90 protein-coding genes and 4 pseudogenes (2 of these 94 running past the window's edge) are annotated in these 115,343 nt (G+C 71.2%); 65 read left to right on the forward strand and 29 right to left on the reverse strand.

Features of this window, described 5'->3' with window-relative positions:
• From QE392_RS05850 to QE392_RS05885, 8 genes are all read left to right on the forward strand, one after another.
• On the forward strand, positions 1-210 hold the final stretch of the coding sequence (locus QE392_RS05850) for a response regulator (RefSeq protein WP_307449354.1). Its footprint begins 411 nt before the window's first position; 210 of the gene's 621 nt are visible here — the last part of the coding sequence; its start codon lies beyond the left edge, outside the window; its stop codon occupies positions 208-210.
• Positions 211-384: 174 nt separating this feature from the next.
• On the forward strand, positions 385-1,962 hold the full coding sequence (locus tag QE392_RS05855; RefSeq protein WP_307449357.1) for a peptide ABC transporter substrate-binding protein: 1,578 nt from the start codon (positions 385-387) through the stop codon (positions 1,960-1,962).
• Between the two features lie 60 nt (positions 1,963-2,022).
• Positions 2,023-3,363 carry a M14 family zinc carboxypeptidase gene (locus tag QE392_RS05860; RefSeq protein WP_307449360.1) on the forward strand — a complete coding sequence of 447 codons (1,341 nt, stop codon included), beginning with the start codon at positions 2,023-2,025 and terminating at the stop codon, positions 3,361-3,363.
• Positions 3,360-4,292 (forward strand): ABC transporter permease, encoded by a 933-nt coding sequence (locus QE392_RS05865; RefSeq protein ID WP_307449363.1) that lies wholly within the window; start codon positions 3,360-3,362, stop codon positions 4,290-4,292. The genes QE392_RS05860 and QE392_RS05865 overlap by 4 nt, the downstream gene beginning before the upstream one ends.
• A complete protein-coding gene (locus QE392_RS05870; RefSeq protein ID WP_307449367.1) occupies positions 4,285-5,175 on the forward strand; it encodes an ABC transporter permease in 891 nt (296 codons plus the stop codon). The genes QE392_RS05865 and QE392_RS05870 overlap by 8 nt, the downstream gene beginning before the upstream one ends.
• A gap of 2 nt (positions 5,176-5,177) precedes the next feature.
• A complete protein-coding gene (locus QE392_RS05875) occupies positions 5,178-6,704 on the forward strand; it encodes a serine hydrolase domain-containing protein (RefSeq protein ID WP_307449370.1) in 1,527 nt (508 codons plus the stop codon).
• On the forward strand, positions 6,701-7,306 hold the full coding sequence (locus QE392_RS05880; RefSeq protein WP_307449373.1) for a GbsR/MarR family transcriptional regulator: 606 nt from the start codon (positions 6,701-6,703) through the stop codon (positions 7,304-7,306). Before QE392_RS05875 ends, QE392_RS05880 begins: the two co-directional genes overlap by 4 nt.
• Positions 7,303-8,925, forward strand: coding sequence for an ABC transporter ATP-binding protein (locus QE392_RS05885; RefSeq protein WP_307449376.1), 1,623 nt, complete (start codon positions 7,303-7,305; stop codon positions 8,923-8,925). Before QE392_RS05880 ends, QE392_RS05885 begins: the two co-directional genes overlap by 4 nt.
• Positions 8,926-9,052: 127 nt before the next feature.
• Here the strand turns inward: QE392_RS05885 and QE392_RS05890 are convergent, their stop codons facing one another.
• Positions 9,053-9,976 (reverse strand): pyridoxal-dependent decarboxylase, encoded by a 924-nt coding sequence (locus QE392_RS05890; protein ID WP_307449380.1) that lies wholly within the window; start codon positions 9,974-9,976, stop codon positions 9,053-9,055.
• A gap of 218 nt (positions 9,977-10,194) precedes the next feature.
• Here QE392_RS05890 and QE392_RS05895 point away from each other — a divergent pair, with 218 nt between their 5' ends.
• From QE392_RS05895 to QE392_RS05905, 3 genes are all read left to right on the forward strand, one after another.
• Positions 10,195-11,208: an aldo/keto reductase family protein gene (locus QE392_RS05895; RefSeq protein WP_307449382.1), complete on the forward strand. Its 1,014-nt coding sequence runs from the start codon at positions 10,195-10,197 to the stop codon at positions 11,206-11,208.
• Positions 11,209-11,527: 319 nt separating this feature from the next.
• On the forward strand, positions 11,528-13,207 hold the full coding sequence (locus QE392_RS05900; protein ID WP_307449386.1) for a DUF4407 domain-containing protein: 1,680 nt from the start codon (positions 11,528-11,530) through the stop codon (positions 13,205-13,207).
• The gene (locus QE392_RS05905) at positions 13,207-13,683 is read left to right on the forward strand and encodes an NUDIX domain-containing protein (protein WP_307449389.1); all 477 of its coding nucleotides are present in this window, start codon (positions 13,207-13,209) and stop codon (positions 13,681-13,683) included. The genes QE392_RS05900 and QE392_RS05905 overlap by 1 nt, the downstream gene beginning before the upstream one ends.
• A gap of 241 nt (positions 13,684-13,924) precedes the next feature.
• On the opposite strand, the gene QE392_RS05910 is transcribed toward QE392_RS05905, so the two are convergent.
• A complete protein-coding gene (locus QE392_RS05910; RefSeq protein ID WP_307449392.1) occupies positions 13,925-14,896 on the reverse strand; it encodes a zinc-binding dehydrogenase in 972 nt (323 codons plus the stop codon).
• A gap of 228 nt (positions 14,897-15,124) precedes the next feature.
• Here QE392_RS05910 and QE392_RS05915 point away from each other — a divergent pair, with 228 nt between their 5' ends.
• The 11 genes and pseudogenes from QE392_RS05915 (at position 15,125) to QE392_RS05960 (ending at position 26,755) form a co-directional block, all read left to right on the forward strand.
• Positions 15,125-15,715, forward strand: a complete 591-nt coding sequence (locus QE392_RS05915) for a TetR/AcrR family transcriptional regulator (protein WP_307449394.1) — start codon at positions 15,125-15,127, stop codon at positions 15,713-15,715.
• Positions 15,716-16,060: 345 nt separating this feature from the next.
• Positions 16,061-16,690, forward strand: a complete 630-nt coding sequence (locus QE392_RS05920) for a GntR family transcriptional regulator (protein ID WP_307449397.1) — start codon at positions 16,061-16,063, stop codon at positions 16,688-16,690.
• Complete coding sequence (locus QE392_RS05925; protein ID WP_307449400.1) at positions 16,687-18,213, forward strand: MmgE/PrpD family protein; 1,527 nt, start codon at positions 16,687-16,689, stop codon at positions 18,211-18,213. Before QE392_RS05920 ends, QE392_RS05925 begins: the two co-directional genes overlap by 4 nt.
• A gap of 67 nt (positions 18,214-18,280) precedes the next feature.
• Positions 18,281-19,180, forward strand: a complete 900-nt coding sequence (gene prpB / locus QE392_RS05930) for a methylisocitrate lyase (RefSeq protein WP_307449402.1) — start codon at positions 18,281-18,283, stop codon at positions 19,178-19,180.
• A 113-nt stretch (positions 19,181-19,293) separates the two neighbouring features.
• A complete protein-coding gene (locus tag QE392_RS05935; RefSeq protein WP_307449405.1) occupies positions 19,294-20,757 on the forward strand; it encodes a citrate/2-methylcitrate synthase in 1,464 nt (487 codons plus the stop codon).
• The gene (locus tag QE392_RS05940; RefSeq protein ID WP_307449408.1) at positions 20,757-21,953 is read left to right on the forward strand and encodes a thiolase family protein; all 1,197 of its coding nucleotides are present in this window, start codon (positions 20,757-20,759) and stop codon (positions 21,951-21,953) included. Before QE392_RS05935 ends, QE392_RS05940 begins: the two co-directional genes overlap by 1 nt.
• Before the next feature lie 481 nt (positions 21,954-22,434).
• Positions 22,435-23,166, forward strand: a pseudogene (locus QE392_RS17515) (FAD-dependent monooxygenase); the annotation flags it as partial.
• 64 nt (positions 23,167-23,230) lie between these two features.
• A complete protein-coding gene (locus QE392_RS05945; protein WP_307449411.1) occupies positions 23,231-23,599 on the forward strand; it encodes an FAD-dependent monooxygenase in 369 nt (122 codons plus the stop codon).
• 38 nt (positions 23,600-23,637) lie between these two features.
• The gene (locus QE392_RS05950; RefSeq protein WP_307449414.1) at positions 23,638-25,116 is read left to right on the forward strand and encodes a GH39 family glycosyl hydrolase; all 1,479 of its coding nucleotides are present in this window, start codon (positions 23,638-23,640) and stop codon (positions 25,114-25,116) included.
• A gap of 121 nt (positions 25,117-25,237) precedes the next feature.
• A complete protein-coding gene (locus QE392_RS05955; RefSeq protein ID WP_307449417.1) occupies positions 25,238-25,921 on the forward strand; it encodes a TetR/AcrR family transcriptional regulator in 684 nt (227 codons plus the stop codon).
• A gap of 66 nt (positions 25,922-25,987) precedes the next feature.
• Entirely contained in the window at positions 25,988-26,755 is a 768-nt protein-coding gene (locus QE392_RS05960) for a Type 1 glutamine amidotransferase-like domain-containing protein (protein WP_307449419.1), read from the forward strand.
• Between the two features lie 151 nt (positions 26,756-26,906).
• Here the strand turns inward: QE392_RS05960 and QE392_RS05965 are convergent, their stop codons facing one another.
• Positions 26,907-30,377, reverse strand: a complete 3,471-nt coding sequence (locus QE392_RS05965) for a choice-of-anchor I family protein (RefSeq protein ID WP_307449424.1) — start codon at positions 30,375-30,377, stop codon at positions 26,907-26,909.
• Between the two features lie 303 nt (positions 30,378-30,680).
• Here QE392_RS05965 and QE392_RS05970 point away from each other — a divergent pair, with 303 nt between their 5' ends.
• Both QE392_RS05970 and QE392_RS05975 read left to right on the forward strand, forming a co-directional pair.
• A complete protein-coding gene (locus QE392_RS05970; protein WP_307449431.1) occupies positions 30,681-31,859 on the forward strand; it encodes an acyl-CoA dehydrogenase family protein in 1,179 nt (392 codons plus the stop codon).
• A 103-nt stretch (positions 31,860-31,962) separates the two neighbouring features.
• Positions 31,963-32,751, forward strand: coding sequence for an enoyl-CoA hydratase-related protein (locus tag QE392_RS05975; protein WP_307449432.1), 789 nt, complete (start codon positions 31,963-31,965; stop codon positions 32,749-32,751).
• A gap of 97 nt (positions 32,752-32,848) precedes the next feature.
• Here the strand turns inward: QE392_RS05975 and QE392_RS05980 are convergent, their stop codons facing one another.
• Positions 32,849-33,376 carry a MarR family winged helix-turn-helix transcriptional regulator gene (locus QE392_RS05980; protein ID WP_307449433.1) on the reverse strand — a complete coding sequence of 176 codons (528 nt, stop codon included), beginning with the start codon at positions 33,374-33,376 and terminating at the stop codon, positions 32,849-32,851.
• A 99-nt stretch (positions 33,377-33,475) separates the two neighbouring features.
• Here QE392_RS05980 and QE392_RS05985 point away from each other — a divergent pair, with 99 nt between their 5' ends.
• From QE392_RS05985 to QE392_RS05995, 3 genes are read left to right on the forward strand one after another with little or no spacing between them, the layout of a single operon-like run.
• Positions 33,476-34,255 (forward strand): electron transfer flavoprotein subunit beta/FixA family protein, encoded by a 780-nt coding sequence (locus QE392_RS05985; protein WP_307449434.1) that lies wholly within the window; start codon positions 33,476-33,478, stop codon positions 34,253-34,255.
• Positions 34,252-35,217: an electron transfer flavoprotein subunit alpha/FixB family protein gene (locus QE392_RS05990; RefSeq protein ID WP_307449435.1), complete on the forward strand. Its 966-nt coding sequence runs from the start codon at positions 34,252-34,254 to the stop codon at positions 35,215-35,217. Before QE392_RS05985 ends, QE392_RS05990 begins: the two co-directional genes overlap by 4 nt.
• Positions 35,218-37,389 carry a cytochrome b/b6 domain-containing protein gene (locus QE392_RS05995; RefSeq protein WP_307449436.1) on the forward strand — a complete coding sequence of 724 codons (2,172 nt, stop codon included), beginning with the start codon at positions 35,218-35,220 and terminating at the stop codon, positions 37,387-37,389.
• Positions 37,390-37,700: 311 nt separating this feature from the next.
• Here QE392_RS05995 and QE392_RS06000 read toward each other — a convergent pair whose 3' ends face one another.
• Positions 37,701-38,264, reverse strand: a complete 564-nt coding sequence (locus QE392_RS06000) for a TetR/AcrR family transcriptional regulator C-terminal domain-containing protein (RefSeq protein ID WP_307449437.1) — start codon at positions 38,262-38,264, stop codon at positions 37,701-37,703.
• A 55-nt stretch (positions 38,265-38,319) separates the two neighbouring features.
• Between QE392_RS06000 and QE392_RS06005 the strand changes: the two genes are divergently transcribed.
• The 3 genes from QE392_RS06005 to QE392_RS06015 are packed head-to-tail and all read left to right on the forward strand — an operon-like array spanning position 38,320 to position 40,207.
• Positions 38,320-38,919 carry a biotin transporter BioY gene (locus QE392_RS06005; protein WP_307449438.1) on the forward strand — a complete coding sequence of 200 codons (600 nt, stop codon included), beginning with the start codon at positions 38,320-38,322 and terminating at the stop codon, positions 38,917-38,919.
• Positions 38,916-39,605, forward strand: coding sequence for an energy-coupling factor ABC transporter ATP-binding protein (locus tag QE392_RS06010; protein ID WP_307449439.1), 690 nt, complete (start codon positions 38,916-38,918; stop codon positions 39,603-39,605). The genes QE392_RS06005 and QE392_RS06010 overlap by 4 nt, the downstream gene beginning before the upstream one ends.
• Positions 39,599-40,207, forward strand: coding sequence for a CbiQ family ECF transporter T component (locus QE392_RS06015; RefSeq protein WP_307449440.1), 609 nt, complete (start codon positions 39,599-39,601; stop codon positions 40,205-40,207). The genes QE392_RS06010 and QE392_RS06015 overlap by 7 nt, the downstream gene beginning before the upstream one ends.
• Before the next feature lie 585 nt (positions 40,208-40,792).
• On the opposite strand, the gene cofE is transcribed toward QE392_RS06015, so the two are convergent.
• Positions 40,793-41,545 carry a coenzyme F420-0:L-glutamate ligase gene (cofE, locus tag QE392_RS06020; protein ID WP_307449441.1) on the reverse strand — a complete coding sequence of 251 codons (753 nt, stop codon included), beginning with the start codon at positions 41,543-41,545 and terminating at the stop codon, positions 40,793-40,795.
• A gap of 1 nt (position 41,546) precedes the next feature.
• A complete protein-coding gene (locus QE392_RS06025) occupies positions 41,547-42,053 on the reverse strand; it encodes a GNAT family N-acetyltransferase (protein ID WP_307449442.1) in 507 nt (168 codons plus the stop codon).
• Between the two features lie 171 nt (positions 42,054-42,224).
• Here QE392_RS06025 and QE392_RS06030 point away from each other — a divergent pair, with 171 nt between their 5' ends.
• Positions 42,225-42,785 carry an acyl-CoA thioesterase gene (locus QE392_RS06030; RefSeq protein WP_307449443.1) on the forward strand — a complete coding sequence of 187 codons (561 nt, stop codon included), beginning with the start codon at positions 42,225-42,227 and terminating at the stop codon, positions 42,783-42,785.
• 38 nt (positions 42,786-42,823) lie between these two features.
• Here the strand turns inward: QE392_RS06030 and QE392_RS06035 are convergent, their stop codons facing one another.
• On the reverse strand, positions 42,824-43,801 hold the full coding sequence (locus tag QE392_RS06035; protein ID WP_307449446.1) for an acetylxylan esterase: 978 nt from the start codon (positions 43,799-43,801) through the stop codon (positions 42,824-42,826).
• Between the two features lie 105 nt (positions 43,802-43,906).
• A complete protein-coding gene (locus tag QE392_RS06040; RefSeq protein ID WP_307449448.1) occupies positions 43,907-44,917 on the reverse strand; it encodes a helix-turn-helix transcriptional regulator in 1,011 nt (336 codons plus the stop codon).
• Positions 44,918-45,129: 212 nt separating this feature from the next.
• Between QE392_RS06040 and QE392_RS06045 the strand changes: the two genes are divergently transcribed.
• The 4 genes from QE392_RS06045 (at position 45,130) to QE392_RS06060 (ending at position 51,922) form a co-directional block, all read left to right on the forward strand.
• On the forward strand, positions 45,130-46,281 hold the full coding sequence (locus QE392_RS06045) for a glutathione-independent formaldehyde dehydrogenase (protein WP_307449454.1): 1,152 nt from the start codon (positions 45,130-45,132) through the stop codon (positions 46,279-46,281).
• 2 nt (positions 46,282-46,283) lie between these two features.
• Entirely contained in the window at positions 46,284-46,745 is a 462-nt protein-coding gene (locus QE392_RS06050; RefSeq protein ID WP_307449455.1) for a hypothetical protein, read from the forward strand.
• Positions 46,746-46,765: 20 nt separating this feature from the next.
• Positions 46,766-47,911, forward strand: coding sequence for a zinc-dependent alcohol dehydrogenase (locus tag QE392_RS06055; protein ID WP_307449456.1), 1,146 nt, complete (start codon positions 46,766-46,768; stop codon positions 47,909-47,911).
• A gap of 330 nt (positions 47,912-48,241) precedes the next feature.
• Positions 48,242-51,922 carry a DUF5979 domain-containing protein gene (locus tag QE392_RS06060; RefSeq protein WP_307449457.1) on the forward strand — a complete coding sequence of 1,227 codons (3,681 nt, stop codon included), beginning with the start codon at positions 48,242-48,244 and terminating at the stop codon, positions 51,920-51,922.
• 153 nt (positions 51,923-52,075) lie between these two features.
• Here QE392_RS06060 and QE392_RS06065 read toward each other — a convergent pair whose 3' ends face one another.
• Entirely contained in the window at positions 52,076-53,218 is a 1,143-nt protein-coding gene (locus QE392_RS06065) for a S1 family peptidase (RefSeq protein ID WP_307449459.1), read from the reverse strand.
• A 203-nt stretch (positions 53,219-53,421) separates the two neighbouring features.
• On the opposite strand from QE392_RS06065, the gene QE392_RS06070 reads away from it, so the two are divergent.
• Together QE392_RS06070 and arfA (QE392_RS06075) are read left to right on the forward strand one after the other, a co-directional pair.
• Complete coding sequence (locus tag QE392_RS06070; RefSeq protein ID WP_307449461.1) at positions 53,422-57,204, forward strand: aldehyde dehydrogenase family protein; 3,783 nt, start codon at positions 53,422-53,424, stop codon at positions 57,202-57,204.
• A gap of 254 nt (positions 57,205-57,458) precedes the next feature.
• A complete protein-coding gene (gene arfA / locus QE392_RS06075) occupies positions 57,459-58,970 on the forward strand; it encodes an arabinosylfuranosidase ArfA (RefSeq protein ID WP_307449462.1) in 1,512 nt (503 codons plus the stop codon).
• Positions 58,971-59,002: 32 nt separating this feature from the next.
• Here arfA (QE392_RS06075) and QE392_RS06080 read toward each other — a convergent pair whose 3' ends face one another.
• Complete coding sequence (locus QE392_RS06080) at positions 59,003-59,902, reverse strand: hypothetical protein (protein ID WP_307449463.1); 900 nt, start codon at positions 59,900-59,902, stop codon at positions 59,003-59,005.
• A gap of 516 nt (positions 59,903-60,418) precedes the next feature.
• Between QE392_RS06080 and ddaH the strand changes: the two genes are divergently transcribed.
• Positions 60,419-61,303, forward strand: a complete 885-nt coding sequence (ddaH, locus tag QE392_RS06085; protein ID WP_307449465.1) for a dimethylargininase — start codon at positions 60,419-60,421, stop codon at positions 61,301-61,303.
• The gene (rocD, locus tag QE392_RS06090) at positions 61,300-62,517 is read left to right on the forward strand and encodes an ornithine--oxo-acid transaminase (RefSeq protein WP_307449467.1); all 1,218 of its coding nucleotides are present in this window, start codon (positions 61,300-61,302) and stop codon (positions 62,515-62,517) included. Before ddaH ends, rocD begins: the two co-directional genes overlap by 4 nt.
• A gap of 222 nt (positions 62,518-62,739) precedes the next feature.
• Here the strand turns inward: rocD and QE392_RS06095 are convergent, their stop codons facing one another.
• Entirely contained in the window at positions 62,740-64,281 is a 1,542-nt protein-coding gene (locus QE392_RS06095; RefSeq protein ID WP_307449471.1) for a molybdopterin-dependent oxidoreductase, read from the reverse strand.
• Positions 64,282-64,462: 181 nt separating this feature from the next.
• Between QE392_RS06095 and QE392_RS06100 the strand changes: the two genes are divergently transcribed.
• The 6 genes and pseudogenes from QE392_RS06100 (at position 64,463) to QE392_RS06125 (ending at position 70,190) form a co-directional block, all read left to right on the forward strand.
• Positions 64,463-65,629 carry an alpha/beta fold hydrolase gene (locus tag QE392_RS06100; RefSeq protein WP_307449475.1) on the forward strand — a complete coding sequence of 389 codons (1,167 nt, stop codon included), beginning with the start codon at positions 64,463-64,465 and terminating at the stop codon, positions 65,627-65,629.
• Between the two features lie 122 nt (positions 65,630-65,751).
• On the forward strand, positions 65,752-66,798 hold the full coding sequence (locus QE392_RS06105; RefSeq protein WP_307449479.1) for an acyl-CoA dehydrogenase: 1,047 nt from the start codon (positions 65,752-65,754) through the stop codon (positions 66,796-66,798).
• A 143-nt stretch (positions 66,799-66,941) separates the two neighbouring features.
• Positions 66,942-67,220 (forward strand): annotated as a pseudogene (locus QE392_RS06110) (PIG-L deacetylase family protein); the annotation flags it as partial.
• A gap of 328 nt (positions 67,221-67,548) precedes the next feature.
• On the forward strand, positions 67,549-68,205 hold the full coding sequence (locus QE392_RS06115) for a class I SAM-dependent DNA methyltransferase (protein ID WP_307454036.1): 657 nt from the start codon (positions 67,549-67,551) through the stop codon (positions 68,203-68,205).
• A complete protein-coding gene (locus QE392_RS06120) occupies positions 68,202-68,921 on the forward strand; it encodes a glycosyltransferase (protein WP_307454038.1) in 720 nt (239 codons plus the stop codon). Before QE392_RS06115 ends, QE392_RS06120 begins: the two co-directional genes overlap by 4 nt.
• Before the next feature lie 87 nt (positions 68,922-69,008).
• Positions 69,009-70,190 (forward strand): zinc-dependent alcohol dehydrogenase, encoded by a 1,182-nt coding sequence (locus QE392_RS06125; protein WP_307449482.1) that lies wholly within the window; start codon positions 69,009-69,011, stop codon positions 70,188-70,190.
• A 217-nt stretch (positions 70,191-70,407) separates the two neighbouring features.
• On the opposite strand, the gene QE392_RS06130 is transcribed toward QE392_RS06125, so the two are convergent.
• The gene (locus tag QE392_RS06130) at positions 70,408-71,631 is read right to left on the reverse strand and encodes a carbamoyl-phosphate synthase large subunit (protein ID WP_307449485.1); all 1,224 of its coding nucleotides are present in this window, start codon (positions 71,629-71,631) and stop codon (positions 70,408-70,410) included.
• A 159-nt stretch (positions 71,632-71,790) separates the two neighbouring features.
• Here QE392_RS06130 and QE392_RS06135 point away from each other — a divergent pair, with 159 nt between their 5' ends.
• The 4 genes and pseudogenes from QE392_RS06135 (at position 71,791) to QE392_RS06150 (ending at position 76,761) form a co-directional block, all read left to right on the forward strand.
• Positions 71,791-73,599, forward strand: a complete 1,809-nt coding sequence (locus QE392_RS06135) for a circularly permuted type 2 ATP-grasp protein (protein WP_307449489.1) — start codon at positions 71,791-71,793, stop codon at positions 73,597-73,599.
• Positions 73,593-74,525: an alpha-E domain-containing protein gene (locus QE392_RS06140; RefSeq protein WP_058233492.1), complete on the forward strand. Its 933-nt coding sequence runs from the start codon at positions 73,593-73,595 to the stop codon at positions 74,523-74,525. Before QE392_RS06135 ends, QE392_RS06140 begins: the two co-directional genes overlap by 7 nt.
• Before the next feature lie 52 nt (positions 74,526-74,577).
• Entirely contained in the window at positions 74,578-75,423 is an 846-nt protein-coding gene (locus QE392_RS06145) for a transglutaminase family protein (RefSeq protein WP_307449493.1), read from the forward strand.
• A 57-nt stretch (positions 75,424-75,480) separates the two neighbouring features.
• Positions 75,481-76,761: pseudogene (locus QE392_RS06150) on the forward strand (alpha-hydroxy acid oxidase).
• A gap of 20 nt (positions 76,762-76,781) precedes the next feature.
• Here QE392_RS06150 and QE392_RS06155 read toward each other — a convergent pair.
• Together QE392_RS06155 and QE392_RS06160 are read right to left on the reverse strand one after the other, a co-directional pair.
• Positions 76,782-78,143 carry an MFS transporter gene (locus QE392_RS06155; RefSeq protein WP_307454040.1) on the reverse strand — a complete coding sequence of 454 codons (1,362 nt, stop codon included), beginning with the start codon at positions 78,141-78,143 and terminating at the stop codon, positions 76,782-76,784.
• A gap of 8 nt (positions 78,144-78,151) precedes the next feature.
• Positions 78,152-78,613 carry a MarR family winged helix-turn-helix transcriptional regulator gene (locus QE392_RS06160; RefSeq protein WP_307449496.1) on the reverse strand — a complete coding sequence of 154 codons (462 nt, stop codon included), beginning with the start codon at positions 78,611-78,613 and terminating at the stop codon, positions 78,152-78,154.
• Between the two features lie 150 nt (positions 78,614-78,763).
• Between QE392_RS06160 and QE392_RS06165 the strand changes: the two genes are divergently transcribed.
• The 6 genes from QE392_RS06165 to QE392_RS06190 all read left to right on the forward strand — a co-directional run bounded on the left by QE392_RS06165 (position 78,764) and on the right by QE392_RS06190 (position 84,528).
• Complete coding sequence (locus QE392_RS06165) at positions 78,764-79,612, forward strand: alpha/beta fold hydrolase (protein ID WP_307449500.1); 849 nt, start codon at positions 78,764-78,766, stop codon at positions 79,610-79,612.
• Positions 79,613-79,683: 71 nt separating this feature from the next.
• Entirely contained in the window at positions 79,684-80,511 is an 828-nt protein-coding gene (locus tag QE392_RS06170) for a DUF2079 domain-containing protein (protein WP_307449503.1), read from the forward strand.
• Entirely contained in the window at positions 80,508-81,218 is a 711-nt protein-coding gene (locus QE392_RS06175) for a DUF2079 domain-containing protein (protein ID WP_307454042.1), read from the forward strand. The genes QE392_RS06170 and QE392_RS06175 overlap by 4 nt, the downstream gene beginning before the upstream one ends.
• A gap of 190 nt (positions 81,219-81,408) precedes the next feature.
• On the forward strand, positions 81,409-82,458 hold the full coding sequence (locus tag QE392_RS06180; RefSeq protein ID WP_307449507.1) for a lipoate--protein ligase family protein: 1,050 nt from the start codon (positions 81,409-81,411) through the stop codon (positions 82,456-82,458).
• Positions 82,437-83,408 (forward strand): DNA-methyltransferase, encoded by a 972-nt coding sequence (locus QE392_RS06185; RefSeq protein ID WP_307449510.1) that lies wholly within the window; start codon positions 82,437-82,439, stop codon positions 83,406-83,408. The genes QE392_RS06180 and QE392_RS06185 overlap by 22 nt, the downstream gene beginning before the upstream one ends.
• A gap of 136 nt (positions 83,409-83,544) precedes the next feature.
• On the forward strand, positions 83,545-84,528 hold the full coding sequence (locus QE392_RS06190) for an LLM class F420-dependent oxidoreductase (RefSeq protein ID WP_307449515.1): 984 nt from the start codon (positions 83,545-83,547) through the stop codon (positions 84,526-84,528).
• Positions 84,529-85,353: 825 nt separating this feature from the next.
• Here the strand turns inward: QE392_RS06190 and galK are convergent.
• Both galK and galT read right to left on the reverse strand, forming a co-directional pair.
• Complete coding sequence (gene galK, locus QE392_RS06195; protein ID WP_307449518.1) at positions 85,354-86,505, reverse strand: galactokinase; 1,152 nt, start codon at positions 86,503-86,505, stop codon at positions 85,354-85,356.
• Positions 86,502-87,677, reverse strand: a complete 1,176-nt coding sequence (gene galT, locus QE392_RS06200) for a galactose-1-phosphate uridylyltransferase (protein WP_307449521.1) — start codon at positions 87,675-87,677, stop codon at positions 86,502-86,504. Before galT ends, galK begins: the two co-directional genes overlap by 4 nt.
• 62 nt (positions 87,678-87,739) lie before the next feature.
• Between galT and QE392_RS06205 the strand changes: the two genes are divergently transcribed.
• The gene (locus QE392_RS06205) at positions 87,740-88,693 is read left to right on the forward strand and encodes a LacI family DNA-binding transcriptional regulator (protein WP_307449524.1); all 954 of its coding nucleotides are present in this window, start codon (positions 87,740-87,742) and stop codon (positions 88,691-88,693) included.
• Between the two features lie 104 nt (positions 88,694-88,797).
• Here the strand turns inward: QE392_RS06205 and QE392_RS06210 are convergent, their stop codons facing one another.
• From QE392_RS06210 to QE392_RS06230, 5 genes and pseudogenes are all read right to left on the reverse strand, one after another.
• Positions 88,798-90,519, reverse strand: coding sequence for a glycoside hydrolase family 35 protein (locus QE392_RS06210; protein ID WP_307454044.1), 1,722 nt, complete (start codon positions 90,517-90,519; stop codon positions 88,798-88,800).
• Positions 90,516-92,055, reverse strand: a pseudogene (gene arfA, locus QE392_RS06215) (arabinosylfuranosidase ArfA). Before arfA (QE392_RS06215) ends, QE392_RS06210 begins: the two are co-directional and overlap by 4 nt.
• 68 nt (positions 92,056-92,123) lie before the next feature.
• Complete coding sequence (locus tag QE392_RS06220; RefSeq protein WP_373426496.1) at positions 92,124-93,464, reverse strand: ABC transporter substrate-binding protein; 1,341 nt, start codon at positions 93,462-93,464, stop codon at positions 92,124-92,126.
• 143 nt (positions 93,465-93,607) lie between these two features.
• Positions 93,608-94,543 (reverse strand): carbohydrate ABC transporter permease, encoded by a 936-nt coding sequence (locus tag QE392_RS06225; protein WP_373426442.1) that lies wholly within the window; start codon positions 94,541-94,543, stop codon positions 93,608-93,610.
• On the reverse strand, positions 94,540-95,463 hold the full coding sequence (locus tag QE392_RS06230) for a carbohydrate ABC transporter permease (protein WP_307449530.1): 924 nt from the start codon (positions 95,461-95,463) through the stop codon (positions 94,540-94,542). The genes QE392_RS06225 and QE392_RS06230 overlap by 4 nt, the downstream gene beginning before the upstream one ends.
• Before the next feature lie 109 nt (positions 95,464-95,572).
• On the opposite strand from QE392_RS06230, the gene QE392_RS06235 reads away from it, so the two are divergent.
• Complete coding sequence (locus tag QE392_RS06235) at positions 95,573-96,616, forward strand: LacI family DNA-binding transcriptional regulator (protein WP_307449532.1); 1,044 nt, start codon at positions 95,573-95,575, stop codon at positions 96,614-96,616.
• Between the two features lie 206 nt (positions 96,617-96,822).
• Here the strand turns inward: QE392_RS06235 and QE392_RS06240 are convergent, their stop codons facing one another.
• Positions 96,823-96,999, reverse strand: a complete 177-nt coding sequence (locus QE392_RS06240) for a hypothetical protein (protein ID WP_307449535.1) — start codon at positions 96,997-96,999, stop codon at positions 96,823-96,825.
• A 140-nt stretch (positions 97,000-97,139) separates the two neighbouring features.
• Between QE392_RS06240 and QE392_RS06245 the strand changes: the two genes are divergently transcribed.
• Together QE392_RS06245 and QE392_RS06250 are read left to right on the forward strand one after the other, a co-directional pair.
• Complete coding sequence (locus QE392_RS06245) at positions 97,140-100,322, forward strand: glycoside hydrolase (protein WP_307449537.1); 3,183 nt, start codon at positions 97,140-97,142, stop codon at positions 100,320-100,322.
• A 122-nt stretch (positions 100,323-100,444) separates the two neighbouring features.
• Complete coding sequence (locus QE392_RS06250; RefSeq protein ID WP_307449539.1) at positions 100,445-101,491, forward strand: NAD(P)-dependent alcohol dehydrogenase; 1,047 nt, start codon at positions 100,445-100,447, stop codon at positions 101,489-101,491.
• Positions 101,492-102,505: 1,014 nt separating this feature from the next.
• Here the strand turns inward: QE392_RS06250 and pgm are convergent.
• Both pgm and QE392_RS06260 read right to left on the reverse strand, forming a co-directional pair.
• On the reverse strand, positions 102,506-104,152 hold the full coding sequence (pgm, locus tag QE392_RS06255; protein WP_307449543.1) for a phosphoglucomutase (alpha-D-glucose-1,6-bisphosphate-dependent): 1,647 nt from the start codon (positions 104,150-104,152) through the stop codon (positions 102,506-102,508).
• 76 nt (positions 104,153-104,228) lie between these two features.
• Positions 104,229-105,146 carry a LysR family transcriptional regulator gene (locus QE392_RS06260; RefSeq protein WP_307449547.1) on the reverse strand — a complete coding sequence of 306 codons (918 nt, stop codon included), beginning with the start codon at positions 105,144-105,146 and terminating at the stop codon, positions 104,229-104,231.
• A 72-nt stretch (positions 105,147-105,218) separates the two neighbouring features.
• On the opposite strand from QE392_RS06260, the gene QE392_RS06265 reads away from it, so the two are divergent.
• Both QE392_RS06265 and pheA read left to right on the forward strand, forming a co-directional pair.
• Positions 105,219-106,133 (forward strand): EamA family transporter, encoded by a 915-nt coding sequence (locus QE392_RS06265; protein ID WP_307449550.1) that lies wholly within the window; start codon positions 105,219-105,221, stop codon positions 106,131-106,133.
• 186 nt (positions 106,134-106,319) lie between these two features.
• Positions 106,320-107,282: a prephenate dehydratase gene (gene pheA / locus QE392_RS06270; protein WP_307449554.1), complete on the forward strand. Its 963-nt coding sequence runs from the start codon at positions 106,320-106,322 to the stop codon at positions 107,280-107,282.
• A gap of 39 nt (positions 107,283-107,321) precedes the next feature.
• Here pheA and QE392_RS06275 read toward each other — a convergent pair whose 3' ends face one another.
• Positions 107,322-108,371 carry an LLM class flavin-dependent oxidoreductase gene (locus QE392_RS06275; RefSeq protein ID WP_307449558.1) on the reverse strand — a complete coding sequence of 350 codons (1,050 nt, stop codon included), beginning with the start codon at positions 108,369-108,371 and terminating at the stop codon, positions 107,322-107,324.
• A gap of 96 nt (positions 108,372-108,467) precedes the next feature.
• Between QE392_RS06275 and QE392_RS06280 the strand changes: the two genes are divergently transcribed.
• Positions 108,468-108,746, forward strand: a complete 279-nt coding sequence (locus QE392_RS06280; protein WP_307449563.1) for a hypothetical protein — start codon at positions 108,468-108,470, stop codon at positions 108,744-108,746.
• A gap of 121 nt (positions 108,747-108,867) precedes the next feature.
• Positions 108,868-109,293 (forward strand): Asp23/Gls24 family envelope stress response protein, encoded by a 426-nt coding sequence (locus QE392_RS06285; protein ID WP_307449567.1) that lies wholly within the window; start codon positions 108,868-108,870, stop codon positions 109,291-109,293.
• Positions 109,294-109,351: 58 nt separating this feature from the next.
• Here QE392_RS06285 and QE392_RS06290 read toward each other — a convergent pair whose 3' ends face one another.
• The 3 genes from QE392_RS06290 to QE392_RS06300 all read right to left on the reverse strand — a co-directional run bounded on the left by QE392_RS06290 (position 109,352) and on the right by QE392_RS06300 (position 113,089).
• Complete coding sequence (locus tag QE392_RS06290) at positions 109,352-110,143, reverse strand: nucleotidyltransferase domain-containing protein (protein WP_307449572.1); 792 nt, start codon at positions 110,141-110,143, stop codon at positions 109,352-109,354.
• A 42-nt stretch (positions 110,144-110,185) separates the two neighbouring features.
• Positions 110,186-111,556, reverse strand: coding sequence for a cryptochrome/photolyase family protein (locus tag QE392_RS06295; protein WP_307449576.1), 1,371 nt, complete (start codon positions 111,554-111,556; stop codon positions 110,186-110,188).
• Positions 111,557-111,799: 243 nt separating this feature from the next.
• Positions 111,800-113,089 carry a diacylglycerol kinase family protein gene (locus QE392_RS06300; protein ID WP_307449579.1) on the reverse strand — a complete coding sequence of 430 codons (1,290 nt, stop codon included), beginning with the start codon at positions 113,087-113,089 and terminating at the stop codon, positions 111,800-111,802.
• Between the two features lie 167 nt (positions 113,090-113,256).
• Here QE392_RS06300 and serS point away from each other — a divergent pair, with 167 nt between their 5' ends.
• Both serS and QE392_RS06310 read left to right on the forward strand, forming a co-directional pair.
• Entirely contained in the window at positions 113,257-114,525 is a 1,269-nt protein-coding gene (serS, locus tag QE392_RS06305; RefSeq protein ID WP_307449582.1) for a serine--tRNA ligase, read from the forward strand.
• A protein-coding gene (locus tag QE392_RS06310) for an HAD family hydrolase (protein WP_307449585.1) crosses the window boundary here: on the forward strand, positions 114,522-115,343 show its 5' portion. Its footprint extends 78 nt past the window's final position; 822 of the gene's 900 nt are visible here — the first part of the coding sequence; it begins with the start codon at positions 114,522-114,524; its stop codon lies beyond the right edge, outside the window. Before serS ends, QE392_RS06310 begins: the two co-directional genes overlap by 4 nt.

Genomic DNA, 115,343 nt, shown 5'->3' on the forward strand with positions numbered 1-115,343 from the left:
GGGCGTCCGGCGTCGACGCCGCTTCTCACGCCGCGCGAGGTCGAGGTGCTCGGCCACGTCGCGCAGGGGCTGAGCAACCGCGAGATCGGGCTGCGCCTGCACCTGGGCGAGGCCACGGTGAAGACGCACCTCCTGAAGGCCTTCGCGAAGCTCGACGTCGCCGACCGCACCCGCGCCGTGACGCGCGCGATGGAGCTCGGCATCCTTTGACGGAGCAACGCCGGCGGGGAGCGGGGGTGTTTCCCTCCGGTTAAATTTTCATCTCTCACTGAAACTTCTGAACGTTTCGCATTGACGGTACAGCGACACCGGTGTTCTCTGGGCGCAGTTCCACCTGCATCCCACCATGGGCGCGGAACGCCGCCCTTTCCCGAGAGGCTCCTGATGAAGAGAAGAATCGCGCTCGCCGTCCTGGTCGCCGGCGCGCTCGCGCTCGCCGGCTGCTCCGGCGGTGGCGGCGATGAGACCGGCCCCGCAGACGTATCCATCCGCGTGGCCGTCACCGACCCGCAGCAACTCATCCCCGGCAGGCAGTCCATCGCCTATGACTTCAACATGGCCGTGTGGTCTCCGCTGGCCTTCCTCCAGTCCGACGGGACTCTGCAGAACGTACAGGCCGAGTCCATCGAGTCGGACGACGCTCAGACGTGGACGATCACGCTCCGCGACGGATGGACGTTCCACGACGGGACCCCTGTCACGGCGCAGAGCTACGTCGACTCCTGGAACGCCGTCGCGTACGGCCCCAACGCCTTCGAGAACTCGGGGCAGTTGGCATCCATCGTCGGATACACCGATCTCAACCCCGCCGAGGGAACGCCGACGACCACGGCGATGTCAGGCCTGACCGTCGTCGACGACCTGACCTTCACGGTGGAGCTGGTCAGTCCCGACGGCCAGTTCCCGCTGCAGGTCACGCAGGCGCAGACCGCGTTCTTCCCGATGCCGGAATCGGCGTTGTCGGACTTCGACGCGTACAACGCGCACCCCGTGGGCAACGGACCGTTTCAGATGACGGGCGACTACGTCGAGAACGAGCCGATCACGGTTTCCGCGTATGACGGGTTCAAGGGCGAGGCCCCGACCGTCAATGAGATCACCTTCGTGCCCTACACCGACTCCGAGACCGCCTACACCGACGTGCTCGCGGGCAACCTCGACGTCGCGGGCGTGCCGGCGAGCCGTCTCATCCAGGCGAGCAGCGACTTCGGAGACCGCCTCTATTCGTTCGAGGCGCCCGGCATCTCGTTCCTCGGCCTGCCCCTGTGGAACCCGCAATACCAAGACGTGCGCGTACGTCAGGCGCTGTCGATGGCGATCGACAGGCAGACGATCATCGACCGCATCTACGGCGGTACGTACACCCCGGCCACCGCGTGGACCCCGGCCATCGAGCCCGGAACGCCGGTGGGGATCTGCGGCGAGTACTGCGATTACGACCCCGACGCGGCGAAGGCACTTCTCGCTGAGGCGGGCGGATTCAGCGGTCCGCTCGAGATCACCTACCCGGGCGGTGGGGGCCTCGACCCCCTCTACGAGGCGATCGCCAACCAGCTGCGGCAGAACCTCGGCATCGACGCGACGGCCACTCCGACCGCGGACTGGGCCGAGTTCCTTCAGAAGCGCACGGATGCCAGCCTCACGGGGCCGTTCTTCTCGCGCTGGGGAGCCCTGTACCCGAGCCAGCAGGCGACGCTGCGGGTGTTCTTCATCGAGGGCGGCGGCTGCGCGAACTGCATCCCCTTCTACAGCCCCCAGGTGAGCGCCGCCATGCAGACGGCCGACGCCGACCTGACGGGCGACGGCACCGCCTACGCCGACGTGCAGGAGATCATCCAGAAGGAGTTCCCCGCGGTGCCCCTGTTCTTCGAGACGTACTCCTACGTCACGTCGGAACGGGTCGCCGATCTCGTGAGTTCCCCGGTGGGCAACCCGACCTATCGCGCGATCCAGTTGCGCTGACCGCCCCGGCCGGCGCGCGGAGCCCCCACCGCGCGCCGGTCGTCGACCCACGGAATCCCCATGCCTTCACTCACCGTCCCACCGCCCGCACTCACGGGCTTTCCCACGGTCGACGCCCTCGAGGCGGCTTTCCTCGCGCTGTCCGAGAGGGCGCCGCATCTGGTGCGCCGCCGCATCCTGGGCTCGTCGCGGCTGGGCGAGCCCATCGCCGTGTACGAGATCGGCGACGGACCCGCACACGCCGTCATCGCCGGGGGCGTGCACCCGAACGAGCCGATCGGCTTCCACACCGCGCTCGCCCTCGCCGAGCGGCTCGTCGCCGACAAGGGCCTGCGCCACGAACTCGACATGACGTTCCACATCGTGCCGTGCATCGACCCCGACGGCACCCGTTTGAACGAGGGATGGTTCGCCTCGCCCAGCGATCGCGGCGCCTACGGGCGGGCCTTCTACCGGCCGGCTCCCGACGAACAGGTCGAGTGGAGTTTTCCCCTCTCCTACAAGCGGCTGCACTTCGACCGGGTGCTCCCCGAGACCCGCGCCCTCGCCGACCTCTTCGACGCGCTCGAGCCGGCCCTGTTCGTGGGGCTGCACAACGCCGAGGTCGGCGGGGTGTACTTCTACGTCAGCCGCGACGACGAGGCGTTGGTGACCGAACTGTCGGCGATCCCCGCCCGCCACGACCTGCCGCTCGACAACGGCGAGCCCGAATCGCCCGACCTCGTGCGCCTGGGCGATGCCGTCTTCCGCTGCCCGACCGTCGCCGAGCGGTACGACTACCTCGAGGGGCTCGGACTCGACCCACTCGCGGAGGCATCCGGCGGAGGGTCGGCCGACTACCTGCAGCGCTACGGCACGCTGATCATGGTCGCCGAACTGCCGTACTGGACGCACGACGACGTCGTCGACGACGCACCGAGCGGGATGCCGTACAAGCGGGTCGTACAGGACCGCGCCGAGCGGCTGCGCGCGCTCGGCGGCACCCTGACGGGCGCGCTCTCGCGCGTCGACGCGTACGTGACGATCCCGAGCCCGATGTTGCGCGGGGCGCGAGCCTTCGCGCCGCTCATGACGGCCCTCGCCGACGCGGAAGACGAGCGGGCACGGCGCCTCGACATCGACCGCATCGCGACGCGGGCGGAGGTCTTTTCGAACGAGGATTCCGTGCGGTCCTTCCGCCTGCGGTTCGGGGGCATGCTCTTGCGGGCACTCGAGGTGGAGTGCGCGGCGGGCGTCGCCCACGACACGGTCCGCCGGGAGTGCGATGCGTTCCGCCGCGTGTACGAGGAGTGGGTCGCCGAGGCGGTACGCGTGCCGCTTCGCCCTCTCCCTCTCGCCGACCTCGTCGGCGTGCAGCTTGACGCCGTCCTCGCGGCGGCCCGCGCGGCGGTGACCGCGTGAGGTTCGCACGCGCCACGGGGCGCCGCCTGTTCGAGGTCGGCATCGTCTTCCTCGGCGTCACCTTCATCATCTACGCGATGGTGTGGGCTCTCCCGGGGGATCCGATCGCGGCGCTGGGCGGTGACCGTCCGCTCCCGCCCACGGTGGTCGCGGAACTACGTCGTCAGTTCCACCTCGACGATCCCCTGTTCCTGCAGTACCTGCGCTACCTCGCCGGTCTGCTCACGGGCGATCTGGGCACGACCTTCGACGGTGTGCCGGTGGCCGACCGGATGGCGGCGCGCTGGCCGGTGACGATCACCCTGGCCCTCACGGCGTGGGTGATCGAGGTCGTGCTGGGGGTTCTCCTCGGCCTGATGGCGGGGCTCCGTAAGAACAGCTGGATCGATCGCGGTGTGCTCCTGACCACGATCCTCGCGACCTCGATCCCCATCTTCGTCGTCGCAGTGGGGGCGCAGCTCATTTTCGGCCTTCAGCTGAAGTGGCTGCCCATCGCGGGGACGACCGCGGGGTGGCCGACGGCGTACATCCTCCCGGCATCCGTCATCGCGATCTTCGGCCTCGCAGCCATCGCGCGCCTCATGCGCGGAAGCGTCATCGACACGCTCCAGTCCGACTTCGTGCGGACGCTGCGGGCGAAGGGCGTGCCGCGGCGCACCATCGTGGGCACGCACGTGATGCGCAACTCCGTCGCGCCCGTCCTCACCTTCGTCGCCATCGACCTGGGGTATCTGCTCGGCGGGGCCGTCGTGGTCGAGGGTGTGTTCAATCTGCCCGGGATCGGGCAGTTGCTGTTCACCGCCATCCGCACGCACGAGGGGCCTACGGTGGTGGGAGTCGGGACGACGCTGATCTTGATCTTCCTGGCGCTGAGCCTGCTGGTCGACCTCGTCAACTCCGCCCTCGACCCGAGGATCCGCCATGTCTGAGATGATCGCCGCCACCGCACCCGACCAGCCGATCTTCGTCCACCGCGGCCTGTGGTCGGTGCTGCGTCGACGGATGACCTTCTGGGCGCCCGTCGCCGTCCTGGCCGTGCTGGGCCTGATCGCCATCGTTCCCGGTCCGATCGCGATGCTGTTCGGCGGCGGGGACCCGCGCGCGTGCGATCTCGTCGACAGCGCCCTGCCGCCCGGCGCCGGCCATCCGTTCGGGACCGACCTGCAGGGGTGCGACATTTACGCGAACGTCGTCTTCGGCACACGCACATCGCTGTCGATCGGCCTGCTGACCACCGCGCTGTGCCTCGTCGTCGCCATCGTGCTCGGCACCATCGCCGGGTACGCGGGAGGTATCGCCGACACGATCATCTCGCGCCTGACCGACATCTTCCTGGGATTCCCGTTCATCCTGGGCGCGATCATCGTGCTCAACAGCCTCGGCAAGCCGGACCCTGTGCTCGTCTCGCTGGTGCTCGCCTTCTTCTCCTGGCCCACGATGGCCCGGCTTGTGCGGGGTGCCGTGCGCAGCGTCCGCGGCGCCGACTACGTTCGCGCGGCGTCCGTCATCGGGCTGTCGCCCGTGCAGATCGTCCTCCGGCACGTGCTTCCCAACGCGATCGGACCGGTGCTCGCCATCGCCGCCACCTTCGTCGGAAGCGTCATCGTCGCCGAGTCGACACTGACCTTCCTCGGGGTGGGGCTGCGCGCCCCGACGATCTCGTGGGGTCTGCAACTGGCCAACGCGCAGTCGTACGTCGGCACGGCCCCACACATGCTCCTGTTCCCCGCGCTCTTCCTCAGCATCACCGTGCTGGCGCTCATCACGCTGGGCGACACCGTGCGCGACGCCCTCGACCCGAAAGGACGCTGACCGTGTCGACCCCTTCCTCCGTCCCCGCCGCGACGCTCACCGATGCCACCGCCCCGGACGCCCCCGCCACCGCGCTCGGGTCCGCGTCGACGCTCGGGGACAGTGCGGCGACATCGGAAGCCGCCGCAGCCCGACGTGACGAGCTCCTCCGCGCGGGCGCCGCCTACGTCGCCCAGTGGATCGGCTTTCAGCACGAGCTGCGGGGGGTTCCCGGCATCCAGGTCGCGATCCGCCACCGCGGCGAGCTGCTGCTCGACGAGGCATGGGGCGTCGCCGACGCCGCGACGTCCGAGCCGCTGACGACGCGCCATCTGTTCCGCATCGCTTCGCACTCGAAGACGTTCACCGCGACCGCGGTGCTGCAGCTCGTCGAACGGGGGATGCTGCGCCTCGACGACGCGCTCTCTCGATGGCTGCCCGACCTGGCGGATGCCGAGGTGGGCGCGGTCACCGTGCGCGAGCTGCTGGGGCACCAGGGCGGCGTCATCCGCGACGGCGTCGTCGCCGACTTCTGGCAGCGCGGGTTGCCGTTCCCGGATCGTGCCGAGATCCTTCGCATGGCGGCGGAGGAAGGGCGGGTGTTCGCCCCGAACGAGCACTTCAAGTATTCAAATGTCGGGTACTCGCTGCTGGGTCTCGTGATCGAGGCCGCGGCGGGGATCTCGTACGCGCAATACGTCGTCGACAACATCGTGCGGCCGCTCGGCCTCGACGATCTCGGACCCGAATGGGACCCCGACCGCGCCGACGACTTCGCCGCCGGTCACAGCGCAGCGCTTCAGGCGGGTGCGCCGCGGCGCGTGATCCCCCACGTCGACACTCGCGCCATGGCGGCGGCGACCGGGTGGTTCGGCACCGCGCGAGACCTCTCGGCCTACCTCGCCGCGCACACGCCCGGCGACGACACCCTCGTCTCGGACGCGTCGAAGCGGCTGCTGCAGCGGCGGGAGTCCGACGTCGAGCACGCCGGCGTCGTCCGGCACTATGGGCTCGGCTTCGACGTGCGCGACCTCGACGGCGTGGTCCTCATCGGGCACAGCGGAGGCTACCCCGGCCACATCACGCGCACGTGGCTCGACCTCGATGACGACATCGTCGTGAGCGTGCTGACCAACGCCATCGACGGGCCCGCCGACGTTCTCGCGACGGGGGCCGTCGGCATCCTGCGCCTGGCCCTCGCTCAACTCGACCGCGAGCCGGGTGAAGCCGAGACAACGGGGCGGTTCGCGAGTATGTGGAGCGTGGCCGACCTCGTCGACTTCGGCGGGGCCACCGTGGTGCTGCACCCGGCCGACCCCGATCCCGCCCGCTCCGCCGAGGTGCTCGACGTCGACGCCGACGGGACCCTGTGTCTGCCGACCCGCGCGAGCTTCGGGGCCACCGGGGAGCCCGTGAGCGTCGAGCGGGATGCCGCGGGCGGCGTCGACTCGATCCGGTTGAGCGGCATGTCGATGTGGCCCTTCGACCGCTATCGCTACGCTCTGTCGACGGAGCAGCCGTCGGAGCTGCTGAAGGGGATGGCCCTGTGACGGACGAAGAACGCGCCGAGACCGAACGCCCGCACGCCGACATTCCGGCCACTGCCCCCTCCGATGTGCTCGACGAGGCCGTGAGCGCGTTCGTGGAGGACTTCGCGTACGCGTGGGGCGCCGCCGGTAACCCGCGGATGGAGGGCCGCGTCCTCGCGCTCCTGCTGATCGTCGACGAGCCCTACCTGTCGTCCGCCCGCATCGCCGACCTCCTGCAGGCGAGCGCGGGCGCGGTCTCGATGTCGACCCGGGCGCTGGTGAACCTCGGCTTCCTCAAACGCCACGCCATTCCCGGCGACCGCAGCCACTACTTCCGCACCGAGGACGACGTGTGGGGAGGCTTCCTCGCCGGTGAGCGCGACTACGTCCGCCGCATCAACTCGACCCTCGAGTTCGGACTCGACGTGCTCCCCGAGGACGCGTCGCGGCCGCGGACGCGTCTGACCAATGCTCTGCGCTACATGACATGGCTCGTCGGGCACCACCGCAAGATGCTGGCCGAGTGGCAGGAGTACCGCGACAGCACCCTCGCCGCCGACGCATCGGCCACGCCCTCCGGGCCGACGCCCGCCGACGCCCTCGACGGGGAGCAGGGCTCGTGACCGCTCCCGTGCTCGAGGTCACCGGCCTCGAGGTGGTCTTCGACGTCGGCGGCGAAGACGTCGTCGCCGTCTCGGGGCTCGACCTGACAGTCGGCCGCGGGGAGATCGTCGCGCTCGTGGGCGAGTCGGGCTCGGGCAAGAGCGTCAGCGCTCTCGCCCTCGTCGGGTTGCTCCCCGAGCGGGCGCGCGTGCGCGGCACCGCGCTGTTCGGGGGCGTCGACCTCCTCGCGCTCGATGAGAACCGCTTGAACGCGATCCGCGGCTCGCGCATCGCCGTCGTCTTCCAGGACCCGATGAACGCTCTCGATCCCGTCTTCCCCATCGGTCGTCAGATCGACGAGGTGCTGCGCGTGCACCGACCTGGGATGGACCGCGCCGCGCGGCGGGCGCGCGTGATCGAGCTTCTGACGATGGTGGAGATTCCGGATGCCGCCGCGCGGGTGCGCTCCTACCCGCACCAGCTGTCGGGGGGTCAGGCGCAGCGCGTCATGATCGCGATGGCCCTGGCCTGCGATCCGGAACTCATCATCGCGGACGAGCCGACGACCGCGCTCGACGTCACCGTGCAGCGTGAGGTGCTCGACGTGATGCGGCGGCTACGCGAGCGCACCGGCACCGCCATGCTGCTCATCACGCACGACATGGGCGTGGTCGCCGACATGGCCGACAGTGTCGTGGTCCTGCGCCGCGGCGAGGTGCAGGAGCGCGCCGACGTGCAGCGCATCTTCGACGCCCCGTCGGCTTCCTACACGCGCGAGCTGCTCTCCGCCGTTCCTCGCCTGGGCACCTCGGAGCGCACCGGGGTCGCCGCAGAGGGAGAGACCGTGCTCGACGTCGAGGGGCTGACGGTCGTCTACGGCCGTGGGGCACGAGCCCTCACGGCCGTAGACGACGTGAGCCTGCGGATCGCTCGCGGACACACCACGGCCCTCGTCGGCGAGTCGGGATCGGGCAAGAGCACCATCGGCATGTGCGCGCTGGGGCTTGCCCCGATCACCTCGGGGCGTGTGCTCATCGACGGCGTCGACCTGCGCACCGCTCGCCGGACGGAGTCGCTCGCGGTCAAGCGGTCGGTCGGGGTCGTCTTCCAGAACTCCACCGCGGCGCTCGACCCCCGCATGAGCATCGGGGCGTCGATCGCCGAGCCGTTGCGGGCGCACACCTCCCTCTCGGGGCGTGAACGCGATGCGCGCGTGGCCGCGCTGTTGTCGGACGTCGAGCTCCCGGCATCCTGGGCCGGTCGTTTTCCACACGAGCTGTCGGGTGGTCAGCGCCAGCGCGTCGCGATCGCGCGGGCGATCGCGCTCGAGCCTCGGCTGTTGGTGGCGGATGAGCCCACGTCGGCGCTCGACGTGTCGGTGCAGGCGACCGTTCTCGACCTGGTGCGGCGGCTGCAGGAGGAGCTGCGGTTCGCGTGTCTGTTCATCAGCCACGACCTCGCGGTCGTCGACCAGCTGAGCGACCGGGTCGTCGTGCTCCAACGGGGCCGGATCGTCGAGGAGGGCACGCGTCGCGAGGTGCTCACCTCCCCGCGCGAGGAGTACACCCGGGCGCTCATCGCCGCCGTGCCCGTCCCCGATCCGCGCGAGCAGGCGAGACGTCGCTCCGCGGCGGCCTGACACCCGGGCTCGGGCTCAGCGGTGGAACCCCGGGCCCGTGCCCTCGACCGGCATCGGCGACTACAGCTTGTCGAGGTATGAGACCTCAATGCAGATGTCGTCGGCAGGTCGCCGACCATGTCGAGGCTCAGCCCGGCCCGGACCACCATGCGCTGCACGGTGCGGTCGGACATGTCGTCGGGCAGCGGGTATGCGGGCACGAGCCAGTCGTGTGTGCGCAGCCGGTGGGAGAGGTGGTGCAGGTTCCAGTTCTCGGTGTAGCCCGGGCGCATGCGCCGCGCGAACACCGGCAGGTCGCTGCCGTCGCTGACGAGCTCGAACGGACCCATCTCCCCGATGCCGCGCGACAGGTGCAGCGCGACCTTCTGCAGACCCCGCTGCACGGTGGCGTACCCCTCGAAACCGAGCCGGAGGAACAGGGAGAACTGCAGCAGCACCCGGGGCGCGAGGAGTTCAGCGCGAACGTGGGCATGTCGCCGCCGAGATAGCTGGCCCGGAGCACAAAATCTTCAGGCAGCCACTTCTCTTCGCGCCAGATCCACCCGACACCGGGTAGACGCCGCCGTACTTGTGTCCCGAGCACGCGCTCGAGCCGGAAGTCCCACTCCAGCTCGGGCGGGAGGAACGGCGCGCCGTCGACGTGGATCGCGATGTCGAGGCCGGTCGTCTGCTCGATGGCATCCAGAAGCCTGGGAGATGGAAGCCACGGGCTTGCGCGCCCCCGTGTAAGTACCCCGATAACGGCGACGACCCCGATCGTGTTCTCGACGCAGTCGGCGAGGTCGTGGCCGTCGAACACCGGGTGCTCGTCGGTGACGGGGATGTAGCGCGCCTCGACGTCCCCGTAGTTGCAGAACTTCTCCCAGCACGCCTGCGCGGCACTGCTCATGACGAGGTTGGGCTTCTCGGTCGACTTCCCGGCGGCGCGGCGCGCGTGCCGCCAACGGCGCTTCAGGGCGAGGCCGCCGAGCATGCACGCCTCCGCCGAGCCGATCGTCGAGGTGCCGGCGGCGCCGTCGACCGAGGGCGCGTGCCAGAGGTCGGCGAGCATGCGCCAGCACGTCCGCTCGATCTGTTCTTGTCGTACGCGTCGGCGGAGAGCCGGTCGGCGTGCTCGTCCATCCACGTGCCGACGAAGGTGTCGAGGTTCATGCGCGCGTTGCCGTCGAGCATCATCTCGTCGTGCACGATCTGATACGCCGTCTCGGGCCGTTCCGGGGTCCGCGGGAAGCGGTCGCGGGGGCGGCGCGTGGCCTCTAGCGTGGAGGGATGGTCGGTTATCGCTATCTCGGAAACAGTGGATTCAAGATCTCGGAGATCACCCTCGGCAACTGGGTGACCCATGGCTCGCAGGTCGGTGACGACGCCGCGATCGCGACGGTGCACGCCGCGCTCGACGCCGGCATCACGACGTTCGACACCGCCGACACGTACGCCAACACGGCGGCAGAGACGGTGCTCGGCAGGGCCCTCGAGGGTCAGCGCCGCGAGTCGCTCGAGATCTTCACGAAGGTGTACTTCCCCACCGGCCCCATGGGGCCGAACGACACCGGGCTCAGCCGCAAGCACATCATGGACTCCATCAACGGGTCGCTGAAGCGCCTGGGCACCGACTACGTCGACCTCTACCAGGCGCACCGATTCGACTACGAGACCCCGCTGGAAGAGACGTTCCAGGCCTTCGCCGACGTGGTCCGCCAGGGTAAGGCGCTGTACATCGGCGTCTCGGAGTGGACCGCCGAGCAGTTGCGCGAGGGTCACGCGCTGGCGAAGCAGCTCGGCATCCAGCTCATCTCGAACCAGCCGCAGTACTCCATGCTGTGGCGCGTGATCGAGGGCAAGGTCGTGCCGACCAGCGAAGAGCTGGGCATTTCGCAGATCGTCTGGTCGCCGATGGCGCAGGGTGTGCTGAGCGGAAAGTACCTGCCCGGTCAGCCCGTGCCCGAGGGCTCGCGCGCGACCGACGAGAAGAGCGGTGCCACGTTCATCAAGCGGTTCCTGCGCGATGACGTGCTCGAAGCGGTGCAGCGCCTCAAGCCGATCGCCGACGGGGCCGGGCTCAGCCTGCCGCAGCTCGCGATCGCGTGGGTGCTGCAGAACCCGAACATCGCTGCCGCTCTCGTGGGGGCCTCCCGCCCCGAACAGCTCGCCGACACCGTGAAGGCATCGGGCGTGACCCTGGATGCCGGTACCCTCGCCGCGATCGACGCGGCGCTCGGAGACGCGGTGTTCTCCGACCCCGAGAACACGTACGAGGTGTCGCCGAAGCAGCGCCTGGTCTGACGCGGGCGGATCAGCGGGTCGGGCGTTCACGCCCGGCCCGCTTTCGCGTGCGTGCGCCGTGCGCGGGGGCGCACGCGGCGCGCGGCGCGGCCGGCTCGGGCCGCGAGATGACCCGGTCTGCGCGAGATCACCCGTGATTCGGCGGAATCGCGTGTCATCTCGGGCGGATCGCGTGATCTCGGCGCGCGACGCGACCGCGGGCGGCTGCGCGCAGGGCGCCCCGGCCGGGCGGCGGCGGCCCGCCAGAGCGGCGGCCGCGCGGTGCCGGGCCTCAGGCGCCGCACAGGGTCCGGAAGGGAGCGCGTCGTACCCTGTGCGAATGTCCTTTTCCGCTCACCGGCCCGGCCGTTTCGGCTCCGACGGTCGTATCGAGTTCACGACGGACGAGGAACGCGAGCAGTATCTCGACGACATCCTCGCCGCGCAGAACGCGGCGAAGCCCGAGACCGCCGCTCACGATCACACCGCCGAGCCCTGGGGCGCCCCCTCTTCCGGCGACGCGCCGCGCGACCCGTTCCTCGACGACGACCCCCTCCCGTCCGACCGCGACGCGACCGCCGTGCTCGACCGCGACGAGACCGCGATGCTCGACCGCGATGAGACCGCGGTGCTCGACCGCGACGAGACCGCCGTGCTCGACCGCGAAACCGAGGCCCCGGTCCCCGAGGTCGTGAGCGACGTCGACCCCGAGAAGGCTCCGCCCGCAACGCCCGCCCCCGTGGCATCCGAGCCCCGCCCGACGCGGCTCCGCCGCCACGACCCCCGTCGCCCGAGCCTGTCGCTCGTCCGTCGCATGGCCGTGCTCGGCGGCGCCGACAACGACGTGCTCGACGAGGTGCCCGAAGAGGTGCCGCGCTTCGTGCAGATGTTCCTCGTGCTGGCGGGTACGGCGCTCGTCTCGGCGTTGTCGATGATGTTCGCGCTGCTCACGGGTGTGCGCGTCAGCATCCTGCTCGCCATCCCCCTCGCCCTCGTGTGGGGGCTCATCATCTTCAACCTCGACCGCTTCCTCACCTCGACGATGCGCTCGACCAAGAACCTCTTCCGGCTGCTCGGCCTCGCCCTGCCGCGCGTGATTATGGCCGCGCTGATCGGCGTCGTGGTGGCCGAGCCGCTCGTGCTGCAGATCTTCCAGAACGACATCGTGCGCGAGGTCAACTCCACCAACGTCACCCAGGCGCTGAGCGATCAGGATGCCGTCACCAACGGCCCCGAGAAGCAGGCGCTCGACGCAGCGACCGCGCAGGTCTCGGCGCTCGAGAACCAGGCGGCGACCGGCATCGTGACCGGAACGTCGTCGACGTCGGCGGAGTCCGCCGCCGCGCAGCAGACCGTGGATCAGCTCACGCAGCAGCTCGCCGCGCAGCAGACCGTGATCGACCAGGCGCGGGCGGTGTACCAGTGCGAGCTCACGGGTCAGGGCGCGGGAACCGTCCCGGGCTGCACCGGTCTGGCCGGCAGCGGCGCGAGCTCCGACGCCGCGCAGGCGCAGCTGCAGCAGGCGCAGTCGGCGTACGACTCGCTGTCGACGCAGCTGCAGCAGGCGCAGTCGACCCTCGCGGCCGCGAACACCGCGGGCGCGGCTGCGGCGGCATCCACTGCCGACGCCAACAAGCAGCAGGCGCAGGATCAACTTCCCGCAGCGCGCGCGCAGTACGAGTCGGCACTCGCGGCATACAACGCGCGCGCGGAGTCCGTCGCCGACGGCAACGCGGGAGCCGTGGGCCTGCTCAGCCAGATCACGGCACTCGAGCGGTTGTCCGACCGCGAGCCGGTGCTGCGCTGGGCGCACTACCTGATCGCCGCGCTGTTCTTCATGATCGAGCTGCTGCCCGTGCTCGTGAAGGTGCTGACCGGATTCGGTGGACCGTCGCTGTACGAGAAGGCCGAGAAGATGCGCGGGCAGATCGCCCTCGACCGGGTCACGGCCCGCACCTACCGTAAGCGCGCCGACATCATCGCCGACGAGGCGAACAAGGTCCCCGCCGCGGTGACCTGATGGTCGTGTGGAGCGCGGGACTCCTGCTGTACCGGCTGACGCCGGCGCCGCAGGTGCTCGTTGCGCACATGGGCGGGCCGTTCTGGGCGAAGAAGGACGCCGGAGCGTGGTCGATCCCGAAGGGCGAGTACGACCCCGACAGCGAGGGTGCCCTGGATGCCGCGCGGCGCGAGTTCCGCGAGGAACTCGGCGTCGAGCCGCCCGACGTCGAATGGGCCGAGCTCGGCACCTTCGCGTACTCCAGCGGCAAGAAGGTGGTCGTGTTCACGGGCGACGGCGCCGGGTTCACGGCATCCGGCTTCGTGTTCGGGGAGTTCGAGATGGAGTGGCCGCCGCGTTCTGGCCGCACGGCGTCATTCCCCGAGGTCGACCGCGCCGAGTGGATGGACCTGGATGCCGCCCGCGACGCACTCGTGAAGGGGCAGCGTCCCGCGATCGATGCGCTGGCCGCGGCGCTGGAGGCTCTCCCCGGCTGATCGGCCCTCCCACGGCTCGGTACGTGCCGGTGCGGGCCCGGTGCCGCTCGGCGCGGGCCGCCGGGCGCGTGCGCAACGCAGGAGAACTGGGGGTGGCTCGGGGGTGGTGCCCCGTGCTTCCGGGGGTGGCGCACGAGCGTGGGGTCGGGCGGCGCGAGCCGGTACGGGCGCGGCGCCGCGCCAGCGTGGGGGCGGGCTGTGTGCCGGTGTGCGCGTCAGCCCGCGCCCGACCCCGCCCCGCTCAGGGGCGCAGCAGCACCTTGCCGACGCGGGGCGAGTCACTCGCCGTGACCGCGTCGACGATGTCGTCGAGACCGAAGGTCGCCGCAACGGGCAGCGTCACGGTGCCGTCGACGAGGTAACGCGAGAGCTCTCCGAACAGGGCGCCGCGGGTGTCGGCATCCATCGTCTTGCTGACGACGCTGCCCCAGAAACCCTTCACGGTGGCCTGGCGGAAGATGAGGTCGCCGGCGCCGAGCTCGAGTTTGCCCGCGCCCATCGAGCCGAAGATCACGAGGGTGCCGGTCTCGCTGAGCAGCGAGAGCACCTGGCCCGCGGCGGGCCCGCCGACGGAGTCGACGCCCGCGACGACCCTCGCGCCGTCGGCAAGGGCGAGGGCCTTCTCGCGCCAGTCGTCGGCGTCGGTCGACACGACGTTGTCGATGCCCTGCTCTGCGAGTTCGGCGACGGCGCTCTGGCGGCGCACGAGGCCGATGACGTGGATGCCGCGGGCCTTCGCGATCTGCGCGACCATGCGGCCGACCGCACCGTTGGCGGTGTTCTGCACGATCCAGTCGCCGGCTTCTAGGTCGAGCGAGTGCAACAGGCTGATGGCGCTGAACGGCATGGCGACGAGCTGCGCGGCGACCTCGTCGGACAGCGCGTCGGAGACGGGGATGAGGCCCGCGGCGGGCGCGATGACGTACTCGGCCCACACGCCGAACGTGCCGCCGGTGGCCACGCGCTGGCCGATCTCGAGCGAGACGCCGTCGCCGACGGCATCCACGATTCCGACGGCCTCGGTGCCGGCTCGGGCCGGGAGCTCGGGCTTGAAACCGTAGGTGCCGCGGATGGTCCACAGATCGTGGTTGTGAATGGGCGAGAGGATGACGCGCAGGCGCACCTCGCCGGGGCCGGGGGTCGGGGTCTCGACCTCTTCGACGCCGAGGACGTCGGCGGGTTCGCCGAACTGGTGGTGGATGACTGCGCGCATGGATTCCTCCTGTGGTTATTTTGTAACGACCGGTCTAATATAGACCTCGTGGTCGGCAACGCAACAGCGCGGTCCGGTGGCTTCGGCGGGCTCGATCACCTCCGTTCCGCAGCCCCGTCGGTAGCGTGGCGGGAGGGCCCTGAGCTTGTCGAAGGGTCCGGAACTCACGGGACTCCCGGGGCCCGGTGGCTTCGACAGGCTCAGCCACCTCGAGAACGGAGAGAGAACATGGGCAGGACGCCGAGCTTCGAACGCTCCGTCGTCGTCGACGCCGCACGCGATGTGTTCTGGCGCCGCGGATACGCCGAGGCCGGCATCGCCGAGCTCGAGGAGGTGACGGGCCTGACCCGCTCGAGCATCTACAACGCCTTCGGCAGCAAGCGCGGCCTGTTCGATGCGGTGCTCGCGGCCTATCTTGACGACGTGGTCCGCTCGCGTCTGCGTCCCCTCGGCAGCGGAGATCCCGGCGCCCTCGAGGCATACGTCGCCGAGATGCGCGACGCGATCGCCGCCGACACCCCCCGCGCCCGGCTCGGCTGCCTACTGCTGAACGCGGGCTCCTCGTCGCTGGCGAGCGACGACGCCGAGGTGCGCGCGCTGGTCTCGGGGTACGCCGCCGAGATGCGGGCCGCGATCCGCGCGGCCGTCGCCGATCGACGTCCCGATCTGACCCCGGATGCCGTGGACGCTCTCGCCGCGGTCTGCGCCTCGCTCGTGGTGGCCGGCCTCACCCTCGCCCGCGCCGACCGCGATGCGGCGCTGGCGACGTTGGCATCCATCCCGACGACCCTGCACTCCTGGGGTCCCGCCCCCGCCTGAGCTGCGCTCCGCGCTCCGCGCGCTGTGCGTTCCGCCCGCTGCGCGTCCCGGCCGCTGCGCTCTGCCGCGCCTCGGCCGCGTGAGGGGTCACTTTTTGTCGCCGAGGAGACCCCGGCAGCGACAAATTTTGACCCCTCACGCGCGCGGAGCGCAGGCGGAGCATGGACGGAGCGCGCGCGGGCAACGCGGAGCGCGGGCGGAGCTCGGGCGGAGTACGCGCGGAGCGCCGGCCCGGAGCACGAGCGGAGGCGTGCTTGTGTATACGAAGAGCCCGTCGGGAACACTCGACCTCCCCAGGCCACCGCGACAATGCATACACTGGAGTCATGACGTCGAGGGTGTCTCATGCGAGCGAGTGACCGCGCGTATGCGACGCTTCTCGACGAGATCCAGTCCGGCGCACTGCCCCCCGGCGCCGTTCTCGGCGAGGTCGAGCAATCGACGCGCCTCGGGGTGAGCCGCACGCCTCTGCGCGAGGCGCTTCGTCGTCTGGCATCCGATGGCCTCGTCGCCCAGGCCTCGCCTCGCGTGACCGTCGTGGCCGGGATCGACGCCGACGACATCCGTGCGCTGTTCGAGCTGCGTCGGGCGCTCGAGACCGAGGCCGCCCGGCTCGCCGCGCACCGCGGCGACCGTCGCGTCTTCCGCGCGCTCGCCGTGGAGTTGGCCGATGTCGACACCGCCGACACCGACGCGTACTACGCCCTCATCGCGCGCTTCGACGCGGCGGTCGACGCCGCCGTCGACAACCCGTATCTCTCCGCTGCCCTGCGCAGCGTCCGCACGCATCTCGTGCGCGTGCGCCGCATGGCCCGCTTCAACCCCCTTCGCCTGTCGGCCTCGGCCGGGGAGCATGGATTGATCGCGCGAGCGATCGGTGCCGGCGACCCCGAACTCGCCGCGCACGCCACCCATGTGCACCTGCACAACGCCCTGACCACCATCCTCGAAGCCCTGACGGAGGACCCCTCATGACGATCACCCACCACGTGCGCGTGCACCGCAGCGACGAGAACCTCGCCCGCGAGGGGCAGCTCGCCTGGGCCCTCGCCCGCGTCGCGGTCGACCCGGTGGGCGTCGACGACGACGTGGTCGACATGATCGTCAACCGCCTCATCGACAACGCCGCCGTCGCCGCAGCCTCGCTCACGCGCCAGCCCGTGAGTGCCGCACGTCAGCAGGCCCTCGACCACCCCGTGTCGATCGGCGGCTCGGGTGCGACGGTCTTCGGATGCCTCCTCGAGCGGCGCACGAGCCCCGAGTGGGCCGCGTGGGCCAACGGTGTCGCCGTGCGCGAGCTCGACTACCACGACACCTTCCTCGCCGCCGATTACTCGCACCCGGGAGACAACATCCCGCCCGTGCTCGCCGTCGCCCAGCACACCGGCCGTGACGGCGCCGCGCTGGTGCGGGCACTTGCCACGGCGTACGAGATCCAGATCGACCTCGTGCGGGCGATCAGCCTGCACAAGCACAAGATCGACCACGTCGCCCACCTCGGCCCCGCCGCGGCCGCCGGTATCGGCACCCTGCTCGATCTCGACCAGGAGACGATCTACCAGGCCATCGGTCAGGCCCTTCACACCACCACCGCCACGCGCCAATCGCGCAAGGGCGAGATCTCCACGTGGAAGGCGCACGCCCCCGCCTTCGCGGGCAAGATGGCGATCGAGGCCGTCGACCGCGCGATGCGCGGCGAGACCAGCCCCTCGCCGATCTACGAGGGTGAGGACGGCGTGATCGCCTGGCTGCTCGACGGCCGCGACGCCTCGTACGACGTGCCGCTGCCCGGCGACGGCGAGAGCAAGCGCGGCATCCTCGATTCGTACACGAAGGAGCACTCGGCCGAGTATCAGGCGCAGGCGTGGATCGACCTCGCCCGTCGCCTCGGCACGGAGCGCCCCGACCTGCGCGACCCGGCGAACGTGGCATCCATCGTCCTGCACACGAGCCACCACACGCACTACGTGATCGGCTCGGGCGCCAACGACCCGCAGAAGTACGACCCCACCGCCTCGCGCGAGACGCTCGACCACTCGATCCCGTACATCTTCGCCGTCGCGCTGCAGGACGGCGCCTGGCACCACGTCGACTCGTACGCCCCGGAGCGCGCGGGTCGCGACGACACCGTCGCCTTGTGGCACAAGGTCACCACGGCGGAGGATGCCGAATGGACGCGCCGCTACCACTCCGAGGACCCGAACGAGAAGGCGTTCGGCGGCCGCGTCGTGATCACCCTCGCCGACGGATCGACGGTGGAGGACGAGATCGCCGTCGCCGACGCCCACCCGCTCGGCGCCCGGCCGTTCGCGCGGGAGGACTACATCCGCAAGTTCCGTACGCTCGCCGAACCCGTGCTGCTGCCCGAGGAGATCGAGCGCTTCCTCGAGCTCGTGCAGCGCCTGCCCGAGCTGACGCCCGCCGAGGTCATGCAGCTGACGATCGTCGCGAAGCCCGGCGTGCTGGCGCTGGCGCCGGCGCCGAAGGGGCTGTTCTGATGCGCGGCGGCGGGTGCGCGCCGACCCTGCCGGTCCGCGAGCTGTCCCTGCGCGAGGGAGCTCGCTGATGCTGTACGCCCAGACCCCCGCGGCCGACAAGCGCCGCACGCTGCGCGAGAAGCTGGCATCCGGGGAGCTCGTGCAGATGCCGGGAGCGTTCAACCCGTTGTCGGCCCGGCTCATCGAGCGGAAGGGGTTCGACGGCGTCTACATCTCGGGCGCGGTGATCGCCGCCGACCTGGGCCTGCCCGACATCGGCCTCACGACCCTCACCGAGGTCGCCGGGCGCGGCCAGCAGATCGCCCGCATGACGGAGCTGCCGGCGATCATCGACGCCGACACCGGGTTCGGCGAGCCGATGAACGTCGCCCGCACGATCCAGACCCTCGAAGACGCGGGCCTCGCCGGAGCGCACATCGAGGACCAGGTCAATCCGAAGCGCTGCGGCCATCTCGACGGCAAGACCGTGGTGGATGCCGACACCGCCGTCAAGCGCATCCGCGCGGCCGTGGATGGCCGGCGCGATCCGAACTTCCTCGTCATGGCCCGCACGGACGTGCGGGCGGTGGAGGGACTGGATGCCGCGATCGACCGCGCGAAGGCCCTGGTCGACGCCGGTGCCGACGCGATCTTCCCCGAGGCGATGCGCGACCTCGGCGAGTTCGAGGCGATGCGCGAGGCGCTCGACGTGCCGATCCTGGCGAACATGACCGAGTTCGGCAAGAGTGAGCTGTTCTCCACCGCGCAGCTGCGCGACGCGGGCGTGAACCTGGTGATCTGGCCGGTGTCGCTGCTGCGGCTGGCGATGGGCGCGGCCGGCCGCGGCCTGGACGCCCTGGCATCCGAGGGCCACCTGCGCGACCAGCTCGGCGACATGCAGCACCGCGCCGACCTTTACGACCTCGTCGACTACGAGGGCTACACCCGCTTCGACGCCGACGTGTTCGACTTCACCGTGGAACGCTGAGGCCGCTCCACCACCGATGAGTTGCGCCGAATGCTCGCGTGGAGAGGACCTTCGCGGACATTCGGCGCAAGTCAACACCAGGGCACCAGCGCACACGACTCAAGGGAGAGACGATGACCGACATCAAGAAGGGCCTCGCGGGCGTGACGGTCGATGAGACCGCGATCAGCAAGGTGAACCCCGAGACCAACAGCCTGCTTTACCGCGGCTACCCCGTGCAGGAGCTCGCCGCCACGCAGCCCTTCGAGGCGGTGGCGTATCTGCTGTGGAACGGCGAGCTTCCGGATGCCGAGCAGCTCGCCGCCCTGCGAAGCGTCGAGCGCGAGCACCGGGCGCTGCCCGACGACGTCCGCGCCGCGATCGACCTGCTGCCGACGTCCGCGCACCCCATGGACGAGGTGCGCACCGCCGTGAGCGTCATCGGCGCGCGCGAGACCGCGGGGATCTCGAACGTGATGGATGCCGTCGGCACCCCCGAGCAGAACCTCGAGCGCAGCATCCGCCTGTGGGCGCAGCTGCCCGCCGTGGTCGCGTACGGCCAGCGCCGCCGCCGCGGCCAGGAGCTCATCGCTCCCCGCGACGACCTCGACTACGCGGCGAACTTCCTCTGGATGACGTTCGGCGAGGAGATCTGCGCGCGGGCCCAGGTGGCTGAGCCTGTCGAAGCCGCCGGAACGGGATCGGTGCCGGACCCTTCGACAAGCTCAGGGTCCTCGGGCGCCATGGAGGTGGCTGAGCCTGTCGAAGCCGGCGGAACGGGATCGGGGCCGGACCCTTCGACGGGCTCAGGGCCCTCGGGCGCGTTGGAGGTGGCTGAGCCTGTCGAAGCCGCCGGAACGGGATCGGTGCCGGACCCTTCGACAGGCTCAGGGTCCTCGGGCCTGGGCTCAGGGTCCTCGGCGGGCGCTCCCGACCCGGTCGTCGTCGACGCCTTCAACCGATCGATGATCCTCTACGCGGAGCACTCGTTCAACGCCTCGACCTTCACCGCGCGCGTGATCGCGTCGACCCTCAGCGACCTGTACTCCGCGGTCGTCGGCGCCATCGGCGCGCTCAAGGGGCCACTGCACGGCGGCGCGAACGAGGCCGTGCTGCACGTGTTCGACGAGGTCGGCACCGCCGACAACGTCGTGCCGTGGCTCGACGCCGCCCTCGCCGACAAGCGCAAGATCATGGGCTTCGGCCACCGTGTGTACAAACGCGGCGACTCGCGCGTGCCCACGATGAAGGCCGCCCTCGACACGCTCGTCGCGCACTACGACCGCCCCGGCGTCGCCGCACTGTACGACGCACTCGAGAGCGAGTTCGTCTCGCGCAAGGGCATCTACCCCAACCTCGACTACCCGTCCGGTCCGGCCTACGCGCTGATGGGCTTCGATACCCTCACCTTCACGCCGCTCTTCGTCGCCGCCCGCGTGACCGGCTGGACGGCGCACATCCGCGAGCAGCAGGCCGCGAACGCGCTCATCCGCCCGCTGTCGGAGTACGTCGGGCACGACGAGCGGCATGTCGAGGGATACGTTCCGGATGCCACCGAGCGCGAAGCCCTGGACCGACCCGAGGAGGCGGCGAGCTGATGGCCGAACCGCGGATCGTCATCGTCTCGGGCGCCCGCACGCCGATCGGGTCTTTCGGCGGATCGCTGTCGGGCGTCGACGCGTACGAGCTCGGCGCGGTGGCGGTCGAGGCGGCGCTGGCGCGCGCCGGCGTCTCGCAGGACGACGTCGACGAGGTCGTCATGGGCTGCATCGCCCAGAACGGCCCCGACGCGTACAACGCCCGCCGCGTCGCGCTCGCCGCGGGCCTGCCGACGCGTGTCCCCGCCTTCACGGTCAACCGCCTGTGCGGCTCGGGCCTGCAGGCGATCTGGTCGGCGGCGCAGGAGCTCCGCTGGGGCGGCATCGACGTCGCCGTCGCGGGCGGCGACGAGAGCATGTCGCGCACGCCCTTCCTCGATTACGGCGCCCGCGGCGGCTTCGACGAGCTCAGCCGCCGGAGGCTCGGCGACCGCACCCTGCTCGACGGCACGCTCGCGATCCTCACCGACCCCTTCAGCGGCCGGCACATGGGCACGACGGCCGAGGTCGTGGCATCCCGGTACTCCGTCTCGCGCGAGGAACAGGATGCCTTCGCGGTGGAGAGTCAGCGGCGGGCGTCGACGGATGCCGCCCGCGCGGCCTTCGCGGAAGAGATCGTGCCGGTGACGACCGGCGGAAAGCGGCCGATCGAGGTCTCGATCGATGAGCACCCGCGCCCCGGCACGACCCTCGAGGCGCTGGCGGGATTGCGCCCCGCGTTCGAGAAGGAGGGGTCGGTGACGGCCGGCAACTCCTCGGGCATCAACGACGGCGCGGCCGCGACCGTGCTGCTGCGCGAAGACGATGTGCGCGAGCGCGGATTGTCGGGACTTGCGACGCTCGAGGCCGTCGCCACCGCGGGCGTCGACCCGGAGATCATGGGGTACGCCCCGGTCATCGCGCTGCAGCGTCTGTGGGAGCAGACCGGGCTCACGCCGGCCGACATCGACGTGATCGAGCTGAACGAGGCGTTCGCCGCCCAGGCGGTCGCGGTGATCCGCGATGCGGGTCTCGACCCCGAGAAGGTGAACCCCTACGGCGGGGCGATCGCCCTCGGACACCCGGTCGGTGCGACCGGAGCGATCCTCACCGTGCGCGCTGCACTCGACCTGCAGCGTCGCGACCTCGAATACGCGGTGGTGACGATGTGCATCGGCGGCGGGCAGGCTCTGGCCGCGCTGCTGCGGCGCGTCTGAGCGGGCGGCGCAGCGACTCGTCGTGATGGGGCGCCGGGCGCTGCGCACAGAAGGATGACCGGCTCCCCGCCGCCCGTCGGCGTGGGCGCCGGGCGCTCGCGCGAGACCGACCGGCGCCGTCGCCCGTCGGCGATGGGGCGCCGAACGTTGCGCCCGACGACCGGCGCCGGGCGCCCGTCCGTCAGGGGCGCCGAGCGTTGGGCGGGAGGACGACCGGCGCCGGGCACCCATCCGTCAGGGGCGCCGAGCGTTGCGCGGGCGGACGACCGGCGCCGGGCACCCATCCGTCAGGGCGCCAAGCGTTGCGTGCGAGGGCGACCGGCGGTGCGCGCGTCCGCCGCCGGCGCGGTCGAGAGTCATGCGCTCGCGGTCTTGCGGCGGCCCGACCGCGCCTGTAGCTTGAAAACAGAACAGTAGTTCGTATTCTGCTTTTCCGGCGCCACCCTTGTGGAGCCGGCCGCTGCTCAGAGGGGAGCACGCCATGACCGCAGCGCAGAGGATCCTCGTCGTCGGTGCCGGGATCGGCGGTCTCACGACCGCCTCCGCCCTGGCTCGCATCGGCGCGCACGTCGACGTCATCGACGACAAGCCCGAGATCAGCGTCGCCGGCGTCGGCTTCGGTCTGCGCATCAACGGCCTGCGGGCGGTGCGCGAGGTGGGCCTGCTGGAGAAGTGCCTCGAGCTGGGGCACCCCGCGCCGGGGATTGACAACTACGACGCCGACGGCAACCTGCTCAGCACGATGAGCTACGGCTCGCAGGACGAGGGGCTTCCGGGCTGCGTGACGATGTCGCGCATGGCATTCCTCGAACTGGCCGCCCAGCACGCCCTCGACAACGGCTGCACGTTCCGCATGAGCACGACCGTCGCCGGCATCGCGCAGGATGACGACAAGGCCACCGTTACCTTCAGCGGCGGCGACCAGGTCGACTATGACCTGGTGCTCGGTTTCGACGGCCTCAACTCGCAGATCCGCCGCGAATACTTCGGTGAGAAGTACGCTCCCCGCCCGGTCGGTGGGGTGGCCTGGCGCGCGGGGCTCCCCAACCGCCGCAGGATCATGCAGCCCATCATCTGTCAGGGCTACGGCGGCAAGATCATGCTCACACCCCTGTCGGAAGACACGATGTACATGGTGCTCACGGTCGCCGAGGAGGGCCGCCCCCGCTACGACGCGAGCAGGATGGCCGAGATCATGCACGATCGGGGCCGTCGCCCTCACGCGTGGGTCGACGTTCCTGTCCGATGCGCTCGAAGACGTCCGCCACGCGGAGAACGTGGCCTACACGCCCTACTCGACGGTGTGGGTGCCCTACCCCTGGTTCCGCGGCCGCGTGACGATCATGGGCGACGCCGCACACACCATGACCCCGTACCTGGGGTCGGGAGCCGCGATGAGTATCGAGGACGGCGTCGTCCTCGCCCAGGAACTCGCGAAGAACGAATCGCTCCTCGACGCCCAGCTCGATTTCATGAAGCGGCGCCTGCCGCGCGTGCGCGCTGTGCACGACCGCTCGATCGAATCGATGCTCGAGGAGTTCGACTCGGTCACCGACGAGACGTACCGCGCACGCATCGACTCCCTCCGCCGAGACGAGCCGATCGCGAACGAGTACGCGAACCGCCTTCTCCGCATGCCCTACTGAGCCTCCCGGCCCGCCCTTCCACCCCTGAGGAGATGCACGTGTCGCACATCGACGAGTCGTCCGCCGCCGTCACGGCCGCCACGGACTCCGCCGCCCGAACCCTCGTGATCGACGCGGGCGTCGAGAGCGCGTTCCGTCCTCTGAACGGTGTGGGCGGCATCCCCGGTCCGGTCACCGAACACCCGGAGTTCCCCGACATGACGCCGCTGTGGCGCGAAGCGGGGGTGACGGTCGTGCGCTCCTTCGATTGGCTCTCGCGACTCGACACGCGCGACAACCCGACGAGCCTGTTCCCCCACTGGGATGCCGACATCGACGACGCCGCGAGTTACAACTTCGCCGCCACCGATGAGTGGGTGCAGGCGGTCCACGACGCCGGCGCCGAGGTCATGTTCACCGTCGCGAGCTCCATCCCCTCCAACAAACTGCCGGCGCAGGACGTCAATCGGTACGGCCGCGTCGTCGAGAACATCGTGCGCCACTACTCGCGGGGGTGGGCGAACGGGCCCGCGAAGCCCATCCGCATCTACGAGTTCGGCGATCAGCCCGACTTCGGCCCGCTGCACTTCGGCGGTCGCCCCGAGGAGTTCTACGCCATGTACCGGGCGTTCTGCGAGGCGGCGCACCGCGTCGATCCGACGCTGACGGTCGGAGGCCCCGCCATCGCGTTCCCGCTCGAAGCCGAGGCGCCGTACCGCGAGGGCTTCCTCGACTACGTGCGTGCGGACGACCTGCCGCTGCACTTCTTCTCGTTCCTCTGGTTCACCGACGGCAGCCGCGACCCCCTCGACTACCGCTCCGTCTCCCGGGAGCTGCGCGCGCTCCTCGACGGCCGGGGTTTCGGCGAGACCGACCTGACGCTGTCGTACTGGAACTACCTCGCCGTCCCGAGCAGCTCCGCTCCCGCGGCGGAGAAGGGCGCCTTCCAGGCCGCGACGGCGATCTACCTGCAGGACACCGTCATCGACCATGCCTTCTTCTTCCGCGCCGACACGGGGCGCGACCCGCATTACGGCTTCGTCGACCCGGCGGGGGTCGGCACGGTCGACGGCGGTCCCGACGAGCGGTCCCGCGCCCTCGCGCTGGCCGGACGCGCGCTCACGGGGCGTCGTCTCGCCGTCACGGGCGGGGACGAGTCGGGGCTGGCCTGCGCCGCCGGCCGCGACGGTGACGTCGTGCGCGTGCTCGTGGCGAACTACGTCGCGCCCGATACCGCGCTGGTCGAACGGGAGGAGGATCGCTTCACCTTCCGCATCCCGATCGGCGCGCAGCGCATCGAGCTGGGCCTGAGCCTGCCGCCACAGCGCGCGGAGCTCGCCTCGGCGAGGGTGTCCTCGGTCACCGTTCGCATTCACGATCTGCCCTGGCGTGAGCGCGAGGTGTTCCTCACGCGGAGGTCGACGAACGGAACCGTCGACGGTCCCCACGCGGTCGGGGTGTCGGACGAGGGCGTCGTGGAGATCGACCTCGCCCTGGAGCCTCAGTCGGTGTTCCTCCTCGAGGTCGAGGCCCGCTGACGGCGGCGGGCGGCTTGTTCGTGGTGTGACAGAGCCGGATCCGGCGACCATCCAGGTCGCCGTCGCGGGGCGGGGCCGCGGCTAGGCTTTTCGATCAGGTCGACGCGGAAGGGGCGGGACGATGGCCACACGGGCGACCGTCAACGGCGTGGCGGAACCCAAGCAGCAGCGCAGTCGTGACTCGTTCGCCAAGGTGCGCTCCGCCGTCCTGCAGCTTCTGCAGGAACGCGGCACGGGCCAGTTCTCGCTCGCGGAGGTCAGTGCCACGGCCGGCCTGTCCATCGGCTCCATCTACGGCCGGGTCTCGAGCAAGGCGGAGTTGCTCCGCGCCGTGCAGAGCGAGGAGTTCGACCGCCTGGATGCCGAGACCGAGCTCCGTGTCGGCGGCGCCGCCGCGGGTCACCCGACCTTCGACGCGGCGACCGCCGCGATCGTCGGCGCCTATGCCGAGATCCTGCGCGAGAACCGCGAAGTGCTGTCGCCGTTCTTCGTGCTGGGTGTCGAGGATGTCGTCATTCTCGACCGGGGTCGCCGCTCCGGTCATGCGGGGCAGGCGGTCTTCGTGCGGGCGCTCCTCGCCGCGGCGGCCGAGCACCGCGTTCCGCTCACCGCGGCGCGTGCCGACTGGGCGTTCGAGATCTTCTACAGTCTCACCGTGCGCCATCTCGGGCTGGGCGTGGCGGCGACGGCGGGCCTCGACAGTGCCTACGACGGGGGCGAGCTGGTGGAGCGCCTGGCCGACACGGTGCATCTCGTGCTGTGCGCCCCGGAGCGCACCCCATCCCGGGCGCGCGCGAAGGGCTAGCCGCTCCGGATCGCCGCGCGACGGTTCACCGAACGGGCTCGCCGCGCCAGCGGCGATACTGAGCGCATGAGCATCCACCTTCTCGGCGGCGGACGCGACGTCGCCCGCTGCGGCGCTCTCCTCCGCCCGTTCGTCCGTGAGGCCCGCGAGGTCGCGGGCGGTCGCCCGCCGGTGATCGCGGTCCTGCTGGTGCTCGAGGCCGACGACGACGCATCCGTCGGGCGTTTCCGCAGCGTCGTCGAGGCGGCCGGCGCGTCCGTCGACGAGGTGCGCGTCGAGGTGGTGGAGGAGGGCGCGGCGTTCGCGGAGGCCGCGCTCGACGCCGACGCCGTCTTCGTCGGCGGGGGGCTGACCCCGGCCTACGAGACGGCGTTCTCCGGCATCCGGGATGCCGTGCGCGTGCGCGTGGCGGGAGGGATGCCGTATGCCGGCTTCTCGGCAGGTGCGGCGATCGCGGCGGGCCCGGCGATCGTCGGCGGGTATCGGGTGGGCGGCGTTGAGGTCGCGGCGGAGGACGCGGGCGAGGAGCTCGACGAGGTCGCGGTGCGCGACGGCCTGGGTCTCGTGCCGTTCGCCGTCGACGTGCACGCGGCGCAGTGGGGGACGCTCTCGCGCCTCGTCGCCGCGGTCGCGGCGGGGCTGGTGGCCGAGGGGGTCGCCATCGACGAGCACACGGCGCTGATCGTCGGTGCGCCCGGTGCGCCCGGTGCGCCCGGTGCGCCCGGTGCGACCGCTGTGACCGGCGCGGCTGGCGCGACCGTCGCGGGCGCCGGTCATGTCTGGCACGCCGCCGCCTCGGCATCCGGAGTCCAGGTCACGCTCCGCTCGGCCTGAGGATCGCCGTCCCGCGAATTGCGCGGGCGACGCGCAGCCAGCGGGTGCTCGGCAACCGGTGCGTCGGTGACGGACTCCGCGCGACGGCACGCTCGCGGCAACGGGAACGGCCCCCACCCCGGGAGGGTGAGGGCCGTTGCCGTCGTGCGGGTCAGACGCGGCGGCGGCGAAGCGCTGCGGCCAGGCCGCCCGCGACCACGAGGAACCCGCCCGCGAGGGCGATGCCCCACGGCATCTCGGTGCCCGTGACGGCGAGGCCGCTGCCCGGTCGCGTCCCCGCGGCGCCGGACTGCCCCGGCTGCGCGTCGGGTCCGCCGGTCGAGCCGGTGCCGGGCGTCGCCACGGTCGTGAGCACGGCACGACCCAGCGGTGCCGGGTCGACGATCGACGTCGACTCGAAGTACGCCAGGGTGGCGTCGAGGTCGACCTGACCGGTGTCGGTGCGGTTCGTTCCGGCCTTGAAGGTCGCGAAGCCGTCACCGCCGTTGGCGAGGAACGAGTTCGTCACGACCGTGAAGGTGTCGGTCGCCGCGATGGGCGTGCCCTGGTAGGCCATCGACACCACGCTGCCGACGCGCGGGGTGGTCGGGTCCTGCACATACTCGTAGGTGAAGCCCTCCGAGACGCCCAGGTGCAGCTTCGGACGATCTCCCGTCGCCTTCCACTGTTCGTTCAGGATGCCGCGGATCTGGTCGCCCGTGAGGGTCACCGTCACGAGCGTGTTGGCGAAGGGCTGTACGAGCGCCGCCTCCTTGTACGTCACCACGCCGTCGTCGCCCTTCAGCAGGTCGGCGCGCAGGCCGCCCGGGTTCATCAGCGCGATCTGGGCCGGGGCGCCGGCGAAGGCGGGGTTCTCCGACGTGGCCCAGAGGTAGACGTCCGCGACCCAGTTGCCCATCGACGACTCCACGCCGCGGTCGTTGCCCGGCGGGGTGCCTCCGCGCAGGATGTCGCCGCTGATCCGCCCGACGGGCTCGGCACCGATGACGTCGGCCTCGGCGACGTACCCGGCCACCTTGGCCGCGATCTCGGCGTCCGCGGGGAACGCCCCCTTCAGCGGAAAGGTCGTGCCGGTGATGGATGCCACGGAATCGGTGCGCGTGTCGAACGTGAGCGACAGCTGACCCATCGCCTTGCCGTACTCCGACGCCTGGATCACCGGGCGGGTGCGGTCGGTGCCGGCCACGGCGATGTCGCACGCGTACGTCTGGTGCGTGTGCGCCGAGACGATCGCGTCGATCTCGGGCGAGGCGTTCGTCGCCAGGTTGCCGAAGCCGGCCTGGTCGGCGGCGAGGGCCGCGCAGTCGTTCGAGACGGCCGCGCCCGAGTGGGTGAGCAGCACGATCACGTCGGCCAGGTCGCCGGCGGTGAGTTCGGCGGCCACGCGGTTCGCGGCCTCGAGCTGGTCGCCGAAGTCGAGATCCTCGATGCCGGCGGGGTCGACCATGACGGCGGTGTCGGGCGTGACCGTGCCGATGAAGGCCACGCGGACGCCGTCGACGTCCTTGATCGCGTACTCGTCGAGCGCGGGCTCCTTCGTGCCCTTTTTGTACACGTTCGCGCCCAGGCCGTACTCGCCGCCGCCGTACTCGGGAAGCACGCGGTCGGTGAGGTCGGCGAAGCCGCGGTCGAATTCGTGATTGCCCACGGCCGAGACGTCGAGACCGGATGCCACGAGGGTGTCGATCGTGGGCGAGTCGTCCTGGATGAGCGAGGTGAACGTCGAGGCGCCGATGTTGTCGCCCGCGGAGACGAACAGCGTGTTCGGGTTCGCCGCTTCCTTCGCCGTGACCGCACCGGCGATGACGGCGGCGCCGGCGGTGGCGTCGCCCTGCGGGCCCGCCTCGAGACGGCCGTGGAAGTCGTTGATGGTGAGGATGTCGATGTTCTTCAAGCCGGGGTCGGTGACCTCGAACACCGTCGTGGTTCCCGACACCTCGTTGCCCACGACGACGAGCGGGCGCCCGTTCGGCGAGCTCTCGACGGGGATGAACTCGACACCCTCGGGACCGAGATCGCCGGCCTGCGACAGCAGCGTGCGGTCCGCGGCCGCGTCGCCGGTCAGCTCGTCCTCGACCGAGACCGAGAAGTCGCGGTTGTTGACGTACCCGGCGTAGGTCGCGTTCCGGGGGTCGGTGATGTCGTAGGTCATCACGCCGCCCACGCGCTCCAGCCCGATGAACGCGTAGGTGCGTCCGTCGACCTGCCCGATGGCGAGGTTCTCGGGCTCGGGGCCCTTGTCGTCGCTGCGGCCCTCGAGGTTCGATTCGGAGTGGTTGGAGTTGAAGAACTCGGGGTTCGCGTCGTGGGTGATGGCCTCGAAGTCGGCGTTGGAGTCGAACATCCGGTTGCCTTCGGTGTCCCACACCGAGAAGCCGCGGCCACCGAAGGTGTAGAGACTGGTGTAGCAGCTGCCGTCGGCGTTCAGGCCCATGTCGGTGGCGATGTTGAGACGACCGAGTTGGGCGTCGTCGACGTGAGTTCCGACGGCCGCATCGGCGCAGACGGGTGCAAGACCGTCCTCTCCGAGGTCTCCGACACGGGCGGTGTCGGTGTAGTCGCCCCACGCGCGCCCGTCGCCCTCATTGGCGGTGACGAGGTACGTCTCTCCATTCGCCTCGTAGGCCTGGATGCCGTCGGGCATGTACATGCCCCACAGGTCGTAGTAACTCGACTGGTTGTACGTCGGCGCGCCCTCGGGATCGCGGTCGCTCGCGTCGAGCGTGACGCCGGAGTAGTACGGCTTGATCCCCAACGGACGAACGGCGGTGACCTCCGCCGAGGCGATGTCGACGACGGCGAAGGAGTTCGCCTCCTGCAGCGTCACGTACGCGGTTCCACCGGCGACGGCGACGTACTCGGGCTCCAGGTTGCGGCTCACGCGGTTCGCGGCGAGCGGGGTGTCGCCCTGGTCGGGCGCGGCGACGTCGGGCCCGAACACGCGCACACCGGGGTCGAGCGTCTTCGTACCGCCCTGCTCGAACGCCTCGAACCCGGCCGTGCGCACGGCATCCTGGGCCGGCGCGCTCTTGCCCACGGGAAGCGAGACGACGCCCACCGAGCCCTCCGGGTCGACCGAGAAGTTCTCGGCGGGCTCACCCTCGTTGGCGACGACGGCGACCGTGCCGTCGTCCGAGATGGTCACCATGTCGGGCAGGGCTCCGACGGCGACCTCGCCGAGGACCGTGGCCACAGCGGCATCCGCGTCGAAGAAGACCAGGCGGCCGGGGGCCGTCTTGTCGACGTCTTCCAGAGCGATGACGCCGAGGCCGTCGGCGCGGACGGCGACCGAGTTGGCCACGCCCGTCCCGGCGATCGAGAAGAGCTTCTTCGGCGCCGTGGGGTCGGTATTGTCGAGCACGTCGACCGCACCGGCCTGCGCGTTCACGACGAAGAGGCGGTTCTTGTAGGCGTGCACGATCTCGGCCGCCGACTGGTCGAACACGCCGGTCTCGTAGGTGCCGATGGGGCGCAGGCTGACGGCGCTGTCGGCGGGGGAGTCGCGCACCGGAGCGGGCACGACGGCAGCGGAGGCCGCGGTGACGCCCGACAGGGCGAGCGCGCACACCGCCGCTGTCGCCGCGGTGAACGCGACGGTACGGCGCAGGAAAGACGAAGGCATGGATTGTGTCCTCGGATTGGGTGGGGGGTGACCCGCGCGGGGGCGCGATCCTGTGAATTCTGCCTGCATCTCATGTCGACAAGGTGAACGACGTGAGAACACGTGGCCGGTCGGGGTCGGAGTATCGAGGACGGAGCCCCCCCGGGGGCGGCGCACGCGCCCAAGCTGCCCCGGCCGCCCTGCGCCGTGTCTCGCGCGCGTCAACGATGCTCGCTGACTAGTCGCAAGACCTAACGAATAGGAGGACGTCCATGTAAACTGAGCCGCGCGACGACGCCGTCGCCCCACACGAAGGAGAGCCGCATGGACACCATCCCTGCTCCCGCGCTCGACGCCCCCGTCGCCGGAACCCTGTCGGCCGACGAACGCGCCGCCATCCTCGATGCCGTCCGCGACTTCGCCGCGACCGAGTTCGCCCCGCACGCCCTCGAATGGGACGCCGAGAAGCACTTCCCCCGCGATGTCCTGCGCCGTGCGGGTGCGCTGGGCCTCGGCGGCGTCTGCGTCAACGACGACGTGGGCGGCGCCGGGCTGACGCGGGCGGATGCCGTCGCGATCTTCGAGGAGCTCGCATACGGCGACCCCACCGTGACGGCCTACATCACGATCCACAACATGGTGGCGTGGATGATCGACACCTACGGCACCGCCGCCCAGCGCGAGCGCTGGCTCCCCAGTCTCGTCGCCATGGACGACCTCGGCGCCTACTGCCTCACCGAACCGGGCGCGGGCTCGGATGCCGCGGCGATCACGACCTCGGCGATCCGCCACGGCGACACCTACGTGCTCACGGGCGTGAAGCAGTTCATCTCGGGTGCGGGCGCGGCATCCGTCTACGTGGTGATGGCGCGCACGGGCGAACCCGGGGCGCGGGGCATCAGCGCGTTCCTCGTTCCCGCCGACGCGGAGGGGCTGTCGTTCGGACCGAGCGAGAAGAAGATGGGGTGGAACGCGCAGCCCACGCGCGCGGTCGTCCTCGACGAGGTGCGGGTGCCGGCGGAGAACCTGCTCGGTGGCGAAGGACGTGGATTCTCGATCGCCATGACGGGACTGAACGGCGGGCGCCTCAACATCGCGACCTGCTCGATCGGCGGTGCGCGGTGGGCGCTCGACCGGGCCATCGCCCACGTGCACGAGCGCTTCACGTTCGGCGAGGCGCTGGCCGAGAAGCAGGCGGTGGTGTTCGCCGTGGCCGACATGGCGACCGAGCTCGAGGCCGCGCGCCTGCTCGTGCGCGACGCGGCCACGGCACTGGATGCCGGCGCCCCCGACGCCGCGACCCGCTGCGCCATGGCGAAGCGTTTCGCCACCGACGTCGGCTTCCGGGTCGCCGACGAGGCCCTCCAGTTGCTCGGCGGCTACGGATACCTGCAGGACTACGGCATCGAGAAGGTCGTGCGCGACCTGCGGGTGCACCGGATCCTCGAGGGGACGAACGAGATCATGCGCCTCATCGTCGGCCGGAGCGTCCTGGCCGCGTGAGGCGGCCGGGGGAACCCCCTCGGCCGATGTCGGAGAGGCGTGCGAGCATGCGAGGGCGGGTTCGTCCGCGTCAGCACGCGGGCCCACGACGACGGGAGTCACCATGACGGATCAGGATGCCGGGTACGAGACCATCCGCGTCGAGCGACGTAACCGCGTGGGATGGATCACGCTGGACCGACCCGAGGCGCTCAACGCTCTCAACACGCAGACCATGCGCGAGGTGGTGACCGTCGCCGAGGCCTTCGACGCCGACGAGGGCGTGGGGGCGATCGTCGTCACGGGCAGCGAGAAGGCGTTCGCGGCGGGCGCCGACATCAAGGAGATGGAGCAGAAGTCGGGCCTCGACATGATGCTCACCGACCACTTCGGCGCGTGGGCGCGATTCGCCGCCGTGCGCACCCCCGTGGTCGCGGCCGTCTCCGGCTACGCGTTGGGCGGGGGATGCGAGCTCGCGCTGATGTGCGACGTGATCCTCGCGTCCGACCGCGCGAAGTTCGGTCAGCCCGAGGTGCAGCTCGGCGTCATCCCCGGGATGGGCGGGACGCAGCGCCTGGTCCGCGCACTGGGGTACTACAAGGCGGCCGAGCTCGTGCTGACCGGGCGCATGATCGACGCGGCCGAAGCCGAACGCGCCGGGCTCGTCTCCCGCGTGGTGCCGGCCGCCGACCTGCTCGACGAGGCCGAGGCCGTCGCCCGCACGATCGCCGAGAAGCCCCTGCCCGCGCTGTACGCCGCGAAGGCCGCGCTCGATGTGGCCCTGGAGTCGACGCTGGCCGAGGGCGCGCGCTTCGAGCGTCAGGCGTTCGCCGCGCTCTTCGACACCGCCGACCAGAAAGAGGGGATGGCGGCGTTCCGCGAGAAGCGGGCGCCGTCGTTCACGCACCGATGAGCGGCGCCGGGCGGTGGGGGCGGGGGGCGAGCGGACACGCTCACCGCTCGGCCGTGCGGCCCGGCGCGGGACGGACGCCCGGAACCGGCTGCCGTCGTCAGAGCGGCTCGGGTACCGGAGCGGGGTCGCCGAAGTCGCCCGCGCCCTTGCGGAAGCGGGCGATGATGCGCACCAGCGCGGTCGCGTCGTCGTCGTCGAGGCCGAGGTCGGCGAACACGGTGTTCAGCGCGGCGGTCGCCTCGTCGACCCGGCGGCGGCCCGCCTCGCTCAGCACGAGAAGCGCCGCCCTGCCGTCGGTGGGGTGCGGCTCGCGCGAGATCAAGCCGTCGCGGGTCAGCCGATCGACCGTGTTCGACACGCTCGTCGGATGCACCTGCAACCGTGCGATGGCGCTGCCCATCGGCATCCGGCCCTCACGGGTGAAGGCGAGCAGACGCAGCATCTCGAACCGCGAGAACGTCAGGTCGAAGGGCTTCAGAGCCCCGTCGATGGATGCCATGAGCAGCTGGTGCGCCCGGATCACCGAGGTCACCACGGTCATGCCGTCGGCGGCGGCGTCCCACCCGTGCGCGAGCCACTGTCTCTTCGCTTCGGCGATCGGGTCCACCGGCAGTCGTCGCGTCATCGGTCCTCCTCCCGCTTCACGGTACCGCTCGTGCACCCGCCGATCCCTGCTGCGGCACCGACGCCGTGGCATCCCCGCCTCGACGAAGGAGACGCATCGATGAAGATCGTGGTCCTGATCAAAGAAGTGCCCGACACCTGGGGAGAGCGCCGACTCGACCTCGAGACCGGGCTGTCCGACCGCACCGCCTCGGCGCCCGTGCTCGACGAGATCGACGAGCGCGCGGTCGAGGCCGCCCTCGCGTACGCCGACGCGCACCCCGGCACCGAGGTGACCGTGGTGGCGATGGCGCCCGCGTCGGCGACCGCCACCGTCCGCAAGGCGCTCGCGATGGGGGCGACCTCGGCCGCGCACGTCGTGGACGACGCCCTGCGCGGTGCCGACCTGCTGCTGACCGCCGAGGTGCTGGCCGCGGCGGTCCGGCACCACGGATTCGATGTGGTCATCGCCGGCAACCTCTCCACCGACGGCGGCGGGGGAGTGATCCCCGCGATGGTGGCCGAGCTGCTCGGCGTGCCGCAGCTGACCGGGCTGCGTACCCTCGAGCTGTCCGACAGCGCCGTCGCCGGCGATCGCGTGAGCGACTCGGGCACGATGCGCGTCAGCGCAGACCTCCCCGCCGTCGTCTCGATCACCGAAGCGTTGCCCGAGGGGCGGTTCACGACGTTCAAGGGCATCATGGCCGCCAAGAAGAAGCCCTACGAGACCCTGGATGCCGCGGGCCTCGACATCGATCCGAACGACCCCGCGACCCCCCGGTACATCATGCTGTCGGTCGCCGAGCGGCCCCCGCGGAAGGCCGGCACGAAGATCGTCGACGAGGGCGACGCGGGCGAGAAGCTCGCCGCGTTCCTCATGGCCGAGGGGGTGGCCCGGTGAGCGTCGCGCTGGTGCTGCTCGAGGTGCTCCCGAGCGGGGCGCTCGCCGCGACGGCCCCCGGGCTGCTCGCCGCCGCCGCGCGTGTGGGCGAGCCCGTCGCGCTGGTCGCCTCGACGGCCGACGTGCTTCCGGGGGCGGCGGCCGAGGCGGCGCGATGCGGAGCGGTGCGGGTGCTCACGGCCGAGACCGTTCCCGACGTCCTCACCGTCCCCGTCGTCGATGCACTGCAGGCCGCCGTCGATCGCGAGCGCCCCGACCTCGTGCTGGCCTCGAACGCCGTCGAGTCGCGTGACGCGCTCGCCCGCCTGGCGGCCCGGCGTCGGCTGCCTCTCGCCGCCGACGTCGTCGGCGTCGATCGCGACGACCTGGGCGTCGTGGCGCATCACTCCGTGCTCGGCGGGGCGTTCTCCGTCGACGGGGCGCCGACGTTCGGCCCGCTGCTCGCCACCCTGCGGCCCGGGGCGGTGGACGCGCGCCTCGATCCTCAGCCGCTCGCGCTCGAGAGCATCGAGGTCGCGGCATCCGGGGTCCGCGCCGCCCGCATCGAGGCCTTCTCCGACACGGCGGCACCGTCGTCGCGTCCGGAACTCCGAGGAGCGGCGGCCGTGGTCGCCGGGGGTCGGGGCGTCGGCTCGCGCGAGTCCTTCGCGCTGGTGGAGCGACTCGCCGACGTGCTGGGCGCGGCGGTCGGCGCGTCGCGGGCCGCGGTCGATGCCGGCTACGTTCCGGTGAGCGCGCAGGTCGGGCAGACCGGGGTGTCGGTGTCGCCGCGGCTGTACGTCGCGCTCGGCATCTCGGGGGCGATCCAGCATCGCGCGGGCATGCAGACCGCCGGCATCATCGTCGCAATCGACAAGAATCCCGACGCGCCGATCTTCGACATCGCCGATTTCGGTATCGTCGGAGATCTGTTCACCGTTGTCCCGCAACTCATCAGCGCGCTCGAGGCCCCCAAGAATTAGATGGCGTCCACACCCCGCACCCCGCGACGCGGGCTGCCGCGCGTCCCCGGCGGGGAGCCCTGGCCGCCCGCGGCCTCCGGCGTTCCCGAGGCCTCGGCCGGTGCGCGGGCAGGATCCTCGCAGAACGGTGCGGGTCTCGCAGGTTCGGGGCCGCAGGGTGCGGGGATCGTGACCGACTCCGAGCAGGCGTTCCCGGATGCCGCGGTGTCGGGCGGCGGTGAGGTGCCCGGTGCGGCGGCGGGTTCCTCGCAGAACGGTGGGGGTCTCGCAGGTTCGGGGCCGCGGAGTGCGGGGATCGTGACCGACTCCGAGCAGGCGTTCCCGGATGCCGCGGTGTCGAGCGGTGGTGAGGTGCCCGGTGCGGCGGCGGGTTCCTCGCAGAACGGCGCGGATCTCGCAGATCCCGGGCCGCGGAGTGCGGGGATCGTGACGAACCCCGAGCAGGCGTCCCCGGATGCCGCAGACGCGGTCGCACAGGCCGCCCCCCACCTCGTCGCGACGGCGGCGTCCGTCACCGATTCGCCCACCCCGTCCGAACGGCCGGTCCGACGCGGTCTGCCGCGCGAGCCGGGCGGCGAGCCCTGGCCTGCTGCCTCGGCCCGGGCTGCGGGTGCGCCGGATGCACCGCCCGTCGCGACGGCGTCGCACCCGCGTCCGGATTCGGCGACATCGGGCATCTCCGGTCCGAACGGGGCACGACCGTCGGCGTCCGACCGGTCCGACCGTGCCGGGGTTGACGTGGGGTCGACGGTGTTCCCAACGCCGACGGATGCCGCCACGGCCGGCGTGCGCCGGGGTCTGCCGCGCGAGTCGGGAGGGGAGCCCTGGCCGCCGGCATCCGCCCCTGTCGCGAGCGCGCGCGATGCGCGGTCTGTCTCCGCGGCGGAGCGGGACGAGGGCGAAGCGACAGCGACCGCAGACTTCGGTGCGCCAGCCGCGGGCGCCGCGTCCGCTGACGAGCTCGATGCCCGGGGATCCGAGCGAGCCTCCGCGCCCGAGTCAGCGAGCAGCGCGACCACCGGACCGTCGACGTCGACGCGTCCCGAACAGGCGGCTCGCTCCGCGGGTGAGGGGCGCGCCCCGCGTCCCCCGCTCACCGTCCCGCGCACCGTATGGCCGGGCGCCGCGGCCCGTCGAACTGCAGCGGCGAGCACAGGCGCCGGCCCCACGACGTCGACCGGTGCGGCCGCCCGCCGCGCCGGCCCGCCGGGCGCAGCCGCCGGCCGCTCCACGGCCACCGCCGCGGCGCGCATGGGCGACTTCTCCCCGCTGCAGCTCCTCGGATCGGCGGCCGTCCTCGGCGTCTTCGCGTTCGCGCTGGCCGGGATCGTGGTGCTCCTCGCACGCTTCGTGCTCGCCCTCGGGCCGGGGCAGGAGTTCCTCGCCGCGTATCCCGGCGAGTATCCGCTGCCCGATGCCGCGCCCGTCGGCATCCCCGCGTGGCTCAACTGGTCGCACTTCCTCAACAGCTTCTTCCTGCTGTTCATCATCCGCACGGGCTGGCAGGTGCGCAGCGAGAAGCGCCCCTCCGCGTTCTGGTCGCCCCGAAAGAACAAGCGCCGTCGCATCAGCTTGACGCTGTGGTTCCACCAGGCCGTCGACATCCTTTGGATCGCGAACGGCGTGATCTTCGTCGTGCTGCTCTTCGCCACCGGTCAATGGATGCGCATCGTGCCGACCTCGTGGGACGTCTTCCCCAACGCGCTGTCGGCGGCGCTGCAGTACGCCTCGCTCGACTGGCCCACCGAGAACGGCTGGGTGAACTACAACAGCCTCCAGCAGCTGTCGTATTTCGCGATCACGTTCCTCGCCGCGCCGCTCGCGATCCTCAGCGGGGTGCGCCTGTCGGGGGTGTGGCCGAAGGATGCCGAGAAGCTCAACCGCCTCTATCCGCTCGAGTGGGCGCGCCGGGTGCACTTCCCCGTGATGCTGTTCTTCGTGGCGTTCATCGTCGTGCACGTGGGCCTCGTGCTGGCCACCGGAGCGCTGCGCAACCTCGACCACATGTATGCGGCTCGCGGCTCGATCGACCCTGATGCGTTCGCGAGCGACCCGACCGGTCTGCTGATCTTCGCGGCATCCCTGCTCGTGATGGCCGCCGGCCTGGCCGCCGCGCGTCCGCGCGTGCTGGTGCCGATCGCCCGCCTCTTCGGCGAGGTCAAGCAGCGCTGACGGCCGCCGTCGCCGCCGCGACGGCCCCCGCCGCCGCCGGGCAGCCGCCGCCCGTGCACGCCGCCCCGGTGCGCGCCGCCCGCTGCGGCGCCGGGCAGCCGCCGCCCGCCGCTGCGCCGCCCGCTGCGGCGCCGGGCAGCCGCCGCCCGCCGCTGCGCCGCCCGTGCCGCCGCGCCGCCCCCGCCGGCCCCCGCCGCCGCGCGCCGCAACCGCATCCGTCTGCCGCGAAGGCAGGCGATCGCATCCGCTCCGGCACGGTCTCGGCAACGGCGGGCGGTTTCGCGGAAGGGCGTCTAGCGCCCGGGCCGACGTCAGACCCGGCCGCGCGCCCGGAGGCCCTGCGCGATGAGATCGAGGCCGAACGCGAAGTCGTCGTCGGCCAGGGCTCCGGCGATTCCCGAGTCGACGCCGCGCACGCCGGCGCTGTCGTAGTGGAAGCGCTGCTGCTCGTGCCAGACGAAGCCCAGCACGAAGTGCAGCACGGTCGTGGCCGCGCGACGCGCGGTGTCGGCGTCGAAGCCCTGTGCCGTAACCGCTTCGGCGAGGCGATCGCGTGCGAGCGAGGAACCGAGCCCCATCGCGAGGGTGCTCGACACCACTTCGGCGGCGTCGCGGTAGGCCAGCAGCGCATCGCGGAGCGAACGGGCCTCGTGAGACAGATCGCTCACCGGGCCGGATGCCATGCGGCCCACGATCCGATTGGAGAGCTCGGCGAGCAGCGTCTGCTTGTTGGGGAAGTGCCAATACAGGGCACTGGGCTGCACGTCGAGCGCGGTCGCGAGCCGTCGCATCGTGAGGTCGGGCAGCCCGTGATCGTCGAGGATCCGCAGCGCAGCGCGTGCGACGTCGTCGGCCGAGTGTCCGCGGGAAGCCATGGTGTGAGTATAGTGAACGCCGTTCAGGTGAACACCGTTCAGGAGGCCCTCCACCATGTCGCGAACCCCCGATGCCACCGATCTCGCCCGCGTGGCGGTCTTCGCCGCACTCATCGCCGTGCTGGGGCTCCCGGGCAGCTTCCCGCTCGTCGGCGGCGTACCCATCACAGCGCAGACGCTGGGCGTCATGCTCGCCGGCGCCGTGCTCGGGCCGTGGTTCGGCGCCCTGTCGGTCACCGTGCTGCTCGCCCTCGTCGCCGCGGGGCTCCCGCTCCTGGCCGGCGGTCGCGGCGGATTCGGCGTCTTCCTCGGCCCCACGGCGGGCTACGCGATCGGGTGGATCCTCGGCGCCGTCGTGATCGGCCTGATCGTCCACGCCGGCGGGCGTCGACCCGTGGTGTGGCGTACGGCCCTGGCCATGGTCGCGGGTGGCATCGTCGCGATCTACGCGCTCGGCATCCCGGTGCAGAGCCTCGTGACGCGCCTGCCGCTCGGCGACACCGCGCTGTCGAGCCTCATCTTCGTGCCCGGTGACCTGGTCAAGGCCGCCGTCGCCACCCTCGTCGTGACGGCGCTGGTGCGGGCCTACCCGCGGGGCTTCCGCCACGACTGGCGATCCGAGCGCGCGCCGGAGCGCGACGCCGCGGTGGTGTGAGCGTCGCGGTTCACGCGGCACACCTGTCGGTGCGCCGCGGCGAGGTCGAGGTGCTCCGCGACGTCTCGCTCGACATCGAGGCGCGGACGACCGCGATCATCGGCGACAACGGCTCGGGCAAGTCCACCTTCGCGCGCGTCGTCGCAGGACTCGTGCCGCGCACCGCGGGTGAGCTCCGCGTGTGGGGGCTCGACCCCGGTCGGGATGCCGCGGCGCTGCGCCCTCGCCTCGCCCTCGTGCTGAGCAACCCCGACGCGCAGATCATCATGCCCACGGTCGCGGAAGACGTGGCGCTGTCGATCCGGTCCGAGCGGCTGCCCCGGGCGGAGCGCGATCTGCGGGTGAAAGCGGCGCTCGAGCGCTTCGGGCTGGAGAGCCTGGCCGATCGGCCGGCACATGATCTTTCCGGCGGGCAGAAGCAGTTGCTCGCGCTGTGCGGGGCGTTCGTGCGTCGCCCCGACCTCGTCGTCGCCGACGAGCCCACGGCGTTCCTCGACGCGCGCAATGCGCGCACGGTGGCCGATCATCTGCTCGCCGACACCGGCCACACCCTCGTCGTCGTCACGCACGATCTCGCGCTGGCTCGCCGCTGCGACCGGGCGGTGCTCTTCGCGGACGGCCGGGTCGCGGCATCCGGGATCGCCGCCGACGTCGTCGACGCGTACGAGCGGGCGCTGGCGTGCTGAGCCTGTATCGACCGGGCCGAGGCTGGCTGCACCGGATGCCGGCGGGCCCGAAGCTCGTGTTCCTGGCGCTCATCGCCGTTGCGCTGGCCGCGCTGCCCTCGAGCTGGGCGATCGTGCCGGTCGTCGTGGGGCTGCCGGTCGTGCTGTACGCGTGCGCGGGCATGGGGGTGCTGGTCGGTGCGACCGAGCTCGGCCGGCAGGTGTGGGCGCTGCGGTGGGTCGTGGTGGTGACGGCGGCCGGACAGCTGATCTTCCTCGGACCCGAACCGGCGGTGTCGAACACCGCGCGCGTCGTCGCGGCACTCGTGGTGGTCGGGTTGCTGCCGCTGACCACCCGGGTGTCGGCGATGCTCGACGCGATCGAGAGCGGCCTGGGGCCGCTGCGTCGGGTCGGCGTCGACCCGGCGCGGGCGGCGCTGCTGTTGACGGTGACCGTCACAACGGTTCCGGTGCTCGCCCGTCTGGCCGCGGAGGTGCGCGACGCGCAGCGCGCCCGTGGCGTGCGCCCCTCGCTGTCACGCGGCGCCCTGCCCTTCCTGATCGTCGCCCTGCGTCACGCCGACGACCTCGGTGACGCGCTCGCCGCGCGCGGCATCCGTTAGCCGGAATTCCCCGTCCCCGGTGCGGGAACGAGCCTTGGCCTCGCTCGTCGGGCGACTTACGGGGGCGTCGGTGGTGGCCGAGGTGGGGTGTCCCACTTGGTGCAGGGATGGGCCTGTGATGTCGCACGAAGTGGGACATGGGTTGGCGAGGGGCTGGGGCGTCGGTGGTGGCCGAGGTGGGGTGTCCCACTTGGTGCAGGGATGGGCCTTCGATTCCGCACGAAGTGGGACATGCGGTGGCGAGGGGCTGGGGCGTCGGTGGTGGCCGAGGTGGGGTGTCCCACTTGGTGCAGAAATGGGCCTTCGATTCCGCACGAAGTGGGACATGGGTTGGCGAGGGGCTGGGGCGTCGGTGGTGGCCGAGGTGGGGTGTCCCACTTGGTGCAGGGATGGGCCTTCGATTCCGCACGAAGTGGGACATGGGTTGGCGAGGGGCTGGGGCGTCGGTGGTGGCCGAGGTGGGGTGTCCCACTTGGTGCAGGGATGGGCCTCTGTTCTCGCACGAAGTAGGACATGCGGCGGAGGGGGCAGACGACCCGCCGTGCGCCCCGCAGGCGACGGCGACGCGCCGACCCGCCGTCGGCGTCAGTCGCGCGCCGCGCGCCCCGCGGCGAACCCTTCGGCGTACGCCTCGTCGGCGCCCTGGCGGAACATGTCGCGGGCGGGATCGCGCACGATCGAGCGGGCCCCCGGCAGGTCGAGCCCGCCCACCAGATCGCCGCGGCCGCGCACGACCGCGACGGGCCGGCGCGAGGCCTTCCCCTTCACGAGGTCGGTGGCGGCGGCGATCTCGTCGGCCACGCACGGCAGGGTCACCACGAGCGGCCGGCCTTCGGCATCCACCGTCCCGCGGAGGTCTTCGAACACGTGCACGCCCGCCGCCCCGATCGCGTGGTCGGTCTGGCCCTCGCGCCACGCGCGGCCGAGCGTGTCGGTGATGATCACGCCGACGCGGGCGACCGCGCGGAGCCCCTCGGCGATGCGCCGCGCCGATGCGTCGGGGTCGACGGGCAGGAGCAGCACCGTGCCCTCGGGGGTGTTGCTGGCGTCCACGCCGGCGGCGGCCGAGACAATGCCCAGGGGGTTCTCGACGATGCGCGTCACGTGGCCGGTGGGGGAGGTGCGGGATGCCAGGAGCCGCACCGTCTCGCCCGTGATGGCGTCCTCGCGGTCGGCAGCACGGATGATCCGGCCCTCGGCCTTCGACACGACCTTGCTGGTGACCACGACGATGTCGCCATCGCGCAACGGCTCGGTCACGGCATCCAGGATCACCTCGACGAGGTCGTCTCCCGGGGTGATCTCACCGATGCCGTCGAGGGCCCAGACCTGCAACACGTCAGCGGACGAAGCGCACCTCGGTGAGCTCCTCACCGAGGAAGGGTTCGACGTGCGACGCGCCGTCGAGCGAGAAGCCGTTGCGCGTGTAGAAACCGTGCGCGCGCGGGTTGTCGTCGGCGACCCACAGGTAGACGCCCTCGCCGGGCTCGACGGCGGCGTCGAAGAGGCGCTGGCCGATGCCCGTGCCGTGGTAGGCGTCGAGCAGATAGATGAAGTACAGCTCGCGCTCGCGCGGGGCGTCCTCGTCGCGGGCGGGGCCGGAGCCGACGAAGCCGACGATCTCGCCATCGACGAGGGCCGCGTGCATGCGGTACCCCTCGCCCTGGGAGGCCCAGTGGGTCCACAGCTCCGCCATGCGACGGGGGGAGACGGCCTTGAGGGCCGCTTCGCTGATGAGGTGGTCGTAGGTCTCGTGCCAGCAGGTGGCGTGCACGCGGCCCAGGGCCTCGGCATCCACGTCGCGCACCGGACGGACGACGATGTCGGTTCGGATCTCCGCAGTCATGGCGCGACTCTACGCGCGGGATCGAGCAGGGTGAAATCGGCGGCGAGGCGGCCCGGGATGAGGTAAAGAGGCGCGTTCAGGTGCCGAAGACTGCCGGCTCTGCGCCGTCGAACTGTCGACCACCGACAACGAGATGGAGGATCCGTCGTCGGATGGCTACGCTCGCCCCTCGTGAACGTCCTCTGGCGCACCCTGCTCGTCCTGTTCCGTGCGCGTCGTCGCCTGCGCCGCGAAGGACCCATCGATCCGAACACGGTCGCACGCCTGCGCATCCGCGTCCTGCCCACCGACATCGACATGCTGCGCCACCTCAACAACGGCCGGTACCTGTCGCTGTTCGACCTCGGGCGGTGGGACCTGCTCACACGCGCAGGGCTCGTCTCGGCGATGACGAAGCAGGGGTGGTACGCCGTGGTCGCCGCCGAGACCATCACGTTCCGCCGCTCGCTCGAGCTCTGGCAGCGCTTCGAGCTCGAGACGCGCATGATCGGCCATGACGACCGGGCCGTGTACCTCGAGCACCGGGCGCTGGTCGGCGGCGAGATCTACGCCCGCGCCATCATCCGCGCGCGCATCTTGCGCCGCACCGGCGGCACGGTACCTCACGACGAGCTGTTCGCCGCGGTCGGGCGCCCCGAGGGGCTGCCCGACATCGAGGACTGGGTGCACGACTGGGCCGCGGGTTCGGCGCTCCCCTCGACGCGGCGTCCGGCGCCCAGCGTGTGGGAGTGAGCGCGCGGGGGTGAGGGATGCCGCGCCGGGCAGCGCGCTCAGCGCCCGAAGCGGGCGTCGAGCCAGGCCACCTGCTTCATCCAGTGGCGATGCCCGCCGCCCTCGTGGCCGTTGTAGGTGTACTCCTCGATTGCGGCGTCGTCGGAGGCCAGCGCGTGGAACGCCGCGAACACCCCCGAGGGCAGCACGACGTCGTCCATGAGGGCGACCGAGAAGTAGGCGGGCACGTGGATGCGGCGCGCGAGCACGGCACCGTCCACGTGCGACAGCGTGTGAAGGACCCGGTCGACCTCGTCGCGGTGAACCGACAGGAAGCGCGTGATCTCGCTGAACGGCGCCGACGGCGTGCGCACGATGGCGTTCGGGAAGTCGCAGAGGAACGGCACATCGGGCATGACGGCCGCCACCGCTTCGCCCGACAGGGCGGCTGCGGCGATGGCGAGGCCGCCACCCTGACTCGTGCCGGTGACGGCGACTCGGTCGGCATCCACCCCCGGCATCGCCCGCACCTCGTCGACGAGACGGACGGCGTCGGTGTAGAGCCGGCGGTAGTAATAGTCGCGGGGATCCAGGATGCCGCGCGTCATCACGCCCGGGTAGGCGGCGGCCGAGCCGTGCGGGTCGGGTGTGGCGCCCAGGCTCCACGACGACCCCTGGCCGCGCGTGTCCATGATGACGTGGACGTAACCCGCCGCCGCCCAGGTGAGACGCTCGCCGGGGAGGCCCCGTCCACCGCCGTAGCCGATGTACTCGACGACGGCGGGCAGCACCTCGTCGCCGTGGGGGCGGACGACCCACCCGCGGATCTCGTCGCCGTCGAAGCCCGTGAAGGTGAGGTCGGACACGCTCAGCGAACGCACCGGCCCCTCCACCGCGGCGAGGCGGGTCGGGCCGGCTTCGGCGCGGGCCGCGCTCAGCGTCTCGGTCCAGAAGGCGTCGAGCCCGGCGGGTTCGGCGAGGGCGGGGCGGTATGCCCGCAGGGCCTCGATCGGCATGTCGGTGAAGGTCACGGCCATAGGCATCGAGGGTAGTGGTCGGGGCGTGATGAGACACCGCGGTGGCGTAACGCGGCCGGGGCCCGATCAGGTCTCGCGCGTGACCGCGTGCGCCGCTGACCGCACTCACCCCGTGCGTGTCGCCTGAAGGGGGAGATAGAGGCCGGCCCGCTCGGCGCGCACGGCCGCCAGCGCGCGCGAGGTGGCATCCAGCTTGAACAGGATGTGCTCGATGTGCGCCGCGACCGTGCGTGGAGACACCACGAGGGCGCGGGCGATCTCGGCGTTGGAGCACCCTTCGACGACGTGACCGAGAACCTCGAGCTCGCGCGGTGTCAGCCCGCGCAGCCGCGGGGCGGGGGAGAGGACCACGACTCCGCACGCCACCGCGTCGAGGTCCTTCTCGCACGCCAGTGCCGTGACGCGCACGAAACCGTCGGGCGCGTGCGGTGACCCGCGCGGCCACAGGAAGGTGGCGTAGTCGCGCCCCTCATCGAGTGCGTCACGGGCCGTCCCGACGAGCGTCGATTCGCCCGCGAAAAGGGGGTCGTCGGACAGACCCGGCAGGCGCGCCACCCCGCGATCGGGCAGGAGGACCGCCCCGGCGGTCGCGCCGTCGACGAACACCACTGACGCGGCGAGCGATCGCAGCGGGTCGATGCCCGACGCGAGTTTCGGCAGCAGCCGGGCGAGCCGCCGTCGGAGGCTCGGCGGCGGCGGGTCGTCGCGCCGGAACAGCACCGTCACGAACCCCACGTGCCGACCCCCGGCTCCGAACAGGGCGACCGACAGCGCTTCATGGAAGCCCGCGGGCAGCAGGCACTCCGCCCAGGTCTGCAGGTCTCTCACCGAGGAGGGCAAATCGGAGAGGCTGGTGGGCGGCCGATCCCGATCGGCGCCGGTCAGCTCGATGTCGCGCGCCATCTGCGGTCCGCTGAGGTAGCGCACGCTCGCCCCGTCGAGATCGGTGCTGGCGAGAGAGGTGTACCCCGAGCCATCCGGCTCCGCCAATGCCATCCATGCGCCGTCGAAGGGGATGTGATGGTGCAGCTCGTCCAGCATCGCCTGCGCCCGCTCGTGCACGGGACCAGGGCGCGCCGCGATCTCGGCGAGCAGCAGCGCACCATCTCGTGTCACGGTCGGCCCCCTCGACTCTGCGGCAGTGGAACGTCGGCTCGCCGACGGCTGTCGCGTCATGGACTACCACGAGGGGCCGCGTTCTGACCACGGCCTGGCCGTCATCTCGCATGGGTCGATCTGCCGATGGTGCCCGCCCTCCCCGGGGAGTGACATGGAGGTGTCGCGTCGCTCTCACGGGCCGTGACGAGCACTCACAGAAGGAGACGAACATGAAAGCAGTCGTGTACGACGGGCCACGTCAGGTCTCGGTGAAAGACGTTCCGGACGCGCGTATCGAGCGCCCCACCGATGTGCTGGTGCGCATCACCACGACCAACATCTGCGGCTCCGACCTCCACATGTACGAGGGGCGTACGAGCTTCGAGACCGGCAGGTGGTTCGGCCACGAGAACATGGGCGAGGTGATCGCGGTCGGCGACGGCGTCGACAAGGTCCGGGTGGGAGACCACGTCGTGCTGCCCTTCAACGTCGCGTGCGGACACTGCAAGAACTGCGAGCGCGGGTTGACCAACTACTGTCTGACGGCGCAGCCGGTTCCGGAGTGGGCGGGTGCGGCATACGGGTTCGCCGACATGGGACCGTGGGCCGGTGGACAGGCCGAGCTGCTGCGCGTGCCGTGGGGGGACTTCAACTGTCTTCGTCTCGGAGAGGATGCCGAGGAGAAGTCCGCGGACTACGTGATGCTGGCCGACATCTTCCCCACCGGATATCACGCCACGGAGATGGCGGGGGTGAAGCCGGGGGATCAGACGGTGATCTACGGCGCGGGCCCGGTCGGCCTGATGGCGGCCCTCTCCGCCACCATCAAGGGCGCGAGCAAGGTGATGGTCGTGGACCGGCATCCGGATCGGCTGCGGCTGGCGGAGTCGATCGGCGCGATCGCCATCGACGACTCGAAGGTCGATCCCGTGCAGGCCGTGCTCGATCAGACGATGGGTCTCGGCGCCGACAACGGCTGCGAGTGCGTCGGCTATCAAGCGCACGACCCCGGCGGCGACGAGCAGCCGAACGTCACGCTCAACCGCCTCGTGCAGTCGGTGCGGTTCACCGGGCGGATCGGAACGGTCGGCGTGTTCGTGCCGCAGGATCCCGGCGCCTCGGATGAGCTGGCCAAGCAGGGGCAGATCCCCTTCGACATCGGCCTGCACTGGTTCAAGGGCCAGACGATGGGCACGGGGCAGGCACCGGTGAAGAAGTACAACCGGCGGCTGCGCGACCTCATCGCCGCGGGCAAGGCGAACCCTTCTTTCATCGTCAGCCACGAGTTGGCGCTCGACGAGGCGCCCGACGCCTACGAGCACTTCGACAACCGCGACGACGGCTGGACCAAGGTCGTCCTCAAGCCCGGAAAGGCGGCGTGACGATGGCCGGCAAAGCGGCTGCCGCCGTCGGAATCGGCGTCGCAGGCGTCGCGGCGGGCCTGGTCGCCCGCACCCTCGTGAAGAAGGAGCGCGAGTCGGATGGAGACGGTGCCCACCCGGAGGGGTGGAAAGCGGTCACCATCCTCGGGGACGCGGCGGAGTTCTCTCGCGGAGGGTACCCGGAGCCTCTCCAGAGGCTGGCGGGCGGGCTGGAGATCCGCGTCGAACCCGCACCGGGCGACAAGGGCTTCGAGGTGCACGCCCGTGTGCGCGAGGGGGCGCAGCTCGAGGGGGATGACCCGGCGCGGGCCTTGCGGGAGGCGCTGCGCGACGCGAAGCAGGTGTTCGAAACAGGCGAGATCCTGCGTGCGACGCCGCGACCGCACGGGGAACGCCCGCCGACTCTGCTCGGCGGCGCGGTCGACAAGGCCGAGGACGAAGCGAAGGGCGAGGGTGTGCTGTGAGAGCGCTGTGTTGGACCGGAGTGAACGAGCTCTCGGTCGAGAACGTCGACGACCCCGGCATCCTGAATGCGCAGGATGCGATCGTCAAGGTGACCCTCAGCACGAGCTGCGGGTCAGACCTTCACCTGCTCGGCGGATACGTGCCCACCATGCGCGCCGGCGACGTGCTGGGGCACGAATTCATCGGCGAGATCGTCGAGGTCGGATCCTCCGTCACGAAGCACAAGGTGGGCGACCGCGTGGTCGTCTGTTCGTTCATCAGCTGCGGACAGTGCTGGTACTGCCGCAACGATCTGTTCTCGCTGTGCGACAACGGCAATCCGAACGCAGGGATCCCCGAGATGCTGTGGGGCCAGGCTCCCGGAGGGTGCTACGGCTACTCGCACGCGCTCGGCGGGTGGGCGGGCAGCCACGCGGAGTACATCCGCGTGCCCTACGCCGACCAGGGCGCCTTCCCCGTCCCGGACGGCCTGAGCGACGAGCGTGCTCTCTTCGCTTCGGATGCCGCTCCCACGGGGTGGATGGGAGCCGACCTCGGCGGCGTGAAGCCCGGCGACACCGTCGCCGTGTGGGGAGCGGGCGGCGTGGGCCAGATGGCGGCGCGCGCCTCCCTGCTCCTCGGCGCGGAACGGGTCATCGTGATCGACCGGTTCCAGGAACGGCTGACCCAGGTCGAGCAGGTGATCGGCGCCGAGACGATGAACTACGAGACCAGCGAGGTCACCGCCGAGCTGCGGGAGCTCACGGGCGGACGCGGGCCGGATGTCTGCATCGAGGCGGTGGGGATGGAGGCCCATCGCGACGGACCCGACTTCGCCTTCGATCAGATCAAGCAGCAGCTGCGGCTGCAGACCGACCGGCCGACGGCCGTGCGGGAGGCGATCTTCGCCGCGCGCAAGGGTGGCAGCGTGTTCGTGCTCGGCGTCTTCGGCGGCTTCGTCGACAAGTTCCCGCTGGGCGCGGTCATGAACAAGGGGCTGACCCTCCGGTCGGCCCAGCAGCACGGGCATCGCTACATCCCGATGCTCCTGGAACGGATGGCGAACGACGAGATCCGCACCGAGCACCTCGCAACGCACGTCATGCCGCTCGAGGAGGGGCCGCAGGGCTACGCCATGTTCAAGAAGAAGACCGACGGATGCGTGAGGGCGGTGTTCCGGCCCTGACCCATCTCGGTCGCTTGCTTTCGCGGCGATGACGACGCCTCGACCGCCCTCACGGGCGGCCGCTCACCCACTCGGTCGCTCCCGCAACCATGATGACGCCCCGACCGCCCTCACGGGCGGCCGGGGCGTCGGTCGTCCGTCAGGGGGATGGACACCCGCGGAGAGGAATGGTCCGCACTCGGCCCTGCCGGTCCCCGGGCATTTCCGGCACGTCATGTGGCCCCAAGTTGACGCCCTCGGCGATGAGTCCCCGCGCGCGCGATCGGTGGGAGGAGACTATCCCGACTCACGGCGGGCGTACCCGGTGCCCGCATGCCTGGAGGATGCCCGATGAACCTACGGCGCCGCACTGCCGTCCCCGCGATCCTGGTGACCGTCGCCGCCCTGCTGCTCGGTCCCGCTCTGCCCGCGCAGGCGGTCGATCCCGTGCTCACCTACTCCATGACGACGACCGATCAGTCCTCCCCTCCCGTACCCGTGTCGACGGTGCCGAGCGGCACCTCGGTCAGCTACCTGTTGGCGATCCAGTGCTCGGGAACCGCCGCGTGTCAGAACGTCTCGATCGACTTGTCGAGTCAGCTCGTCGGCGGAGGGCAGGCCGCCTATGCGAGCTGGACCTCGCCCGTGGGGATCGCCGCCACCCTGACCCCGACCCCCGGCGGGGCGAGGATCGACTTCCAAGCGCCTTTGCCGGTCGGCTTCGCCCAGACCTTCCCCGTCACTTTCAGCACCCGGAACTGGACGACGCTCGACGGGACCGTCCTCGATATGACCGGTCACGCGTCCGGTTCGAATGTCGCGTCTCCTCCGGATGTCACACGAAACGTCACGCTCACGGCGCAGAGGATGTCGTACTCGATCGACAAGCACCCCGTCACCGGGTATCCGGCGTACGCCGGAGGGCCCGACTTCTCCTACGACGTCTGGCTCCGGGGCGATCCCTCTCTCAGCGGCGCGTGCGCCGTCAACTCGTCGAGTCCTGCGGGTGGCCTCCGTCTGCACGACTTCACCCTCTCGGACACCCTTCCGCCGGGGGCGCAGTTCGTCTCCGCGTCCGCGTACACCTCCAACGACACCATTCCGGCGCCCACCTTCAACGCAGCGACGAACACGGTCACCGCAACGTTCTCCAGCATCCACGAGCGCGCCCAATGCGGTCACATCGACGGGGGCGCGTATCCCACGGGCATGCGCGTCACCGTGCGCTGGCCCGCCTCCGCTGCGCCGTCGGGGACGCCGCCGGTCACGATCACGAACACCGCCGAGGCGGTCGGAACGTACGTCGACGGCTCCCCGCTCCGAGTGCAGGGGTCGACGCAGCACCAGCTCCAGTCCTTCCAGGCCCGCGCTCAGGGCGTCTTCTCCAAGGGATTGGAGAGGGGCAACCCCGGGGACTCGTTCACCTACCCGAACTACACCGGTTGGAGATTGTCCTACGGCAACGACGCCTCCTCGACCGTGCCGGTGACGACCGCGCAGATCACAGATCCCGCGCAACCGAACGAGGTCGACAGCATCACCTTCGATGCGGCGTCCCAGGGAACCTTCGAGTGGACGGCATCGGACGGTTCGACGGGGACCGCGGCGCTCCCCTCCACGTTCCACACGTCGGCGCTCCCCGCCGGCACCCGGCTGGCGAGCTTCCGTATCACCGATACGGCGGCCATTGCGCCGGGGGTTAGCAGACTGGTCGTGGTGACCATCAAGGCGACGACGACCGCCGACATCGGTCGAACCTTCGAGAATTGCGCGAGCGCACGGCTCTCCTTCGCGGGCGGAGTCGCCGATCAGACACCCGGTCCCGTCTGCCCCACGTGGCGCCAGACCGCGGCCGTACCGATGGTGTGGGTCGGCAATCTGCTCTCGCACGACGCCCTCGGCGGGGCGGTCGCCGCCGGGCAGGTCGTTCGTTTCCACGCCGCCGTACAGGGTGACGGGACGGCGGCCGCGCTGCACCCCCAGATGACGGTCTGCGTTCCCGCCGGCTGGACGATCGATCCGGCGTCGTTCCAGGCGGTCGACGCCGCCTCCGCCGGCTTCACCGCCGGCGCACCCTTCGCCACCGCGGGCAAGACGTGCACCACTCTCACGTGGCCGTCTTCCGTCGCCCTGACCGGTGGCTCGCGGGTTCAGGTGGACTTCTCCGCTTCCGCCAACGCGGCGGCGCCGAGCGGGCAGAACACCTTCGGGTTGTTCGGCGGCGATTCCGCGCTGACGCTCGGTCCGGCGAGCATCTCCGCGGGGGCGCCGCCGTGGGGGCACCCCGACGCCGATGACGTCGACGGCGACGGCGACACGACCGAATACCTCGCTGACACCACTGACTCCGTCGCCGTCGGCGACAGCTTCTATGTGGCCGTGGTGAAGTCCGCACAACGGACTGACGGAAGCTATGCCGCCGATCCCCGCACGGCTCCCGCGATGCTCTCGCCCGGCGCGACCGCTGCCGACTTCCGCATCCGGGCCTCCAACGAAGGCAACACCGCGGTGTCGGGCCTCGTCGTTTACGACGTCCTCCCGTACGCGGGCGACAAGGGCACCTCGGCCGCGCTGGCCGGCGTCGACCGCGGCTCGCAGGTCGACGCGATTCTGCGCACGCCCCTCGTGGCGCCGGCCGGTGTCACCATCGCCTACTCCGCGTCCACCAATCCCTGTCGTCCGCAGGTGGCGACGGCGGCATCCTGCGTCAACGATTGGTCCGCGACCGTCCCGCCTGCCGGTGCTCGAGCCGTTCGCGCCACGTATGCGGGTTCGTTGGCACCCTCCGCCGCCTTCACCCTCGACTTCACCGTCGACCTCTCGGCGGGTCAGGCCGGTCAGGTCGCGTGCAACTCGGTGGCCTCGTCGACCGATCAGACGCTCGCGACCGAACCGAGCCCGGCGTGCGTCCGCCTCCACCCGGTCGGATCGCTGACGGTGCGCAAGACGCTGGCGGGTGCCGGGGTCGACGAATTCGCCGCCGACGCGTTCCGGTTCACCATCCGATGCACCCTGGCGGGACGGACCGTGCTCGACGAGCGACTCCGGCTCGACCGTCAGGGCGGCGTCAAGGTACTCACCAGCGCGCCGTACACGGGCATCCCCGTGGGCAGCGACTGCATCGTCACTGAAACCGACGCAGGGGGAGCGGATCAGATGCCGGCTCCCGTGGCCATCAGGATTGTCGAGGATCAGACCGTGACGGCCGATCTGACCAACCGGTTCAGCGCGGCCACGCTCACGGTGGCGAAGGCGGTGGACGGTCCGGGTGCGTCGCTGGTCGCGGCGACCGCTCGGGAGTACGCGCTGGATGTCACGTGCCAGCTCGACGATGGCGGAACCATCGTCACGCTGTTCTCCGGCGTGGTGAACGTTCCGGCGAGCGCGCGTCGCACCGTGGAGGTGAACGGTGTGCCGTTGGTCTTGCCGCTGGGTGCACGCTGCTTCGCCGTCGAGACTGATCGCGGGTACGCCGCGAAATCCACCGTCGACCACGGTTCTTTCGCCGACGGCGCCATCGTCACCAGGGGCGTGGATGACGCGCCGCAAGAGCTGATGATCACCGCGACGAATACTTTCGAGGCGGCCTCGTTCGTCGTGTCGAAGGAGGTCACCGGCGGCGGTCCCGCCGGACCCTACTCCTTCGCGACCGAGTGCACCGTCAACGGAGTCCCGTACCCGCTGGCCGATGCCGACCGTTCATACCGCCTGCGTGCCGGTGAGAACCGTCGGATCACCGTCACGCCGGGAGCGGTGTGCGTCACTCGGGAGGCCGCGCAGCCGGTGGGAGCCCGTGTGCAGATCACCGATTCGACGGGCGACGTGACCGACGGCTCCGTCACCGTGGTCGGCGATGACGGGTTCGTCCGCGTGGTCAACGCCTTCACGCTCGCGGGGTCCGCCACGGCTCCCTTCGGCGGGGTCCTCGCTCTCACGGGGACGGGTGGCCCGGTCGGCGGGGCGATGGGTGTCGCCCTGCTCCTCGCGGGTGCGGCGTTCATCGTCGTCCGCCGACGACAGCGTCGCGGCTGACCCCCTGAGGAGAGCGCCGCTCCCGCCGCCGTGACGACGCCCCGACCGCCCTCATGGGCGGCCGGGCACCCACTCGGCCGCTTCCGCGGCCATGATGAAGCCCCGACCGCCCTCACGGGCGGCCGGGGCTTCGTGCACCCGGGGGGAGGTGCGTCAGCTGGTGAGGAGACGCAAGCCGTAGGTCTGCAGGATCTCGTTCACCGGCTGGAAATAGGTCGTGCCGCCCGACGTGCAGTCGCCCGAGCCGCCGGAGGTGACACCCTGCGCCTGGTTTCCGGCGAGCAGCGAGCCGCCGGAGTCACCGGGCTCGGCGCACACGCTGGTGCGGATGAGGCCCGAGACCGTGCCCTGCGGGTAGCGCACCGTGGAGTTGTATCCCTGGATCCGGCCGCAGTGCCATCCGGTCGTCGAGCCCGAGCGGCAGACGGTCGCGCCGACGGCGGCCTGAGTCGAGCCCTTCACGGCGACGGCGCCGCCGGAGTAGTTCATGACCTCGCCCACCGGGGTGTGGTTGGGGGTGGCGACCCAGGCGTAGTCGTTACCGGGGAAGGACGACCCGCGGAAGGTGCCGTAGGTGGTGCTGTCACCGGTCACGCCGCAGTGGCCGGCGGTGACGAAGCCGCCCTGCACGGCGAAGCCGACGGAGCAGCGGCTGGAGTTGTTGATGAGGTACGACATGCCACCGCGGATGGTCGCGAACGTGTCGGGGGCCTCCACGCCGGTCTGCAGGCGCACGGCGTCGGCGGGGGCGCCGAGCGAGGCGACGAACTCGCTCGCCGACTGCTCACCGCCGGCGACGACGTCGACGACGACGTCGTTCGCGGCGATGTCGATCCACCAGGAGGGGATCGCGTCGGGAACGGCGCTCGCGGCGATCTGCGCGGCGATGGCCTCGAGGTCGGCGAGCGGGTGATCGACCGCCACCGGCACAGCGCCCGCCTCGGCGGCCGCATCCAGGGCCGCGTCGGTGGTCGCCGCGGCGTACACGGTGCGTGTCGACTCGTCGAGCCAGGTGCCGGCGAAGGCGTCGCCGGTGGCGTCGGCGACACCGTCGGCCGTCGCGACCGCGTCGGCCTGGAAACGCAAGACCTCTTCGGCGCCCGAGACGTCGGTGCCGAGGTCGGTCGCCATCGCCTCGAGCAGCTGCGCGTCGACGCCGTCGACGGCCGCGTCCGGGGACGATGTCGGGGTCTGCGCCAGCGCGGGAGCGGCGGCAGCGGTGGTCAAGAACAGGCCGAGGGCGGCAGCGCCGACGACCGTCTTCGAGAAACGGTTCACGTTGGAGTGACCTTCCATCCAGGGGGGATAAATGGCGGGGTACCCGGGGACATATAAACACGGGGCAGACGGAAAGCGAAGAAATTCCTCCGAATTCCTGGTGCGAGTACAAAAAGTGTCGGCCATTCGGGGGACAAACACGGCTCCTCCCTGCGCACTGATCCTCGAATCGTGCGGCGGGCCGCCGAGGCACGGCGCGCGGGGTGCTTAGGCTGACGGGCATGAGCCCGAACGACCCTCGCGCCACCGGTTCCGCGCTCTCCTCCGACCCGGTTTCGCGGGTCGCCGAGACGGTGCGCACGTTCGCTCCGCGCGCCGACGTCCTGGCCGGGTCGCGCCGCGGAGCGCTTCCGCGTGACCCGGATGCCGCGTCGTTCTTCGCTCGCGTGACCGACTCCGTGGTGCGTCCCGAGAGCGTGACGGCGGCGGCCGCCGCGCTGCACCGTCTCGCCGCCGACGCGCCGGCGGCGCTGCCGTGGTTCGTGCGCGGCGCCTTGCAGATCGGTGCCGCGGTCGCCCCGGTGCTGCCGACGCCGGCGGTGCCGATCGCCCGCCGCGCGCTGCGCGAGCTGGTCGGCCTGCTCGCCCTCGACGCCCGTCCCGACCGGCTGGGCGTCGACCTCGCCGCCGCCGCCGAGCACGCGACGGTGTTCGACCTGCGGCTGGTCGGTCCCGCGATCCTCGGCGAGACGTCGGCGAGGCGCCGCGTCGACGGCATCCGCTCCCTCGTCTCCCGCGAGGATGTCGACCTCGTCTCGTTCTCGCTCTCCGACGTGGTGGCGCGGCGCCGCGGGTGGGCGTTCTCCGCCGAAGTGGACAACGCCGCCGAGCGCGTGCTGCCGGTCTTCCTGGCTGCCGCTGCGGCGGGAACGCACGTGACCCTCGTCGCGACCGGTCGTGACGACCTGGATGCCACGGTGGCGGTGCTCACCCGCGTGCTCGAGGAGCCGCGCCTGACGACCGTCTCCGCCGGGATCGCCCTGCCCGTGTCGGTGCCCGAGACCCTCGATGCCGTCCGCGAACTCGCCGCGTGGGCTCGCGTGCGCGTCGCGCAAGGGGGCGCCCGCGTGACCCTCCGCGTGAGCGACGAGCCCGTCGACACCACGGACGTCGTGGAGGCGGCGCATCACGGATGGGCGCCTCCTGCGGCGACGTCCCGCGACGACATGGACGCGGGCCTCGTACGTACGGTCCGCGAAGCCGTCACCCCGCGCGGGATCGAGGGCATGGCGCTCGAGATCGCCACGGCCGACCCCGAACGGGCGGCGCTCGCTGTCGTGCTGGCGGAAGAGGCCGATGCCCCGGTGCGGCTGATACTTCCGCGCGCGACGCCCTGGGCTCCGGATGCCGCGCACGTCACAGCCACGGCCGTGGTGCATCCCGACGATCTGGATGCCGTCGCCGCCCGCCTCGTCTCCGATTACGCCGCGGCGGTCGCCGCCGCCCCCGCCCTCCTCGCCGTGCCGGCGGGCGCAGGCGAGCCGGGGGATGCCGAGACCGGCGGTGCCGGCGACGACACCGACCACACCGACCACACCGACGACACCGACGACACCGACGACACCGGCGGCGACCTCGGAGCCGGCGAGCAGCCCGAGACGGTGGCGGTGACGGCGCGCGCGCGGCGAGCGCTCGCCGCCGCCCGTGAGCCCGCGCCCGCCGTGCGCGGTCGCCATCGCGGCGGCACAGGCGAACCGGCGATCCTGCGCGACCGTGCAGGCGATGACACGGTCGACCCGGAACTGACCCAGGCGGTGCTCGGCATCGCGCGCGAGGCCGCGGCATCCACCGATACGTCCGCCCTGGGGCCCGACGTGCAGCAGATGCTGTTCGGCGGGCAGGCGTTCGTCGACACGGCGGTGTTCTCGACCCGCGAGACAGCGGAGCCGGCGGGGGGTGTCCCCGGCTTCCGCAACGTCGCCGACACCGACCCCACGGTCGCGGAGGATCGGGCGTGGGCCGCCGAGGTGCTCCGGCGCGTCGGCGACTCGACAGCGGGAGAGGCGACGGCTGCAGCCGGGCGCATCGACGACGAGGCGGGACTCGACGCCGCGGTCCGGCGCGTCCGGGAGGCGGCGGAGCCGTGGGGCGCTCTCGCCGCGGCAGACCGGGCCGTCGTGCTCGCCGGCGCAGCGCAGAGCCTCGCCGCGCGGCGCGCCGAGCTGGTGGAGGTGCTCGCCGCGGAGGGCGGGGCGCTTCTTCCCGAGGCCGACGCGGAGGTGAGCCAGGCGGTGGATGCGGCTGCGTACTACGCCGCGACCGCGAAGGAGCTCGACCGGGTGCCGGGTGCCGTCTTCGTGCCCGACCGTGTGAGCGTCGTCGCCCCGCGCTGGAACGCCGGGGTGGGCCTGTGCGCGGCCGAGGCCCTGGCGGCCCTCGCCGCGGGGTCGGGGGTGCTGCTGACGCCGTCTCCGCGTGCACGACGGGCGGGTGCCGTTGTGGCCGAGGCGCTGTGGGCGGCGGGCGTTCCGCGGGACCTGCTCGTCTACGTCGACCTGAACGAGGAGGTCTCGGGCCGCGCGCTCCTCGTGCATCCTGGTGTCGACCGCGTCCTGCTCGCGGGTGCGCGCACCACCGCTGAACGCTTCGCGGGCTGGCGCCCCGCTCTCGAGCTGCAGGCGCTCACCGCCGGACGCAACGCCGCCATCGTCGCGCCTTCCGCCGACCTCGATGCCGCCGTCGCCGACATCGTCGCCGGAGCATTCGCGCGCGCCGGGCAGGCCGCCACGGCCGTGTCCCTCATCATCCTCGTGGGGGCGGTGGGGCGGTCGACATCGTTCCTCGAGCAGCTCGCCGACGCCGTCACATCGCTGCGCGTGGGACCGGCCGACGACCCGCTGTCGGACGTCGGGCCGCTGGTCGAAGAACCGGCGGGCGAGGTGCGCCGGGCCCTCACCGTGCTCGCGGAGGGGGAGCGATGGCTCGTCGAACCCCGCGAACTCGACCTCGGCCCCGACACCGCCGGCCGTTTCTGGTCACCGGGCGTGCGCACGGGCGTGACCGCCGGTTCGCACCTCACCCGGGCCGCGGTCGCCGCCCCGGTGCTCGGCATCCTGACCGCCCCCACGCTCGCCCGAGCGATCGAGCTGCAGAAGGCGATCGGCTCCGGCTTCGTCGCGGGCCTGCACACGCGCGATGCGAGCGACCTCGACCTGTGGCTCGACACCGTCGAGGCGGCGGTCCTGCGGGTGAACCGCCCGTCGACCGGCGGTGCCGTGCAGCGCGAGCCGCTCGGCGGCTGGGGAGAGGCGTCGGTCGGTGCCGGCGCGATGTCGGGCGGACCCCACCGGCTCGTGACGCTCGGCTCGTGGCGACCCTCGGCGGGAGGGGCGTCGTCGACGACGTTGCACCTGCGCGGGCTCGACAGCCGGATCACGGCGCTGATCGAGGCGGCTCAGCCCACCCTGTCGTACGAGGCGTTCGAGTGGCTGCGCCGCGGCGCCCTGTCCGATGCCGTGGCGTGGGACCGCGAGTTCGGTCGCGTCACCGATGTGTCGCGGCTCGGCGTCGAGCGCAATCTCCGGCGCTACCGTCCCGCCGACGTCGCCGTGCGCGCGACGGGCGATGCGTCCTGGCAGGCGGTGCTGCGCGTTCTCGTGGCGGCCGTTCGGTCGGGGTCGACGTTCACGTTGAGCACGCCGGTCGGGCTTCCCGCGCCGGTGCGCCACCTCCTCGGCGAGGCGAACGTGGCCGTCTCGGTCGAGAGTGATGCGGAGTGGCTGCAGCGGCTGGCGGGCGGCATCCCGGATGCCGCCGGGGATGAGGCCCCCCTCGTGACCGCGCGACCGGATCGCGTGCGTCTGGTGGGGTCGGCCGACACGCTCACGACGCTCCGCGCGGCGGTCGCCGAGACGGTGGGGTCCGACGTGTCGCTCACCGTGTACGGCAACGAGGTCACGACCGCCGGTCGCCTCGAGCTGCTGCCGTTCCTGCGCGAGCAGGCGGTGTCGATCGCCGCCCACCGCTACGGGCGCCCCGACCACTGGTCCGCCGCCGTCATCTGATCGGGCGGGCCGCCGGTCGCTCGCGGCCGGCATCCGCGGAGGCCGTGCGCTCGTCCGGAGGACGGAGTGCCCCGCCGCCGGTCGGATGCGGTGTCGGCGAGCGGCTTCAGCTTCGGCGAGCGCCCTCGGCGAGCGGCTTCGGCGTCGGGCGAGGCTTCGGTGTCGGGCACGGGCGGCGACGGCGCGGCGCGGGGTTTCGAAAACGTTTAACGAGAACGCCCGGGACGGGTACGGTCGAGCGAAAAGGAGCACCGATGACCGTTGCCCGACTCACCGTCGACCCCCGATTCGCCATCGGCCCCGTGCGCCGCCGCCTGTTCGGCGGGTTCGTCGAGCACCTCGGTCGCCACGTCTACGACGGCATCTACGAACCCGGCCACCCCGCGGCCGACGAGCAGGGCTTCCGTGCCGATGTGCTCGAGCTCGTGCGCGAGCTCGGCGTGTCGATGATCCGCTACCCCGGCGGCAACTTCGTCTCGGGTTTCCGCTGGGAGGACAGCGTCGGTCCGCGCGACCAGCGCCCCCGCCGCCTCGACCTGGCCTGGCATTCGACCGAGACCAACGAAGTGGGCCTGCACGAGTTCGCCGACTGGCTCGACAAGGCCGGCAGCGATCTCATGCTCGCCGTCAACCTCGGCACACGGGGCACGCTCGAAGCGATCGACCTGCTCGAATACGCCAACGTGCCCGGCGGCTCGACGCTGTCGCAGCGGCGCGTCGACAACGGCCGCACGGCGCCGTTCGACGTGCGCGTCTGGTGTCTCGGCAACGAGATGGACGGGCCGTGGCAGCTCGGCCACCGCTCGGCCGACGACTACGGGAAGCTCGCTGCGCGCACCGCGAAGGGCATGCGGCAACTGGACCCGTCGATCGAGCTCGTCGTCTGCGGCTCGTCGGGTGCGAACATGCCGACCTTCGGCGAGTGGGAGCGCGTCGTGCTCCAACACACGTACGACGACGTCGACATGATCTCGTGCCACGCCTACTACCAGGAGCACGACGGCGACGCCGACTCCTTCCTCGCCTCCGCGGTCGACATGGATCGCTTCATCGAGGCCGTCGTCCACACGGCCGACCACGTGGGCGCGGCACGCGGGTCCAGCAAGCGCATCGACATCTCGTTCGACGAGTGGAACGTCTGGTACATCGACCGGGTGGCATCCGTGAAGCCCACCGCGATCGACGACTGGCCCGTCGCCCCGCGTCTGCTCGAAGACGTGTACTCGGTTCTGGATGCCGTCGTGTTCGGCAGTCTGCTCATCTCGCTCGTGAAGCACGCCGACCGGGTGGCATCCGCGTCTCTGGCGCAGCTGGTCAACGTGATCGCGCCGATCATGACCGAGCCGGCGGGACCGGCCTGGCGCCAGACCACGTTCTTCCCGTTCGCGATCACGTCGCGCCTCGCGCGGGGCGTGGCCGTGCGGGTGCCCATCGAGGTCCCCACGATCGCTACGGCGGCGCACGGGGAGGTGGCGGTCGTGGATGCCGTGGCCACGCACGACGCGGACACCGGGGCGAGTGCTATCTTCGTGGTGCATCGCGGACGGACCGAGCCCGTGGACCTCGTGATCGATCTGCGCAGCCTGGGCGGCGTCGAGGTCGTGGAGACGCACCTGCTGCAGGACGAGGATCCGTCGGCCTGCAACACCCTCGACGACCCCGAGCGCGTGCGACCGTCGACCGTCCCGACCCGGGTGGAAGACGGCATCCTGCATCTCACCCTGCCGCCGGTCGCCTGGGCGGCCGTTGCGCTGCAGCGGCGCTGAGAGCGCGGCGGACCGGCGCGGTCGGCAACGACTCAGCGCATGACGGGGGTCTGTTCCAGCAGGGCGATCTCCTCCTCGGTCCAGCCGTGATCGATGCGCAGGCTGTCTTTCAGCGTGGATGCCGCGTCCGTCCGAGACAGCCCCGCTCCGCCGAACACCGCGACGGCGCCGGTGTCGACCGCGGCCGCGGCTTCGCGGACGTCGTCGACCAACTCGCGGAATCTCGGCAGCCGTCCTCGCTCGCCCGGACTCCGGTCGGGAACGACCACGAGCATCGCCGCCGATCGCGCAGCGGCGAGCAGGGTCTCGCGACGGACTGCCAGCCAGTACGCCGAGGTGGCGCCCGTGGCCACGACAACGACGACGGCGCCGAACAGGACGGCACCCGTGTCGGAGAAGGGTCCGCCCGTCGCCGCGTCGCGGCCGGCGACGGCGAGGATCGCCCCGCGCGTAGCGGAGTAGACCGCGAAGACGGCGAGCGAGCCGGCGAGCACGCGGATCGATACGCGGTGCGCCTCACGCGACGTCGCGGCCGCAACCGCGCCGCACGTGCCGACCACGGCGAAGGCGATCACCCGTGCGGTGACCGCGGGGCGCTCGGGAAGGAGAAGCGACGTCGCGGCGACCGCGACGACACCGGAGGCGGCGATGAGCGTGCACCACAGGTTGGCGGTCGTCGGGCGCTGGGCGCGGAAGGCGAGGGGGATGATGGCCGGGCCGAGCACCATGAGGGCGCTCGCGGCCGCGAACGACGGGGAGCCTCCGACGTTGACCCAGACGAGGTACATCGCCGAGGCGCTGACCTCGGCGACGCCGGCGATGGCGGCGTACTGCAAGGAATGGGCGGTCGGTCCGTCGCGGCCGACCAGGAACAGGCCCACGAGCAGGAGGACGCCGGTTGCGACCAGGCACGATACGGTCAGCAGCATCACGGGTGTGACCATATGCCTGCCCCCTTCGTCGCAGAGGGGCGACGCACACTGAAAGTAGCGCCGGAGCGAGATGCGCGGCAAGCGGGCGGGGCGATCGTGTTGATGGTCGCCCACGCCGTTTCCGATGGCACGGAACGCCCGCCCTCGGCATCCGGGGAATGCGGGGAGGGCGGGGCGCCCACGTCGATCACGTGCGCGGTGTTCGCCGGCACCGCCTCGCACGACACGGCGTGCACCTTCTCGTTCGCGTGCAGGGGGAACACGCCCGCGGCCTCAGCCGGCATCCTTCGCGGCGGGTCGGAGGTCGAGCCGGTTGCTGAGCATGCGTCGGCCGGACCGAGATCCCGCCGCATTCCGCGTGCGCGCCGCGTTCGCGCCGTCACGCACCGCCGTGCGAGAATGATCCCGGCGTGCTCGGACCGACCTTTCCCCGCGCGGTGTTCAGACACTGACGGGTTCGAAGGGCCACCGGGCCCCAGGACAGCGTCCGCCGCACCTTTTCTCCGAGGAGCAGAGATGTCCGCTACCCCCGCCGCCGCCGCCGTCGAAACCGAGACGGTCGAGCGCGTCCAGCAGCACCGTCGATACCTGATGTGTCGCCCCGACCACTTCACGGTCAGCTACAGCATCAACCCGTGGATGGAGCCCTCGCGCCCCACCGACACCGACCTCGCCCTGAAGCAGTGGCAGTCCCTGTACGACACGTACAAGGAGCTCGGCCACGAGATCGAGCTCATCGACCACGTCGAGGGGCTGCCCGACATGGTCTACACCGCCAACGGCGGCTTCGTCATCGACGGCGTCGCGTACGGTCCGAAGTTCCGCTTCCGCGAGCGCGCGGCCGAGGCCCCCGCGTTCATCGACTGGTTCGCCGCGAACGGCTTCGAGGTGGCCGAGCCCGCCGAGGTCAACGAGGGCGAGGGCGACTTCCTGCTCGTGGGCGACACGATCCTGGCCGGCACGGGCTTCCGCTCGACCGGCGACAGCCACCGCGAGGTGGGCGAGGTGTTCTCGCGCGAGGTCGTCTCGCTGACCTTGACCGACCCGCGCTTCTACCACCTCGACACCGCCATCGCGGTGCTCGACCCCGTCGAGGGGCCTGGCGGCGTCGAGAAGGCGAACATCGCCTACCTGCCCAACGCGTTCGACGAGCGGAGCCAGGCCATCCTGCGCGAGCGCTACCCCGATGCCATCCGCGTCTCGGATGCCGACGGCTCGGTGTTCGGCCTCAACTCGGCCAGCGACGGCAAGAACGTCATCATCTCCCCGCGCGCCGTCGGGTTCGAGGCGCAGCTGCGCGAGCGCGGCTACACCCCAGTGATGGTCGACCTGTCGGAGCTGCTGCTCGGCGGCGGCGGCATCAAGTGCTGCACGCTCGAACTGCGCGGCGGTTCCCGATGAGCACCGTCGTCGACGACCTCGGCGCCCGTCTGATCGCCGACGAGGGCGTGCACCTCGCGCACAACTACCACCCGCTGCCCGTCGTCGTCTCGCGCGCCGAGGGCGTCTGGGTCACCGACGTCGAGGGCAAGCGCTACCTCGATCTGCTGTCGGCCTACTCGGCGCTGAACTTCGGTCACGGTCACCCCGCGATCCTCGCCGCGGCCCGCGAGCAGCTCGAGCGCCTCACGCTCACGAGCCGTGCGTACCACAACGACCGTCTCGGACCCTTCGCCACCGCGCTGGCACAGCTCTGCGGCAAAGATCTCGTGCTGCCCATGAACACCGGTGCCGAGGCCGTCGAGACCGGCGTCAAAGTCGCGCGCGCGTGGGGCTACCGCACGAAGGGCATTGCTCCGGATGCCGCGACCATCATCGTTGCGAACGGCAACTTCCACGGACGCACGACGACCATCGTCGGCTTCAGCGACGACCCGGTCGCGCACGACGATTTCGGTCCGTACGCACCCGGGTTCGTGCACGTCCCGTATGGCGACGCGGATGCCATCGCCGCGGCGATCGACGAGAACACCGCCGCGGTGCTGCTCGAGCCCATCCAGGGCGAGGCCGGCGTCGTGCTCCCGCCCGAGGGGTTCCTCCGCCGGGTGCGGGAGATCTGCACCGAAAACAACGTGCTGTTCATCGCCGACGAGATCCAGTCGGGCCTCGGCCGCGTGGGCGAGACGTTCGCGTGCGACCGCGAGGGTGTCGTCCCCGACGTCTACCTCCTCGGTAAGGCCCTCGGCGGCGGCATCCTGCCCCTGTCGGCTGTCGTGGCGAACGAGGACGTGCTCGGTGTCATCCACGCGGGTGAGCACGGCTCGACCTTCGGCGGCAACCCGCTGGCTGCGGCCGTGGGCCTGCGGGTGGTCGAGATGCTGGCATCCGGGGAGTTCCAGACCCGGGCTCAGGCCCTGGGCGCCCATCTGGAGCCGGCGCTGCGTGCGCTCATCGGTCACGGTGTGACCGGGGTGCGCATCGCCGGTCTGTGGGCGGGCGTCGACATCGACCCCGCGTACGGCACGGGTCGCGAGATCGCTGAGAAGCTCCTCGCCCGCGGTGTGCTCGTGAAAGACACGCACGGCCAGACGATCCGCATCGCTCCGCCCCTGACGATCCGCGCCACGGAGCTGGACTGGGCCGTGGAGCAGCTGAAGCACGTGCTGGCCGCCTGACGCGCCCCCGCGCCTGCGCTCGCGCCGCCCGGCGCGCGCTCGCGCCCGCGCCCGACGCCCGGCGCGCGTGCGCCCGACGCGCTCGCCGCCCGGCGCGCCCCGCGCTGCGCGCCCGACGCACGACGGCGCGTGAGGGGTCATTTTCTGTCGCTTCCGAGGCTTCCTCGGCGACAAAAATTGACCCCTCACGCGTGATCGGGTGACGGTGACGCTCACGCGTGATCAGGTGACGGTAATGCGTGCCTCCTGCCAGCCCGTCGCGCCGTCGGGCGCGGGCGGGGTGCGGGTCTCGGTCTGCGTCTCGCCGTCGGCGGAGAGGGCGCGGCAGCGGATGGTGTGGTCGCCGGCTGTCGCGTTCCACGGCAGGCTCCACTGCACCCAGGTGTCGGCCGAGATGGCGCTCGCGAGGGTCGCGGACTGCCACGGGCCGTCGTCGACCTGCACCTCGACGCCCGAGACGCCGACGTGCGTCTGCCAGGCCACGCCCGCGATGACCGCCTCGCCGGCGGCGATCCGGGAGCCGGCGCGCGGCACGTCGATCCGCGACGCGAGTTTGACCGGCCCGCGCTCGGACCAGCCGCGAGGCGTCCAGTACCCCTCGGCGCGGTCGAAGCGCGTGACCTCGAGCTCGGTCACCCACTTGGTGGCCGAGACGTAGCCGTACAGCCCGGGCACGACCATGCGCACGGGGAAGCCGTGCTCGATGGGCAGCGGTTCGCCGTTCATCCCGATGGCCAGCAGCGCAGCGCGGTCGTCGGTCAGTGCTTCCAGGGGTGAGGACGCCGTGAACCCGTCGATGGAGCGCGAGAGCACCATGTCGGCCTCCGCGGTGGGCCGGGCCCGCGCGAGGATGTCGCGAAGGGGGACGCCGAGCCAGCGGGCGGTGCCGACCAGGTCGCCGCCGACGCCGTTGGACACGCACACGAGGGTCACGACCGTTTCCTGCTGCGGGAGCGCGACGAGGTCGTCCCAGCGCAGCACGACTTCCTGCTCCACGAGACCGTGCACGCGCAGGCTCCAGGTCGCCGGGTCGACCTGCGGCACGACGAGAGCGGTGTCGATGCGGTAGAAGTCGGCGGAGGGGGTGATGACGGGGGAGAGCCCGTCGATGCCGAGCTCGGCGGCGGCGGGGACCGGCGTCGTCGTCGCCGGCGTCGGCAGGCGCAGCGCGGTGCGCACGGCGCTGACGGCGCGGGCGCCGCCGCTCATCGCCACCGCCCCGAGCGCCGCGAGCGCTCCGGCGGCGACCGCGACGCCCGAGAGGGCGAGGACGCTTCGGCGGGTGGGCCCGTCCTCGGGCGGCCGCCCGGCGGTCGCCGACCGACCGAGGCGTCGGATCAGCACGGTGCTCACCCCGGCGGCGACGACGCCGGCGACCAACGACGGAACGGGTGAGAGAGTGCCCGCGTCGGCGCGGGTCATCGCGGCGAGGGCGCCGACCACCCCGAGCGCGCCGAGCACCACCCGGCCCCACGGCGGCCGGCGTCGTTCGAGCACTCCGGCCGCGCCCGCCACCGCCAGGAGCAGCACCGCGATGCCGACGAGCAGCGCGGCCTTGTCCCCGGTCCCGAAGAGGCTGATCGCGAGGTCCTTCGCCCACGCGGGAGCGATGTCGATCATGCCGCCGCCGATGACGGCGAAGGGACTCGTCGAGGGTGCGACGATCGCGGCGACGAGTTCTCCGACTCCCGCACCGAGCACGGTCGCCCCGATGGCGGCGACGGCGGCGGGAACGCCGCTCGTGTGAGAAGTCAGGGTGGTCACGATCGGGAGCCTAGGGAGGCCCGACCTCATCGGCGCGGTCCCCTCCCGAACTCACAGCCAACCGGCATCCCCGGCGCGTGCGCCGCCGCGCGCATCCGTCGCATGACACGCGAGGGAGAATGCCCACGTCTTCATCGGAGCATCCGACCTCCGCGTGGCCGCACGCGAGTAGCGTGCAGGCATGCGCGAGATCCCGCGGGTGATCCGCCGCCCGGCAGCCCACGGCGCGCCGGCGTTCGACCTCGCCTCCGTGCGCTCCGGGCCGCGCGGCGCAACGCCCGTGGTCGTCATCCCGGGCGGCCCGGGACTCGCCTCGCTGCTGCCGTACCGCGGCCTGCGGCGGTGGGCGGCCGACGGCGGGCTCGACATCGTGATGATGGAGCACCGCGGCATCGGCCGGTCGCGTACGGACCTCACCGGGCGGCCGCTTCCCCCGTCGGCGATGCGCATCGACGCGGTGCTCGATGACCTCGTCGCCGTGCTGGACGCCGAGGGCGTCACGCGCGCCGTCATCGTCGGTTCGTCGTACGGCAGTTACCTGGCGATGGCGTTCGGGGCACGGCATCCGGATCGTGTGGCGGCCATGCTGCTCGATTCGGCCCTGCAGTCCACGCGCGACATCGGACTCGAGCGCGCGCGCCTGCGAGAGTTGTTCTGGGATGCCGACGACGAGCTCGCCGCCGGCGTGAGACGTCTGATGGCCGCCGGTGTCACCCCGCGCGTGGTGCTCGACATCGTGCGCGCGGCCTACGAGCTCGGCGGCACCGAGCTCGTGCTCCCGCTTCTGCGCCACCGGCCCGGCTTGGCGTGGAAGGCGCTCGGGGCCTACGCCACCCGCGACGGTGGCCTGCCGCGGATCCCCGGCGTCTACGAGTTCGATCTCGTCGGCACGATCGCGTTCCGGGAGCTGGGGTATGCCGGCACGCCCGACGGCCACCCCCTCGACCCGGCGCTGACGTATCTGCCGCTCGCGCCGCGCTTCCCGGCGTTCGTCGGCGAGCCGCTCGACCTCGTCGAGGCGGTGCGCGCGTTCGCCTTCCCGCTGGTGGTGCTCGCGGGCGATCGCGACCTGCGTACTCCGCCCGCGATCGCCGAGCGGATCGCCGCATCGGCACCGGATGCCGCGCTGGTGCGCATCCGCAACGGGCACAGCGCCCTCGACACCCACCCGCTGGCGCTGCTGAACGCGACGCGGCGGCTGGTCCGCGGGCAGCAGGCACGTCTGCCCGGCGAGGAGGCGGCCCTCGACCGCCTGCCGCGGAGGGGGCTGTCGGCATCGCTCCCCGGCCTGCTGCTGCCTCTCGCGCGCCTCGACGCGCTGCTACGCCGTCGCGTGCTTCCGCGTTGAGGAGTCGTTCCCGCGCGGGTCCGAATCGCGCGGGTGCGCCTGCGGGCCCGAGGCGTTTCGCAGGTACGCACCGCGATGTCAACGATCTGGACGATATCCGCCACCGTTCCGATGCTGTCGCGGTGACAGACGGCCACCATCCGCCATTCCCCCTCCTCTTCCCCGCCGACACCCCCGGCCTTGGCGACGTCCGGGACGCCCTCGCGCGCGCGGACGACGTCGACGGGTTCGGTACCGACATCGCGGCGACCCTCTCCTGGGCGGGGAGCATCGCCCGGCCGTCCTCTCTCGCGGCGACGTGGGAGCTGCTCGCCGCGGTCGCGGCGCGCGACGTCACGGCGGCCCGCGTGCTCGAGCCGCATCTCGACGCCCTGGCGATCCTCGACGAGGCCGCGGCATCCGAGATCCCGCTCGATCTCGACACGCACGGCTGCTGGGGCGTCTTCGCCGCGGAGGGACCGGGCGTGCGTCTCGAGGCGCGGCAGGCCGACGGTACCTGGACGCTGCACGGCACCAAGCCGTGGTGCTCGCTGGCGGCGGATCTCGACCGCGCGCTCATCACCGCGTGGATCGACGACGAGCGGCGGCAGCTCTTCGCGATCGACCTGCGCGATCCCGCGGTGACACCTCGCTCGGGGCCATGGCACGCCCGGGGGCTCGACCGCGTCGTCAGCGCCCCGATCGACGTCGACGGGGCACGTGCCGTGGCGGTGGGGGATGCCGGGTGGTATCTGCGCCGCCCGGGCTTCGCCCACGGCGGGGTCGGTGTCGCGGCGTGCTGGTGGGGCGCGGCGCTGCCCCTGCGCGTGGCGCTCGCCGACGCGGCACGCGGGACCCGCGCCGACCAGCTCTCCCGCGTGCACCTCGGGCGAGCCGACACGGCGCTGTGGGCCGCACGCACCGTGCTCGTCGAGACCGCGGCGGTGTTCCGCGCCGGGGGCACGGCATCCGAGGGTCTGCGAGCCGCCCGCGCGCGCACGGTGATCGCCGACGCGGTCGAGACGACGATCGCCGAGGCCGCGCACGCCCTCGGGCCGCTGCCGCTCGTCGCCGACGAGGCGCACGCGCGGCGCGTGGCCGACCTGCAGGTCTACGTGCGGCAGCATCACGCGGAGCGCGACCTCGCGAGGATCGGCGGCGACATCGCGAACGGAGGCGGCGCGTGGTGAGCTTCGACCACCGTGACCCGGGCACCGACGAAGCCGTCTGGAGCGCCGGTCTGCCGCGCGACCTCCCGACGCTCGACCTCGACGTCGACCGGATCGTCGTCGTCGCGGCGCACCCCGACGACGAGACGCTCGGCGCTGCGGGAGTGCTCGCCACGGCCGCCGCACGCGGCATCCCGGTCGACCTCCTCATCGCGACCGATGGCGAGGGGTCGCACCCCGACTCGCCCACGCACACGCCCGCGACGCTCGCGCTGATGCGGCGCAGAGAACTGCACGCCGCCGCGGAGGCCCTCGGTCTCAGCGGGGCTCCCGTCTTCCTCGGCCTTCCCGACGGTGGTACCGACGAGCATCGGGATGCCATCGCCGCAGCGCTCGTCGACATCCTCGACAGCGCCGGCTCCGACCGAACGCTTGTCCTGTCGACCTGGCGCGGCGACGGGCACCGCGACCACCGCGTCGTGGGCGAGGTCGTCGAGGAGGTGTGTGCGGCGCGGAGAGTGAGGTCGCGCGCGTTCCCCATCTGGCTCTGGCACTGGGGCGGCCCCGACGACGTGCCCTGGGACCGTGCCGAGCGTCTCGCCCTCGGCACCGGGGTGAAGGATGCCAGGACCCGCGCCCTCGACGCGCACGCGAGCCAGTTCCTCCCCCTGTCTGCCGCGCCCGGCGACGAGCCGGTGGTGCACCCCGGCATGCGTGCGCACTTCGAGCGGGATGCCGAGGTGTTCCTCGCTCCGGCGGGCGCGGACGCGGGTGACCGAGCGCGTGTCGCGGATCGATCGGCCGGCGAACGCGAGCCGGTGGCATCCGTCGGCCAGGCGTACTTCGACGACATGTACGCCCGGCACGACGACCCGTGGGGCTTTCGATTCGCGCTGGTACGAGGAGCGCAAACGCGCCGCGCTGCTGGCCGCCCTGCCCTGGCGCCACTACCGCGCGACCTTCGAAGCGGGGTGCTCGACGGGCGCTCTCACCGCGCACCTGGCCGACCGCAGCGATCGGGTACTCGCCGTCGACCTCGCCCCCGCGGCCCTCGAGCGCGCCCGGCGACGGCTGGCCGGGCGAGACCACGTGGAGCTTCGTCGCGCGATGCTCCCCGACGACTGGCCCGAGGGAGCGTTCGACCTCGTCGTGCTGTCGGAAGTGGCCTATTACTGGGCCGGGGCCGACCTCGATCGCGGGCTCACCGCGGCCGTCGCATCGCTCAGCCCCGACGGTCACCTCGTCGCCTGCCACTGGCGGCATCCGGTCGCGGAGTACCCGCACACCGGCGACGACGTGCACGACGCGCTCGCCGCACGACCCGACCTGGTGCGCCTCGTGCGGCACGAGGAGGAGGACTTCGTGCTGGAGGTGTTCGGTCACCCGGGCGCACGGTCGGTGGCCACCGAAGCCGGGCTCGTGTCATGAGGGCCGTGGCCGTGGTCATCCCGGCGCACGACGAGGAGGCGCTGATCGGGCGCTGTCTCGCCTCGGTCGGCCGGGCGGTGGCGGCGGCGCAGCAGCGCCACCCCGACCTCGTCGCGACGGTGGTCGTGGTGCTGGACGCCTGCTCCGACACCACCGCACCGCAGGCCCGGCGCTGGCCGGTCCACCGCATCGAGATCGAGGCGCGCAACGTCGGCACCGCGCGCCGCACCGGTGTCGCGCACGCCCTGTCGCTGCTCGACGCGAGCCCCCACGACACGTGGATCGCGATGACGGATGCCGACACGGTCGTGCCCCGCGACTGGCTCACGCACCAGCTCGACCTCGCCGATGCGGGCGTCGACCTCGTGCTCGGCACCGTCCGTCCCGACTTCGCCGACCTCAGTGCCCGGCACGCCTCCTATTGGCGCGCGACGCACCACCGCGGACGCCCGCCCGGCAACGTGCACGGTGCCAATCTCGGCGTGCGGGCGAGCACCTACGCCGAGGCCGGTGGCATCCCGGATCTGGTCGAACACGAGGATGTGGCGCTCGTCCGGGCGGTGCGGGCACTCGGCGCGCGCGAACGGGCGAGCGACGTGCACGAGGTCGAGACCTCGGGACGCCTCGTCGGGCGCACCCCCGCGGGATACGCCGCGTTCCTCGCGCGCGTGCACGCCTGGATCGACGCACCGCCCCTCGCCGCTCCCGGCGCGTGACGCACCGCCCGGGGGCTCGTCAACCACCTCGGCGGCCCCCGGTGAGCCGCCCCACACTGAGCATCCCCCGGAAAGAGAGGCACCACCATGAAGGCACTGACCTGGCAGGGCACGCGCAACGTGAGCGTCGAGGACGTCCCCGACCCGGAGATCCTCGAACCGACCGACGCGATCGTGAAGATCACCTCGACGGCCATCTGCGGCTCCGACCTGCACCTGTACGAGCTCTTCGGCCCGTTCATCGACAAGGGCGACGTGCTCGGACACGAGCCGATGGGCGTCGTCGTGGAGGTGGGGTCGGCCGTGGCGAACCTCGCCGTCGGCGACCGGATCGTCGTGCCGTTCAACATCTCGTGCGGCCACTGCTTCATGTGCCGACGGGGCCTGCAGTCGCAGTGCGAGACGACGCAGGTGCGCGAGTACGGCAGCGGGGCTGCGCTGTTCGGTTACACCAAGCTCTACGGCCAGGTGCCAGGCGGGCAGGCGGAGTACCTGCGCGTGCCCCTGGCCGACTACAACCACATCCGCGTCGGCGACGACCTGCCCGACGACCGCTATCTCTTCCTCAGCGACATCGTGCCGACGGCCTGGCAGGGCGTGCAGTACGCGAACGTCCCCGAGGGCGGCACGCTCGCCGTCATGGGGCTCGGCCCGGTGGGGCAGTTCGCCGCACGTATCGGCGTGCACCTGGGCTACCGCGTGCTCGCGATCGAGCCGGAGTCCGAGCGTCGCGCGATGGCCGAGCGCCACGGCATCCTGACATACGACCTCACCGACACGGTGGTCGACGAGCTCGTCGACCTCACCGAGGGCCGCGGGGCGGACGGGGTGGTGGATGCCGTCGGCATGGAGGCCCACGGCAACGGCGGCATCAAGCTGGCCCAGAACGCCGTCGGCCTGCTGCCCGACGCCCTCGCACGAAAGCTCATGGACAAGGCCGGGCTCGACCGCCTCGCCGCGGTCTACGCCTCGATCGACCTCGTGCGCCGGGGCGGGACGGTGTCGCTCAGCGGCGTGTACGCGGGTGAGGCCGACGTGCTGCCGATGAAGACGATGTTCGACAAGCAGCTGAATCTGCGCATGGGGCAGTGCAACGTCAAGCGCTGGATCGACGACCTGCTGCCGCTGGTGGAAGACCCCGCCGATCCGCTCGGCGTGATGAACCTCGTGACGCACCACGCCCCGCTGGAAGACGCTCCCGGCCTGTACGAGACGTTCCAGAAGAAGGAGGACGGCTGCATCAAGGTCGTCCTCCGCCCCGCCTCCTGACCCCGGCCTCCCTCCCGCCTGCGCGGCGCGGCGCGAGCAGTGCGCGCGCGGTCGGGACGGGCGGCGCGTCGGAGGGCGGGCGGGGCGCGTGAGGGGTCAGAATTTGTCGCCTGGAGGGGGTGCCAAGCGACACTTCTTGACCCCTCACGCGCAGGCGGCGCGGCGGCGCGGGGACTCGGGCGGGAGGGGACGGAGGGGGATGCCGGGGCGGCGGGGGTCAGACCCGGCCGGCGTGCACGGCCGCCAGGGCCGCGGCATCCGTCTCGCTCATCCCGGCGATGGGTTCGCCGTTCCAGACGATGTCGTCGCCGAGGGCGGCGAGCGCCTCCTTGCGGTCGCCGTGGGAGATCTTCGCGCCGTGCACGATGGTGGCCGGGCTCCACAGCATCGCGGCGTCGTCCCACCACCCGGCGCCCACGTCGCGCACCGTCAGCAGATCGTGGAGGGTCTTCGGCAGGTGCGACAGCGGCTCGGTGAACGCATCCGCGATCACCGCGAGTGTGATCTGGCGTTCGGTTCCCGGGATCGCGACGACGGGCTCGGCGAGCTCGCCCTGGATGGCCTTCGACACGTCGTCCGCCTCGAGCAGGATGACGCCGTTGGTGGGCCGCGGGTTGCACTCGATGATCTTGTAGTCGGGTGCGGCGTCCGTGCCGTGATCGACGAAGTCGAACGAGAGCTGCCCCGTGAAGCCGGGGTCGAGCGCATCGACGAGCTGCTGCGTGTACCGGAGGGTGTCGGTGCTGTCGACGGCGATGAACGCGATCGCGGTCGAGTGCGCCCACTGCTCGGCCGCCTTGTACGTCGTGTGCGCCTGCACCTTCCCGTCGACCACGACGCTGTAGGTGCACACCATCGGCCCGTCCACGAAGGGCTGCACGAGCCACGGCTGCTCCGGGGTCGGGACGCAGTCCTCGACGGGCACCTTCCCCGCGAGGGGGCCGGTGTTGGTCAGCAGGCCCACGCCGCCGCGCGAGAACGCCGCACGCGCGAAATATCGGGGGAAGGAGTCGATCGCCCGTTGCAGCTCCTCGGGGGAGGTGACGACGACCGTTTCCGGGATGGGCACCCCGGCATCCTGGGCGAGCCGCTGGAAGCTGGCCTTGTCGTGCAGACGGGCCAGGTCGGCGAACCGACCGGCGTACAGGCGCACACCCGCGGGCAGGTCGGACGCGCGGGCCGCGAGGTAGAAGACCTCCTCGAAAGTCGGGATGACGACGTCGATCCCGTGCCGCTCGACGTACGCGTTCACGGTGGCGACGAAGGCGTCGGTCTCGAAGCGCGGCGAGGGGGTCGTCAGGTGCCCGGCGAGGAAACGGGAGTGGTTCCCCACCGCGCCGTCATAGGTGTCGCTGGCGAAAACGGTGTGTCCGACGCTTCCGAGCTTGCGGATCAGATCGAGCGCGAAGGTGTTGCGGGAACTGGTGACGAGCACGCGCATGAGGGCACCCCTGTCGTGGCGGCGGACGTTGGCGTCACTCTATCCGCAGCGAAACCGGCAGCGTACGGCGCGGGTGCGGCACCGTGCGGCGCGCCCTGGACGCCGTGGTCATGGATCCGGGAAACGAAACGGCAACACTCCGCTGAGTAGAGTCGTCGCATGGGTGACCTGTTCGACGGTTACGGCTCCACGTTGGCGCCGCGCAAGACCGCATCCGGCGTCCCGGCGTACGACGAGATGTTCGGTGTCCCGGCCAGTGCCGGCGACACCGCGCCCTCGCGCGAGGCGTACCGGGAGCTCTATCAGACGCTGGCGAAGATGACGCAAGAGGAGTTGCGCGGTCGCACCGAATCGCTGGCCAGCTCGTATCTCGCGCAGGGCGTGACGTTCGACTTCGCGGGCGAGGAGCGGCCCTTCCCGCTGGATGCCGTGCCCCGCGTCATCGCCTACGACGAGTGGTCACGCATCGAGGCCGGCGTGAAGCAGCGCGTGCGCGCGCTCGAGGCGTTCCTCGACGACGCCTACGGCAACCAGCACTGCGTACGCGACGGCATCCTGCCCGCCGGGCTCATCGCGTCGTCGCAGTACTTCTACCGCCAGGCCGCCGGCATCCGCAGCGCCAACGGCGTCCGCATCCAGGTGTCGGGCATCGACCTCATCCGTGACGAGCACGGCGAGATGCGCGTTCTCGAAGACAACGTGCGCGTGCCATCCGGCGTCTCGTACGTCATCTCGAACCGCCGTGTCATGGCGCAGACGCTGCCCGAGCTCTTCGTCTCGATGCGCGTGCGGCCCGTCGGCGACTATCCGAACAAGCTGCTCGCGGCGCTGCGTGCCTCGGCCCCGCCCGGAATCGACGACCCGAACATCGTCGTGCTCACCCCGGGTGTCTACAACTCGGCGTACTTCGAGCACACGCTGCTCGCGCGGTTGATGGGCGTCGAGCTGGTCGAGGGGCGCGATCTGCTGTGCATCGGCGGCAAGGTGTTCATGCGCACCACACGCGGCCCGCAGCGCGTCGACGTGATCTACCGCCGCGTCGACGACGACTTCCTCGACCCGCTGCAGTTCCGCGCCGACTCGATGCTGGGTGCGCCCGGGCTCATGCTCGCCGCGCGTCTGGGCAACGTCACGATCGCCAACGCGGTCGGCAACGGCGTGGCCGATGACAAGCTGCTCTACACGTACGTGCCCGACCTGATCCGGTACTACCTCGCCGAGGAGCCGATCCTGAAGAACGTCGACACGTGGCGCCTGGAGGACCCGGGTGCTCTCGAAGAGGTTCTCGACCGTCTCCCGGAACTGGTGGTCAAGCCGGTCGACGGCTCCGGCGGCAAGGGACTCGTCGTGGGTCCCGACGCCTCGCCCGCCGAACTCGAGACGCTGCGCAAGCGCCTGCTCGCCGACCCGCGCGGGTGGATCGCACAGCCGGTCGTGATGCTCTCGACGATCCCCACGCTGGTGGAGGACGGGATGCGGCCCCGGCACGCCGACCTTCGACCGTTCGCGGTCAACGACGGCGACGACATCTGGGTGCTGCCCGGCGGGCTCACCCGTGTCGCCCTGCCCGAGGGGCAGCTCGTGGTCAACTCCAGCCAGGGCGGCGGCTCGAAGGACACCTGGATCGTCGGCGGCGCGGCCCCGGGTCACGTCGAGTACGGCCAGGGCAACGGCGTGTCCGGTCTCGTCGCCGACCAGGCGGCGGTCACCGAGGCCATCCCGATCATCTACGACGGGCAGCCCGCTCCCGCCACGTCACCGCGCGATCACCGACCGGGGCGCGACCAGCAGGAGCAGCAGCAGCAGGCCGAGGTCGACGTGCAGCACGGTCCGCAGGCGGAGCAGCAGCAGCAAGGCCGGCAGTCGCAGTCGCAGCAGCAGCAACAGGGACGGCAGCGGCAGTCGCAGCGCATGACGGCGTCGTCGACGCCCCCGCGGGCGCAGAAGCAGGAGGGCGACGCATGCTGAGCCGGATCGCCGAGAGCCTGTTCTGGATCGGACGCTACATCGAGCGCAGCGACGGCACCGCGCGCATCCTCGACGTGCACCTCCAGCTGCTCCTCGAGGATCCCTGGATCGACGAGGACACCGCGTGCCGGTCGCTGCTGAGCGTCATGGGGTCGGCCTGGCCCGAGAACGTCGACACGGTGCGCCGCGACGACGTGCTCGCCCGCCTCGCCGTCGACCGCATGAACCCGTCGAGCATCGCGTACTCGCTCACGGCTGCACGTGAGAACGCCCGCCGTGCCCGCGAGATCGTCTCGACCGAGCTCTGGGAGATCTTGAACACCACCAATTCCCGGATGCCGCGGCGGTTGCAGACCGACAAGGTGCACGAGTTCTTCCAGTGGGTGCGCGAGCGCGCAGCCCTGGCGATCGGCATCGTCGACTCCTCGACGAACCGCGACGAGGCCTGGCAGTTCTTCACCCTCGGGCGCAGCATCGAGCGCACCGACATGACCGCACGGCTCCTCGCCACGCGGTCGCTCACCGAGGTGTCGGGCCCGTCGTGGACGACGATCCTGCGCTCCTGCGGCGCGTACGAGGCGTACCTCCGCACGTATCGGGGGATGCCGAGCGCCCGCAACGCCGCCGAGTTTCTCTTGCTCGACCGGCTGTTCCCGCGCTCGATCATCTACTCGATCCAGCGCGCAGAGGACTGCATGAGTGCGATCGATCCCCGGGCAGACCGGGTCGGCCACTCGAACACGGTGCTGCGCGCCCTCGGGCAGATCCGCAACGACCTCGAGTACCGCCCGGTCAGCGATGTGCTCACCGATCTGCCCGAGCACATGCAGCGCGTGCAGACCGTCACACGGGAGGCCTCGGAGGCGATCCGTTCGCGCTTCTTCCCGACCCAGGCCGAGCCCAGCTGGATCGGGGAGATCTCATGACGGATGCCACCACCACGGCCGGCGTGCCGACGACGACGGCGGGAGGCCAGCGATGAAGCGCCTGCGCATCGAACACCAGACCGGTTTCATCTACCCGGGCGACGTCTCGGCGTCGTACAACGAAGCGCGTATGCTTCCGCACTCGACCGAGAACCAGTTCGTGCTGAGTTCGTCGCTCGACATCGAGCCGTCGACCTCCGTGAACCAGTACGTCGACTACTTCGGTACGCGGGTCGCGGCGTTCGACGTGCTGTCGCCGCACGCGGCGCTCATGATCACGGCGCGGTCGCTCGTCGAGGTGCGCCCGCGACCCATCGAGCACGCCGACATCACGTGGGAGCAGCTGGCCGACGAGGCGTCACGCTCGATCGCGACCGTCGAGCAGCTCACGCAGACGCGCCGCACGATCCCGCATCCCGAGGTCGCCGAGCTCGCTCGCACGATCGCCGCGCAGCACGACCGTCCCGGTCCCGCTGCGCACGCCATCGCCGAGGCGATCGGCGATGCGATCGACTACATGCAGGGCGTCACGGGTGTGCATTCGACCGCGGTCGACGCGTGGGAGGCGCGCAAGGGCGTCTGCCAGGACATCGCGCACATTGCGATCGGGGCGCTGCGCGAGGTCGGCATCCCGGCCCGTTACGTGTCGGGCTACCTGCACCCCAAGCCCTCCGCCGAGGTCGGCGAAGCGGTGACGGGCGAGTCGCATGCCTGGGTGGAATGGTTCGCGGGTGACTGGCAGGGCTTCGACCCCACCAACAACATCGAGATCGGCGACCGACACGTGCTCGTGGGCCGCGGCCGCGACTACAACGACGTGCCGCCGCTCCGCGGGGTCTACGCCGGACCGGGCCGCAGCAACCTCAAGGTGAAGGTGACGATCACCCGCGAGACGTAGCGCGGCGCGGAGCGGGGTCCTACTATGTGGTCAGACCACATGGAAGAGAGACCTCTCATGGTGCAGCGACAGCTCCCTAAAGTCGGCGAGTTCCTCGAGCTCATGCAGTTCAAGAAGCCCGAGCTCGACGCGCGGAAGCGGCGCCTCGATGCGGCGTTGACCATCGCCGATCTGCGCGCGATCGCGAAGCGCCGCACACCCAAGGCCGCTTTCGACTACACCGACGGGGCGGCCGAATGGGAGAGCTGTCGCTCGCTCGTGCGCGGCGGGCGTTCGAGGACGTGGAGTTCCACCCCGACATCCTGCGACCGGCGGCGGTCGTCGACACCTCGTGCGAGATCCTCGGCGGCCCGTCGGCGCTGCCGTTCGGCATCGCGCCGACCGGCTTCACGCGTCTGATGCAGACGGAGGGCGAGACCGCGGGCGCTTCGGCGGCGGCGGCCGCCGGCATCCCGTTCACCCTGTCGACACTGGGCACGACCTCGATCGAAGACGTCAAGGCCGCCACCCTTCGAGAGCCTCAGGGACCGATCCCGGGACGCAACTGGTTCCAGCTGTACGTCATGAGGGACCGCTCGATTTCCTACGGTCTCGTCGAACGCGCGGCCGCCGCGGGGTTCGACACCCTGCAGTTCACCGTCGACACCCCGATCGCGGGCGCCCGGCTGCGCGACAAGCGCAACGGCTTCTCGATCCCGCCGCAGCTCACCCTCGGCACGATCGTCAACGCCATCCCGCGCCCCCTGGTGGTGGTACGACTTCCTCACCACCCCCAAGCTGGAGTTCGCCTCTCTCAGCACCACCGGCGGCACCGTCGGCGAGCTGCTGAACGCGGCGATGGACCCGACGATCAGCGACGACGACCTCGACGTCATCCGCGGCATGTGGCCGGGCAAGCTCGTGGTGAAGGGCGTGCAGAACGTTCAGGATGCCGCGCGCCTCATCGACCGGGGCGTCGACGGCATCGTGCTGTCCAATCACGGCGGGCGCCAGCTCGACCGTGCTCCGGTCCCCTTCCATCTGCTGCCGAAGGTCGTGCGCGAAGTCGGGAAGGACGCCACGGTCATGGTCGACACCGGCATCATGAACGGCGCCGACATCGTGGCATCCATCGCTCTCGGCGCGAAATTCACCCTCATCGGCCGGGCCTACCTGTACGGCCTCATGGCCGGCGGACGTCAGGGTGTGGATCGCACCATCGCGATCCTCCGCGGCGAGATCGAACGCACCATGACCCTGCTCGGCGTGTCGTCGCTGGCCGAGCTCGAGCCGCGGCACGTCACCCAGCTCACCCGGCTGGTGCCGGTGGGTGATCAGCAGATCGCGTCGCGGGTCTGACCCTCGCGGGCGACGCCGGCTCAGGCGCCGTGTCGCGGGCGATGCACCGGGCGGGGCGTGCGCTCCCCGGGCGGGAGCGGGATCGGGGTCGTCCCGGCGATCTCGTCGCTGAAGTCCTCGGGCTCCGGGTCCACCGTCGTGATCGGCCGCGTGTCGTCGACGGTCAGGCGGAAGCGCCTCGTCTCGTGGCGGTGCACGCGACCGGAGGCCAGCGTCCACGCGACGCCGATGCCGCAGGCGACCAGCGCTGCGACCGCGGCCACACCGATCGCCATCCGCGGGCCGAACGCCGCCGCCACGGCGCCGACGATCGGGGCGCCCACGGGCGTGCCGCCGAGCAGGATCGCCATGTACAGCGCGATCACGCGACCGCGCAGGGCCGGATCGGTCGTGGTCTGCACGTACCCGTTGGCGGTGGTGAGGGTCGTCACGACGCAGAATCCGGTGAGCACCAGCGTCGCCGCATAGGTCTCGTAGCCGGGCGCGAGCACCGACAGAACGGATGCCACGGCGAAGCCGCCGGTGCCCACCACCACCACGCGCATCCGCGCGCGTTCGCGCCGTGCGGCCAGAAGCGCTCCCGTGAGCGAACCGATGGCGACGAAGGAGCTGAGCAGACCGAAGCCGTCGGCGCCACGGCCGAACTCGAGGGCCATCGTGGACGCGAAGATCGGGAAGTTCATGCCGAAGGCGCCGAGGAGGAACACCATGACGAAGATGACGACGAGGTCGGGGCGGCCGGCGACGTACCGGAAGCCGTCGGCGAGCCGCGCCGGGCCGCCGCGGCGCACACGGGCGACGAGCTCGTGCGGGCGCATGACCAGCAGCGCGCCGAGCATGGCGAGGAAGGTCACGGCGTTGACGAGGAAGACCCAGCCGGTGCCGACGAGCACGATCATCACGCCGGCGACGGCGGGCCCGATCAGCCGCGCGGTGTTGAAGGATGCGGCGTTCAGGGCCACCGCATTCGACGCGTTCTCCTGCGACACGAGGTCGGAGACGAACGCCTGGCGAGCGGGGTTGTCGAACGCCGTCGCCACCCCGAGGGCGAGCGCGAAGCCGTACATGAGGGGGAGCGTCATCGCGCCGGTCAGGAGCAGGATGCCGAGGCCCAATGCCAGCACGAGCAGGGCGCCCTGCGTGCACATGATGAGCCTGCGGCGGTCGAAGCGGTCGGCGACCCAGCCCGTGACTCCGACGAGGAGGAGCGGGGGAGCGAACTGCAGGGCCATCGTCACGCCCATGGCGGCGGCGTCGTTGTCGGTCAGCTGCGTCAGCACCACCCAGTTCTGGGCGGTGGCCTGCATCCAGGCGCCGATGTTGGAGACGAGGGCTCCGATGAACCAGACGCGGTAGTTGAAGATCGACAGCGACCGGAACATCGTCGAGCTCACCTGTCGGCCACCTTCCTCATGATCAGGGCCGCGCGGGCCAGCGTGTCCCGTTCGTCGGGGGTGAGTTCGGCCAGCGCCTCCTCGACGAAGGCGTCACGGCGTCGGACGGTCTCGTCGACGATCGTGCGGCCATGGGCGGTCAGATCGATGGTCACCCGTCGTCGGTCCGCGGCATCCGGGATCCGCGTGAGATACCCGGCGTCCTCGAGGAGCGTCACCGTGCGGTTCATCGACGGTGCGGTGACGCGCTCACGCTCGGCCAGTTGGCCGAGCGTGTGCGCGCCGTGCACCGTGAGGGCGGCGAGGACGGCGAACTGCCCGTCGCTCATGGAGTCCACGGCTCGCTGAGCCCGGAGGCGACGAGCCAGTCGGAACGTCGCCATACGCAACTCGGAGGCTGCGGCGCTGAAATCGTGACTGTTGTCGGTGAGGGGGGATTCGTCGACGCGGTCGTTCATGTTCCTGATTGTTAGCCTAGCTCATTAGTCGTGCTAAAAGAATGGATGCCGCGCTTCGCGGCCGGCATCTGCGGTGGGCGGCCGGAGCGGTGGCGGCGGGCGCTGATCGCCCCGCGCCGTCCCGCGCGGAGGCGGTCGTACACTCGCCCCATGCCCGAGTTCGTCGATGCCTACGGCATTTCCATCATCTACGACGTGCACGAGGCCGCCGAACCCCGCGCCGTGGTGCAGCTGCTGCACGGTGTGGGAGAGCACGCGGGCCGCTACTCCGCACTAATCGAGGCCCTCGTCGCGAACGGGTACACCGTCTACGCCGACGACCATCGCGGCCACGGCCGCACGGGACTGCGTCAATGGGGCGGTGACCGTCGCAAGCTCGGCCGCCTCGGGCCCGGGGGCGGTGCGGCTGCCCGCGACGCCGTCTGGACGCTGTCGCAGCGCATCCGCGAGGAGCACCCCCACCTTCCGCTGGTGCTGATCGGGCAGTCGTGGGGGTCGTTCCTGGCGCAGATGCTGCTGGACCGGCATCCTGAAGCCTTCGACGCCGTCATCCTCACCGGGTCGGCCCTGCGATGGCCGGGGTCGCTGAACGCGGGTGATTTCAACGGCCCGTGGAAGCATCTGCGGGGCTCGGGCATGGAGTGGCTGTCGAGCGACGAGGAGGTCGGCCGCGCGTTCGTGGCCGACCCGCTGACGACGTCGACGCCGCTGCCGCGGCTGTTCGGGCCGATCGAGAGCCTGAAGCTCGCCGGCCGTCCGCGTCGCGATCTCGGCCGCGATGTGCCCGTGCTGCTGCTCGTCGGTCGCGAAGACACCGTCGGCGGCCCGCGCAGCGTGCACCGCCTGGCCGACGCGTATCGCGGGCGTGCCGGACTCACCGACGTCACCGTTCGCGTCTACGAGGGGGCGCGGCACGAGGTCTTCAACGAGGTGCAGCAGGGGGAGGTCCGCGACGACGTGTTGCGGTGGCTCGACGCGCATCTGCCGGCCCGCGGCTGATCCCGGGGCGGGCGAAAGAGCATTCGCCTCGACGCTTCATTCCGCGACGCCCGGTAGGCGAAGATGAGCGCATGACCCAGACGTCCGCGCCCGCCACGCCGGGTGATCCGGCCGACGCCCCGACGGCCGGAGGCTCCTCTCGGCCCGGCGCCGCGGCCGGTCGCGCGTCGGCCGCCCTCGCCCGCGTCTGGGACCGCCGGGACCACTGGGCGGTCCCCGTCGCGGTCTTCGCGGTGGTGCTCATCGGCTACGTCGCCTTCGCCGCACAGCAGTGGACGCATTTCACCGCGCGCTCGTGGGATCTCGGCATCTTCACGCAGCTGCTCGCGCATTACGCGGCGCTCCAGCCGCCCATCGTCGACATCAAGGGCGACGGCTACAACCTGCTCGGCGACCACTTCCACCCGCTGCTCGCGATCCTCGCGCCCCTCTACGCCATCTTCCCCTCGGCACTCACGTTGCTGGTCATCCAGGCCGCGTGCTTCGCGTTCGCTTCCGCGGTGTTCGCGAGCGCCGCGCGGGCCCGACTGGGAGACGCGGCCGGGGTGGCGCTGGGTCTCGCCTTCGGCTTCGCCTGGGGCCTGCAGTACGCCGCCGACGCGCAATTCCACGAGATCGCGCTCGCCGTTCCCCTGCTCACCCTGAGCCTCGTCTCCTTGCTCGATCGCCGGTGGCGGGCGGCCTGCCTCTGGGGTGCGCCACTGGTCTTCGTCAAGGAAGACCTCGGTCTGACCGTGGTCATGCTCGGGCTGGTCATCGTGCTGCTCGCCTGGCGGGAGCGCGGCATCCGCTCGCCCCGGCGCAGCGCTACGGCGGAACCCCCACGACCCCTGTCGGGGGGAGCCTGGGCGCGGGCCTCGCGGTGTGGGGTGCGGTGTGGTTCGTCGTGGCCACGATGATCGTGTTGCCGGCCCTGAACCCCGGCGGCGAGTGGGCCTACGCCGACAAGGCGGACCCGATCTCCGTCCTCACCGACACCGCGAGTCTGTTCGACCCGGCCAAGGGCGAGACGATCGCGCTCATCCTCGCCACCTCCGCGGCCCTCGTCCTGCGCTCGCCGGTGGCGCTGCTGCTGTTGCCGACCCTCGCGTGGCGGTTCTTGTCCACCAACTCCGGCTACTGGGCGCCCACCTGGCATTACAGCGCGGTGCTGATCCCGATCGTGTTCGTCGCGCTCCTGGATGCCATCGACCGCGGGCGCTCCTCGCGCTGGGCGTGGATGCGGACGTACGTGCGGCAGGCCCCGGCGATCGCGGTGACGGCGGCGATCGTGCTGCTGCCCGGGCTGCCGCTGTTCTCGCTGGTGAAGGCCGAGAGCTGGGAGCCGTCGCCGCGAGCGGCGAGCGCCCAGGCGGCGATCGACGCCGTCCCGGAGGGGGCGAGCGTCGTGAGCGACATCGGGTTGATGAACTACCTCGTCAGCGACCACGACGTGTACTGGATCGGCAACGCCAATCCCGAGCCGGACTGCCTCGTCATCGACACCATCGCCGGGGGCACGCCCGGCGAGTGGGGCAGCGTCACCGAGGTCGGCCAGCGCCTGTTCCCCGGCGCCGGCTACGTCGCCGTGTTCGACAGCGACGGTTACCAGGTCGCCTGCCGCTGAGCCGCGCGGCGCCGCGCTCCCCGTCGACTCGTGCGGCCACGGATCGCTCACGCCGCCGGGGAGTGCACCGACACCCCGGGCGGGTCGGCGGGGCCCACGGACGCCGTGGGTGCGAAGATCGGCGGGCCGCCGCCCGACCGCCCCGCTCCGGCGGGGAGTGCCGCGGGGCGCGTCGCCGTAGGCTGGGACAATGCACGGCGAGTACAAGGTCCCCGGCGGGAAGCTGGTCGTCGTCGACCTCGAAGAACGCGAGGGCCGCATCGCTGGCTTCCACCTCGCGGGCGACTTCTTCCTCGAGCCCGACGACGCCCTCGACGACATCGACGCGGCCGTCAACGGCCTCCCGATCGAGTCCGACGTCCCCACGATCGCCGCCGCCGTCCGTGCGGCCCTCCCCGAGGGCGCGCAGTTGCTGGGCTTCACGCCCGAGTCGGTGGCCACCGCCGTGCGCCGCGCGCTCGTCACGGCGCCCGGCTGGGCCGATTTCGAGTGGGAGGTCGTGCACGACCGCCCGGTCTCGCCGCGGATGAACCTCGCCCTCGACGAGGTGCTCACCACCCGCGTCGGCGCCGGGCTGCGCAAGCCCACGTTGCGCCTATGGGAGTGGAACGAGAACGCCGTCGTCATCGGCTCGTTCCAGTCGCTGCGCAACGAGGTCGACCCCGCCGGCGCCGACAAGCACGGCTTCGACGTGGTGCGCCGCATCTCGGGCGGCGGGGCGATGCTGATGGCCGCGAACTCGATCGTCACGTACTCGCTCTACGTTCCGGCATCCCTCGTCGCGGGCATGACCTTCGCCGACTCGTACGCGTTCCTCGACGACTGGGTGCTGCAGGCGCTGCGCTCGCTCGGCATCGAGGCGGTGTACCAGCCGCTCAACGACATCGCCGGACCCCACGGCAAGATCGGCGGGGCCGCGCAGAAGCGCCTCGCCAACGGCGGGGTGCTGCACCACGCGACCCTCAGCTACGACATGGACGGGCAGGTGCTCACCGAGGTGCTGCGCATCGGCCGCGAGAAGCTCAGCGACAAGGGCACCGTCTCGGCCGCCAAGCGCGTCGACCCGCTGCGGAGCCAGACCGGCCTGCCGCGCGATCAGGTGATCGACCGCTTCATCCAGACCTTCACGACGCTCTACGGCGCCACGGAAGGCCACGTGACCGACGAGGAATACGCCGAGGCCGAGGCGCTCGTGGAGTCGAAGTTCGCCACCGACGCGTGGCTGCAGCGCGTCCCGTGAGCGTCGACGTCACCGCCGACGCCGTCGCCCCCGGCAGCGTCGAGATCCACCACGCCGACAACCTTTCCATCACCCCGGCCTTCGCCGACGGCTCGTTCGCCCTCGTCTACCTCGACCCTCCGTTCAACACCGGCCGCACGCGGTCCAAGGCCGTCGAGTCGGCGACGTGGACGCCGCCGGCCGACGAGACCCCGGATGCCGCGGAGCCCGAAGCCGTGGCATCCATCGACGACCCGAACATGCTGACGTTCCCCGAGGAGGAGCCGCCGCCGCCCCCGGTGGTGCAGCGCGGCTTCCACGGCCGCGAGTACGCGCGCCTGCGGGGAGACCTGCGCACCTACGACGACCGGTTCGACGACTACTGGGGCTTCCTCGAGCCGCGGCTGATCGAAGCGTGGCGCCTGCTCGCCGACGACGGGACGCTCTACCTGCACCTCGACTACCGCGAGGTGCACTACGCCAAGGTGATGTGCGACGCGCTGTTCGGGCGCGACAAGTTCCTCAACGAGCTCATCTGGGCGTACGACTACGGCGCGAAGACGCGGCGCCGCTGGCCCACGAAGCACGAGACGATCCTCGTGTACGTGAAGAACCCGTCGACGTACTTCTTCGACTCGGATGCCGTCGACCGCGAGCCGTACATGGCGCCGGGTCTCGTGACGGCCGAGAAAGCCGCGCGTGGGAAGCTGCCCACCGACGTGTGGTGGCACACGATCGTGCCGACCACGGGACGCGAGAAGACGGGCTACCCGACGCAGAAGCCCGAGGGCGTGCTGCGGCGCATGGTGCAGGCGTCCAGCCGGCCCGGCGACCGCGTGCTCGACATGTTCGCCGGCAGCGGCACGCTCGGCGCGGTCGCGGCGCCGCTGGGGCGGCACAGCGTGCTCATCGACGACAACGCCGATGCCGTGGCCGTGATGCACAAGCGGCTGGAGCCGTTCGCGGGCTGAAGCCGCCCGGGGACCCGAGCCGCCGGCGGTGTGACCGCCCCGCGGCCCGCGCAACCCGTCTCGCGCAACCCGTCCCGCAGCCACGGGTTCCGGCCCGCCGGCCCTCGATGTCGGTGCCCGCGCCTAGGGTGAGCGCATGGAATTCGGCATCTTCGTTCCGCAGGGTTGGCGTTTCGATCTGGTGGGTATCGACCCCGCCGAACACTGGCGGGTGATGAACTCCCTCGCGCAGAGCGCCGACGACGGACCGTGGGCATCGCTGTGGGTCTACGACCACTTCCACACCACGCCCGTGCCCAGCACCGAGGCCACGCACGAGGCGTGGACGCTCATGGCCGCGTTCGCTGCGGCGACCGACCGCGTGCGCCTCGGCCAGATGTGCACGTGCATGGGTTACCGAAACCCCGCGTATCTCGCGAAGGTGGCCGCGACCGTCGACGCGATCTCGGGCGGTCGCGCCGAGATGGGCATCGGCGGCGGGTGGTACGAGCACGAGTGGCGCGCCTACGGCTACGGCTTCCCTCCCATCGCCGAGCGGCTCGGACGCCTGCGCGAGGGCGTCGAGATCATGCATCAGGCCTGGACCACCGGGGAGGCCACCCTGTCGGGCAAGTACTACGAGGTCGACGGCGCGATTGTGCAGCCCCAGCCGCTGCAGCCGGGCGGCATCCCCCTGTGGATCGCGGGCGGCGGTGAGAAGGTCACGCTCAAGATCGCGGCGAAGTACGCCTCGTACACGAACTTCGGCGGGTCGCTGGAGGAGTTCGACCACAAGTCCGAGGTGCTGCGCGGGCACTGCGATGCCCTGGGCCGTGACGCCGCCGAGATCACCCGGTCGACGAACTTCAACACCATCGTCGCCGCGACCGAGGCCGAGGCCGAGGAGCGCCTGGCCGCCGTCGTCGCACGGCTGCGCCCGCACGTGGGTGACGAGCGCGCGGATGCCATCGAGGCCGACTACCGCGCGTCCGACGGCTTCGGCACGCCCGAGCAGATCGTCGAGCGGCTGAGGGAGCGGGCGGCGCACGGCCTGGGCTACGCGATCCACTACTTCCCCGAGGCCGCCTACGACACCTCGGGCATCTCCCTCTTCGAGCGCGAGGTCATCCCCCACCTCTGACCGCGTTCCTCCGCGTGAGGGGTCAAGAATTGTCGCTCTGCCCGCGGCGAGGCGACGGAATTCGACCCCTCACGCGGCGGCGGATGCGGCGCCCTCCCGCCAGCGCATCACGCGCAGCGCGAAGAAGGTCAGCCGGCGTCCTGACCGCGCTCATCCGCGTGAGGGGTCGAGAATTGTCGCTCTGCCCGCCGCGAAGCGACAGAAACTGACCCCTCACGCGGGAAGGCTCCGTCCGCCTCCCGCACCTGACCAGCGACTCCCACACGCCGACGTTCGAGCCCGCGCTCCGTCTCCGCCCGCGTGAGTCGCCAGATTCTGTCGCCTTGAGGGCCCCGCGAGCGACACATGTTGGCGACTCACGCGGGGCAGCGTGGCAGCGGCACGCGTCGGCGCCGGGGTCGGCGGCGGGGTGGATGCCGCAGCGTCGAACACCCCGCGCGCGCCGGGTCGTGGCATCCCGGGCCGTCCACCCGGGTCTCGGCCGCCCGCGAAGGAGACCCCCGACGCCTTCTTGTCGTGGCCGCTGCGTCTCAACGCCGCTGCGCGGGGTGGTGCTGCCGGTGGGTCGTGTGCGTGTGTGGCCCCGGGGGCACGCGCAGCGCCCCGGGGCCACCCGCTGCGCGCGGGGTGCTGCCGGTGGGTCGTGTGCGTGTGTGGCCCCGGGGTCACGTGCAGCGCCCCGGGGCCACCGCCGACGCGCGGGGTGGTGCTGCCGGTGGGTCGTGTGCGTGTGTGGCCCCGGGGCCACGTGCAACGCCCCGGGGCCACCACCATCGCCCCACCCGCCCGGCTCGCCCCCCAATTCTCCCCGTGGAACGCGCGGCGTCACGCGTCGCGGCGCGCACCCTCCGACGGAGTCACCGTGAAGATGTTCGGCGCGCGGAAGCCGGATGCCGCGAATGCGGCCTGAACGGCATCGGTCGCCGCCGGGATCAGGTCGTCGGAGATCAGCGCGATCGCCGCCCCGCCGAACCCGCCGCCCGTCATGCGCGCGCCGAGCGCGCCCGAGGCGAGCGCCGTCTCGACGGCGAGATCGAGCTCGGGCACGGAGATCTCGAAGTCGTCGCGCATCGAGGCGTGCGAGGCGACCAGCAGGTCGCCGATGGCGCGGGGGCCGTGAGCCTCGAGCGCGGCCACCGTGTCGAGCACCCGCTGGTTCTCGGTGACGACGTGGCGAACGCGGCGGAAGGTCACGTCATCCAGGATCTCTTCGGCACGGGCGAGGTCGTCGACCGTGAGGTCGCGCAGCGATGTCGCCCCGAACGCGGCGGCGCCCTTCTCGCACGAGGCGCGGCGCTCGCGATACCCGCCGGTCGAGTGCGCGTGCTCGACGAGCGTGTCGACCACGAGGATCGACAGGCCCGCAGGCGTGAAGCCCAGAATGACCGGCCGAGTCTCGAGCGTGCGGCAGTCGAGGAAGGTCGCCGCGTCGGCGACGCCGAGCATCGACGCCATCTGGTCCATGATCCCCGTCGGTGCACCCACGGCGTCGTTCTCGGCGATCCGTCCGACACGGGCGAGCGCGACCTTGTCGAGGCCGGCGTTCCACACGTCGTTGAGGGCGGATGCCACGGCCCCCTCGATCGCGGCCGACGACGACAGTCCGGCCCCCACCGGCACGTCCGACGCCACCGCGATGTCGACGCCGCGAGGCGCGGCATCCGGGGCCTCCCGCAGCAGTGCCCACGCCACTCCCAGCGGGTACCCCGCCCAGTCGAGGCCGCTGGCCGCGATGCGCGCATCGAGCTCGCCGAGCGAGACCTCCACCGCGTCGGGCGCGAAGGTCGAGCGTACGCGGATGACGTCGTCGTCGCGCAGGGCGACGGCGGCGGCGGTGCGCTGCGCGATCGCGAACGGGAACACGAAGCCCTCGTTGTAGTCGGTGTGCTCGCCGATGAGGTTGGCGCGGCCGGGGGCCGACCACACCCCGATGGCGGGAGCGGCGAGAAGGGTGCGGGCGTCGTCGACGGCGGTCATGCCGTCACCTCCGGAACGGTGTCGAGGGCGGCGCGCAGGCGTTCGGCCTGCGACTCGGGGGTCACGTCGCCGATCCAGGCGCCCATGGCGGCCTCGCTTCCGGCGAGGTACTTCAGCTTGTCGGCGGCGCGGCGGGGAGAGGTGATCTGCAGGTTGAGGCGCACGGCATCCCGTCCCCGTCCGACCGGCGCCTGGTGCCAGGCCGCGATGTAGGGGGTGGGGGTGTCGTACAGCGCGTCGATGCCGCGGAGCAGCCGCAGGTAGAAGGGAGCCAGCTCGTCGCGCTCGGCGGCGGTGGTCTCGGCGAGGTCGGCGACGTGGCGGTGGGGCAGCACGTGCACCTCGATCGGCCATCGCGCGGCGAAGGGCACGAACGCCGTCCAGTGCTCACCGCGCAGCACGACGCGCTCGCCGGCCTGCTCGAAGTCGAGGATCCGCTGGAACAGGTCATCGGAGGTGCGCGAGATCGTGTCGAGCAGCCGGTGCGTGCGCGGGGTGACGTACGGGTACGCGTAGATCTGCCCGTGCGGGTGGGGGAGGGTGACCCCGATCTGCTCCCCGCGGTTCTCGAACGGGAAGACCTGACGGATGCCGGGCAGAGCCGACAGCGCCGCGGTCCGGTCGGCCCACGCCTCGATGACCGTGCGGGCGCGGGTGCGGGTGAGCGAGCCGAACGAGCCCTCGTGCTGCGGCGAGAAGCACACGACCTCGCAGCGTCCGACGGAGGTGCGGGTGCGGCCGAGACCGAGGTGTTCGAGGTCGTCGTCGCTGTGCGGAGGGTCGACGGCGGCGGGGGCGTCGGTGGTCGCGTCATCGAGGGCCGGGCCGAACGACGGCGACTTGTTCTCGAAGACGGCGACGTCGTACAGCGAGGGGATCTCCGACGGATTCGTCGGCGTCTGCGGCGACAGCGGGTCGAGGTGCGCGGGGGGGAGGAACGCGCGGTTCTGGCGATTGGATGCCACGGTGATCCAGTCGCCGGTCAACACGTCCTGCCGCATCGTCGCGGTCGTCGGGCGTGGGTCGAGGGTGCGGGCGTCGACGGCCCGTTCGGCGCCGAGCGCGGTGCCCGGGTCGTCGAAGTAGATGAGCTCGCGGCCGTCGGCGAGGCGCGTCGGCCGCTTGATGACACCGGCTCCCAGGGGCTCGGCGATGAGACTGTGCGTGTTCACGATAACACGCTAGCGGGCGCGCGTGATATCGTCAACATGCAGGAGGTGAGATGCGCGTATCGATGGCACACGTTGCCGAGCGGGCCGGCGTTTCGGCGCAGACGGTGTCGCGCGTCGCGAACGGCAGCCCGCGGGTCGACCCCGCCACACGCGCCCGCGTCGAGAAGGCGATGGCCGACCTCGGCTACCGCATGCACCGTGCGGCCCGTGCCCTGCGCACCGGCCAGACCTCCACGATCGGCCTGGTCGTGTCGACCCTCGCCTCCGTCGGCAACTCCCGCATGCTCCAGGCGGTCTCCGAAGCGGCCGCCGCGCGCGACTATGCGCTCGCGGTCGTGACGGTGGGGGAGCGCGGCATCCGCGAGGCCTTCGCGCGCCTGCGCTCGCAGGGCGTCGACGGCGCCGTCGTGCTCAACGAAGCCACCGAGCTCGCACGCGATGTCGAGCCGCCCGCCGACCTGCACGTCGTGGTGGTCGACTCCCCGCCCGATCAGCGCTTCTCGATCGTGCAGACCGACCACGCCGGCGGCGGGCGGGCCGCCACCGAGCATCTCCTCGCGCTCGGCCACGCCACGGTGCACCACCTCGCCGGTCCCGCCCGCTCCTTCGCTGCGGCCGAGCGCGAGCGCGGCTGGCGGGATGCGCTCGCCGACGCCGGGGTCTCGGCGCCCGAGCCCGTCCGGGGCGACTGGACGTCGGCATCCGGACACGCGACCGCGGTGCACCTGTCGGAGGCCACCGCCGTCTTCGTGGCCAACGACCAGATGGCGCTCGGCGCCCTCCGCGCCTTCGCCGACGCCGGTCGCCGCGTGCCTGACGACATCGCCGTGGTCGGGTTCGACGACATCGTGGATGCCGCCGAGTTCCGCCCCCCGCTCACAACGATGCGGCAGGACTTCGACGCCCTCGGCGCCCGGGCGGTGGAGCTGCTCATCGCCGCCATCGAGGGGGGCGCTGCCGTGGTCGAGACGGTGCCCGCCCCGCTGATCCTCCGCGCGAGCAGCGTCCCCCGCTGACGAGGAACCGTCCTGCGCCCCTTCGCGTGAGGGGTCAAGAATTGTCGCCGCGACGGGTGCCGGAGCGACAATTCTTGACCCCTCACGCGCCTTTAGCGGGGGGCTTACTCCTCGAGCTGACCCAGCGAGGGGGCGGGGAGGAAGCGGGCGATCGGGTCGACGGCGTGCTCCAGCTCAAGCACCACGATCTCGTTCGCCCCGGCGCGTGTCGCCGGCCCAGGCACGTAGAGGGTGTTCTGCGGCACGTTGTTCCAGTACCGCCCGAGGAAGAAGCCGTTCACGAACGCGAAGCCCTTGCCCCAGCCCGTGGTGTCGAGGAACAGGTCGGCGGGCGCGTCCAGGTCGAACCCGCCCCGCAGCAGCGCGCGGCCGACGGCGCCCTCGCCCGTGCCGACGGCGGATGCCAGGTCGACCGGCGTCGCGGTCCAGCCGGTCAGCGGCTCACCGTTCAGGGTCACGGAGCCGATCAGCCCCTTCGTCTCGCCGAGCCGGTCGGCGTAGTTGACGCGGCCCTGGTCTTCGACGAGGACGGTGAGGCGGGCGCCGGCCGGGATCGTCAGCGCGCGTTCGTGCAGCGTCCGCGACAGCCGACCCACCGGAGTTCCGTCGACGTGGATCCACGCGAGGTCGCGCACCTCGCCGAAGACGAGGGCGGCGGGCCCGGTGAACGACGGAAGGTCGACGTCGTAGCGCACGAGTGCGCCGAGGTGCGCGAGGTCTTCGAAGGTCGCCGGGGCGTCGGTCGGGTCGGAGGCGGCGGATGCCGGCATCCATTCGCCCTCGCCCGTCAGGGCGACCTCGAAGGCCGGGGCCGCGGGCCGCGGCGTGGGCTCGAGGTCGGGCACGGGCGCGTACTTCGCGATGACCTCGCGGAACGCGTGGTACTTCGCGGTGGGGTGACCGCACTCGTCGATGGGCGCGTCGTAGTCGTACGAGGTGACGATCGGGTCGTACCGGCCCTTGTCGTTCGCGCCGTTCGTCGTGCCGAAGTTCGTGCCGCCGTGCACCATGTAGATGTTCACCGACGCCCCGGCCGCCAGCAGCACGTCGAGGTCGTGGGCGGAGGCGGCGGGGTCGGTGGTGTGGTGGATGCTGCCCCACCAGTCGAACCACCCGTCCCAGAACTCGCTGCACATGAGCGGGCCGGTGGGCTGGTGCTCGCGCAGAGTGATCAGGCGCTCCTCGGAACGCGAGCCGAACGAGCCGGTGAGGTGCAGCTCGGGCAGGCTCCCCGCCTCGAGCATCCACGGCATGGGCTGGTCGACGGTGGTCAGCGGCACCGTGATGCCGGCGTCTTTGGTGACCCGCACCAGCTCGCGGAGGTACTCCTTGTCGGATCCGTACGCACCGTACTCGTTCTCGATCTGCACGAGCACGACGTTGCCGCCGCGGTCGATCTGTCGCGGGGCGACGATCTCGTACACCCGGCGCAGGTACTCCGACACCGCCTCGAGGTACTGCGGCTCGGAACGGCGGATGCCGATCCCCGGCGTCGAGGTCAGCCACACGGGGAGCCCCCCGTTGTGCCACTCCGCGCAGATGTACGGGCCGGGGCGCACGATCGCGTGCAGACCCTCGGCGGCGACCAGGTCGAGGAAGCGGCCGAGGTCGTTCCACCCGGTGGCATCCCACTCGCCCTTCACTGGCTCGTGGGCGTTCCATGCCACGTAGGTCTCGATGGTGTTCAGGCCCATCGCCTTGGCCGTGCGGATGCGGTCGGCCCAGTGCTCGGGGTGGATGCGGAAATAGTGCAGCGTCCCGGAGATGACCTGGTGCGGTCGTCCGTCGAGGAGGAAGTCGGTGTCGCCGATGGTGAAGGTCGTCACGATGTCTTTCGGGGTCGGTCGGTGAGACGCCCGGTCAGGCGCACCCAGGCGAGGGCGGGAAGGGTGAGATGCAGGATGCCGTCGGCGTCGGTCTCGACGGCCAGCGGCACCGGCGCGACGGGCTCGGCGTCGGCGGAGTTGGTGGGTGTGGCGGTCGCCGCCCTCGGGGACCGTGATGACCACCGCCTCGACGTCGGTGACGCTGCCGAGATCGAGCTCGACGGTCGTCGCAGCCTCGAGGTCGCGGTGCACGAGGAACACCGACACGGCGTCGCCGTCGACGGTGGCGACCGTGTCGACCGCATCCACTGCTCCGTGGCGGGCGGTGTCGATGGTGGCGCCCTCGACGCGGGGGAGGATCACGCGACCGGATGCCGCCCGCGCGGTGAGGGCGAAGGGGTGGAACGTACTCTGCCGCCACGCCGGTCCGCCGCCGGGCTCGGTGCGGATCGGCGCGATCACGTTCACCAGCTGGGCGAGGTTGGCCATCGACACCCGGTCGGAGCGACGGATCAGGGTGATGAGGAGCGATCCCACCACGACGGCGTCGGTGACGGTGTAGTCGTCCTCGATGAGCCGCGGGGCGACCGGCCAGTCGCCGGTGAGGACGCGCGGCTTGTCGACCTCGTTCCAACGGGTCTGGTTCCACACGTTCCACTCGTCGACGCTGATGCCGATCGTGCCGCCGTCGGGCGTCGTCGCGCCGACCTCGTCGATGATGTCGACCACGTCGCCGATGTAGCGGTCGAGGGCGGCGGAGCTGGCGAGGAAGCTCGCGGGGTCTGCCGGGTCCTCCTCGTAATAGGCGTGCACCGAGATGTGGTCGATGAGTCCCGCGGTGTGGCGCAGCACCGTGCGCTCCCACTCCCCGAACGTGGGCATCTCGTGGTTGGAGCTGCCGGCGGCGACGAGCTCGACGTCCGGGTCGACGAAGCGCATCATGCGGGCGGTCTCGGCGGCGAGGCGCCCGTACTCATCGGCGGTCTTGTGGCCGATCTGCCACGGACCGTCCATCTCGTTGCCGAGGCACCACAGCCGGATGCCGAACGGCTCGTCCCGGCCGTTCGCCCGGCGCTCGTCGCTGAGCGCGGTGCCCGCGGGGTGGTTGGCGTACTCGAGCAGATCGGCGGCCTCGGCGACGCCGCGCGTGCCGAGGTTCACCGCCTCCATGACCTCGAGGCCCGCGGCATCCGCCCAATCCGCGAACTCGTGCAGCCCCACCTGATTCGTCTCGGTGCTGTGCCACGCGGCATCCAGGCGGACGGGGCGCTCCTCGCGGGGGCCCACGCCGTCTTCCCAGCGGTAGCCCGAGACGAAGTTGCCACCCGGGTAGCGCACGACCGTCGCACCCAGTTCGCGCACGAGCTCGAGCACGTCGGCACGGAAGCCGGCGGCATCCGCCGTCTCGTGACCGGGCGAATGGATGCCGTCGTACACGCAGCGGCCCATGTGCTCGACGAACGAGCCGAACAGCCGGCGCGGCACCTCGGCGCCGACGGCGTCGCGGTCGACGGTGATGCGGGTGGGGGTGGTCATTGCTCTCCTGGCGGGGAAACGGGTGGGGCGGGTCGCATGCGGTGCACGCGACCCGCCCCGGGAACTGCTTACTTGTTGACCGAGAAGCCCTGGTCGTTGCCGTACGTGACCAGCTGCTCCTGCCAGGCCTCGAGGCCGGCGTTCAGGTCGCTCTTGTTCGCGTAGGCCTGGCCGACGGTGTCGCCGTAGATGCTGTTCGCGTAGACCTGGAACGGCAGGTAGTTCCAGCCCTTCACCACGTCACCCGACGCCTCGGTCAGCACCTGGTTGATCTGCTGGCCGCCGAAGTACTCCGACTCCTTGTCGACGAAGGCGGGGTCGCTGAGCTGCGCGGTCGTGGAGGGGAAGCCACCCGACTCGGCGAAGATCTGCAGGCTCTCCTCGTCGTTGTTCAGCCACTTGAGGAAGCCGGCCGCGAGAGCGGGGTTCTTGCTCTGCTTGGTCACGGCCTGGCCGCCGCCGCCGTTCTCCGCCGTCGCGGGCTTGCCGTCGTAGGTGGGGATGGGGGCCACGGCCCACTTGCCGGCGCCGTCCTCGACCGAGCTCTCGAGCACACCGGGCATCCACGCGCCGATGACGAGCGAGGCGATCGAGCCGTCGCCCAGGCCCTTGAACCACTCGTCGCTCCAGCTGGGCGTGGTCGAGAGCAGGTCGCCCTCGATCAGGCGGTTCCAGTTCTCGGCGAACTTCTTCGAGCCCTCGTCCTGCAGGTCGATCGTGACGTTCGTGCCGTCGGCCGTGAACGGGGTGCCGCCCGCCTGCCAGATCATGCTGGTGGTGAAGCCGGAGTCGCCGGTGTCGGCGGTGATGTACTTGGTCGGGTCGGCGGCGTGCAGCTTCTGTGCGGCGGCGTAGTACTCGTCCCAGGTGGTGGGCACGGCGATGCCGTACTGGTCGAAGACGCTCTTGTTGTAGAACAGGGCCATGGGGCCGGAGTCCTGCGGCAGGCCGTAGATCTTGCCGTCGAAGTCGACCGCGCCCCACGGGCCCGGGGCGTAGGCGCTCTCGAGGTCGCCGAAGCCGTACGACGACAGATCGAGCAGCGAGTCCGACAGCGCGAACTGCGGGAAGGCGTAGTACTCGATCTGCACGACGTCGGGGGCGCCCGATCCGGCCTTGATGGCGTTCTGGAGCTTGGTGTACTCCTCGGTGTTCGTGCCGGCGTTGACCAGGTTGACCTTGACGTTGGGGTACTTCGCCTGGAAAGCGGCGACCTGCGCCTCGGCCGAGGGCGTCCACGACCAGTAGGTGATCTCGCCGCCGGCTTCGAGGGCCGCTTCGATGTCGTCGGCCGAACCGCCGGCGGCGCCGCCGGTGTTGCCGCCGGAGCACGCGGTGAGTGCGCCGACCGACAGAGCGGCGGCGGCGACGGCGAAGACGGTCCGCCGAACGGCGGTGCCCTTGCGCATGAATGTCATCGGTTCCTCTTACTTCGTTGTGTGAGTTCCGGGGCGGGACGCTCCGGTGCGGGTGGGTTGTGAAGACCGGGGCAGGACGCTCCGGGTGTTACGGGTGGTGGGGCTGACGCCCCGATCAGGGGGAGCTTCGGATGTCACTGCTTGACGCTGCCCGCGCTGAGGCCCGATTGCCAGAAGCGCTGCAGCACGAGGAACGCGGCGACGATCGGGATGATCGACAGCAGCGAACCGGTGATGACGAGGTTGTAGATGGGCTGAGCGCCGACGCCGACGGCCTGGGCGTTCCACTGGTTGAGGCCGACGGTCAGCGGGTACCACTCCGGGTTGCTCAGCATGATGAGCGGCAGGAAGTAGTTGTTCCACGTCGCCACCACCGCGAACAGCAGCACGGTGACGATGCCCGGGGTCAGCAGGCGGACCGAGATGGTGAAGAAGGTGCGGAACTCGCCCGCGCCGTCCATGCGGGCGGCTTCCAGCAGCTCGGTCGGGATGGCGTCGGTCGCGTAGACCCAGACGAGGTAGAGGCCGAACGGGCTGATCAGCGAGGGGATGATGATCGCCCACGGGGTGTTCGTCAGACCCAGCTGGCTGAACAGCAGGAAGGTCGGGACGGCGAGGGCCGTGCCGGGCACGGCGATGGCGCCGAGGATCACGGCGAAGACCGCCTTGCGCCCGCGGAAGTTGTACTTGGCCAGTCCGTAGCCGGCCAGCGTGGCCAGGAACGTCGCGCCGCCGGCGCCGACGACGACGTACAGCAGGGTGTTGCCGAGCCAGCGCAGGAAGATCCCGTCGCGGTAGGTGAAGGTCTGCACGATGTTGTCGCCGAGGGCGAAGCTGTCGCCGAACCACAGCCCGAACGACGAGAACAGGTCGGGCTGGGTCTTGGTGGCGTTGATGAGCAGCCAGGCCAGCGGCAGGAGCGTGTACACGAGGTACAGGCTCATGACGATGGTCAGCACGACGGATCGCCGCGTGTGGGTGGGCGAGGTGCGGGCGTAGCCGCGTCCGCTGCGCGGGCGCGAGGTGGTCACGGCGACGGTGTCGGTGCGGGGTGCGGTCGCGGTGGTCATCGCGCCTCCTGACGTGAGCCGCGCAGCTGCACGACGTAGGCGATGATCGCGGTGATCAGGCCCATGATGATGGCGATCGTCGCGGCGTAGTTGTACTGCTGGCCCGCGAACGACAGGTTGTAGGCGTACATGTTCGGCGTGTAGAACGTCGAGATCGTGTTGGGCGCCAGCGGCTTGAGGATGTTCGGCTCGTTGAAGAGCTGGAAGCTTCCGATGATCGAGAAGATCGTGGCGATCACCACGGCGCCGCGCACGGCCGGGATCTTGATCGAGAAGATCGTGCGCCACGCGCCCGCCCCGTCGATGGATGCCGCTTCGTACAGCTCGCCCGGGATGGTCTTCAGCGACGAGTAGAAGATGAGCATGTTGTAGCCCACGAACTGCCACGTGACGATGTTGCCGATCGACAGCAGCATCCACTGCGGGATGAACGGCTGCAGCACCTCGGAGCCGAGCAGCTGGTTGATGTTGCCGGCCAGGCCGAACTGGTCGCCGTAGATGTAGCCCCACATCAGCACGGCCACGACCGCGGGAACGGCGTAGGGGAGGAAGATCACGATCCGGTAGAAGCTCGAAGCGTGCAGCCGCGCGCTGTCGATCGCGAGGGCGGCGCCCAGCGCGAGGACGAGCATGATCGGCACCTGGATGACGAGGAAGACGGCGACGCGGATGAGGCCGTCCCAGAACTTCTCGTCCTGGAAGGCCGCGATGTAGTTGTCGAGCCCGACGAAGGCGTTGCCGCCGATCAGCTGCTCGCGGAAGAGGCTGAGGTAGATCGAGTAGACCAGCGGCGCGAGGAAGACCAGCGCGAAGACGATCGCGAAGGGAGCGACGAACAGCCAGCCGCGGTCGTCGATGCGTGCGCGCCGTTTGCGCCGGGGGGTGCGCAGGGCGGGCGGGGGTGCCGCGGTGGTCGTCATCGTCCAGTGCCTCTTCGTTGGTGCGCATTCGGTCCGGATGGCCGAGATGTTGACGTAAACATAACTCCGCCGCGCTAGTGTGTCAACGTCAACATCCCGGGGGGTGACCATGAGCGAGACGACGACGACGTCGACCGCGATCCCGACGCGCAAGCGGCGACGCGAGGTGTCGATGGCAGACGTCGCCGCGGCGGCCGGCGTGTCCGGTCAGACCGTCTCGCGCGTCGCGAACGGTCGCGCGAACGTCGATCCCGACACGCGTCAACGCGTTCTCGATGCCATGTCCCACCTCGGCTACCGCCCCAACAGCGCCGCCCGTGCCCTGCGGTCGGGGCGCTTCCGCAGCATCGGCGTGATCATGTTCTCGCTGGGGTCGTACGGCAACACGCGCACACTCGACGCGCTGGCGTCGATGGCCGCGGCATCCGGGTACTCGATCACCCTCATCACGGTGCAATCCGCGTCGCAGTCCGACGTGTCGGGCGCGTTCGTGCGCCTGCGCGAGCATGCCGTCGACGGCATCGTCATCCTGATCGAGACGCACCGCCTCGGTGAGAACGAACTCGCGATCCCCTCCGGCCTGCCGGTCGTCGTCGTCGATTCCAGTGCCGACTACCCCTACGCCGTCGTCGACAACGACCAGGCGCAGGGCGCGCGGCTCGCGACCGAGCACCTGCTCGATCTCGGACACGAGACGGTGTGGCACGTCTCGGGACCACCGGAGTCGTTCGCGGCGGAGCGTCGGCGCAATGCCTGGCGTGCGGCCCTGGTGGACCGCGGATGCCGGGTGCCCGAGGTGCAGATCGGCGACTGGACGGCCGACTCCGGTCACCGCATCGGGGCCGAGCTCGCCACGCGCCCCGAAGTGACCGCCGTATTCGCGGCGAACGACCAGATGGCGCTCGGCGTCATCCGTGCTCTGCACGAGGCGGGGCGCCGGGTCCCCGGCGACGTCAGTGTCGTCGGCTTCGACGACATGCCCGAGTCGGCGAACTTCTGGCCGCCACTCACCACCGTCCGGCAGCGGTTCGAGCGCGTGGGCGAAGAGGCGATGAAGGCGCTCATCGCCGACATCGAGGGCATCGACGGCGACCACACCCGCACCCTGGTGCCGACGTCGCTCGTCGTGCGGGCGAGTTCCGGCCCGCGCTGACGCGGCGACACCCCCCTTGTGCGCGCTAACGCGCCTCGATTACGCTTTCGTGGCGTCCATGTTGACGTCAACACCCCCCTGAGGCCGCACTGGAGCGGCCGGATCGGAATGACGATGAAGTCACCTCGACTGCTGTCGATGACGTGCGCCGTGGCCCTGGCCGCCGGCGCGGTCACCGCGACCGCGGTGTCGGCCCCCGATGAGAGTCACGCCGCCACGCCCCCCGTGCGCATCGCGCTCAACCCGGCCACGGCGTCCGAGCCCTTCGAGGGCTGGGGGACGAGCCTCGTCTGGTTCGCCAACGCGACCGGGCAGTACCCCGCCGACGTGCGGCAGAAGCTGTTCGACGCGGTCTTCGGCGACGACGGGCTGAACCTCAACATCGCCCGATACAACATCGGCGGCGGCAACGCGACCGACGTGCCCCCCTACCTCCGCCCCGGCGGGGCCGTGCCCGGATTCTGGAACCCGGACCTGCCCGCGACCGACGGCCAGGGCGCCATCACCTCGACCTACGCCGACCGTGAGCGCTATAAGGCCGCGTGGAAACCCCGACGACCCGACCCACTACGACTTCTCGGCCGACGAGGGCCAGCGCTGGTGGATCGACGCCCTGAAAGACAAGGTCACCCACTGGGAGGCCTTCAGCAACTCCCCGCCCTACTTCCTCACCCAGAGCGGATTCGTCTCGGGCGGCATCAACAACGCCACCAGCGAGCAGCTCGCCACCGCCGACATGGACAAATTCGCCGGGTATCTGACCACGGTCGTCGACGAGCTCGAGAAAGAGCACGGCATCCGGTTCGACACGATCGACCCGTTCAACGAGCCGAACACCAACTACTGGTCGACCCGCATTCCGGCGGGCTCCACCTGGCCCACCAGCGAGAGCCGCCAGGAGGGCGCCCACATCGGCCCGCAGCGCCAGGACGAGATGATCAAGGCGCTCCAGGCCCGCCTCGCCGACCCCGACACCACCACCGACGCCGTCATCTCGGCGATGGACGAGACAAACCCCAGCATCTTCGCGACGAACTGGAACACGTGGACGCCGGCCGCCAAGGCCGCGGTCGAGCAGCTCAACGTGCACACGTACGGCACCCAGGGGCGCCCGATCGTCCGCGACATCGCCAAGGCGGCCGACAAGCCGCTGTGGATGAGCGAGGTCGAGGGCAACTGGACACCGGGCACGGGCTTCAACCCCGCCGACATCGGCAACGGCCTCGGCATGGCCGAGCACATCGTGGGTGACCTCCGCGAACTGGAGCCCGACGCCTGGGTGTTCTGGCAGCCGGTCGAGGACCTCTACAACATGGAGAAGGTCGAGCGCCTCAACTGGGGCAGCGTCTTCATCGACTTCGACTGCAACGCCGACGGCAACTCCGAGCGCCGCCTGCGAGACGGCGACGCCGACCCCAGCTGCAAGGTGCTGACCAACGAGAAGTTCAACACGGTCCGCAACTTCACGCACTACATCAAGCCCGGGGACCGTCTCGTCTCCACCTCGAACACGCAGTCCACGGCCGCCATCGACGCCGACGGCAACGGTGCGACGGTCGTGCACGTGAACACCGAGACCGCCGACCGCACGGTCGAGATCGACCTCGGCGCCTTCGGCACGGTCGCGGCGGGAGCCACCGTCACGCCCGTGGTGACCACGCAGTCCACGCTCGAGAACCCGAGCGTCAATGCGCTGAAGAAGGGCGCCGCCGTCGCGGTGAACCCGGCCACTAAGACCGCCACGCTCACCGTCCCGGCGCGTTCGGTCACCACGTTCGTCATGGACGGCGTCTCCGGGGTCGCCGACTCCGCCGCCAGCTTCCGCGACGGACAGTCGGTGCAGCTGCAGGGGCTGCAGAGCGGTCTCATGCTCGACGGCGGCGCCTCCCTGGCCATCCGCCCGGCGGCGACCACCGCCCAGGCGGCCAAGACGCAGACCTGGACCGTGCGCTCGCTCGACGGCCAGGGCACCAACCGCCACCGCTTCACGCTCGAGAACGGCGCCGGCCAGTACCTCGGCGTCTCGAACGGAGGCACCGTGCTGGTCGATTCCGACCCGGCTGCGGCCGCCGCCGACCGCAACCTCCAGTGGATGGCATCCACCACCGACGGAACGACCTTCTCGGTGCTGAGCGTCGCCGGCGAGCGGGTGCTCGACGTCAACGGCGCCAGCTCGCAGCCGGAGGCCCGCGTGGGCCTGTGGACCTCGAACGGCGGCGGCAACCAGTCGTGGCGCCTTTCGGGCACGGCCGTGCTCGGTGTCGAGCCCGTCGTCGTCAGCACGCCCGTGGGAACGGCGCCGACCCTCCCCGCCACCGTCGCGGTGCGCTACGCCGCCCAGACCCTGCGTTCCGTACCCGTGACCTGGGATCTCGCCGGCAAGGACTGGTCGAAGGCCGGAACGGTCACCGTCCGCGGCACCGGAACCGACATGTTCGGCGCCCCGGTCGAGGCGACCGCGACCGTCGAGGTCGGCTCGTACACGGCGGCGCGACCAGCGTCCGTCACCGTGGCCGCCGGCACCTCCCTGGCGAGCGTGAAGGCGAACGCCCCCGCCGAGGTGCTGGCCGAGGTGCGCGCCGACGGTTCCGGATTCTGGACGCCCGTCACCTGGACCTGGGGCGATCTCACCGACGCGTCCTTCGCCGCGGCCGGCGCCGTGACCGTGAGCGGTACCGCGACCGGCCCGAGCGGCGAGAAGCTCCCCGCGCGCCTGACCGTGATCGTGACGGATGCCGTCGAGCGCAACGTCGCACCGCAGAGCCGTCCGTCCGCCACCTTCACCGAGAGCGGGTATCCGGTCGACCGCACGATCAACGGCCAGAACGCCGACAAGGGGTGGTCGAACTGGCGTCCGGACACCAAGAATGCGCAGGACACGCTGACCTACGCTCTCGCGAACGCCGAGACGGTTCAGCGCGTGGCCGTGCAGTTCTACCGCGACGGGGGGTCGCTGAGCTGGCCCGAGTCCCTCCGGGTGGACTACCGCATCGCCGGTGGCACCTGGGTGCAGGGCGCGTTGCAGAGCGTCCCGGCGCCGGCGAGCGGCGCCCCGAAGGTGGAGGTCACTCTCGGAGGCGTCGCCGCCGACGAGGTGCGAGTGGTGATGAACGCCCGATCGCAGACGCACATGATCGTCTCCGAGGTGGAGATCTTCGCCGCGGCACCGTCGCCGGCGGGGATCGCCGACCTGGCGCGGCTGACCGTGGGTGCGAACCCCGTCGCCGGCTTCGACCCCGCGAAGACCGAGTACGCGGTGAGCGTCCCCGGCGACGCGTGGCCGACCGTCAACGCGCAGGCGGTGGATCAGGATGCCGTCGTGCGCGTGACCCAGCCCGCCGACGCCGGCGGCGTCGGAACCGTGCGGGTGACCGCGCCGAACGGTGCGGAGCGCGTGTACACCGTGACCGTGACCCGCGTCCCGGCTGCCGCTCAGGTGATGGGCACCGCCTCGTCGCGCTGCGTCGCGGGCAAGGTCGTCCTGGCGGTGACGGTGCAGAACGACGGCCCGACCCGGGCCGACGTGCGCATCGACAGCCCGTACGGCGCGAAGAACCTCGGCGCCGTCGAGCCCGGCAAGCGCGCCTCCGCGACCTTCACCACGCGCCAGACGTCCATCCCGGCGGGAACCGCCACGGTCACGGCGACCGTGAACGGTGCGGCGACGACGAGCTCCGTCGCCATCCCGGCGGCGACCTGCAAGTAGAACGGTGACGGAGGGGGCGGCGACGGGATCGCCGCCCCCTCCGGCATCCGTCAAGGGGGCCTTCGCGTTCTCGACCCGGGGGAAGATGGATGCATCCGCATCGACCCCTCCCGAGGAGAACCATGCACGTCAACGCCTACGCGGCGTCATCCGCGACCTCCCCCCTCGAGCCCACGACCATCGAGCGCCGCGACGTCGGCCCGAAGGACGTCCTCATCGACATCGCCTACGCCGGCATCTGCCACTCCGATATCCACACCATCCGCGGCGAGTGGGGCGATGTGCCCTACCCCCTGACCGTCGGCCACGAGATCGTCGGCACCGTCGCCGAGGTCGGCTCCGACGTGACGAAGCACAAGGTGGGCGACCGCGTCGGCGTCGGATGCATGGTCAACTCGTGCCGCGAGTGCGAGAACTGCCAGGCGGGCGAGGAGCAGTACTGCCTGAAGGGCAACATCGGCACCTACGGCGCGAAAGACGTCGACGGCACCATCACGCAGGGCGGCTACAGCGAGAAGGTCGTCGTCGACGAGGACTTCGTGCTGCGCGTTCCCGAGGCGATCCCCTACGACAAGGCCGCACCCCTGCTGTGCGCCGGCATCACCACCTACTCTCCGCTGCACCACTGGAACGCCGGCCCCGGCAAGAAGGTCGCGGTCGTCGGTCTCGGCGGTCTTGGCCACATGGCCGTCAAGATCGCGCACGCCATGGGAGCCGAGGTCACCGTGCTGTCGCAGACACTGAGCAAGAAGGACGACGGCCTGAAGATGGGCGCCGACCACTACTACGCCACGAAGGACGAAGAGACCTTCTCGGAGCTGAAGAACACCTTCGACCTCATCGTCAACACCGTCAGCGCCCCGCTCGAGCTCAAGAAGTACCTGGGTCTGCTCGCCCGCAACGGCACGATGGTCAACGTCGGCGCCCCGCCGGAGCCGCTGCCGATCGAGGTGTTCACGCTGTTCGCGAACCGCCGCTCGTTCGCGGGCTCGGGCATCGGCGGCATCCAGGAGACCCAGGAGATGCTCGACTTCTGCGCCGAGCACGGCATCGCCCCCGAGACCGAGCTGATCTCGGCCGACAAGATCAACGAAGCGTACGAGCGCGTGCTGAACAGCGACGTGCGCTACCGCTTCGTCATCGACGCGAAGACGTTCGCCCCCGCCTGATCCCCGGATGCCACGGCCCCGACGCTCTCGCGAGCGCCGGGGCCGTCGTGCGCCGCGGCTCCGCATGAACGTCGCTCGCGCCGGGGTGGCGGCGCGCGCTGTGGGCCGCGGCTCGCTCCGGGCTACGCATAAACACTGTTGGTGCGCGTAAACACGGGCGCTGCGTGTTTCTGCGCACGGATTGTGTTTATGCGTGGGTGCGGCCGTGTGTGGTGGGGGTGGGGGCCGGTTTCGGCGGGTGGGGGGCGGTCGGTTGTGGCTCGCTCTGGGGCACGCATAAACAGTGTTGGTGCGCATAAACACGGGCGTTGCGTGTTTCTGCGCACGGATCGTGTTTATGCGTGGGTGCGGCCGTGTGTGGTGGGGGTGGGGGCCGGTTTCGGCGGGTGAGGGGGCGGTCGGTTGTGGCTCGCTGTGGGGCACGCATAAACCGTGTTGGTGCGCGTAAACACGGGCGCTGCGTGTTTCTGCGCACGGATTGTGTTTATGCGTGGGAGCGGTCGTGCGTCGTGGGGTGGGGGTGGGTGCTCGGGCGGGATGGGGCGGTGGGTTGCGGCTGGCCCGGGGTGGTTGTGCGCAACGGCTCATCGCGGACCGTCGCTCGGCGGAGGCGTCCGCCCCGGGGTCGCGCATAAACAGTGTTCGTGCGCGTAAACACGGGCGCTGCGTGTTTCTGCGCACGGATTGTGTTTATGCGTGGGTGCGGCCGTGGGTCGTGGGGCGGGGGCCGGTTTCGGGGTGGGCGCAGGTGTCGCGGTGGGTTGCCGCTCGCTTTGGGTCGCGCATAAACAGTGTTCGTGCGCGTAAACACGGGCGGGGCGTGTTTCTGCGCACGGACCGTGTTTATGCGTGATCGCGGTCGCGTGGGTGCGGTCGCGGTCGCGGTCGCGTGTTCCGGGGTGCGCCGGGGCCGGCCGTCCCCCCCGGCCTATACGCGAAAGCGGCGCCGCCCCGCGGCCTGCACGCGAAAGCGGCGCCGCCCCGGAGGACGACGCCGCTGGCGGACGCGGAACGTCAGGCCTGGCCGAGCGCGGCCGAGACCACGGCCCGGGCCTCCTCCTGCACGGCGCGCAGGTGCTCCTCGCCGCGGAGCGACTCGGCGTACAGCTTGTAGACGTCTTCGGTGCCGGAGGGGCGGGCGGCGAACCAGGCCGACTCCGTCTGCACCTTGAGGCCGCCGATCGCCGCACCGTTGCCGGGCGCGTGCGACAGCTTCGCCGTGATCGTCTCGCCGGCGAGCTCGGTGGCGGTCACGGCATCCGGAGACAGCTTCGACAGCGCAGACTTCTGCGCCGGCGTCGCGGGAGCGTCGACGCGCTGGTAGGCCGAGGCGCCGAACTCGGCCTCGAGCTCGGCGTAGCGCTGCGACGGCGTCTTGCCGGTGACGGCGAGGATCTCGGCGGCGAGCAGGCAGAGCAGGATGCCGTCTTTGTCAGTCGTCCACACGGTGCCGTCCTTGCGCAGGAACGACGCACCGGCCGACTCCTCGCCGCCGAAGGCGACGGAGCCATCGAGCAGGCCGGGGACGAACCACTTGAAGCCCACGGGAACCTCGAGCAGCGTCTTACCGAGCGAGGCGGCGACGCGGTCGATGATCATCGATGACACCAGCGTCTTGCCCACGGCGGCATCGGCCGGCCAGTTCGGACGGTGCGAGAACAGGTAGTCGATCGCGACGGCGAGGTAGTGATTGGGGTTCATGAGCCCCGCGTCGGGCGTGACGATCCCGTGGCGGTCGGCGTCGGCGTCGTTGCCGGTGAGGATGTCGTAGTCGGCGCGGGCGGCGACCAGCGAGGCCATGGCCGAGGGCGACGACGGATCCATGCGGATCTTCTCGTCCCAGTCGAGCGTCATGAACTTCCACGTGGGGTCGATCTCGGGGTTCACCACGGTGAGGTCGAGGCCGTACACCTCGGCGATGAGCGACCAGTACTCCACCGATGCCCCGCCCAGCGGGTCGGCGCCGATGCGGACCCCGGCGCTCTTGATGGCATCCACGTCGATGATGGATGCCAGGTCGCGCACGTACGCATCGCGGAAGTCGTACTGGCCGAGGTTCTCGAGGTCGATGTCGGCGTGCGGCGTGCGCTTGACGCCCTCGAGGCCCGCGGTGATGAGTTCGTTGGCGCGATCGGCGATCCACCCGGTGGCGTCGGTGTCGGCCGGCCCGCCATGGGGCGGGTTGTACTTGAAGCCGCCGTCGCGGGGCGGGTTGTGCGAGGGGGTGACGACGATGCCGTCGGCGCGGCCCGGATCGTCGAGCGCGCGGCCCTTGTTGTACGCGAGGATCGCGTGGCTGAGTGCCGGGGTGGGCACCCAGGCGTCGCGCGCGTCGACCCGCACGTCGACGCCGTTCGCGACGAGGACTTCGATGGCGCTGCGCTCGGCGGGCAGCGACAGACCGTGCGTGTCGCGTCCGAGGAACAACGGCCCCGTGATGCCCTGGGCAGCGCGGTAGTCCACGATCGCCTGCGTGGTCGCCAGGATGTGGTCTTCGTTGAAGCTGGTGCTCAGCGACGAACCGCGGTGGCCGCTCGTGCCGAAGGCGACGCGCTGCTCGGGCACCGCGGCATCCGGCTTGCGGTCGTAATACGCGGCGATCAGTTCGTCGATGTCGATGAGATCGGATGCCTCTGCGGGCTGTCCTGCGCGACTGCTCATGCGCCCAGTCTGCACGCTCCCCCCGACATGCGCACACGACTTGTCTTGATCGGCGGTGATACGCCTCTCCGTGGGGTCAGTGAGGCAGGCGGGCACCCGCACTGGTGAGCGCGGCGAGCACCGTGCGCAACGCGGGGGAGTCGGACTGCGTGCGGCGGTGCACGGCCACGATGTCGCGCGTGGAGGCAGGGTCGACGGTGGGGATCGCCACCAGATCCGGCCCGAGCGCGCCCCGCCCCAGCCGAGGCACGAGGGCGACGACCTGGCCCGTGCGGGCGAGTTCCAGGTGGTTCTCGAACTCCATCGACTCGTACACGACGCGGGGAGCGTTGCGCACTCCGTCGAAGAGTCTGCGCAACCACTGTCGGCAGATCGTCGTGTCGAACGTCGCAACCCAGGCTTGGTCGGCGAGATCGCCGGGCCGCAGCACGGTTCGTGTCGCGAGCGGGTGATCGCGGTGGAGGATGACGTCGGCGACGTCGGTGAACAGGGGTGTCACGACGATGTTCTCGGGGATCGTCAGGGCCACACCGCCCCACTGATGGGCGACACCGAGGTCGCGCTGGCCGGATGCCACGAGGGCGACCGTCTCCCAGGGCTCGCTCTCTCGAAGCGCGAGGTGAAGACCCGGGTGCGCCTCGGCGAGGTCGACCAGCAGCGGGGCGAGGAGCCCGCGCACCACCGTCGAGAATGCGGCGAGCCGCACCTCCCCGGTCACCGATCCGCCGTCGACGGGCGGGGTGTGGAGGTCGGCGCGCAAGCGCTCCAGGTCGGCCAGGATCGGGGCGGCCCCGACCACCAGCTGCGTTCCGGCATCGGTGAGCGCGATGCCGCGACCCACGCGCTCCAGCAGCGTGACTCCCGTGCCGCGCTCGAGGCGTTTGATCTGCTGCGACACGGCCGAGGGGGTGAAGCCCAGAGCCGTCGCCGCGGCGGCGACGCTTCCCTCGCGGGCGACCGCGCGGAGCGACTGCACGGCATCCAGATCGATCATGTAGCGATGCTACCGATTCCGGCGAAGAAAGCATTGCTTGTCCTTCATCGCGGTCGCTGATCGACTGAGGGCGTGAATCGACGAGACATGATGCTGGCCGCGATGGTCGCGTCGCTGTGGGGCCTGAACTTCGTGGTGATCGAGTGGGGAATGCGCGGCATCCCTCCGCTGCTCTTCGTGGCGATCCGCTTCGTCATCGTGGCGGCCTTCGTCGTGATCGTGCCGCGCCCGACGGCATCCTGGCGGACGATCGTGGGCGTGGGCGTCTTCATGAGCCTCGGGCAGTTCGGATTGCTCTACACCTCCCTCGCGCTGGGCCTGCAGCCGGGCCTCGCGGCGCTGCTCCTTCAGGCGCAGGCGGTGCTGACGATCGTGATCGCGGCGGGGGTGCTGCGCGAACGGCCGACCGGGGCGCAGGTGGTCGGCGTCGGGCTCGGTGTCGTGGGCTTGGCCGTCGTCGCGGTCGGGCGCGGCGGCGATGCTCCCGTGCTCGCGGTGCTGCTCGCCCTCGCCGCGGCGCTGTCGTGGGCCATCGGCAACGTCATCTCGCGTCGCGCCGGTGCGGTCGGCGGGCGGGGCAGGCTCGGGGCGCTGTCGCTCACCGTCTGGTCGGCGCTCGTGGTGCCGGTTCCCGCGCTCGTGCTCTCGCTGGTCGTCGAGGGGCCGGAGCAGGTGGCGGCGGGGCTGGGCGCGTTCGGTGGAGAGGCCCTGCTGTCGACGCTCTACACCGCCGGCCTGTGCACCCTCGTCGGCTACGCGGTCTTCAACGGGCTCCTGGCGCGCAACCGCTCGGCCGCCGTGGTGCCGTGGGTCCTTCTGGCGCCGGTGGTGGCGATGGTCGCGGCGGCGGTGCTGCTCGGACAGATCCCGGCGCCGGCCGAGATCGTCGGCGGCCTCGTGCTGGTCGCGGGCGTGCTCGTCACCACCGTCGCTCCCCGCGTACGCGTGTCGGCGCCCGTCCCGGTCATGGCGCCGCCCGTCGGCTAGGGCAGACGTCGCCGCGCGGGTGCCGGCATCTGTTCGGCGCCGCGCGTCGGCGCGCTCGGCGCGAAGGCGTGTGTCGGCAGCACCGGTCGCGAAGCCGCGACGCCGCCGCACGCGGGGAGGGCACGCGTCGCGAAGCCCCGACTCGCGTCGGTCGGGCATCGGAGTGCGGCGGACTAGGCTGAGCCGGTGCTGCCCGACACAGACCTCGCCCCCGCCCGCCGCACCTACAGCTACCTCGGTCCCGCCGGCACCTTCACCGAGGCGGCCCTCGCGCAGGTGCCCGAGGCGCGCGACCAGATCTGGCGTCCCGTCCGCAACGTCGGCGAAGCGCTGGCCGACGTCGTCGAAGGGCGATCGGATGCCGCGATGATCGCCATCGAGAACTCGGTCGACGGTGGCGTCTCCACCGCGCAGGACGCCCTGGCCACCGTGCCGGGACTGCGCATCGTCGGCGAGTATCTCGTGCCGGTCAACTTCGTGCTCGTCGGACGGCCGGGGGTCCGGCTCGCCGACGTCTCGCTCGTCGCCGCGCACCCCGTCGCGTACGGGCAGTGCCTCGGCTGGCTCAGCAGGAACCTGCCCGCCCATGCGCACCTCCCCGCCGAAAGCAATGTGGCGAGCGCCCTCGGCGTGCTCGACGGCACGAGCGCCGCGGATGCCGCGATCGCGGCGCCCGGCATCGTGGCGCACCACGACGTGGAGGTGCTGGCCGAGAAGATCGGCGACAATCCCAATGCCGTCACCCGGTTCGTGCTCGTCAGCCGCACCGTCGCTCCGGCGCCGCCGACCGGGGCCGACAAGACCTCGCTCATCGTCGAGCTCCCCGAAGACCACCCCGGTGCGCTGCTCGAACTGCTCGAGCAGTTCGCCACCCGGGGCATCAACCTGAGCCTTCTGGCATCCCGCCCCATCGGCGACGCCCTCGGCCGGTACCGCTTCGTGATCGACGCCGACGGGCACGTGCTCGACGAGCGCATGGCCGATGCCCTGCTGGGTCTTCGCCGCTTCAGCCCGAAGGTGATCTTCCTCGGCTCGTACGCCCGCGCCGACCGCGCGATCGTGCGGTACCCGCAGCGTTACAGCGACGACGTCTTCGTCGAGGCGCGCGACTGGCTCCGCGGTCTGCTCAGCGGCGAGCCCGAGGCCTGACGCGCGGTCATTCGTGCGCGGCTGACACGTCGCCGCCCGTCAGGCCGCGACGGCCGCCGGTGTCGCGATGAGCTCGAGCGTCTGAGCCCGGCCCGCGGCGGTGTCGAGCGACTCGCCGTCGTAGGCACCCGCGACGGGCGAGACCATGATCTCGTCGACGCCGTGCTGCGCGGCGAAAGCGGCGAGCTGACCCTGCACATCGGCGCCCGTGCCGACGAACCACTTCCGGCGCGACGCCGCCATGATCGATTCGGCCAGGGCATCGAACGGGTCGGCCTGGGCCTGCTCGACGGTCTCGAGAGGAACCAGCGGCTTGTTCGTGCGCAGTCGCGCCATCATCCGCAGCTGGGGCAGCGCGCGCTCCTCGGCCTCCTCGGCAGTCGGGGCGGCGACGACATTGGCAGTGACGAAGGTGCGGGGCCCCTCTCCCGACTCGTTCGGAACGAACTGATCACGGTAGAGGCGGAGGGCGTGTTCCAGCCCCTCCCCGGCGAAGTGGTTCGCGAAGACGTACGGCAGGCCGAAACTCGCGGCGAGCTGGGCGGAGTAATCGCTGGAGCCCAGCAGCCACACCTGCGGCATCCCGGATGCCGAGGGGGTCGCCCTCACCTGATACTCGGTGCCCGAGGTGAAGCGCACGGTCGCACCCTCGGGGGAGGTCAGGGCCATGATGTCGGTCACGTGCTCGGGGAAGCGCGAGACATCGCTCGTGGTGCCGGAGCGGTTGAGGAGCTGCGTGATGACGGGGTCGCTGCCGGGGGCGCGGCCGATCCCCAGGTCGATGCGGCCCGGTGCCAGGGCTTCGAGGGCGGCGAACTGCTCCGCGACGATGAGGGGCGAGTGGTTCGGCAGCATCACGCCTCCCGAACCCACCCGGATGCGAGACGTGCGCGCAGCGGCTGCGGCGATCAGCACCGGCGGCGCGGTCGAGGCGACAGCCGGCATGTTGTGGTGCTCCGCGAACCAGTAGCGCTGGTAGCCGAGGCGCTCGGCGCGTTCCACGAGATCGAGAGAAGAGGCGACCGCGTGAGCGCTGGTCTGGCCGCTGCGCACGGGAACGAGATCGAGGACGGAGAGCGAGGGGGTCACGTCGGGAAAGAACGTCCGGAGCGTCTCATCTATTCCGCGTCGGGAGCGCCCGCAAGCCCATCGACCGCTCCGCTCAGCGGTGCTTAGCGTGCCGCCATGAGCGACACGCAGACAATGGTCCGCACGCAGATCATCATCGATGACCACGGGTACTTCCTTGCGCAGGGGCAGGACCTCGTCGCGCTGGAGAAGCGCATCGAGGATGCCGTCCGCGGGGGCGGGCGCTTCGAACGGTTCATCGTGGTCGGCAACCGCGAGATGTCGGTGCTCTTCACGGCCACCTCGCGCGTGTGCTTCTCGGTGGAGACGGTGCAGTACGACCCGCGCGACACCGGCGACGCGGCCGAACCGTTCGGCGGGTTCTTCGACGACTGAGTGACGGCATCCACCCTCAGCGTTCTCACAGCAAAAGCACGTGACGAATGACCCCGTGGGCGCGTCTCCTCTCTGACATCGCGGGACACACGGTCCCGGTTACGACGGAAGGAAGCGCACAATGGCTGACACCACCACCACCGCCACCACCCCCGCCACGAAGGACGGCGGCTCGACCGTCATCGTCGACGCCGTCGTGGCCAAGGTCGCCGGCATCGCCGCAGCCGAGGTTCCCGGTGTGCACGCGCTCGGCGGCGGCGCCGCCCGCGTGATCGGCAACATCCGCCAGGCGGTCGGCGCGAAGGACCACGCCCAGGGAGTGAGCGTCGAGGTCGGCGAGACCGAGGTGGCCGCCGACATCGCGATCCAGGTCGACTACCCCGAGCAGATCCAGCGCGTGGCGTCGAACGTGCGCGCCGCCGTGCACGAGGCCATCACGGAGCTCGTGGGCATGAAGGTCGCCGAGATCAACATCACCGTCGTCGACGTGTTCATCCCGGGCGACGACGCCGACGAGGACGACACCGACGAGGCTCGCGTCAGCTGAGACCCGCTGTGAGAGGGGGCGCCACCGTGAGGTGGCGCCCCTTTCGCGTGCACTCCGGTCAGAGGTGTCCGACCTCGCGGCGGAAGTAGTCGTCGGCGATGTCCCGCACGCGTGCGGCGTCCTTCTCGTGCGGCATGTGCTCGAAGTGTTCGGCCGCGGCGAGTTGCGTCGATACGAAGCGATCGAGCACGACCGGTGGTTCTCCCGCCCCCAGTTCCCGCGTGCGGGCTTTCACCGCGATCAGCTCGTGCGCCGCGGTCGCGACGTCATGGCCGACATCGCCCTCGTCGAGCAGCCGCGGCAGGTCCATGGGCGGGACGACGGCATCCGGATGCGTCTCGAGCCAGCGCAGGGCCGCCGCCGGACGCAGGGCGTAGAAGAACCGCTTCAAGGTCGCGGCTCCCGCTCGCTGCTGACGGGTGACGTGCAGGTAATGGCGTCCGATCGCCCCTCGCTCGACGACGCACTCCGCCAGAGCCAGCAGGCGGTCCCGGAAGCCGCCGTCACCGGTATAAACGATCGGTGAGTTGAGCCATTCGATGGCCGTCGCGTTTCCCTTGACGATCAGTCTGACGGTCTTGGCAAGATCCCACCCGTTGACGTCGAAGGTCTTGTCCAGCGGCGTCTCGATGACATCACGCTCCGGCCAAAGCGACAGGTAGCTCTCGGCCCGTCGCACGAATAGGAAACGGCAGTCGTAGTCGCTGTCGGGCGAGGGGAAGCCCCACGCTCTGCTCCCGCTCTCGATCGCCCAGGGGACGCGCACCCGGTGCTCGGCTTCGATCGATACCAGCCGGCGATCGATCTCTGCGACGACGGCCGGATCCAGCGATGAGGGGACGGCGCGCATCGCTCGACGATACCGCCCGGACCCCGGCGCTCACGAGAATCGTCAGCCGCCGTGACGCACGTGCGCGTACGCGTCGAGCGCGCGCTTGCGCGTCTCGCCCAGGTCGACCATGGGCTCGGGCGGGTCGTCGCCGAGGAATTCCGGAGCCCACTCGCGCACGTACTCGTCGTGCGCGTCGAACTTCTTGCGCTGCGTCTCCGGGTTGAACACGCGGAAGTACGGAGCGGCATCCGCCCCCGACCCTGCGACCCACTGCCAGTTGAACGGATTGCTCGCGGCATCCGCGTCGACGAGGCAGTCCCAGAACCACTGCTCGCCGTGGCGCCAATCGATCAGCAGGTTCTTGATGAGGAAGGATGCCGTGACCATCCGCACGCGGTTGTGCATGACGCCGGTATGCCAGAGCTGCCGCATTCCGGCGTCGACGACGGCGACACCGGTCTTCCCCCGCTGCCAGGTCTCGAGGTGGTCCCGGTTGAGCTTCGGCCAGGGGAAGTCGTCGAAGTTGCGGCGCCAGTTCGCCGTGGCGATGTCGGGGGAGTGGTAGGTCACGTGCCAGGCGAACTCGCGCCACACGATCTCCGACAGGAAGCCGCTCGCGCTCTTCGCGTGCTCGCCCGATCCCTTGTGCTCCAGGGTGTCGTGCCACACCTGGTACGGGCTGAGCTCGCCCCACCGCAGGCGCGGGGAGAGGTTCGAGGTGGCGCCCCCGGCGAACTCGTCGCGGTATTTCGAGTAGTCGCCCAGGTCGTCGTCGAGGAACTCCTTCAGCCGCGCCTTCGCCGCGGGCTCGCCCGGCTCCCACGTATCGCGTAGGCCCCCGGCCCAGTCGGGCTTCGTCGGGAGCAGGTTCCACGACGCCAGGTCATCGCCGTCGACGCTCCCGTCGACACCCGGGATTTTGCGCGCCTCGGGCATCGGCGGCCGCGGGGCGGGCATCTTCTGCACGGCGCGGGCGAAGGGGCTGTAGACGCCGTAGGGTTTGCCAGCCCCGGTACGCACCGTCCACGGTTCGTAGAGGAGGTTCGCCGCGAACGAAGCGACGGTCACGCCGTCATCCCGCAGCTTCTCCTTGATGCCCGCGTCGATCTCGCGCTCCACACCGCCGTAGCGGCGGTTCCAGAAGACGGCCCCCGCGCCCAGCTCGTCGACCACGGCGGGCAGCACCTTCGAGGCCGCCCCACGCCGCAGGATCAACGTCGATCCGCGTTCGCTCAGTCGTTCGCCGAGGGATGCCAGCGACCCGTGCAGCCACCAGCGCGCCGCGCCGCCGATTGCGCGCACGCCGTCGGACTCCTCATCGAGCACATACAGGCCGACGATCGGCTCGTCACGGTCGAGCGCCGCGCGCAGCGCCGGGTTGTCGGTGAGCCGGAGGTCGTCGCGGAACCACACGATCGAGGGTGATGGCATCCCCCGACGTTATCCACCGCGGCATCCCCGGCTCCGGGCTTGACACCCGCTCGCGCGGCCCGCGCGCTCGCCGAGACGACCCGCGTTGCCCGAGATGACTCGCGTTTGCGCCGAATCGCGGGTCGTCTCGCGCAAATCGGGTCACTTCGTCGGATGCCGGATGCCGGATGCCGGGTGCCGGGTGCCGGGTGCCGGGTGCCGGGTGCCGGGCGCCCCGGGCGTGGGCGGCGGCGCGCGCGGGCGTCAGAGCGTCGAGACGTCGTGGCCCTTGGGCAGAGCGACCGAGAGACCACCCGGGATGATGCGGGTGTAGATACGCGTCGCCTCGCCGAACTCATCGCCGTCCAGCTCGATCGGCTGTGCGGGAGCCGTGGCGAGCTCGATGCCCGAGCCCCGGAGGTAGCGCACCGACGTGTCCTTGCGACGCTCGAGCACGCGGCGACCGGCGCGGAAGCGGCGCAGCACGGAGTTGTCCCACACGATGCTCCGCCACACGCCCAACCAACCCAGCACACCGCTCGGCTGGAGCACGGCCACATCGAGGCGGCCGTCGGCGATGGAGGCGTCGGGAATCAGCGCCACCCCGCCCTGCAGGGCACCGCAATTCGCGAAGAGCACACTGTGCACCTTCGCCGAATGCAAGCGGTGCCCGTTGAGCTGGTACATGACCCGGAAGGGCTTGGCCGAGACGATGGAGCGCGCCGCTCCGTCCACGTAGGCGACCCAACCGACTTGCTTCTTCAGGTCGGAGCGCGTGTTCTGGATCATCGCGGCATCCAGGCCGATGCCGGCCATGACCGAGAAGCCGTGCTCCTCCACCTCGCCGTCGGCGCGGCGGATGCGGGCCACTCCGGTGTCGATGGGGTGGATGTCGCCCTCGAAGGTCGCGCGGATCATCGCGTCGGTGTCTGTCAGCGGCAGGTTGAGGTTGCGGGCGAGCAGGTTGCCCGTGCCGCTCGGCACGATGGTCAGCGGGACGCCCGAGGAGGTGAGCGCCTCGGCCACCGCCCGCACCGTCCCGTCGCCGCCGGCCGCGAGGACGGCATCCACCTTCTCGTCCAGGGCGGCACGCGTGGCGTCGTCGCCCAGGTCGTCGACCGTCGTCTCGTAGAAGAGAGGCTCGGCCCACCCGGCCTCGGCGGCGAGTTCGGCCACGCGCGCGCGCAGCGTCTCGGGCTCGACCTTCGTCGGGTTGTAGACGAGAGCGGCCCGCTTCTTCTGCGTGTCCTCCGCATCGATCGGCGCCTCGTCGCCCTCGACGTCGACGCGCTGCGTCTTGCCGGAGAGCTCCTGCGACGAATCGGGGGAGACGTCCTCGGGCTGGTGGATCACGTCGTCGGGCCTGGCCGCCTCCTTGGGGTCGGGGGCGTCCGTGCGCGGGTGGTCGTCGACGTCGTCGCCGAGGCGCGCGGCATGGAAGTCGTCGCTCGACCCTTCGGCCGCTGCGGCATCCGCCTTCACCTCGGTGGGGGCGTCGGCGGGCAGGTTGTCGGGGGACTCCGCGTCGTCACGCGGCTCGTCAGGGGCGGCCATGGCATCCACCATAGGACCGGGTTTCGCGCAGAACCGTGCGGGGGACCGGGGTTGACGGCAGCACATCGGAAGCACCCCTGCACGCGAACGGGGTGGTCCTGTCGTATGTGGACCGCGAGCGCCGTGCGGCGCAGGACCATGTCGGATGCCGACCGTAGGATGGACGCGTGATCGACCTGACCCTGCTGCGTGAAGATCCCGAGCTCGTCAAGCGCTCCCAGATCGCCCGCGGGGAGTCGCCCGCGTCGGTCGACGAGGCGCTGGAGGCCGATCGTCGCCGACGCAGCGCCATCACCGACTTCGAAGAGCTGCGCGCGGCCCAGAACGCGCACGGCAAGCGCGTCGCGCAGGCGCCGAAAGACGAGAAGGCCGCGCTCGTAGCCGAGGCGAAGCAACTCAGCGAGCGCGTGAAGTCCGCGCAGCACGCGGTGACCGAGGCCGAAGAAGCCGCCGACGCCGCCCTGTCGAAGATCGAGAACATCGTGCTCGACGGTGTGCCGGCCGGTGGCGAGGCCGACTTCGTCACGCTCCGCACGCACGGCGAGATCCCCACCTACGACTTCGAGCCGCTCGACCACCTCGCCCTGGGCGAGAAGCTCGGTGCGATCGACATGGAGCGCGGCACCAAGGTGTCGGGCAGCCGCTTCTACTTCCTCACCGGTATCGGCGCCCGCCTCGAGCTGGCCCTGATGACCCTCGCACTCGACCGGGCCCTGCAGGCCGGCTTCACGCCGATGATCCCGCCGACGCTCGTGCGTCCCGAGGTCATGCGCGGCACCGGCTTCCTCGGTCAGCACGCCGACGAGGTGTACCACCTGCCGAAGGAAGACCTCTACCTCGTGGGCACGAGCGAGGTGCCCCTCGCCGGGTACCACATGGACGAGATCCTCGACCTCGCGCGCGGTGCCAAGCGGTACGCCGGATGGTCGACCTGTTACCGCAGCGAGGCCGGCTCGTACGGCAAAGACACCCGCGGCATCATCCGCGTGCACCAGTTCAACAAGCTCGAGATGTTCGTCTACACCGACCCGGCCGATGCCGAGGCCGAGCACGACCGACTGGTGCAGATGCAGGAGCGCATGCTGCAGGACCTCGGCCTCTCGTACCGCGTGATCGACGTCGCGGCCGGAGACCTGGGGTCCAGCGCCGCCCGCAAGTTCGACATCGAGGCGTGGGTCCCCACGCAGAACGCCTACCGCGAGCTGACGAGCACCTCGAACTGCACCACGTACCAGGCTCGGCGCCTCGACACCCGCTTCCGCCCCGCGGACGGTGGCAAGACGCAGCCGGTCGCGACCCTCAACGGCACGCTCGCGACCACCCGCTGGATCGTGGCGCTGCTCGAGACGCATCAGCGGGCCGACGGATCGGTCACGGTGCCCGAGGTGCTGCGCCCGTACCTGGGCGGACTCGAGGTCATGGAGCCGATCGCATGACCGACGAGGCCGCCCTGCCCGATACCGGTGTCGTCGAGAACGCACCGAAGCAAGAGGCGGCCGATGTCGTCGCCGCGCTGGCCGACGATGCCCCCGTCGGGCGGATGCTGATCGCACTCGACATCGACGGCACCGTCCTGCTCGAAGACGACACCCTCAGCCCCGGCATCGTCGAGGCTGTCGCGCACGCCGCGGAGGTAGGGCACGAGATCATGCTCGCGACCGGCCGCAGCTGGGACAGCACGCACACGATCATGGACCGTCTCGGCATCCGTCCCGAGTACGCGGTCTGCTCCAACGGCGCCGTCGTGATGCGGCGGGTGGGCGACGAGGATGCCGCGACCTACGAGCGCGCGCACGTCGAGACGTTCGATCCCACCGAGGTGCTGACGTTGCTCGGCGAGCACCTGGGCGGGGCGCACTTCCTGGTCGAGCTCCCCGACGGCACGCGCCTGTTCACGGACTACCTCGACGACTGGAACCTCGTCGGCGCCAACAAGGTGCCCTTCGAGCGGCTGTCCGACCAGCCGGTGTGCCGTGTCGTCGTCGTCGCCCCCGAGCAGACCGACAAGGACTTCCTCGAGCTCGTCGAGCGCATCGGCCTCAGCCAGGTGTCGTACGCCATCGGCTGGACGGCGTGGCTCGACATCGCGCCGCAGGGGGTCGACAAGTCCACTGCGCTGGAGCGCGTGCGCGCCTGGCTCGGCATCGCGCCCGAGCGCGTGCTGGTCATGGGCGACGGGCGCAACGACATCGAGATGATGCAGTGGGCGGTCCGCAACGGCGGACGCGCGATCGCGATGCACCAGGGCCCGCCC

This window comes from Microbacterium proteolyticum (assembly GCF_030818075.1).
Lineage (GTDB): Bacteria > Actinomycetota > Actinomycetes > Actinomycetales > Microbacteriaceae > Microbacterium > Microbacterium proteolyticum_A.

Bases quoted from the DNA above. Each gene is read 5' to 3' on its own strand.
- QE392_RS06125 (WP_307449482.1), top strand. From the start codon at position 69,009: ATGAAGGCACTGACCTGGCAGGGCACGCGCAACGTGAGCGTCGAGGAC.
- QE392_RS06120 (WP_307454038.1), top strand. From the start codon at position 68,202: ATGAGGGCCGTGGCCGTGGTCATCCCGGCGCACGACGAGGAGGCGCTG.
- QE392_RS06025 (WP_307449442.1), bottom strand. From the start codon at position 42,053: ATGACTGCGGAGATCCGAACCGACATCGTCGTCCGTCCGGTGCGCGAC.
- QE392_RS05920 (WP_307449397.1), top strand. From the start codon at position 16,061: ATGCGAGCGAGTGACCGCGCGTATGCGACGCTTCTCGACGAGATCCAG.
- QE392_RS06050 (WP_307449455.1), top strand. From the start codon at position 46,284: ATGGCCGGCAAAGCGGCTGCCGCCGTCGGAATCGGCGTCGCAGGCGTC.
- QE392_RS06225 (WP_373426442.1), bottom strand. From the start codon at position 94,543: ATGACCACCGCGACCGCACCCCGCACCGACACCGTCGCCGTGACCACC.
- QE392_RS06240 (WP_307449535.1), bottom strand. From the start codon at position 96,999: ATGTTGAGGTTCAGCCCGTCGTCGCCGAAGACCGCGTCGAACAGCTTC.
- QE392_RS05900 (WP_307449386.1), top strand. From the start codon at position 11,528: ATGTCCTTTTCCGCTCACCGGCCCGGCCGTTTCGGCTCCGACGGTCGT.
- QE392_RS06035 (WP_307449446.1), bottom strand. From the start codon at position 43,801: ATGGCCGTGACCTTCACCGACATGCCGATCGAGGCCCTGCGGGCATAC.
- QE392_RS06165 (WP_307449500.1), top strand. From the start codon at position 78,764: ATGCCCGAGTTCGTCGATGCCTACGGCATTTCCATCATCTACGACGTG.
- QE392_RS05925 (WP_307449400.1), top strand. From the start codon at position 16,687: ATGACGATCACCCACCACGTGCGCGTGCACCGCAGCGACGAGAACCTC.
- QE392_RS06300 (WP_307449579.1), bottom strand. From the start codon at position 113,089: ATGGCCGCCCCTGACGAGCCGCGTGACGACGCGGAGTCCCCCGACAAC.
- QE392_RS06135 (WP_307449489.1), top strand. From the start codon at position 71,791: ATGGGTGACCTGTTCGACGGTTACGGCTCCACGTTGGCGCCGCGCAAG.
- QE392_RS05975 (WP_307449432.1), top strand. From the start codon at position 31,963: ATGACGGATCAGGATGCCGGGTACGAGACCATCCGCGTCGAGCGACGT.
- QE392_RS06235 (WP_307449532.1), top strand. From the start codon at position 95,573: ATGAGCGAGACGACGACGACGTCGACCGCGATCCCGACGCGCAAGCGG.
- QE392_RS06295 (WP_307449576.1), bottom strand. From the start codon at position 111,556: ATGCCATCACCCTCGATCGTGTGGTTCCGCGACGACCTCCGGCTCACC.
- QE392_RS05985 (WP_307449434.1), top strand. From the start codon at position 33,476: ATGAAGATCGTGGTCCTGATCAAAGAAGTGCCCGACACCTGGGGAGAG.
- QE392_RS06160 (WP_307449496.1), bottom strand. From the start codon at position 78,613: ATGAACGACCGCGTCGACGAATCCCCCCTCACCGACAACAGTCACGAT.
- QE392_RS06180 (WP_307449507.1), top strand. From the start codon at position 81,409: ATGCACGGCGAGTACAAGGTCCCCGGCGGGAAGCTGGTCGTCGTCGAC.
- rocD (WP_307449467.1), top strand. From the start codon at position 61,300: ATGAGCACCGTCGTCGACGACCTCGGCGCCCGTCTGATCGCCGACGAG.
- QE392_RS05980 (WP_307449433.1), bottom strand. From the start codon at position 33,376: ATGACGCGACGACTGCCGGTGGACCCGATCGCCGAAGCGAAGAGACAG.
- QE392_RS05965 (WP_307449424.1), bottom strand. From the start codon at position 30,377: ATGCCTTCGTCTTTCCTGCGCCGTACCGTCGCGTTCACCGCGGCGACA.
- QE392_RS05855 (WP_307449357.1), top strand. From the start codon at position 385: ATGAAGAGAAGAATCGCGCTCGCCGTCCTGGTCGCCGGCGCGCTCGCG.
- QE392_RS06000 (WP_307449437.1), bottom strand. From the start codon at position 38,264: ATGGCTTCCCGCGGACACTCGGCCGACGACGTCGCACGCGCTGCGCTG.
- QE392_RS05955 (WP_307449417.1), top strand. From the start codon at position 25,238: ATGGCCACACGGGCGACCGTCAACGGCGTGGCGGAACCCAAGCAGCAG.
- QE392_RS05940 (WP_307449408.1), top strand. From the start codon at position 20,757: ATGGCCGAACCGCGGATCGTCATCGTCTCGGGCGCCCGCACGCCGATC.
- prpB (WP_307449402.1), top strand. From the start codon at position 18,281: ATGCTGTACGCCCAGACCCCCGCGGCCGACAAGCGCCGCACGCTGCGC.
- QE392_RS05905 (WP_307449389.1), top strand. From the start codon at position 13,207: ATGGTCGTGTGGAGCGCGGGACTCCTGCTGTACCGGCTGACGCCGGCG.
- QE392_RS06175 (WP_307454042.1), top strand. From the start codon at position 80,508: ATGATCGTGTTGCCGGCCCTGAACCCCGGCGGCGAGTGGGCCTACGCC.
- QE392_RS06250 (WP_307449539.1), top strand. From the start codon at position 100,445: ATGCACGTCAACGCCTACGCGGCGTCATCCGCGACCTCCCCCCTCGAG.
- QE392_RS06205 (WP_307449524.1), top strand. From the start codon at position 87,740: ATGGCACACGTTGCCGAGCGGGCCGGCGTTTCGGCGCAGACGGTGTCG.
- QE392_RS05910 (WP_307449392.1), bottom strand. From the start codon at position 14,896: ATGCGCGCAGTCATCCACCACCAGTTCGGCGAACCCGCCGACGTCCTC.
- QE392_RS06045 (WP_307449454.1), top strand. From the start codon at position 45,130: ATGAAAGCAGTCGTGTACGACGGGCCACGTCAGGTCTCGGTGAAAGAC.
- QE392_RS06155 (WP_307454040.1), bottom strand. From the start codon at position 78,143: ATGTTCCGGTCGCTGTCGATCTTCAACTACCGCGTCTGGTTCATCGGA.
- QE392_RS06070 (WP_307449461.1), top strand. From the start codon at position 53,422: ATGAGCCCGAACGACCCTCGCGCCACCGGTTCCGCGCTCTCCTCCGAC.
- QE392_RS06190 (WP_307449515.1), top strand. From the start codon at position 83,545: ATGGAATTCGGCATCTTCGTTCCGCAGGGTTGGCGTTTCGATCTGGTG.
- QE392_RS06005 (WP_307449438.1), top strand. From the start codon at position 38,320: ATGTCGCGAACCCCCGATGCCACCGATCTCGCCCGCGTGGCGGTCTTC.
- galK (WP_307449518.1), bottom strand. From the start codon at position 86,505: ATGACCGCCGTCGACGACGCCCGCACCCTTCTCGCCGCTCCCGCCATC.
- QE392_RS05935 (WP_307449405.1), top strand. From the start codon at position 19,294: ATGACCGACATCAAGAAGGGCCTCGCGGGCGTGACGGTCGATGAGACC.
- ddaH (WP_307449465.1), top strand. From the start codon at position 60,419: ATGTCCGCTACCCCCGCCGCCGCCGCCGTCGAAACCGAGACGGTCGAG.
- QE392_RS06170 (WP_307449503.1), top strand. From the start codon at position 79,684: ATGACCCAGACGTCCGCGCCCGCCACGCCGGGTGATCCGGCCGACGCC.
- QE392_RS06145 (WP_307449493.1), top strand. From the start codon at position 74,578: ATGAAGCGCCTGCGCATCGAACACCAGACCGGTTTCATCTACCCGGGC.
- QE392_RS05870 (WP_307449367.1), top strand. From the start codon at position 4,285: ATGTCTGAGATGATCGCCGCCACCGCACCCGACCAGCCGATCTTCGTC.
- QE392_RS05970 (WP_307449431.1), top strand. From the start codon at position 30,681: ATGGACACCATCCCTGCTCCCGCGCTCGACGCCCCCGTCGCCGGAACC.
- QE392_RS06285 (WP_307449567.1), top strand. From the start codon at position 108,868: ATGGCTGACACCACCACCACCGCCACCACCCCCGCCACGAAGGACGGC.
- QE392_RS06260 (WP_307449547.1), bottom strand. From the start codon at position 105,146: ATGATCGATCTGGATGCCGTGCAGTCGCTCCGCGCGGTCGCCCGCGAG.
- QE392_RS05890 (WP_307449380.1), bottom strand. From the start codon at position 9,976: ATGCTCGCCGACCTCTGGCACGCGCCCTCGGTCGACGGCGCCGCCGGC.
- QE392_RS05960 (WP_307449419.1), top strand. From the start codon at position 25,988: ATGAGCATCCACCTTCTCGGCGGCGGACGCGACGTCGCCCGCTGCGGC.
- QE392_RS05860 (WP_307449360.1), top strand. From the start codon at position 2,023: ATGCCTTCACTCACCGTCCCACCGCCCGCACTCACGGGCTTTCCCACG.
- QE392_RS05895 (WP_307449382.1), top strand. From the start codon at position 10,195: ATGGTCGGTTATCGCTATCTCGGAAACAGTGGATTCAAGATCTCGGAG.
- QE392_RS06100 (WP_307449475.1), top strand. From the start codon at position 64,463: ATGCGCGAGATCCCGCGGGTGATCCGCCGCCCGGCAGCCCACGGCGCG.
- QE392_RS06290 (WP_307449572.1), bottom strand. From the start codon at position 110,143: ATGCGCGCCGTCCCCTCATCGCTGGATCCGGCCGTCGTCGCAGAGATC.
- QE392_RS05995 (WP_307449436.1), top strand. From the start codon at position 35,218: ATGGCGTCCACACCCCGCACCCCGCGACGCGGGCTGCCGCGCGTCCCC.
- QE392_RS06280 (WP_307449563.1), top strand. From the start codon at position 108,468: ATGAGCGACACGCAGACAATGGTCCGCACGCAGATCATCATCGATGAC.
- QE392_RS06130 (WP_307449485.1), bottom strand. From the start codon at position 71,631: ATGCGCGTGCTCGTCACCAGTTCCCGCAACACCTTCGCGCTCGATCTG.
- pgm (WP_307449543.1), bottom strand. From the start codon at position 104,152: ATGAGCAGTCGCGCAGGACAGCCCGCAGAGGCATCCGATCTCATCGAC.
- QE392_RS06140 (WP_058233492.1), top strand. From the start codon at position 73,593: ATGCTGAGCCGGATCGCCGAGAGCCTGTTCTGGATCGGACGCTACATC.
- QE392_RS05915 (WP_307449394.1), top strand. From the start codon at position 15,125: ATGGGCAGGACGCCGAGCTTCGAACGCTCCGTCGTCGTCGACGCCGCA.
- arfA (WP_307449462.1), top strand. From the start codon at position 57,459: ATGACCGTTGCCCGACTCACCGTCGACCCCCGATTCGCCATCGGCCCC.
- QE392_RS06060 (WP_307449457.1), top strand. From the start codon at position 48,242: ATGAACCTACGGCGCCGCACTGCCGTCCCCGCGATCCTGGTGACCGTC.
- QE392_RS06065 (WP_307449459.1), bottom strand. From the start codon at position 53,218: ATGGAAGGTCACTCCAACGTGAACCGTTTCTCGAAGACGGTCGTCGGC.
- QE392_RS06220 (WP_373426496.1), bottom strand. From the start codon at position 93,464: ATGCGCAAGGGCACCGCCGTTCGGCGGACCGTCTTCGCCGTCGCCGCC.
- QE392_RS06230 (WP_307449530.1), bottom strand. From the start codon at position 95,463: ATGACGACCACCGCGGCACCCCCGCCCGCCCTGCGCACCCCCCGGCGC.